This window comes from Actinoplanes aureus, from assembly GCF_015704865.1.
Taxonomy (GTDB): domain Bacteria; phylum Actinomycetota; class Actinomycetes; order Mycobacteriales; family Micromonosporaceae; genus Actinoplanes; species Actinoplanes aureus.
Genome location: NZ_JADQTO010000031.1, coordinates 1 through 114,207 on the forward strand (window position 1 = coordinate 1; position 114,207 = coordinate 114,207).

At 70.5% G+C, this 114,207-nt stretch carries 94 protein-coding genes and 1 pseudogene; 54 read left to right on the forward strand and 41 right to left on the reverse strand.

All coding sequences use genetic code 11. The features are described from left to right. Positions 1 to 234, forward strand: a pseudogene (locus I4J89_RS50400) (hypothetical protein); the annotation flags it as partial. 625 nt (positions 235 to 859) lie between these two features. On the opposite strand, the gene I4J89_RS51790 reads toward I4J89_RS50400, so the two are convergent. Continuing rightward, entirely contained in the window at positions 860 to 3,877 is a 3,018-nt protein-coding gene (locus tag I4J89_RS51790) for a tetratricopeptide repeat protein (RefSeq protein ID WP_196419590.1), read from the reverse strand. A 19-nt stretch (positions 3,878 to 3,896) separates the two neighbouring features. Further along, on the reverse strand, positions 3,897 to 4,223 hold the full coding sequence (locus tag I4J89_RS40875; RefSeq protein ID WP_196419591.1) for a trypco2 family protein: 327 nt from the start codon (positions 4,221 to 4,223) through the stop codon (positions 3,897 to 3,899). A 219-nt stretch (positions 4,224 to 4,442) separates the two neighbouring features. Between I4J89_RS40875 and I4J89_RS40880 the strand changes: the two genes are divergently transcribed. The 4 genes from I4J89_RS40880 to I4J89_RS40895 all read left to right on the forward strand — a co-directional run bounded on the left by I4J89_RS40880 (position 4,443) and on the right by I4J89_RS40895 (position 10,774). Then, on the forward strand, positions 4,443 to 7,280 hold the full coding sequence (locus tag I4J89_RS40880; protein WP_196419592.1) for a CHAT domain-containing protein: 2,838 nt from the start codon (positions 4,443 to 4,445) through the stop codon (positions 7,278 to 7,280). Further along, positions 7,280 to 9,244, forward strand: coding sequence for a hypothetical protein (locus I4J89_RS40885; RefSeq protein ID WP_196419593.1), 1,965 nt, complete (start codon positions 7,280 to 7,282; stop codon positions 9,242 to 9,244). Before I4J89_RS40880 ends, I4J89_RS40885 begins: the two co-directional genes overlap by 1 nt. Positions 9,245 to 9,624: 380 nt before the next feature. Further along, the gene (locus I4J89_RS40890) at positions 9,625 to 9,942 is read left to right on the forward strand and encodes a hypothetical protein (RefSeq protein ID WP_196419594.1); all 318 of its coding nucleotides are present in this window, start codon (positions 9,625 to 9,627) and stop codon (positions 9,940 to 9,942) included. Between the two features lie 94 nt (positions 9,943 to 10,036). Then, positions 10,037 to 10,774, forward strand: a complete 738-nt coding sequence (locus I4J89_RS40895; RefSeq protein WP_196419595.1) for a hypothetical protein — start codon at positions 10,037 to 10,039, stop codon at positions 10,772 to 10,774. Positions 10,775 to 11,356: 582 nt separating this feature from the next. On the opposite strand, the gene I4J89_RS40900 is transcribed toward I4J89_RS40895, so the two are convergent. From I4J89_RS40900 to I4J89_RS40915, 4 genes are all read right to left on the reverse strand, one after another. Continuing rightward, on the reverse strand, positions 11,357 to 11,872 hold the full coding sequence (locus I4J89_RS40900) for a hypothetical protein (RefSeq protein WP_196419596.1): 516 nt from the start codon (positions 11,870 to 11,872) through the stop codon (positions 11,357 to 11,359). Positions 11,873 to 12,897: 1,025 nt separating this feature from the next. Then, complete coding sequence (locus I4J89_RS40905; protein ID WP_196419597.1) at positions 12,898 to 13,782, reverse strand: CU044_5270 family protein; 885 nt, start codon at positions 13,780 to 13,782, stop codon at positions 12,898 to 12,900. Then, a complete protein-coding gene (locus I4J89_RS40910) occupies positions 13,775 to 14,413 on the reverse strand; it encodes an RNA polymerase sigma factor (protein WP_196419598.1) in 639 nt (212 codons plus the stop codon). Before I4J89_RS40910 ends, I4J89_RS40905 begins: the two co-directional genes overlap by 8 nt. Positions 14,414 to 14,464: 51 nt before the next feature. Continuing rightward, positions 14,465 to 14,749 (reverse strand): winged helix-turn-helix domain-containing protein, encoded by a 285-nt coding sequence (locus I4J89_RS40915; RefSeq protein WP_230860457.1) that lies wholly within the window; start codon positions 14,747 to 14,749, stop codon positions 14,465 to 14,467. A gap of 180 nt (positions 14,750 to 14,929) precedes the next feature. Between I4J89_RS40915 and I4J89_RS40920 the strand changes: the two genes are divergently transcribed. After that, entirely contained in the window at positions 14,930 to 15,694 is a 765-nt protein-coding gene (locus I4J89_RS40920) for a hypothetical protein (RefSeq protein WP_196419600.1), read from the forward strand. 746 nt (positions 15,695 to 16,440) lie between these two features. Here I4J89_RS40920 and I4J89_RS40925 read toward each other — a convergent pair. The 4 genes from I4J89_RS40925 to I4J89_RS40940 all read right to left on the reverse strand — a co-directional run bounded on the left by I4J89_RS40925 (position 16,441) and on the right by I4J89_RS40940 (position 22,687). Further along, on the reverse strand, positions 16,441 to 16,650 hold the full coding sequence (locus tag I4J89_RS40925; protein WP_196419601.1) for a hypothetical protein: 210 nt from the start codon (positions 16,648 to 16,650) through the stop codon (positions 16,441 to 16,443). Then, complete coding sequence (locus I4J89_RS40930) at positions 16,647 to 17,774, reverse strand: hypothetical protein (protein WP_196419602.1); 1,128 nt, start codon at positions 17,772 to 17,774, stop codon at positions 16,647 to 16,649. Before I4J89_RS40930 ends, I4J89_RS40925 begins: the two co-directional genes overlap by 4 nt. Positions 17,775 to 18,557: 783 nt before the next feature. After that, on the reverse strand, positions 18,558 to 20,720 hold the full coding sequence (locus I4J89_RS40935; RefSeq protein ID WP_196419603.1) for a hypothetical protein: 2,163 nt from the start codon (positions 20,718 to 20,720) through the stop codon (positions 18,558 to 18,560). A 764-nt stretch (positions 20,721 to 21,484) separates the two neighbouring features. Continuing rightward, the gene (locus tag I4J89_RS40940) at positions 21,485 to 22,687 is read right to left on the reverse strand and encodes a competence protein CoiA (RefSeq protein WP_196419604.1); all 1,203 of its coding nucleotides are present in this window, start codon (positions 22,685 to 22,687) and stop codon (positions 21,485 to 21,487) included. 161 nt (positions 22,688 to 22,848) lie between these two features. Between I4J89_RS40940 and I4J89_RS51140 the strand changes: the two genes are divergently transcribed. Then, entirely contained in the window at positions 22,849 to 22,977 is a 129-nt protein-coding gene (locus I4J89_RS51140; protein ID WP_255521952.1) for a hypothetical protein, read from the forward strand. A gap of 230 nt (positions 22,978 to 23,207) precedes the next feature. Here I4J89_RS51140 and I4J89_RS40945 read toward each other — a convergent pair whose 3' ends face one another. From I4J89_RS40945 to I4J89_RS40955, 3 genes are all read right to left on the reverse strand, one after another. Next, positions 23,208 to 25,865, reverse strand: a complete 2,658-nt coding sequence (locus I4J89_RS40945; protein WP_196419605.1) for a hypothetical protein — start codon at positions 25,863 to 25,865, stop codon at positions 23,208 to 23,210. After that, positions 25,862 to 27,157, reverse strand: coding sequence for an SWIM zinc finger family protein (locus I4J89_RS40950; protein WP_196419606.1), 1,296 nt, complete (start codon positions 27,155 to 27,157; stop codon positions 25,862 to 25,864). Before I4J89_RS40950 ends, I4J89_RS40945 begins: the two co-directional genes overlap by 4 nt. A 94-nt stretch (positions 27,158 to 27,251) precedes the next feature. Beyond that, on the reverse strand, positions 27,252 to 28,481 hold the full coding sequence (locus I4J89_RS40955; protein ID WP_196419607.1) for an MFS transporter: 1,230 nt from the start codon (positions 28,479 to 28,481) through the stop codon (positions 27,252 to 27,254). A 119-nt stretch (positions 28,482 to 28,600) separates the two neighbouring features. Here I4J89_RS40955 and I4J89_RS40960 point away from each other — a divergent pair, with 119 nt between their 5' ends. Beyond that, entirely contained in the window at positions 28,601 to 29,554 is a 954-nt protein-coding gene (locus I4J89_RS40960) for a winged helix-turn-helix domain-containing protein (protein WP_196419608.1), read from the forward strand. Here I4J89_RS40960 and I4J89_RS40965 read toward each other — a convergent pair. Continuing rightward, positions 29,512 to 30,189 (reverse strand): TetR/AcrR family transcriptional regulator, encoded by a 678-nt coding sequence (locus I4J89_RS40965; protein ID WP_309238699.1) that lies wholly within the window; start codon positions 30,187 to 30,189, stop codon positions 29,512 to 29,514. The genes I4J89_RS40960 and I4J89_RS40965 overlap by 43 nt on opposite strands. Positions 30,190 to 30,283: 94 nt before the next feature. Between I4J89_RS40965 and I4J89_RS40970 the strand changes: the two genes are divergently transcribed. Next, positions 30,284 to 30,655, forward strand: coding sequence for a DUF1761 family protein (locus I4J89_RS40970; protein ID WP_196419609.1), 372 nt, complete (start codon positions 30,284 to 30,286; stop codon positions 30,653 to 30,655). Positions 30,656 to 30,694: 39 nt separating this feature from the next. Then, positions 30,695 to 30,976 carry a DUF1905 domain-containing protein gene (locus I4J89_RS40975; RefSeq protein ID WP_196419610.1) on the forward strand — a complete coding sequence of 94 codons (282 nt, stop codon included), beginning with the start codon at positions 30,695 to 30,697 and terminating at the stop codon, positions 30,974 to 30,976. Positions 30,977 to 31,210: 234 nt separating this feature from the next. Here I4J89_RS40975 and I4J89_RS40980 read toward each other — a convergent pair whose 3' ends face one another. Further along, positions 31,211 to 35,200: a hypothetical protein gene (locus I4J89_RS40980; RefSeq protein WP_196419611.1), complete on the reverse strand. Its 3,990-nt coding sequence runs from the start codon at positions 35,198 to 35,200 to the stop codon at positions 31,211 to 31,213. Positions 35,201 to 35,850: 650 nt separating this feature from the next. On the opposite strand from I4J89_RS40980, the gene I4J89_RS40985 reads away from it, so the two are divergent. Then, a complete protein-coding gene (locus I4J89_RS40985) occupies positions 35,851 to 36,294 on the forward strand; it encodes a hypothetical protein (protein WP_196419612.1) in 444 nt (147 codons plus the stop codon). Continuing rightward, complete coding sequence (locus I4J89_RS40990; protein WP_196419613.1) at positions 36,291 to 36,593, forward strand: hypothetical protein; 303 nt, start codon at positions 36,291 to 36,293, stop codon at positions 36,591 to 36,593. The genes I4J89_RS40985 and I4J89_RS40990 overlap by 4 nt, the downstream gene beginning before the upstream one ends. Before the next feature lie 24 nt (positions 36,594 to 36,617). Here I4J89_RS40990 and I4J89_RS40995 read toward each other — a convergent pair whose 3' ends face one another. Both I4J89_RS40995 and I4J89_RS41000 read right to left on the reverse strand, forming a co-directional pair. Next, positions 36,618 to 37,616 (reverse strand): endonuclease/exonuclease/phosphatase family protein, encoded by a 999-nt coding sequence (locus I4J89_RS40995; protein ID WP_196419614.1) that lies wholly within the window; start codon positions 37,614 to 37,616, stop codon positions 36,618 to 36,620. 21 nt (positions 37,617 to 37,637) lie between these two features. Then, positions 37,638 to 38,840, reverse strand: a complete 1,203-nt coding sequence (locus I4J89_RS41000) for a calcium-binding protein (protein WP_196419615.1) — start codon at positions 38,838 to 38,840, stop codon at positions 37,638 to 37,640. A 319-nt stretch (positions 38,841 to 39,159) separates the two neighbouring features. On the opposite strand from I4J89_RS41000, the gene I4J89_RS41005 reads away from it, so the two are divergent. Next, complete coding sequence (locus I4J89_RS41005; protein WP_230860459.1) at positions 39,160 to 43,872, forward strand: ExeM/NucH family extracellular endonuclease; 4,713 nt, start codon at positions 39,160 to 39,162, stop codon at positions 43,870 to 43,872. Between the two features lie 59 nt (positions 43,873 to 43,931). Here I4J89_RS41005 and I4J89_RS41010 read toward each other — a convergent pair whose 3' ends face one another. From I4J89_RS41010 to I4J89_RS41035, 6 genes are all read right to left on the reverse strand, one after another. Beyond that, positions 43,932 to 44,219, reverse strand: a complete 288-nt coding sequence (locus I4J89_RS41010) for a DUF3040 domain-containing protein (RefSeq protein WP_196419617.1) — start codon at positions 44,217 to 44,219, stop codon at positions 43,932 to 43,934. A gap of 210 nt (positions 44,220 to 44,429) precedes the next feature. Beyond that, positions 44,430 to 45,623 carry a bifunctional glycosyltransferase family 2/GtrA family protein gene (locus I4J89_RS41015; protein ID WP_196419618.1) on the reverse strand — a complete coding sequence of 398 codons (1,194 nt, stop codon included), beginning with the start codon at positions 45,621 to 45,623 and terminating at the stop codon, positions 44,430 to 44,432. A gap of 236 nt (positions 45,624 to 45,859) precedes the next feature. Then, positions 45,860 to 47,953, reverse strand: coding sequence for an ArnT family glycosyltransferase (locus I4J89_RS41020; protein ID WP_196419619.1), 2,094 nt, complete (start codon positions 47,951 to 47,953; stop codon positions 45,860 to 45,862). An 86-nt stretch (positions 47,954 to 48,039) separates the two neighbouring features. After that, positions 48,040 to 49,104, reverse strand: a complete 1,065-nt coding sequence (locus I4J89_RS41025) for a 3-deoxy-7-phosphoheptulonate synthase (protein ID WP_196419620.1) — start codon at positions 49,102 to 49,104, stop codon at positions 48,040 to 48,042. 205 nt (positions 49,105 to 49,309) lie between these two features. After that, a complete protein-coding gene (locus I4J89_RS41030; protein ID WP_196419621.1) occupies positions 49,310 to 50,854 on the reverse strand; it encodes a sensor histidine kinase in 1,545 nt (514 codons plus the stop codon). 1 nt (position 50,855) lies between these two features. Then, a complete protein-coding gene (locus I4J89_RS41035) occupies positions 50,856 to 51,593 on the reverse strand; it encodes a response regulator transcription factor (RefSeq protein WP_196419622.1) in 738 nt (245 codons plus the stop codon). A gap of 153 nt (positions 51,594 to 51,746) precedes the next feature. Here I4J89_RS41035 and I4J89_RS41040 point away from each other — a divergent pair, with 153 nt between their 5' ends. The 3 genes from I4J89_RS41040 to I4J89_RS41050 all read left to right on the forward strand — a co-directional run bounded on the left by I4J89_RS41040 (position 51,747) and on the right by I4J89_RS41050 (position 52,717). Continuing rightward, positions 51,747 to 51,965, forward strand: coding sequence for a hypothetical protein (locus tag I4J89_RS41040; RefSeq protein WP_196419623.1), 219 nt, complete (start codon positions 51,747 to 51,749; stop codon positions 51,963 to 51,965). Positions 51,966 to 52,050: 85 nt separating this feature from the next. Further along, on the forward strand, positions 52,051 to 52,422 hold the full coding sequence (locus tag I4J89_RS41045; RefSeq protein WP_196419624.1) for a tetratricopeptide repeat protein: 372 nt from the start codon (positions 52,051 to 52,053) through the stop codon (positions 52,420 to 52,422). Positions 52,423 to 52,432: 10 nt separating this feature from the next. Beyond that, positions 52,433 to 52,717 carry a Smr/MutS family protein gene (locus tag I4J89_RS41050; protein WP_196419625.1) on the forward strand — a complete coding sequence of 95 codons (285 nt, stop codon included), beginning with the start codon at positions 52,433 to 52,435 and terminating at the stop codon, positions 52,715 to 52,717. 29 nt (positions 52,718 to 52,746) lie between these two features. On the opposite strand, the gene I4J89_RS41055 is transcribed toward I4J89_RS41050, so the two are convergent. Continuing rightward, the gene (locus I4J89_RS41055) at positions 52,747 to 55,098 is read right to left on the reverse strand and encodes a M28 family peptidase (protein ID WP_196419626.1); all 2,352 of its coding nucleotides are present in this window, start codon (positions 55,096 to 55,098) and stop codon (positions 52,747 to 52,749) included. Positions 55,099 to 55,172: 74 nt separating this feature from the next. Here I4J89_RS41055 and I4J89_RS41060 point away from each other — a divergent pair, with 74 nt between their 5' ends. From I4J89_RS41060 to I4J89_RS41110, 11 genes are all read left to right on the forward strand, one after another. Continuing rightward, entirely contained in the window at positions 55,173 to 55,529 is a 357-nt protein-coding gene (locus I4J89_RS41060; RefSeq protein WP_196419627.1) for a hypothetical protein, read from the forward strand. A 91-nt stretch (positions 55,530 to 55,620) separates the two neighbouring features. Then, positions 55,621 to 56,817 (forward strand): PP2C family protein-serine/threonine phosphatase, encoded by a 1,197-nt coding sequence (locus I4J89_RS41065; protein ID WP_196419628.1) that lies wholly within the window; start codon positions 55,621 to 55,623, stop codon positions 56,815 to 56,817. Continuing rightward, complete coding sequence (locus I4J89_RS41070; protein ID WP_196419629.1) at positions 56,814 to 58,412, forward strand: sensor histidine kinase; 1,599 nt, start codon at positions 56,814 to 56,816, stop codon at positions 58,410 to 58,412. The genes I4J89_RS41065 and I4J89_RS41070 overlap by 4 nt, the downstream gene beginning before the upstream one ends. Continuing rightward, on the forward strand, positions 58,402 to 58,854 hold the full coding sequence (locus tag I4J89_RS41075; RefSeq protein WP_196419630.1) for a response regulator: 453 nt from the start codon (positions 58,402 to 58,404) through the stop codon (positions 58,852 to 58,854). Before I4J89_RS41070 ends, I4J89_RS41075 begins: the two co-directional genes overlap by 11 nt. Next, positions 58,847 to 59,668, forward strand: a complete 822-nt coding sequence (locus I4J89_RS41080) for an inositol monophosphatase family protein (protein WP_196419631.1) — start codon at positions 58,847 to 58,849, stop codon at positions 59,666 to 59,668. The genes I4J89_RS41075 and I4J89_RS41080 overlap by 8 nt, the downstream gene beginning before the upstream one ends. Before the next feature lie 9 nt (positions 59,669 to 59,677). After that, complete coding sequence (locus tag I4J89_RS41085) at positions 59,678 to 60,451, forward strand: SDR family NAD(P)-dependent oxidoreductase (protein ID WP_196419632.1); 774 nt, start codon at positions 59,678 to 59,680, stop codon at positions 60,449 to 60,451. Between the two features lie 63 nt (positions 60,452 to 60,514). Beyond that, a complete protein-coding gene (locus I4J89_RS41090) occupies positions 60,515 to 61,522 on the forward strand; it encodes a coiled-coil domain-containing protein (protein WP_309238696.1) in 1,008 nt (335 codons plus the stop codon). A 46-nt stretch (positions 61,523 to 61,568) separates the two neighbouring features. After that, a complete protein-coding gene (locus I4J89_RS41095; protein ID WP_196419633.1) occupies positions 61,569 to 62,006 on the forward strand; it encodes a deaminase in 438 nt (145 codons plus the stop codon). Positions 62,007 to 62,056: 50 nt separating this feature from the next. Continuing rightward, positions 62,057 to 63,565, forward strand: coding sequence for a fused MFS/spermidine synthase (locus I4J89_RS41100; RefSeq protein WP_196419634.1), 1,509 nt, complete (start codon positions 62,057 to 62,059; stop codon positions 63,563 to 63,565). Between the two features lie 105 nt (positions 63,566 to 63,670). Then, positions 63,671 to 65,626 carry a serine/threonine-protein kinase gene (locus I4J89_RS41105; protein ID WP_196419635.1) on the forward strand — a complete coding sequence of 652 codons (1,956 nt, stop codon included), beginning with the start codon at positions 63,671 to 63,673 and terminating at the stop codon, positions 65,624 to 65,626. A 41-nt stretch (positions 65,627 to 65,667) separates the two neighbouring features. Beyond that, on the forward strand, positions 65,668 to 66,393 hold the full coding sequence (locus I4J89_RS41110) for an SDR family NAD(P)-dependent oxidoreductase (RefSeq protein WP_196419636.1): 726 nt from the start codon (positions 65,668 to 65,670) through the stop codon (positions 66,391 to 66,393). Between the two features lie 13 nt (positions 66,394 to 66,406). Here the strand turns inward: I4J89_RS41110 and I4J89_RS41115 are convergent, their stop codons facing one another. After that, entirely contained in the window at positions 66,407 to 66,808 is a 402-nt protein-coding gene (locus I4J89_RS41115; RefSeq protein ID WP_196419637.1) for a hypothetical protein, read from the reverse strand. Between the two features lie 475 nt (positions 66,809 to 67,283). On the opposite strand from I4J89_RS41115, the gene I4J89_RS41120 reads away from it, so the two are divergent. Further along, the gene (locus tag I4J89_RS41120) at positions 67,284 to 69,431 is read left to right on the forward strand and encodes a RecQ family ATP-dependent DNA helicase (RefSeq protein WP_196419674.1); all 2,148 of its coding nucleotides are present in this window, start codon (positions 67,284 to 67,286) and stop codon (positions 69,429 to 69,431) included. 332 nt (positions 69,432 to 69,763) lie between these two features. On the opposite strand, the gene I4J89_RS41125 is transcribed toward I4J89_RS41120, so the two are convergent. Further along, positions 69,764 to 70,219, reverse strand: coding sequence for a GNAT family N-acetyltransferase (locus I4J89_RS41125; protein WP_196419638.1), 456 nt, complete (start codon positions 70,217 to 70,219; stop codon positions 69,764 to 69,766). 174 nt (positions 70,220 to 70,393) lie between these two features. Between I4J89_RS41125 and I4J89_RS41130 the strand changes: the two genes are divergently transcribed. Then, the gene (locus tag I4J89_RS41130) at positions 70,394 to 70,606 is read left to right on the forward strand and encodes a heavy-metal-associated domain-containing protein (protein WP_196419639.1); all 213 of its coding nucleotides are present in this window, start codon (positions 70,394 to 70,396) and stop codon (positions 70,604 to 70,606) included. Further along, positions 70,599 to 71,768 carry a DUF8832 domain-containing protein gene (locus tag I4J89_RS41135; RefSeq protein WP_230860460.1) on the forward strand — a complete coding sequence of 390 codons (1,170 nt, stop codon included), beginning with the start codon at positions 70,599 to 70,601 and terminating at the stop codon, positions 71,766 to 71,768. Before I4J89_RS41130 ends, I4J89_RS41135 begins: the two co-directional genes overlap by 8 nt. On the opposite strand, the gene I4J89_RS41140 is transcribed toward I4J89_RS41135, so the two are convergent. Then, a complete protein-coding gene (locus I4J89_RS41140) occupies positions 71,761 to 72,897 on the reverse strand; it encodes a class I SAM-dependent methyltransferase (RefSeq protein WP_196419640.1) in 1,137 nt (378 codons plus the stop codon). The genes I4J89_RS41135 and I4J89_RS41140 overlap by 8 nt on opposite strands. Positions 72,898 to 72,976: 79 nt before the next feature. Here I4J89_RS41140 and I4J89_RS41145 point away from each other — a divergent pair, with 79 nt between their 5' ends. Beyond that, positions 72,977 to 73,612, forward strand: a complete 636-nt coding sequence (locus I4J89_RS41145; RefSeq protein WP_230860461.1) for a biliverdin-producing heme oxygenase — start codon at positions 72,977 to 72,979, stop codon at positions 73,610 to 73,612. Continuing rightward, positions 73,609 to 73,908: a DUF2470 domain-containing protein gene (locus tag I4J89_RS41150; RefSeq protein ID WP_309238697.1), complete on the forward strand. Its 300-nt coding sequence runs from the start codon at positions 73,609 to 73,611 to the stop codon at positions 73,906 to 73,908. Before I4J89_RS41145 ends, I4J89_RS41150 begins: the two co-directional genes overlap by 4 nt. Positions 73,909 to 73,933: 25 nt before the next feature. On the opposite strand, the gene I4J89_RS41155 is transcribed toward I4J89_RS41150, so the two are convergent. The 3 genes from I4J89_RS41155 to I4J89_RS41165 all read right to left on the reverse strand — a co-directional run bounded on the left by I4J89_RS41155 (position 73,934) and on the right by I4J89_RS41165 (position 76,991). Continuing rightward, positions 73,934 to 75,823 carry a DEAD/DEAH box helicase gene (locus I4J89_RS41155; protein WP_196419641.1) on the reverse strand — a complete coding sequence of 630 codons (1,890 nt, stop codon included), beginning with the start codon at positions 75,821 to 75,823 and terminating at the stop codon, positions 73,934 to 73,936. A 246-nt stretch (positions 75,824 to 76,069) separates the two neighbouring features. Continuing rightward, positions 76,070 to 76,294 carry a DUF3107 domain-containing protein gene (locus I4J89_RS41160; RefSeq protein WP_196419642.1) on the reverse strand — a complete coding sequence of 75 codons (225 nt, stop codon included), beginning with the start codon at positions 76,292 to 76,294 and terminating at the stop codon, positions 76,070 to 76,072. Between the two features lie 37 nt (positions 76,295 to 76,331). Further along, the gene (locus tag I4J89_RS41165) at positions 76,332 to 76,991 is read right to left on the reverse strand and encodes a TetR/AcrR family transcriptional regulator (protein ID WP_196419678.1); all 660 of its coding nucleotides are present in this window, start codon (positions 76,989 to 76,991) and stop codon (positions 76,332 to 76,334) included. A 246-nt stretch (positions 76,992 to 77,237) separates the two neighbouring features. Between I4J89_RS41165 and I4J89_RS41170 the strand changes: the two genes are divergently transcribed. From I4J89_RS41170 to I4J89_RS41195, 6 genes are all read left to right on the forward strand, one after another. After that, a complete protein-coding gene (locus I4J89_RS41170) occupies positions 77,238 to 79,076 on the forward strand; it encodes a Daple (protein ID WP_230860462.1) in 1,839 nt (612 codons plus the stop codon). Then, entirely contained in the window at positions 79,076 to 80,035 is a 960-nt protein-coding gene (locus I4J89_RS41175) for an alpha/beta hydrolase (RefSeq protein WP_196419644.1), read from the forward strand. Before I4J89_RS41170 ends, I4J89_RS41175 begins: the two co-directional genes overlap by 1 nt. Positions 80,036 to 80,588: 553 nt before the next feature. Further along, positions 80,589 to 81,260 carry a DUF3152 domain-containing protein gene (locus tag I4J89_RS41180; RefSeq protein ID WP_230860463.1) on the forward strand — a complete coding sequence of 224 codons (672 nt, stop codon included), beginning with the start codon at positions 80,589 to 80,591 and terminating at the stop codon, positions 81,258 to 81,260. A gap of 1,228 nt (positions 81,261 to 82,488) precedes the next feature. Then, complete coding sequence (locus I4J89_RS50410) at positions 82,489 to 84,744, forward strand: DUF3152 domain-containing protein (protein ID WP_230860464.1); 2,256 nt, start codon at positions 82,489 to 82,491, stop codon at positions 84,742 to 84,744. A gap of 108 nt (positions 84,745 to 84,852) precedes the next feature. Next, positions 84,853 to 86,034: an adenylyltransferase/sulfurtransferase MoeZ gene (gene moeZ / locus I4J89_RS41190; protein WP_196419646.1), complete on the forward strand. Its 1,182-nt coding sequence runs from the start codon at positions 84,853 to 84,855 to the stop codon at positions 86,032 to 86,034. A gap of 88 nt (positions 86,035 to 86,122) precedes the next feature. Next, a complete protein-coding gene (locus I4J89_RS41195; protein ID WP_196419647.1) occupies positions 86,123 to 86,926 on the forward strand; it encodes a prenyltransferase/squalene oxidase repeat-containing protein in 804 nt (267 codons plus the stop codon). A 48-nt stretch (positions 86,927 to 86,974) separates the two neighbouring features. Here I4J89_RS41195 and I4J89_RS41200 read toward each other — a convergent pair whose 3' ends face one another. Together I4J89_RS41200 and I4J89_RS41205 are read right to left on the reverse strand one after the other, a co-directional pair. Next, positions 86,975 to 88,150, reverse strand: coding sequence for a glycosyltransferase family 2 protein (locus I4J89_RS41200; protein WP_196419648.1), 1,176 nt, complete (start codon positions 88,148 to 88,150; stop codon positions 86,975 to 86,977). Further along, on the reverse strand, positions 88,147 to 89,247 hold the full coding sequence (locus tag I4J89_RS41205) for a polysaccharide biosynthesis protein (protein ID WP_196419649.1): 1,101 nt from the start codon (positions 89,245 to 89,247) through the stop codon (positions 88,147 to 88,149). Before I4J89_RS41205 ends, I4J89_RS41200 begins: the two co-directional genes overlap by 4 nt. Before the next feature lie 254 nt (positions 89,248 to 89,501). Here I4J89_RS41205 and I4J89_RS41210 point away from each other — a divergent pair, with 254 nt between their 5' ends. Next, on the forward strand, positions 89,502 to 89,723 hold the full coding sequence (locus tag I4J89_RS41210; protein WP_196419650.1) for a hypothetical protein: 222 nt from the start codon (positions 89,502 to 89,504) through the stop codon (positions 89,721 to 89,723). A gap of 6 nt (positions 89,724 to 89,729) precedes the next feature. Here I4J89_RS41210 and I4J89_RS41215 read toward each other — a convergent pair whose 3' ends face one another. Beyond that, positions 89,730 to 90,971 (reverse strand): glutamate-5-semialdehyde dehydrogenase, encoded by a 1,242-nt coding sequence (locus I4J89_RS41215; RefSeq protein ID WP_196419651.1) that lies wholly within the window; start codon positions 90,969 to 90,971, stop codon positions 89,730 to 89,732. A gap of 11 nt (positions 90,972 to 90,982) precedes the next feature. Further along, positions 90,983 to 92,095 (reverse strand): glutamate 5-kinase, encoded by a 1,113-nt coding sequence (gene proB, locus I4J89_RS41220; RefSeq protein WP_196419652.1) that lies wholly within the window; start codon positions 92,093 to 92,095, stop codon positions 90,983 to 90,985. Positions 92,096 to 92,157: 62 nt separating this feature from the next. Between proB and I4J89_RS41225 the strand changes: the two genes are divergently transcribed. Beyond that, positions 92,158 to 92,460, forward strand: coding sequence for an MGMT family protein (locus I4J89_RS41225; RefSeq protein ID WP_196419653.1), 303 nt, complete (start codon positions 92,158 to 92,160; stop codon positions 92,458 to 92,460). Here I4J89_RS41225 and I4J89_RS41230 read toward each other — a convergent pair. Next, complete coding sequence (locus I4J89_RS41230; protein WP_196419654.1) at positions 92,457 to 93,137, reverse strand: TetR/AcrR family transcriptional regulator; 681 nt, start codon at positions 93,135 to 93,137, stop codon at positions 92,457 to 92,459. The two genes, I4J89_RS41225 and I4J89_RS41230, sit on opposite strands and share 4 nt — an antisense overlap. Before the next feature lie 108 nt (positions 93,138 to 93,245). Between I4J89_RS41230 and I4J89_RS41235 the strand changes: the two genes are divergently transcribed. Continuing rightward, a complete protein-coding gene (locus I4J89_RS41235; protein ID WP_196419655.1) occupies positions 93,246 to 94,169 on the forward strand; it encodes an NAD-dependent epimerase/dehydratase family protein in 924 nt (307 codons plus the stop codon). Between the two features lie 14 nt (positions 94,170 to 94,183). Here I4J89_RS41235 and I4J89_RS41240 read toward each other — a convergent pair whose 3' ends face one another. Further along, positions 94,184 to 95,575 (reverse strand): gamma-glutamyltransferase, encoded by a 1,392-nt coding sequence (locus I4J89_RS41240; protein ID WP_196419656.1) that lies wholly within the window; start codon positions 95,573 to 95,575, stop codon positions 94,184 to 94,186. Between the two features lie 48 nt (positions 95,576 to 95,623). Here I4J89_RS41240 and I4J89_RS41245 point away from each other — a divergent pair, with 48 nt between their 5' ends. The 4 genes from I4J89_RS41245 (at position 95,624) to I4J89_RS41260 (ending at position 100,324) form a co-directional block, all read left to right on the forward strand. Beyond that, positions 95,624 to 96,964 (forward strand): MFS transporter, encoded by a 1,341-nt coding sequence (locus tag I4J89_RS41245; RefSeq protein WP_196419657.1) that lies wholly within the window; start codon positions 95,624 to 95,626, stop codon positions 96,962 to 96,964. A gap of 33 nt (positions 96,965 to 96,997) precedes the next feature. Beyond that, complete coding sequence (locus I4J89_RS41250; RefSeq protein WP_196419658.1) at positions 96,998 to 98,410, forward strand: pyridoxal phosphate-dependent decarboxylase family protein; 1,413 nt, start codon at positions 96,998 to 97,000, stop codon at positions 98,408 to 98,410. A 19-nt stretch (positions 98,411 to 98,429) separates the two neighbouring features. After that, the gene (locus I4J89_RS41255; RefSeq protein WP_196419659.1) at positions 98,430 to 98,969 is read left to right on the forward strand and encodes an NADH-quinone oxidoreductase subunit B; all 540 of its coding nucleotides are present in this window, start codon (positions 98,430 to 98,432) and stop codon (positions 98,967 to 98,969) included. A gap of 80 nt (positions 98,970 to 99,049) precedes the next feature. Beyond that, the gene (locus I4J89_RS41260; RefSeq protein WP_196419660.1) at positions 99,050 to 100,324 is read left to right on the forward strand and encodes a vanadium-dependent haloperoxidase; all 1,275 of its coding nucleotides are present in this window, start codon (positions 99,050 to 99,052) and stop codon (positions 100,322 to 100,324) included. Here the strand turns inward: I4J89_RS41260 and hemC are convergent. Continuing rightward, a complete protein-coding gene (hemC, locus tag I4J89_RS41265; RefSeq protein ID WP_196419661.1) occupies positions 100,314 to 101,234 on the reverse strand; it encodes a hydroxymethylbilane synthase in 921 nt (306 codons plus the stop codon). The two genes, I4J89_RS41260 and hemC, sit on opposite strands and share 11 nt — an antisense overlap. A 23-nt stretch (positions 101,235 to 101,257) precedes the next feature. Here hemC and I4J89_RS41270 point away from each other — a divergent pair, with 23 nt between their 5' ends. Beyond that, positions 101,258 to 102,559: a DUF2252 domain-containing protein gene (locus tag I4J89_RS41270; RefSeq protein ID WP_196419662.1), complete on the forward strand. Its 1,302-nt coding sequence runs from the start codon at positions 101,258 to 101,260 to the stop codon at positions 102,557 to 102,559. Here the strand turns inward: I4J89_RS41270 and I4J89_RS41275 are convergent, their stop codons facing one another. From I4J89_RS41275 to I4J89_RS41290, 4 genes are all read right to left on the reverse strand, one after another. Beyond that, entirely contained in the window at positions 102,560 to 103,525 is a 966-nt protein-coding gene (locus tag I4J89_RS41275) for a hypothetical protein (protein WP_196419663.1), read from the reverse strand. Further along, positions 103,522 to 104,052 (reverse strand): RNA polymerase sigma factor, encoded by a 531-nt coding sequence (locus I4J89_RS41280; RefSeq protein WP_373688200.1) that lies wholly within the window; start codon positions 104,050 to 104,052, stop codon positions 103,522 to 103,524. The genes I4J89_RS41275 and I4J89_RS41280 overlap by 4 nt, the downstream gene beginning before the upstream one ends. A gap of 64 nt (positions 104,053 to 104,116) precedes the next feature. Continuing rightward, positions 104,117 to 105,103: a hypothetical protein gene (locus tag I4J89_RS41285; RefSeq protein ID WP_196419664.1), complete on the reverse strand. Its 987-nt coding sequence runs from the start codon at positions 105,101 to 105,103 to the stop codon at positions 104,117 to 104,119. Next, a complete protein-coding gene (locus I4J89_RS41290) occupies positions 105,100 to 105,627 on the reverse strand; it encodes an RNA polymerase sigma factor (protein ID WP_309238698.1) in 528 nt (175 codons plus the stop codon). Before I4J89_RS41290 ends, I4J89_RS41285 begins: the two co-directional genes overlap by 4 nt. A 64-nt stretch (positions 105,628 to 105,691) precedes the next feature. Here I4J89_RS41290 and I4J89_RS41295 point away from each other — a divergent pair, with 64 nt between their 5' ends. From I4J89_RS41295 to I4J89_RS41330, 8 genes are all read left to right on the forward strand, one after another. Next, the gene (locus I4J89_RS41295; RefSeq protein ID WP_196419666.1) at positions 105,692 to 106,387 is read left to right on the forward strand and encodes an NADH-quinone oxidoreductase subunit C; all 696 of its coding nucleotides are present in this window, start codon (positions 105,692 to 105,694) and stop codon (positions 106,385 to 106,387) included. Further along, positions 106,387 to 107,343 (forward strand): NADH-quinone oxidoreductase subunit NuoH, encoded by a 957-nt coding sequence (gene nuoH, locus I4J89_RS41300; protein ID WP_196419667.1) that lies wholly within the window; start codon positions 106,387 to 106,389, stop codon positions 107,341 to 107,343. Before I4J89_RS41295 ends, nuoH begins: the two co-directional genes overlap by 1 nt. A 56-nt stretch (positions 107,344 to 107,399) precedes the next feature. After that, a complete protein-coding gene (locus I4J89_RS41305) occupies positions 107,400 to 108,041 on the forward strand; it encodes a NuoI/complex I 23 kDa subunit family protein (RefSeq protein WP_196419668.1) in 642 nt (213 codons plus the stop codon). Then, complete coding sequence (locus I4J89_RS41310) at positions 108,038 to 108,553, forward strand: NADH-quinone oxidoreductase subunit J family protein (RefSeq protein ID WP_196419669.1); 516 nt, start codon at positions 108,038 to 108,040, stop codon at positions 108,551 to 108,553. Before I4J89_RS41305 ends, I4J89_RS41310 begins: the two co-directional genes overlap by 4 nt. Then, entirely contained in the window at positions 108,553 to 108,879 is a 327-nt protein-coding gene (nuoK, locus tag I4J89_RS41315) for an NADH-quinone oxidoreductase subunit NuoK (RefSeq protein ID WP_196419670.1), read from the forward strand. Before I4J89_RS41310 ends, nuoK begins: the two co-directional genes overlap by 1 nt. Continuing rightward, positions 108,876 to 110,810, forward strand: coding sequence for an NADH-quinone oxidoreductase subunit 5 family protein (locus I4J89_RS41320; protein WP_196419671.1), 1,935 nt, complete (start codon positions 108,876 to 108,878; stop codon positions 110,808 to 110,810). The genes nuoK and I4J89_RS41320 overlap by 4 nt, the downstream gene beginning before the upstream one ends. A gap of 116 nt (positions 110,811 to 110,926) precedes the next feature. Further along, complete coding sequence (locus I4J89_RS41325; protein ID WP_196419681.1) at positions 110,927 to 112,375, forward strand: complex I subunit 4 family protein; 1,449 nt, start codon at positions 110,927 to 110,929, stop codon at positions 112,373 to 112,375. Then, a complete protein-coding gene (locus I4J89_RS41330) occupies positions 112,372 to 113,814 on the forward strand; it encodes an NADH-quinone oxidoreductase subunit N (protein WP_196419672.1) in 1,443 nt (480 codons plus the stop codon). The genes I4J89_RS41325 and I4J89_RS41330 overlap by 4 nt, the downstream gene beginning before the upstream one ends. The last annotated feature ends 393 nt before the right edge of the window (positions 113,815 to 114,207 follow it).

The window sequence follows — 114,207 nt, forward strand, 5'->3', positions numbered from 1 at the left end:
CAGGACAACCCCGTCGAGCGGATCTGGGCCGCGATGAAACACAAACTCGCCAACACCGCACCGGCCACGATGGCCGACCGCGTACGTCAGGCACATGCCTTCTTCCGCCACCGCACCGCCGCCGAAAACCTCACCACCGCGGCCCCGTGGACCTCACCCTGGCTACCCAAGGGTTACGGGAAGAACTTCTGGCCAGGTGCTTTGACGTGCTCGATGAGGGGGTGTTCGCCTTGACCGAGTCGCCGCTGCATCGCCACACAAGAAGCCGAATACCAGCGCGCCGAACGCGAAAGCCTGACTCCGCTGCTCGACATCCTGATCCAGGTCGGCGTCGGGATGCTGCTCGACATGATCGGCTATGACGCCGTCGTCGGATGCATCAACGGCAGCCTCTGGAGCTGCGTGGATCTCGCCACCGACTTTCTCGGCCCTGGAGTCAAGGCCATCAAGATGCTCAACTCGATCAGAAAAGCCGTCCAAAGCGCGCTCCGGCTACCGCATGTGGCAACGCGTTCGAGTCCATCCCGGCACCTATGCTCCAGGACGCTCTGAATGCCACTTATGGTGTACCGCGTAGGGCCCCTTCCTGTCGACCACCTCGCATCGTTGCCAGCGGTGTCAGGCGCCTTGCGGCACTACCGTCGGAACGAATACGCCTGATGAGGAACGGCGACCCGATATGCCTGTGACCCAACGGGCCGTCTTGCGGGCTCAGCTGACTCGGGTGCGCCTAGAACGAGCCTTCGGGCGCGGCAAGCTCTCTTTCTTCCATCACCGCATCTGCGGCGACGGCTCAGTCGCCGACTTCATCCGACGGTGGCCCGACGCCATGGAGGCTCTTTGTCGACTGCCATCTTTCTCACGACTTCGAAGGCTCGCTGTCGTCTCGAACCGGCAGCGCGTTGTTCGAGCCGGCCTTCGTTACCCCCGCCAGATTGCGCAACGCACGCTCCAGATCGTCTTGGTAACCGGGTGACTCCTTGGCCAGGACGCGCAGGATCCCGATCGCCGTCTGCAGCGCGTTGGCCGCTTGGGCGTTCCGGTCGGCGCGGGTATATACCATTGCGAGGTTGTTCAGGGCGAACGCGAGGTTTGGCCGGAACGTCTCCTGACCACGGCCGACTAGGCGCCGGTAGAGCATGGCGGCCTCCTCGGCGGCCGCCATCGCTGGCGCGATCCGTCCACGTAGGCCCAGCCGGTTGGCGTACGTGGTCAAGGCCCTGGCCAGCGATGCCTGATACGGGACAGCGGGGCGCTCGGCTGTGAGCTCACGCAGGATGCGCACTGCTTCCTCGGCGGCAAGGAGTGCCGGGGCGTTCCGGCGCAGCGCGCTGAGGTGTACCGAGAGGTCGGTCAGCGCCGCGGCTAGCATTGGCCGGCAGGTCCCCGAGTCGCCATCGGCGAGACCACGCCAGATCGACACGGCCTCACGGCCGGCGTCCACGGCCCGCTTGTAGTCTCCGAGATCGGCGAACCGGTTGGCCAGTGTGGTGGAGGCGTGGGCCAGACCAGGAAGGTGGGCCATGAATTCCTGCTCCACCAGGGTCCGGTGAATCCGGTAGGACTCCTTCACAGCTTCTAGGGACTCCACTCGTTGACCGAGCCGACTCTGGCAGACCGCCAGGTTGTTCAGAAAGGTCCCGAGCCGGGCGAGCGCTTCCTCGGCACCGCTGGCGGCGAGTACACGTTGTCGTTCGACGGCTTGGGTCGCCGCCTCGTGTGCACCGGTGTCGTCACCCATCTGCCGCCGATGGGCGGAGATGGTGCTGTACCAGCCGGCCATCTCAGGAATGGGCCGGCCGCGCGCCTTCTCCTCGGCCTCCCCGCCGCTGATCAGTCGGGTGTACGGATCGATAAGCAGGCCGCCGGGAAGCAGTCCGGGACTGGGCAGATGGACCTCGTATGCGCGCAGGTCGTCCAGGGTGAGAGTGTCGTCCAGGAGGATCTGTTGAAGAGCGGCGACCAGCGGCGCCGACTCCTCGACGTACGGCGCCGCTGCGGCCACATGCTCGTACAGCTCATCGCGATATCGGATGCACAGGTCGGTGAGCGCCCTGCCGAGTGACTCGGGCGATCCCGGGTGGTGAACCGCGCGGGCGAAGACGTCGATCAGCTGGGCGAGCTGGGCCGGCCGGGCGACCGGTACGAGCGGGTCGAGCAGCCGGGGCTCCGCGCCGAGGCGGTGCGCGACGAACCGCTCGACAAGGCGATCCGGCTGCAGGATGCCCCAATAGCGGTTGTCCGGCGGTGGGTACAGCGCGGCGATCCAATCGCGGACGGCGCGGCGCACGTCGCGTCCCGAGCCGTTGAGAGCCTCCACGTGGTCAAGCAGCGTGTCCGCGTGCTCTCGGGCCTGCGCACCCAGCAGCATCGCTACCGCCAGGACGTCCTCCAGGGCGGCGGGTGCCAGGGCGCTCAGCACGGCGGATGCCTGCGCGGCCCGGCGCCAGTGGCGGCGCTCGTGCCGCAGTAGGCGGTCTTCGACGCGATCGTCCGCAGCGTCCGCCGCCCCCGTTGCCGACGTGGACTCTGCCTCGTCGAGCAGGTCGGCGAGGGCGGTCATGTGCAAGGCGAGGGCGGTGGCCTGGCGTTCGATCCGTCGGCCGTGGCGGCGCAGCCGCCCGGCCAGATCGTCCGGATCCCATTGCTGATACGACGGCAGGCCGACCATCGCCCGGGCCAGGTCGACGACAGCCGTCTCGTACGCGATCCCACGGCCTTCGGTGTCCAGCTCCAGGGGTGGCAGTGCCAAGGTGTCCGCCTGCTCCAACACCTCCTCGGCCACTGGGTCGTCGATCTTGAGATCGTCCCACCACTGACCCGCGGTACGGGCCAGCAGCAACAGGCGCAGCGGCCGGGCGCCGTCGTGGCGGGCGGCGGCTCGGAGCACGGCCGGCAGTTGAGCGAGGCGGGACTCTGCGTAGTCGACCACCAGCAGCAGGGGAACTTCGACGTCGGCGATGACCTCCACTTTGTCCGCGGCAGCGTTGCCGGCCAGCCACAGGGTCGCCCACCGGTCGCGGGACAGCCGCCGGCACAGCTCCTGGGCGACCCGGGTTTTGCCCTGGCCACCCGGCCCATGTAGCAGGAGAGCACGGGCGCCTGGTGCGGTGGCCCACTCCTGAAGACGTCGCATCGGCTCACGCTGGCCACGGAAGGCGACCACCTCGTCCCTGGCCCGCAGGAACGCGGCCACCGACCCACCGCGCGGCGGCTCGGTCTCGGCCAGCTCCTGCATCTCGATCGGCTCAAGCACCGGAGCACTGACCCGGTGCCGGGCCAGCACCTCGAGGAACCCGGGATTGCCGCCGAACGCGTAGACCGGTACGGCGAAGAGGTGACCGTGCGCCCCGGCGGCGCGGTCGGCGGCGACCACCCCGGTGAGCAGGCGATCGCTGAACAGCGCGGCGCCGGAGAGACCGCGCCAGGGCGAGCCGCTGTTAGCCGTAGGCGGCGTACCATCCAGGGTCATAACGTACCGCTCGGCGTAGAAGCCGCTGCCCGGATTGATGAATCCGGACGAGTGCCAGACTTCGGGTCGCTGATTGGCGTCCCGGACCCACCCGGGAAAACCGGACGTGTCGCATGGGGTGCGGGGCCGGCCGGTGGCAAGCCGACCCCAGCGGACCCGGTCCGGGTGACCGGCCGGTGCGTCACCGGTGATCTCGACTAGCGCGGCGTCGTCCCGCCCGCCGGGAGTCCCCCGCCACACGACAGTGCCCGGAAAGATCTGTGGCAGAGAGCCGACGACGACGTCCACAGCGCTCGAGGTCGCGCCGACGACGTGCGCAGAGGTCAGGATCAGGCGCCGGGCGATGCGGAACCCGGAGCCGCCACCGGCTGCGGCGGACACCTGGGCGACGAGATGGCTCCGCACGTCGGGTTCTGCCGGACTATCAGCGGCCCAGGTGGCTGTCCGGCACCGGGGCGATCGGCGCGGCGTCCCGGGTCGAGATCAGGAGATCGCCGCCGTCGGCACCCTTCGGGGTGAGGGTGACCTTGACCTTGTGCGTACTCCCCCGGTTCACACCTCCGCTGACCTCGGTGTTTACGACCCACGCCTTGAAGCCGGCCTTGGCCTTCACATCGGCCCGCAGCTCGATGGCGAATTCCATCTCGACCGGGCCCACCACGAAAGTGAGCTGCTGGCCGTCGCCCGCCTGAGCGGCCTCGAGTAGCTCGTCACGCAGCGCCGCCACAGCCTTGGTCAGCTCGATGTCCAACGGGATCTCCCTCGACGGGCGGCGGGCGCACGGGCATCGGTAGCGTAGAGCAGCATCCACGATGGGTCGATCCACCAATCAGTGTGGATTACGTTCGCGCGCACCGTCACTTGACCTGACGGGTTGTTCGCCGGTTGACTCTGTTCGCCGTGCTGGTCAGTGGCAAAGGCATGGTCGGTCCGTGGCATAGGCAATATGGGTCGACGGCAGGAGCCGTGTTTGTCCGAGGAGAATGAGGTTTACACGCGCTGCACGGCGATCGCTCATGCCCTTGAACGCATCGGCGACCTAAACACCGCGATCAGCGAGTTTTCGCGCCTGCCGGTGGATCTCCCGGTGCGGCCCGTGCTGGCCGCCGGGCTGGTTGCGGCCGCGTTCGCGGACATCCAGACAGCCTCGGACCGCCGGCCGCAAGTGACCGCGCTGGTCGAGATCGCCGACGCAGACCCACCCTGGCCCGAACTGCGCACCGCCGTCGAAGCGTGGCTGGCGGCGCGCCGGTTCGACACCACGCGGGGCCCGACAGCACTCCAGCACGCTGCCGTGGTGTGCGCCGCAGCGACCGAGGCGGTCGTGACGTTCCTGGAGGGCGACGGATCGGAGGCGGATCCGCTCGACACCGATGGACTCCGGGACATGACCTCAGACGAGCTGATCATCCACGGCGCGATCACGACCACATCCCGGCCGATCCGATTCCTCGGTCCCGACCTGATCGACGAGGACCGCGCGGCCGCCGGAGGGCTCGCCCGGCAAATCGCCGAGCTCGTCAGCCACGGCAACCTCGACGCAGCGATCGGCGAGCTGCGGGCGGCGCCGGAGGACGAGCCGGGCCGGGGCTCGATCGCCGCGGACCTGTTGTCCGCAGCGCTGCGCGTCCCCGGCTTGCTCCGCCTGGAGAAGGGGACCGATCTGGCCTACCTGATCGCGGTGGCGGAGTCCGAGTTCCGCGACGAGCCGTGGTGGCCGTCGCTACGGGCGCATGCGGGCCTCATCAGCCTCCTGATCCGTTTGCCGCACCTCAGCGGTGAAGAGGTCATGGCCGCCGCTGACGAATTGAACCGGTGGGCGGAACTGGTAGGTGACGATCCCGGCGCGCGACTGCTAGTGAATCTGGTCGAAATGGCGATCGCCTGGTTAGGCGGGGACACCACCGCGGCAGAACGCTTCGCGGCAACACTGCCGCGGGACGACCCTCGGATGGATGCCGCTGCGGAGGTGATGGCGACTCTCGCTCTGGTGGCACGGTCGGCCGAATCAGTCACCCAGGACGAAGTCGCACGACTGGCAGCCGCTGTCGACCGGATGCCGAACCAACGCTCGAAGGAGGAGCTCCTCAGCCTGCTCGCCACTCTCACCGCCGTGGTCACAGAGGACGAGCCCGCCAGTTCCTGGCCTTTCGCCACATACCTCGGTGTAGCCGATGATGATCCGGCGATACGGCACTTGATGGCGGGCATGGCGGCGACGCGTGGTGGTTTGGAGGAGGATCCCGCGCTGATCGACCGCGGGGTGGCTGAACTCCGGGCCGCCATCAAAGCCGGCTCACCCGACGATTCGATGGCATTGCTCCGGACGACTGGCCTGGCGATCGGCCTGATGCGCCGCCATGAAACCGGCGGCGCCATCGCCGATCTGCACGAGGCGCGTCAACTGCTGGACAGCGCCCGCCATTCGGCCGGCGGACCCGAACATCCGCAGTACTCCCTGATAAGCGAGATGCTGCAGGCAGTCGAGGGGCGGCTCGACGCGGCGAACCGCGCCGGCATCCGTAGCGCCAAGGAGGGGCTGTCCCGTCACATCTCGGCGCTGCTTCCGGGGATCAGCGCCGATGGATTGCAGCAGGTCGAGTCGGACGCTCTCGCGATGGCTCGGCAGTCGCTGCGCGACGGAGACGCGACGGACGCCCTCCAAGTACTCGAAATATCCCGAGAGCTGACCCTAGCGGCCGCGAGCGCCCGGCGCCCGGAGGAGACGGCACCCGAGCTCGCGCCCGGCGAAATCTCGAAGGCGCTCACCGACCTCGACGTCGATGCGATGGTTCACCTCATGCCCGGACACGACGACGAGCCGGGGTACGCCGTGATGACGCCAGCTGCTGGCCCCCCCGAGTTCCTTGCTCTGCCGCGGCTGGTCGCCGGACAGGTGCCTGACGGCGAGCTGCCCCGGTGGGTCTGGAACGCCGCGGTCGGGCCCTTGGTCAATCTCTGGCTGCCGCGCCGTGACCGCTCGGCGGATCGGCCCGCGCGGCTCGTTCTCGTCCCAATGGGTGAATTGGCCGGGCTGCCCTGGCAGGCCGCACGGAGCCCGAGCGGTCGCTACGCGCTCGAGGACCTCGCGATCTCGCTCGCGCCGTCGGCCCGGGCGCTTTGCCGCACCGCCTCGTTGTCCCCGGTTGCGGTCTCGCCGACCGGCCTAGTGATCGGTCCCGCCGGAAACGACGAGCCGCAGCATGCCTGGGGAAGCGCGGCGGAGGCCTACGCCATCCGGCAGAGCTTCTATCCCGGGGCACGCTACCTGGGGTTGCGACCGGACGGTACGGTCAGCCCGTCCGGGGCCGGCACAGCGGTGGAGCTGCTGACTTGGCTGACCACGGAGACCCCGACAGCGGGATCGGTCGCGCACCTGGCCGTTCAGACCGGATCAAACGGGGGGCCGCACCTGCGCATGGCCGGCGGAGAGCGGCTCGCCGCCGACGTGGTGACGAGCCGCATGCAGGCCGCGGCGGACCGGCGGCTCGGACTGGTGGTCGTCAGTCACGGCGGCGACGGCGGCGCACTGGCAACCGCCTTTCTGGCCGGCGGCGCCCGCACCGTGGTGGCGGCACAGCATAGCCCGCCCGACGCCGCTGCAGCCCTGCTGTTGTTCATGTTCCACCGCGGTATCCGGGTCGAGAAGCTCCCCGCGTGGGCCGCTCTACACCGAGCCCAGCGCTGGATGCTGAATCCTGAGCGCACGATCCCCGCTGACCTGCCTCGACCGCTCGCTGCGGCGCTCGCCGAGGTCGACGGGACCGACCCCGGCGCGTGGGCCGCTTTCGTGCACTGGGGGCAGTGATGGCGTCCGAGACCGGCTCGAAGGACCGAGCGTCCGAGCTCCGCGACGCCCTGCGGCACAGGAGGGGGCCCACCCGCGTACGCCTACTTACCGAGCTCGCCCAACTCCTGGTCCAGCAGCACGCGCAGGTAGTGGGTTCCCCGGCGGGCGCGCCGCTGCTCGATGAAGCGATCGCCTGCATGGAGGAAGCACACACTTACACCGGTGGTGACGAACGGATCGTCGCTCAGGGCGCCGCACTACTGGGATGGCTGCTCGCCAACCGCCGGTTCGTCTACGGCGGCGTCCGGGGGGATGTGGACCGGGCGATCCAGCTGCTCGAGCAGGGCGTAACCGGCCCGCGGCCGGCACCGGGCATGCGCCTGATTGGCCTTCTGACCCTGGGGCAGTTGCTTCTAAATCGAGCGATAGAGCCGTTCCGGGCCGGGGACGCCGCGCGGCTATTCGCCGGCGGAGCCAAGGCACAGGCCGAGGACGCGGACCGAGCCGCACACTGCTTCCGGCTCGTGCTCGACGCGGCCGGCGGGCCCGAGACGCGCAAGCCCGCCGAGACCCTTCTCATCGTCGCCGACGCGATGCGCGACATGATCGCGGCAAGTCCTGGTGACCTCGACCGGATGGCGAAGGCGCTCGCGACGATGCAGCGTTTCCAAGATCAGATGTCCGCTGGCCCGACCGTTGGCCCAGCGCCTTCCACCACACGGGAGGATCACCAGTCGCTGGGCTATCCCGCGATGACGGTTTACGCCGAGCCGCCCGCAACACCAGACGCCGCGATCCCCCTGACGGATATCGCACGCCACCTCGAACCCGGCGCCGAACTTCCCGACACGACAGTGATCGATGAGCTCGTCGCCGTCGCAGCCGCGCGTGTCGAATCTCCCTACCCGACGCCAGGCGAGCGTCTCCTATTCGCCAGCGCCGTCTTCCTGCGCAGCCTGGTCGATGACGGCGGCTGGGGCGAGCCGTCCGGGGCCACCGACCACGACATCGCCCGGCAAACCCTGCTCAACGCCGTCCCTGGCCTTGCCGACGCCCCGGCCGACGCCGTCGTGCTGGCGTTCCGACTTGCCGCCGCCCTGGAACCCGGGCCGGTCTCCAGTCCCACGTGGTCCAGGCTCGTCGTGCCGTTCGCGCCGGTCGCCGCCGCGCTGCGAGCATGTGGTGCCGACGCGCTACTCTACCCGTTCGACGGCGGCGCTCTATTATTCCCTGCCTCGGGAACGAACCCGGACTTCGTACCGGAGCGAGAGCTGCGCATGCCCCGACTCATAGTCGCCAGCGACTGGCCCAGCCCGAACGGGGCCGTCTCGCAGGTCGGATCCGCCTCCCAACTGGTCGACCTGGCCGCGCGGACCCGCCCGGCGGTCAACACCGACGCGCTGTTCGTCGTGGACCCCCGGGGTGACGGCCATGACGGCAGCGCCGATCACACGCGACGGCTCTTCTACCCACACGCGCTCTGCTTCGGCCAGGCGACGGGCGGCGCGGACGCCCGCGGCACGGCCGACGAAGTACGCAGTCACCTGCGCCGCTCGATGCTGCACTTGGCCTGCGGCGTCACCGCAGGCGGCGGGCTGGAGCTGGCGGGCGGGACGGTTTTGGAGCCAACGGACATGCTTGCCCCGGACGGCCAGCCTCCAGGAGGCGGCGTCGTTCTGCTGCCGCCCGTCGCCGCCCCGGCCGCGCTGATCGATGCCCTCCTCGCCAGCCACTTCGCCGCCGTGGTCTGCTGGCGAGCGGCCGTGCCGCCTGCGGTCGCCGCGCTCGCCTACCACCTGCTTCACCATCGTCTGGGACACGGTGATGCCCCGGTGACCGCCGTGGCCGCAGTTCGCCGTTGGCTGGCCGACCCGGCCCGGGAAGAGCTGCCCGGCCTTCCCGAAAAGCTGCTGGCGGTGCTGCGATCCAGCCAGGGCGTGGACCCGGCGTCGGCAGCCGCACTTGTGCTCCGCGGCGTGTGATCATCCATCAACCAGCCCCGTGGCTTACGTATGGGCTGTTATCGACCTGGGGTGCCCACACCGCCAAGCTTCCTTGCTCGCTCCCGGCCGTAACACCGGGGACACGGTGCTGTGTCTTGAGCTAGATCAGGTGCATCCCCGCCGCTAATAGGAGTGCTCAGCGTAGTGACGCTCATTACGGGTAGCGCTGCTGCGCGTTTGGGCCGTGCTGACCGAGGTCGCGGGCGTCGGGTCCGACGTCGCGCTGGCCGTGGACAGGATGACAGACCCGTCAGCGGATGGACCTGAAGTTGGTGGCCACGACTGGCCAGCGCACTGGAGCCGCTACTCGATCATGAGACCTCGGCAGTGCGACCAGCGAAAGCCATTCCGGGGCAAACGTGGCGGCGGTGCACCGGGCCCGGGCCGCGGTGCTGGCCGGCCGGAGCACGGTGGCCGGGGTGCCGATCGCCGCCGAGCTGGTGAGCGGCTGGGCCGGCGTGCAGCCGGTGGCGTTGCGGACCCTCTACCGGGCGTTCGCGGCCGAGGTGACCCCGGCCGCCGCGGCGGCGGCCAGCGACGGCGATCGGGCCCGCCGGTCGAAGTTGGTCTACCTGCGCCGCAGGCCACCTGGCGCAACCAGGTGTGGGAGGGCGACCACAAGAACCTGCCGATTTTGGTGCTGCCGCCGCGCGGGCCGGCGGTCACGCCCTGGGTGATGATGTTCGTTGACGACGCCAGCCGGGTCATCGTCGGCTGGGCGATCTCGCTGACCCCGCACGCGGGGACCGTGCTGACCGCGTTGCGGATGGGATGCTGCCCGACGACCACGGCCCGGCCTGCGGCGTCCCCGGGATGCTGCGCCTCGATCGGGCCCTGGAGTTCGCCGCCGAGGCGGTCCGCGCGGCCGCGAACGCGCTCGCCGTCGAGTCGCACGTGCTGCCCGGCTATCACGCCAACGCCAAGGGGAAGATCGAGCGGGTCAACCGGACGGTCGACCAGATCCTGCTGCTGATGCTGCCCGGCTTCACCGAGGGCCCGCGCGAGCTCAACGGCCGGTTGTCCGGGCCGTTGGACGACCGGTCCGCCGCCCGGGCCGGGTATGAGCAGGATGCCGCCGGCGGCGCCGATCCCGCCGGGCTGCCGCTGCGCTGGAGCGTCTTCGTCGAGCAGTTCGCCGCCTGGGTGACCTGGTACAACACCGAGCACACCCACCGTGGGATCGGCGGACGTACCCCGGCGCAGGCGTGGGTCGAGGACCCGACTCCCTTGCGGCTGGTGCCGGAGGAAGAGGTGCGGCACCTGCTGCTGGCCGACGTCGGCCGCACCATCGAGGCCGACGGCATCCACTACCGCAACCTGGTCTACGTGTGCCCCGGCATCGCCCGCCGCCCGGAACGCCAATCCGCGTCCACGGCCAGCACGGCACCGACATACGGGGTCACCGACGGCCGACCCCGCCGCGACACCCGCCCCGCCTTCTCCTCTTCCAAGCGGGCCAGCAAGTCGGCGAGCAACTCGACGGCACGGCCGCCGTGCCCGGCCTCATAGGCACGCACCGTCGCCTGCAACCGCTCGACCCAGCCCGTCACATCCGCCACCCGCGCCTCGGCCTCACTCACCGCCGCCATCCGGGTGAACTGGAGCTCCACCGCCGCGGCGGCCGCGGCCTGCTCGGCGGTGAACGCCTCCTCCGCCTCCCGCAGCCACCCGTACCCGCACAACCAGCACGCCGGCGACGGCTTACCCGCCCCGCACGCCGCACACACCGGCGCCTCGTCCGCGGCCCGCCGGCGCCGGAAGTCTTCGGCCCGCCAGCACGGGCCGGGCGATCGGCTTCCGGGTCGCGCCGGAGATCGTCGCACTCGGTTAGACCAGTCTCACCCGGACGGGCAGCCGTCGGTGTTCGCGCGGAACGCCGGCGGCTGCCCGTCATTGAACCGCCCGTTCCCGAGCCGGTGACGCGCAGCGGCCGGTAGCCGCCCCGGAACTCGCCGCCGACCAGCTGCTCGACATGACGGAGCGGGCCGAGATTGCCGAGTCGGCCGCCGAGTGCCCGGGCCACGCGTTTGGACGCCGACGGTCCGGTCGTCCAGTGTGGAGCGTCCGGCCGCCGGACGGACGCTTCCTCGGTTAGCAGCCGATGTACGTCTTGGACACCCGTCCACCGATGTTTATCTTCGAGAAGTCGGGGCCGGGAATGTTGGTATTGCTGCACCTGCGCTGGATCGTGGGCCAGCTGTCGTTGTTCGCGAAGCCGCTGGAGCATCCGGCCAGCCCGGGAATCCCGCCCCAGTTGCTTCCCCCGGAGATGTGGACGGCGCTCGCCCAACCCCACAGCCCGTTGTCGCTGAGCGTGTAGGCCCACCAGTCGTTGGCCGCCGAGCCGTAGTACGCCTGCACGTTGACAAACCTCCGCTGGCAGACGAACCAGCTCGTGCCTTGGTACAGCACGGCCGAGGTGTTGTCGTGCAGGCGGTACTCGCTGGGGTAGTTCTCCGTGTGCATCCACAGTCGTACCGATGATCGGTACATGTAACAGTTGTACGTCTGGTACCCGTGCCGGACCGACGACTTCGTGCATCCGGTCGCGGCGGCCGCCGGTGGTGCGGCGACCGCCACGGCGGTTCCGGTGATGAGAACCATCATGGAAATCAGAGAAACCAAACGCCGTTTGGCTCGCATGCTGCCTCCCCCGCCGAGTGTGTGGGTCGGCATGCTACTGCAGGCATTCCAGCAAGTCGATCTCGCGCAGTCGCGGTGCAGGTGCCCGTCGAAGACCATTACGACGCCGCCGTCGAGGTAGTCGGCGATCATGTGCCGATGCCGCGTCAGGTGACTTAGTCTGTCCACGGTCCGATGAGGATCCCGGCGTACCGGTGGAGGTCGACGTCCCGCACGTGTAGCAGTCGGAGCCGGGCACCCCGTGGGTCCACCGGTTCGGGCTCGAGGGAGTGGATGTCCAGTCGAGCTGGGCGACGGGCGACCAACCACCCTCAGTACCTACGGGCAGGTGACGGAGCCGGCACGCGAACCTCGGCCGCGCCACTGACATTCGATGGCGGAACCACTGACGTTTCGTGGCAATCTCACGGACAAACCGTGGCAGAAACCGCTGACGACCTGCTGTCACTCAACATCATCGGAACCGGGGGCGTCGACATGCTAGGGCAGTCAGTCACGGCTCAAAATGCATAAAGGCCGTTATCGGCGACATGGTTGGTGACTCATGTGTTGTTCTCGCTGCGAGCTGACTATGACGGTTGCATTTGGCCCCACGAGGGCGGCCACCAACCGGACGCGATGGCCGGCGCGCACAGATGTTCGGCGACAGGATCGTGTCCCGCGTGACGACAAGGTCGCATCCGCTGGCGACGGGACTGCCGTCGTGGCTTCGGTCGCGCGGAAGTCGCGCACATAACCACCCGAGCTCGATCGGAGACCGAGAACATGGCTGATGAATCCGCACCGCGCTACGCCGCCGGTGACGTGCCCGGCTTGCGCCGCGATCTCGCCGAAAGGTACGAGCGGCCGTCGACGAGTGAGCCGGGGCTGGCGAGGTAACCGCCGCTGCGCAGGCGGGCTCGCGGTAAGGCACGGCGAGGATCGCGGTTACGCCCGCACAGCTCCCATACTCTGCGGGCTTGGTGCTGCGCAGTGCGGTGTTCTGACCTTCAGGTTCGCTGGCCGACGCGGTCGACGATGTCGACGATGTCGACGAAACGCCAGTTGTCGCCGAGGAACTCGTGCGTCGTCGCGTCGAAGACCAGCATGGTCGGGTCGGGGCCGCCGAAGGTCCACGAGACGGTGAGGCAGGCCCGGCTCTCGGGCCCGGTTGTGGGTGTGGTGGTCAGCCCTGGCGTGAGGGCGGCCGCCCGCAGTAGGGCCGCGCGCTGCGCCGGGCGCAGATAGTGGCCGGTCGACAACTCCATGACGTCCTTGCCGGTGCTGTTCGCGGTGCTCGCAGGGTCGTCCCGCTCGTTGCGCTGCCGCAGGTAGGTGAGCATGCCGGCGGTGTCGCTCGGCATCGCCGGGTCGTAGGCCGGTTCCGGCTCGCACGGCTCGTACCGGCCGGGGATCGGGCCGTCCGCCGGATCGATCACAACCTGGCGGCGGCCGTCGCGGCAGCCCAGTACCGCCGTCTGCAACCCGTCGCTGTCGCGATACAGGCCATCTCGGGTGCCGTCCACCGACAGCCAGCCCTCGTATATCTCGCCGTTGCGGCTGACGGTTCGCGAGTAGACGAACTGGTCGGGTCGGGGCACCCGGTCGGGCTTGCGCAGCGCGGCCGAGGCGGCCATCTCGAGCACCTGCGCGGCCGGCATCATCGGCGGCGGGGGCGGCTCGGAACTGGGCGGGAGGGCCGCCACCAGGACGGCGGCTGCGGCGGCGGCCAGCCCGACCGGCGTCCACCGTCGCCTGGCGGCCGGTCGCCACCCGCTGCGGACAGTGGATCTGTCGATCTCGCCCTGCAGCCGGGCCCGGGCAGCGGCCAGGCGGGGGTCGTCGAGGGCGGACGGCGGTACGGCAGCCCCGCGTACCACGGACAGCTCATCCATGCCGGTTCGTCTCCTCAGGCGGGGCCGTCGCCGGCTCCTCGTCGATGCGGGTCGGGTCGGCACCACCCAGCGCCTCGCGCAGCCGGGAACGGGCCCGGTGCAGGCGGGACCGTACGGTGCCGACCGGAATCTCCAGCGCGATCGCGACCTGCTCGTAGGTCAGCTCCTCCTGGGCGATCAGCAGTAAGACGTCCCGGTCGCCGGGGGCGAGGGCGGCCAGCCCCGCGGCCAAGACGTCGCGGGCTGCCTGCGCGGTCACCTCCGCGGCGACCCGGTCGGCGTGGGACTCGTCGTCGGCACGTCCGGCGGCGGCCCGCTGCAGGCGGTAGGCGCGTTCTTCGTCGCGGGCGTGCATGGCGGCCAGGTTCGCGGCGATGCCGTAGAGCCACGGCCGAGCGTTGGGGCGGGCGGTGTCGTACCGGTCGCGTTTGCGGAACGCGGTCAGGAACGCCTCGGCGAGCAGGTCGTCGGCCTCCTGCGGGCCGACCCGCGAGCCGAGGTAGCGGTGGATGTGCCCGGCATGGCGCCGGAAGATCTCGGTGAACCACTCCGGGTCGTGCAGCGACCTGCTGATCACGGTGGCGTCATCGCCGTCGCGCGCCCTGGGCCCGGCACGGAGCGGTCGTCGCATGGGCGGGCTCCTCGGACGGCGGCGAATGCGGTCGGCGAATGCGGTCACCATCTATCTGCTTACCGTCGGCGAACGGTTCGCGCCGCCCCGGCCAGGCGCGAAGAGAAGCGCCCGGCCAAGCCGGGTGATCCGGTGCTCGACGCAGACGCCGGCCCGTTCGGTGCTGATCAGCCCGGCGGCGCGCAGCGCGTACGCGTGCTCGGAAGCGGACGCCGGACTGATCAGCAGCCGGCGGGCGATCTCGGTGGTGGTGTGGCCGCCGGCCGCGCCGATCTCGGCCAGCACCCGTGCGCGCGTGCGACCGATGAGCGAGGCCAGTGCCGATGGTCCGGTCATGAGCGATCCCCCCGATGCCGACAGTGGTGGCACCACGTATCTGCTCACCGCCCGCGGAGGGTTCACCTGAGCATCGTCCATTCGGCGACGTCCGAAAGGGACTCGACCGGGGTCGAAACCGTGGTTACGTCAGCGGTGGCGGCCGCCACCCGAGAACCGGACACAACGAAGGGAAGTCAGATGGTGAAGAGTTCCGTGATGGCCCGGGGTGCCGCGGTCGTCAATCATCGGACGTACTACTGGCGCGTCGCGGCGCTGCTGCTGGCGCTGTGCGTCGCAACGACGGCGGGGACCCTGACGGCCGGGAGCCGCCAGGCCCACGCGACAGGCGGTGGGGCGGAGGTCACCGTCTTCGACGCGGCGACGCCCGACCAGGCCGTGGAGGCATCGGCCCGGACCGCTGCCCCGACCGATGCGGCGAAGGCACGACTGGCGAAACACCGCGACGGCGCGGCCCGGGAGGGCTTCAACCTGCGTTCCGACACGAAACTCGCCAGCGCGCACGGGGGCTTCAACACCGCGGCGACAGCGGACGTGCCGTCCGCACCGCCGGTGGACACGTTCGGCACCTGCAGCACACCCGGCTGCGGCGGTGAGCTGATGAACCACTCGGACTTCTACGTCACGATCGCGAATCACTGGTGCTCAGGATCCTCTGCCGACGTGGTGGCCGAGCACTTGAGCTGTGTCAGGTACTGGAACAACGCGAACGCCTTTCCTGCGGACTACTGGCTACACCCAAACCACCACTCGAGCCGGTACCCGTTCTATTACGACGTGGACGCGTTCCGTGCCGCTGGCAACTGTGTCACCAAGTTCACCCGCTGGGTCGGCCCGCTTCTGCTCGGCGGATATACGTACGACCGGCGCGGCAAGGGCAGCGTCTGGATCAAGATCAGCAACGCGGAGTTCATCGACGTCGTCGACGTCAGCTGCTTGCGCTGAGGGGGGTGATCTCGACATGGATTGAGCGGGCGCCAACCTCGGCGCCCGCTCATCGTTTCTGATCTATCCTGTGCAGACAGGGTGCTGAACAGGTCGACGTGCTGAACAGGGAGAAGGAGCCCCCTTCCGGAGGAAGGGGTACGCCAGGTACAGCCCGTCCGGTCTCCAGGTCCCAGACCCGTACCGTCCCGTCCTCGCTGGCCCGCTGCACTGATCGCTCCGAGCGCAGCCTGCCGCCGCGACGCCCGAACGGTCCTCGCCGTACTCCTTCGCCGCGCGAACACCGAAGATGACCCGACGCGGCCGGCCAGCTGACCCGCGACCAGGAGCGTGCGCCGCCACCCGGCCCGCATGTCGAAAGGCGGCGATCGGCTGCGAGCTGCCGATCCGCGAGGGTTCCCGTCGCCGGCGCTGGTCTGATCCGCGGGCGCCAGCACCGTGTCAGAGTGGGCAGTGAGCCGGCGCCGGTGGCCCGCGCGCCGCCGTGCCCGGCCCGGAGCGGTGCTCGCGGAATGGCCCTTATGGCGTACCGGGCCAGCGTCGCTCCGAAGCCGCCGGTCCCTCTCAGCGCCGCCTGACCCGGCCGACCCGCGAAACAACGACCCTCCGCATCGGCCGGGTCCTAATCCTGTGGGCCGAACAGTTCCCCGGCAGTCCGCGGCCGCGACCCTGCGTCCGTCTGCAGTGCACGTCGACGAGCTCAACCTCCTCGGCCCGATCCGGCAGTGACGCCCCAGCCTGCCGGCCTACCGCCCGACGATGCTGTTGAACAGCAGCAGGGCGCCTCCCGTCGCGCCGCCGCCGACCAGCACAGCCGCCGCCGGCGACTGGCCGGCGAGATGGGCGAGGACGCCGGCAGCCAGGCCGGCAGCCGCGGTGAGCAGCAGCACGACGACGGCGCGCAGGCTCAGCAGCGGCTCGGGCCCGCCGGGCCCGGTGGACGAGGCGCTGGTCATCGAGCCACCGCCGCTGACACCGCGGCGAGACGATCGTGCAGCTTGCGTCCCTCGCGCTTGAGCTTGGCCTGTACCCGGACGGCGAACTTCGCGTCCCGGCCGGTCTGTGCGGCCGCCTGTTTCCACGTCAGCTTCGGGTCGCCCTCGGCGTAGGCCATGACCAGGGCCCGCTCGCGCTCGTCGAGGTTGGACAGCACGCGCGCGATCCGGGTGTCGTCCCATCCGCCCACCTGGCTGAGCGCTACGGCCTCGGTCGGATGCGGGGCGGCGGCGAAGTCCAGTGGGGTTAGGGGCACGGTTTCCCCGGCGGTCCAGGCCACCGGCGCGTCCAGCGACGTCACCAGCAGCCCGCCGATCTGCCGGTCGGTGAGCGGCCGATGGACTTCGTGCTCGCGGTCGACGCGATGACGCAGCCGCAGGCTGAAGTCGGCACCGGTGGGTTCGGAGAGCCACGCGTCGTCGAGCAGCGCAGCGACGACGGCGTCGATTCGGGTCGGTGGCATCGAGGAGAAGCTGAGCCAGGTGCAGCCGAACTCGACGACGGCGGGCGTCGGATCCACTTCCCGTAGAATGGTCTCGCGGGTTAGCAGCGCCGCGGTGTACGCCTGGCCGGCCAGCAGCCGATCAGGGCCGAACAGCCCGGCGGTCGTCCGCCAGGTCGCGAACAGTTCCAGGATCGCGTCCGGCAGTGGCGTCAGCGTTGTGGTCCGCGACCACAGCTGCAGGTAGTTCTGCTGCCTGAACGACTGCAGCGCCGTCACCACAGGCGCCACACCGGCCAGCTTCGGCATGGCTGGCAGCATCGCCGCGAACAGTCGGCGCTGGGCCGCGGTCGACTGCAGCGCCGGCAGGATGAAGGCGGGGGAGAAGACCCCCGCGCGCCGCGCCTGGTCCAGCGTCGGCCGTAGGACCACGAGAGGCTGACGCTGAACGGTGGACATGGCGGCGGCAGGGACCGTATTCGGCACCTGCATCCGGGCCGCCGCCTGCCTGAACATGAGGGTCCCGATAGTGGCGAACCCCCGCTCCCTTACTGCGGCCGCCTGTGCCGCCGCCGCTGCTGCGCTGATCTGCGGAGCCAGGTGCTGCAGTGTGCCGGCTACGTGATTGGTGGTCTTGAGCATCCGGGCCAATTTGGCCGGCGTCATCCCGAGTGTGCGGGCCAGTTCGGCCGACGAAACTCTCCGGGGCGACGAGCTGGCCGACACCAGATCGGTCCCGGACCGGCCAGCGACGGTGCCGGATTCCGGCGCACCGGGACCCACCGAAGGTGGATCGGCGGCGTCCCGGCTGCCGCCGCCGGCCGCGACGGTCGTATCGTCCTGAGCCTGGTCGGTCATCATGCTCCTCAACCTCAAGTCGGAAGATTTCTACCTCCTAGCCGTGAGATCCGCCCGGAGTCGCAATATTTCTGCCCGACCAACAAGATTTTTCTCGCCGAGGTCAGACCGCCCGATGCGTGGCGGTCGGTGTGCCATGAACCCGGCGCCCTGCCCTTTGACTGTGCGTTGCTCTCGGTCAGCGTCGCGCTGGCCAGCGCGAGCCCATGCGGGGACGTAGTCGCTCTCGTCCGAGGTTCTCTAGTTCGTCTAGCCGGCTGCCGCTGATGTCTGATCTCAGCTCGATGACCATAACTGCCGCCCAGCGGGTGGCACGGTCGATATCGCGCAGATGTCTGGCCAGCCGCTGGTGAAGGGCCTGCCGGGTTTGGCCTACGTAGTGCCAGCCGTTGCCTTCGGGTACGGCGTAGAGCAGCGGCCCGGCGGTATGGGGGACGGCCTGCAGCCGGTTCGGCGCCGTACCAAACAGGTGCAGCTGCCACGGTGCGGCGTTGGGCCGCAGGTCGGCCCCAGCGGCCTGCAGCAGCCATCGCCAGCTCGGGGCGAGGGGGTGTCCGGCGGGGAGCATCATCCGAGCTCATCCTCGTCCGCGTACTCTTCCTCGTCGGGTTCGTCCTCGGGCTCCGAGTCTATGAGCGACGGCGACGGCGGCTCGTTGGTGAAGACCAGCCCATTGAGCTTCTGCAGGACGGTGACCAGGTTCTGCCACAGTTCGCGGTCACCGAGGGCGGGCTGCAGGGTCGGGTCGGTGCTGGACAGGTCGACCAGCGCGGTGAAGTCGTCGTGCCCGGCCTGGAGTTGCTGAACGACCTGTCCCCGCAACCGCGCCATCTTCTCGGCGGCCGTCTCGGTCAGTGCCGTTCCCGGCAGGGCCTTCTTCTTGGCCTCCTCCTTCTCCTCCTCGGCGCGCTGCGGGTTGGACAGGTAGACAAGGTGGTAGGTAGTCAGCGGGCGTAGCTGGCCGGCGTTGTCGTAGGTGAGCGCGGCGGGATTCTTCGGGTCGACCCAGGGGATGGTGTAGGCGCCGGGTCCCGGCGGCCGGCGCAGAGCCTCCTGAGGGGTGTAGGAGTTCGCAGCGCGCCGGCCAGCACGGAACGCATTGGCGGCGCGGGCGAGTTGCCATAGTCCGGCCGTATTGTCGACGCGGCCGAGGTCGGCGACCACGTCGTTGACGTTGGAGCGGAACGGGACCAGGCCGGCGGTGAACGCGCTACCGGTGTTCGACAGCAGCACTTTGTCGGTGACCAGAGCGATGCCGCCGGCGACCTGCAGGGTGCAGCGGGCGTTGGTGTCTCCGGCCAGCGCCTTGGGCACGAGCGTGGTGAAGTCGTCGGTGGGCACCGGGTCCCAGAGCACGCCGATGATGTCGTGGGGAATCGGGCCACCGTTGCCCCATGCCCGGGCGGCCTGCTGCCGGCTCGCGGCCTTGGAGTAACGCCACGGCAGGTCGATCAGGGTCATCAGGTGCTCGGCGTAATCCTTCTTGTAGATCCTGGAAACGCCGAGCAGGTCGCGAAGATGGCGTTTTAGCGAAGCGAACTCGGTGGGCGCGCAGAACCAGGAGGCGAGCAACACGGCACGCCACAGCGCGGTCGCTGGGTACTCCGGCCCGAAGATCTTCGGCACGTCTTTCACACTGTGCCGGCCGACTGCGAGTTCGGCGACATCACTGTCGAACGCCTCGTCGTGCACCGCCCGGGGCAGGGCCCGCTGGATCGCGGCCGCGTCCGCGGCGCTACCCTCCCACGGTTCGAACTCGCCGTGCACGCTGGCGACCAAGGCCTGGACCGCGTCGTCGAACTGGTACTCGGCGCCGACGGCGGCCGCGCCGACGCTCTCGAAGCTGATCAGCACCCTCGCGGGCAGGATGAGCGTCTGGCCGATGCGGATGGCGTCCTCGCTCGGACCGGCGGCCCCCTGCGCGAATCGAGCGCGCAGGTCTTGCAGTACCTGGGCCCGTCCGCGGGCATGCATGCTGGTTTGGGTGTCGGTGGCCTTACGGGCGGATTTGGTAGCGAGCAGCATTTTGACGATCGCTGCGGCGAGCTCGTCGGCCGAAAGACCCGGAAGCAGCCCGGCCCAGGACGACATGATTCGGGTGAGGCCGTCGCGGGCGACGACGACGTCGAAGCCGGGCGAGCCGTCCTCGAACTCGATACGGCCGGGGTGCAACAACACGGGCTGCGAGACTCGCCGGGTCAGGATGCTGGCCTCGTAATGGCGGCCCATCGTGCGGGTCTGTCGTACGACCTGCGCCAGATACTCCACCAGGTGTCCGCCGTCGCGGAACTCCAAGGTGATCGTCGCTTGCGGCTCTTTATCGGGTCCGAGGCCACCGATCACCTTCGGCAGGGCCACCGCGCTGGCGGCCGCACCGGCCCGGGGTTGCAGGCCCGGCAGGATCTCGGTGAGGTAGACGTGCCCGTGCAGTGCTTTGAGGTTGGCGGGCCCGACGACTTCATCGGTGAGTAGCTGCGAGCGCACTGCGGCGGCCGCGGCGTGCGGATCGACCAGAGCGCGGGCAACCGCGTGCAGGCCGTCATCGTCGAGGTGCAGGCCGTCGTTCTGAGCTGCCTTGACGAAGGCGACCCGACCGGCGGCCGGGGCCGGCGGCGGGAGTTCGCTGCGGAAGTTGGTGATCGCGACTGGCTCACCGTCGATGATCAGTGTGGGGCGGTCGTCGTCCGGGGTCGAGACCGCGGCTACGTGCGTCGGCACGGTGATACCCATCCGAGCCACCGTTTGGCACGTCGGCCCTTGTTGGCCGACTGCCTCGACCCCTTGAGTACGGCGACAAGGGGTCACCGCTGCGGGGCCACGCGGTCGTGGCTCTGGTGCATGTCCGCGCTGCGTCGTCGCTGCTTGATGCGTGCTACGCGGCGACCGCGCGGCTCGAGGAAGGATCTGCCATCCCGTCACCATCACGTCGCCCCGGCGGGCCCAGAGCCGCCACCGAGACTGAGTTCCCGATGTAGAACGTGTCGCCCAGCGAGGGCGCGAAGGGGATCACCTTAGCAATGATCTTCAAATGGTGGCCATTGGCTTCGCCCTTTCGGGGTGCCTTCTGGCGCCGTTTACGCAGCCCGCCGAACGGGTCGCGGCCGCGGTCGTAATGCCGCGACGAGATCAAAGCGCCCCGGTCGCCTGCACGACATCGAGCAGCACAAGATCGGACTCGACGACTGAGGGTCCGGTTCGCATGTTTCACCGGTGGTGGCCAGCTTCCGGCTGCTGGCTCGGCGGCACGGAAGTACCCCGAGTCCGCCCGCGGTGTACTTCCACCAGCGCGGTTCGGGGCGGCAGGCGAATCGTATCGAAGGATATGTATCGATACGTTCTTAGTTCCAGCAGGAAGGACTGGAGCATCCTGGCCGATAGTTTTTCCGAAGACGTCATCGTTCGGGTGTCGCCGATGACGGCGTCCATAAGCCATCCGGCAGTCACCGACGTTCCGACCACGGTGTCCAGGACGGTAAGCATCTGCGCTCTGCCAATCAGCCAGGCTGCAATGTCAGGCACGTTGACGTCCCCTTCCGCCTCGAAGTCCGGCTGAGCCATGAGAGCGTCGGGAAGCGGCCCGTATACCTGCTCGACCGCAGCCCGTTCGGCGGCCCATCGCTCGGATCTTCGACGCCGGGCCTCCTCCCACTGTAGGCGGGCGGGTTCCACCCGCTGCTGGGCGGCTGTGATGCCCGGTTCATGGTCGGCGACGAGTCGTTGAAGCGCCGGAGAGACCAGGCCGATGATGTCCAGCGGCCGCATCGGGTAGTAGCCGATGCGTTGCTTCCACGCGACAGCGTCGATGATTGGTGTTTCGGCTTCAGGTCCAGATGGCAGTCCGAGAGCAGGTCGATATGGATGCCAACTTCCCGGGCGGTTCGGGAGTACGCCGTCCGGCCGTGCTGGAGGTCGTCCCAGGAGACGACTGCGGTGGCGATCATCTCCTCGAATGGATTGATCCACAAAACCGGCCGACTCAGGTGAAGCAGCATCCGTGCGGCCGGTGAAAGGACCACAGCATCATGCCCTCCCTGCCGGGTGGCACGAAGATGCGTACCGGTGTGGCCCAGAAGCCACACGACAGTGATGCCCGCCTTGGTATAGGCGTCGTTGCGTTCTTGCCACTGCTGACGAGTCATAGCGGAGTACTGCACCTCGAACCCGATCCGGTGACCATCGATCTCCGCATACACGTCGGGCTGCCGCTTGTTCTCCAGGGTCACATCGTCGACGTGGACGGTCGCGCCGGGCGCCTGCTTTTCGATCCAGGAGCCGATCAACTGCTTCGCCGTGTAATGCTCCACGGATTCCGGCTCGTGACTGCCGTCGGTGGTGAGGTGACGAAAGTGGTGCCGCTTGGCGCCGCCAACTGTGGTGATGCTTCGGCTTGAGCAGCCGCTGACAGGGCACTCGAGCTGGGTTCGGGCCGTTTCCCGCAGCCGGTCTGCTTGCCCGTCCGGCAGATAGACCAGGCGGCCGCCGGGGTCGGCGATGCGTCGGGCGAACAGTTGGCGGCCGTCTACCGCGGCGAAGAATCGCTGATGGGCGTCATCGCCGGCGACGCTCGATTCCCCGCTGGAGAAAGCAGCGCTGGCCACGGGCTCGCTGTGGGCCCGGCTTTCAGCGGCGGGCGGCGGGGTGCCGGGTTCTGCGAACAGCGGCAGGGGCTCTTGGGCTGCGGGCACGCCGGTCGTCACGCCCCCGGACGGTATCCGCGAGGTCTGACATTCTCGCCGAGTCTCCCAGCACTGGCGGCCGCAGCATGCGTAATCGCCTCGGCATGGTGACCACCCGTGTCCCGGGTGGTGACCCCGGCTGCCCAGCAGTGGCCACGCGTCCCCGAGCACATTCAGAGCACGTGACGCCGCATCCGCTCGTCGCGCGTGTGCCGCAGAAACCAGCCGACGGTGGTGATTTGCTGGACGATGCTGAGGTAGGCCCCGTCGAGGTCGAGGTCGAGGTCGAGGTCGAGGTCGTAGTCGCGTAGCCCGATGGCTTCGCGCGCCGCAGGATCAGTTCGAACATCGGGTAGGGCGCGGCGTCGTGTCGTTGCGCGTAGTCGAGGAACTGTCCGGCCTGTTCGAGCCGCCGGTGGCCTTCCGATGCTCGATGGCCTTGGGTGTCCAGACGCGTGCCTTCGGCCGCGTGCCGGATTCGAGTTCGATGCCAAGGGCCCGGTGGTCATTACGTTGAGCGGATGTTGCGCCTGAGCTGCTGTCATTTCGGCGCCGCGAGGGTGCGGGCGAGCCGGCCGGCCTCAGTGACCATGCGGGTACGACCGCCGCGAGCGGCGACTTTCTCGACTTCGGGAATGGCCTCGCGTGCTCCGACCGCTGAGGCGGCGGCGGTGGCGAGTGCCAGCAGGTCAGGTCCGCCCGCGCTCGCCGTAAGCGCGGCGGGCACGAGGGCGCGGGCCGCGGCCCATACCTCGGCCGCGGCACCTGCGCGCAGAGCACCGGTCAAGGCCTCGGCGACTCGGCGCAGCACGAGCACGCCGGCGTCATGCAGGGCGGCGAGCTCGTGGCCCACCAGCGTTCCGAGGTCGGCGCCGTCGAGGTCGTCGCGTGCGGCGGTGAGCACGAACGCGTCGGTGGCGGCGAGCCGTTCGGCGGGTCGACCGGCGGTGAGGCCGTAAGCGAGGCAGAGTGCGAACGCCGGGCCGAGCGGGCCGGATGCGCGGGCCAGGGCGGGCAGGAGGTCGCCGCCGCCGCGGACGTTGCCGTCGGCGGCCGGGGCGAGCAGCGGCTGCACGTATGCGGCGACCAGCTCGCGATGGCTGGGGAAGGCCAACGGCCAGGACGCCAGGCTCAGCGTGTAGTGGTGGTATCCGTACGCCTGGGCGTAGGCGTGTTCCGGCGGGCGGCTGAGCAGCTCGGGCGCGAGCGGGAGATCCGGGTGCGCCAGTGGCGGGAACGTGACGGTGCGCCGGTGCGAGGCCGTGGAGTTGCACGAGCAGGGCATGTACCCACCGTCGGGCTGATAGCCGTGCCGGCATTTCTTCTGCTGTACGCCCACCACGCTGACGTCTGGGTCGGCGAGCATCCCCCCGGTGATCCAGCGTGCGAACGCGCGTCCGGTGGGAGAGTTGAGGCGGGCGGCGGCCGCGGCGATCTCGGGGCTGATCGTGCGGGGCAGGCGCAGCAGCGCCTGAGTGAGATCGTGCGGGCCGGGCTGGGTGCCGGCGGCCTCGGCCTTGGCGAGAAGCTCGAGTACGCGCGCCGGGTCGACGTGCCCGTCGACGGTCGCCGGCGTGGCGAGCAGCGCGGCGGGGGGTTCCCCTGCAAGCTGTCCGGCCAGCTCGATGCAGCGTTGAGCGGTGAGAAGCGACGGGCGGGCCGGGTTGCGCTCGTACTCGTTGGGCGCGTATTTCTGTCGGCGCCCGGTGACCGCCGACTGCATCATCAGCACGAATGAGTCAGTCCAGTACTCCGGGATCAGCGGTGTCAGAGTCGCCGCCACGGCGGACCGGTCGGCTCGGACGAGCACCGGCAGGGCGGCGACGAACCGTTCGAACAGGATGGGATCGTCGCGGGTGCGCATCAAGGTCGCCGCGGCGGCGGTCAGCTCGGCGACCGACGCGATCGGCGGCGGCATGGGCGCCGGCGGTGGTACCGGGGCGGGCCGCGGTGCGCCCGTGTCCACGGCAGCGCCGGGAGTGCCCACCGGCGTACCGCCGAGCAGCGCGTCGGCCTGGCGTCGCAGGTCGCCGTCGAGAGCGTCGGCGGCGTCGCGCAGCATCGTGCGTCCCTCGTCGCCGAATGTCGGCAGGTGCCGGGCGGTCAGCTTGAGTGCCCGCTCGGCGAGGTCGATCGCGTCGTTGCTGAGCCCGGCGGTCAGCGCGGCGAACAGCTGGGGGTCGCCGGTGCGGGGCAGGGCCGCGTCGAGCCAGTCGAGCACCGCCCGGACCAGCTTCTTCTCGGGCCGGGGCAGCACCGCATAGGCGGCCTCCGCGATCGCGTCGGCGGGGAGCCCGTCGGTGTCGTCGACGGCCCGCAACGCGGTGAGCGCCAGGTCAGCGACGGCCACCTGGGGCGACGACAGCATGCCGAGGTATTCCTGGCGGTGCTCGGCGTACTCGGCTGTGGTGGGCGCCAGTGACCGGTGCAGCTGCACGACGACGCGGACGGCGCCGGGGCGATCGCCGGCGCGCAGCCGCAGCAGGACGTCGGCGAGCAGGTCGGCGCGCGGGTAGTCGCCGTCGGCGACGAGCCGGGCCAGCGCGGGCGGCCATTCCTCGCCCAGGTCGGCGGCCACCCGCGGGATGCGGAACACGTGCGGCAGCAGCACATCAGTGTGCGGGTGCGCCCGTAGACGTCCGGCGATCTGGCCCCTGCCGATCTCGCGGATCCAGCCTCGCACGACCGCCTCGGTCGTGGGCGGGGTCAGCCCGGCCGCGGTCAGCAACCCGCTGACCAGCGGCCACTGCCGATCGGCCTGCGCCGGCCGCAACCGGTCCGCGAGTTGCTGAGCGACGCTCGGCAGCGCCGGGCGACCCTGCTCCGACAGCACCAGTACCAGCGCGTCCACCGCCGCGGGCGACGGCGTCTCCCAGAACCGGTCGGAGCGCAGCCAGGCCACGACGTCGGCGGCGCGCGGCAGGCACGCCGCGCCCGCCACCCGCAACGCGCCCTCCCGATCTCGCACCAGCGTCTCGTACCGCCGCCGACCCCGCTCGTGCTGCCTGTAGGCCTCCATCGGGTCGATGGAGTGGGACTCGTAGCTGGGAAAGGCAGGCCGCGTCGGCTGGTACGCCTTCAACTGGGGCGCGAGCGCGCGCCGCTCGGACTCGGTCGCAGCCACCAACGCGTCGGTCACCTGATCGAGGCGGCCGGCCTCGATCCACGAGACCAGTTGCTCGAAGGTGGGCGCGCTCATGCCGGGCCGCCCGCAGCGAGCAGGGACACGGCGAGGATGTGCTTGCACGGCCCGCGCCGGCCGTAACGTTCGGTCCACCACGGGCAGGTGCAGCCCCATGTGTCGTCGGCAGCGCGGTGAACGAGCCGGGTGCCGACCTGGTAGCCGCCCGCAGCCGAGCGAACCTCGCCGGCGGCAACGAGTGCGCGGGCCGCCACATGCCGGGGTTGGAGGGCGGTCAGCAGGTCCGGCCGGTAGGGCAGTTCACGGTGGAACCAGGCGGCCTCGGACCAGTCGTAACCCACCTTGCCGGAGGTGGCCAGCGCTGCGAGCGCCCCACGGACCTGCTCACGTGACAACCCCGCGGCCGCCGCCAGCTCGGCAGGGTCGACCGTGCCACCCCAGCCGAGCTGGTCGGCGAGCGCGTCAGCCTCTTCGAGGTACGGCAGCAGGCCACCCTCACCGGACAGGCCACGGAACACCCCCGGCGACAGCAGCACGGAGAACCGGACCGCGCCCAGGTCGAACTCCCAGCCGCTCGCGACCGGCCCGCTGCCCGCAGCCACCGGAGGCCCGTAGAGCCGCAAGGTGCGGGTGAACGGCAGCAACGGCCGGAAGAGGCTGAGCCGGTGCGCACCCGCCAAGCACACCGCACCAGGCGCCGCGGCGGTGGTAGCACGCACCGAGCGCCCGGCCGGCACTAGCCAGCGATCATCGCCACGGTTGGCGGGCAGCCGGTGCAGCAGCGCCGCCGCCTGCCCGCCGGGAACCTCCGCGCGCAGGTCGAACCCGGCAGCGAGGAAGCCGGCCTCGGCCAGGCCGCGCAGCCAGCGCTCGGGCAGCGGAACGCGCTTCTCGACGACGTGCGTGTCCAAAGTGGTGACGGCTAGTTCGTCCGGCCCGACCGTCAACCGCAGCGGATCGCCGCCGCCGACCCGGGTCAGGGCGGTATAGAGCGGCGGGTTGATGTCGACGTTGGTCGTGCCCCGCGCGTGGACCTCGCCATCCAGCGCGGCCGGCAGCACATCCAGGCGGGCGTAGACGCCGCAGCAGCCCGACAGCGCCTCGAACCGCAGCCGCTCGCCGCCACAGGTCACCACCGGATCGCGTAGCCCGCGCGTACCGATCTGCTCCTGCCGGAAGTCGGCGGCGGCGACGTCGGCCAGCGTGGCCAGACACATCGCGGCTGGCCGTGCGGCAGTGAGGAAGCCCGTGAAGTAGGAGGCCGGCCGCCCGGTCGTCTCAAGTGTCAGCCCGTCGTCGGCCAGCGCCGAGGGCCGCCGATAGACGACCTCCTGGATCCCCGTGGTCATGGGCCGTAGGCTACCGGCGACCACCGACACGATTCCGGTGAAAGGCGGCTCAGCCCTGCCTATCGAGCGGCCGATGCCGCCGCAGTGAGCCGATCTACGGCCGGATGTCCTGCGCTGTCTCGGCTCTTGGGTCGCCCTGATCGGCCTGGCCGGCGATCGCGGTCCGCTCGGCCGCGACCGGCACCAGCATCGCCGCAAGGAGGGGAAACACCGCTACCGCGGCGAAGCTTGGTGCGAAGCTCACGGCTCCGATCGCCAGGGCCAGCATCGGCGGGGTGGCTGCCGTCAGCACGTTCTGGCCGGTGGTCTGGATGCCCAGGGCGCGGCCGGCCCACGCGGATCCGGCGTATTCGGCAACGGCGGTGAAGGACAGGCCGTTGCTGCTCACCGCCACCACTGCGAGGAACAGCAGGACGGGTACGGCCAGGCTCGAGCTGGCCGCCGCCGCGGCGGCCAGCGCGAGCATTCCGACACCGGTGGTGACCGCGATGATTCGCATGGGCTTGAGCCGGCTGTTGATGCGATCTGACCAGTAGCCCGCCCCGAGGCGGCTGAGAGCGCCGCACACTTGCGCGCCGGCCAGCAGGTGCCCGGCGGCGAGCGGAGCCCAGCCACGCTCGTCGGTGAGAAACACGAGCGCGAACGTGGTGATCGTGAACTGCGGGATCACGAGAAGTGCGCTCGCAGCATGAATGCGCCACAGGCCGGAACTGCGATACGGCGACGCCGCGGCCGACTTCTGAACGGGGCCGGCGGGAGGCGGTTCGAGGTCTGGATCGCGTACGAACACGAGGGCCGCGGTCGCTGCCGCCAGGAACAGCGTGGCAAGAAACAACAGCGGCGTACGGGTGCCGCCGGCCGCGAGAGCGGGCAGCGTGGCCGCGGCCAGGGCTAGGCCCATCGGCCCCGCACTCTGTCTGAGGCCCATCGCCAGGGCACGCTCGTGCCGGGCGAACCAGCCAAGGATGAGCCGACCGCTTGCCAGAACCGAGCCGCCGGCCGCGCCGGCCACCACGAAGCACACAGCAAGGCTCGTCGGGCCATGCGCCCACTGGGCGGCAACGAGGACCAGGCCGGCGAGCCCGAGGCCGGTGGACAACACGACACGCTCGCCCCACCGGTCAGCCGCGGCGCCCCAGGCGATGAGCGTGCACATCACACCGACGGTGGGGCAGGCGACCAGGAAACCGATCCGTTCCAGGGACAGGCCCTGATCCAGGAATGCCGGGATCAAGTAGGCGAGTCCGTACTGGAATGTGCTGCCGGCGATCATCGCCAGCATGCCGACGACGAGAATCAGCCAACGCGTGCGCTCACTTCGCATCGGCGGCCAGGTTCCTGAGGCGGTCTGGATAAGTTGGCACGGGCAGGAGTCTGGTGCCGGTCCACGTTTCGGCCCAGCTTTTCGTCTCTACACGAAACATCACACCGCAAGGGGTACGTGTGGGAGTTTGGCTGGTCGGCGCCGACGTGCTGGCGTCAAGTCGGTTCGCTGTCTCCCCGCTGATCGAGACCGTTGCGGCGATGAAGGCGTTCGCGGGCAAGGGCTTGCATCCGGTACAGCGGCCCTGGCTCGACGCGCATGCGCCCGCGTACCGGAAACGACTCCGCGACGACCCGTTCGCCGCCGCGCTGACCACCGCCACACTGCGCCCGCGCTGGGTGGCCGACTTTCTCGTCACGCCACCGGACGACGCGGACGGCTCCTTCGCGGGCGACCTGGCCCGGCTGCACGCCACCGCGCCGGACGAGGCCCGAGCCCAGCTGCACGCCGAGGGCGTACCGGTTCCAGACATACTCGATGGGCCGCACCTGATCGACCGCACGGCCGACTTCCTCACGTGGGTGTGGGAGCTGGCGCTGTGCCAGGACTGGCCGCACCGGCGACGGCTGCTGGAGGCGGATGTCGTCGCTCGCTCCCACCAGCTCGCCAGCGGCGGCTGGGCGGCCGCGCTCCTTGGTATGCGGCCGGACATGCGCTGGGCCGGTGAGGGAAGACTGCAGGTCAACGCGTACGACCATGCGCCGGTCGACTTGACCGACGCACGGCTCACCTTCATCCCGACGATGTCCCGCGATGGCTGGCTCTGTTTGGACACGCCGCACCGGTACGTCGTGGTCTACCCGTGCGCGGGCTTCCTCGCCGATCCGGCCGCAACGGTCGCACCGTCGGCACTGAGCCGGCTACTCGGGCCGGTGCGCGCGGTCGTGCTGATGCAGCTGCACACATCGAAGACGCCGAGCCAACTGTGCGCAGTCACCGGGTACGGCCTAGGTACGGTCGGCGGACACCTGAAAGTCCTGCGCGACGCGGGGTTGGTCCAGCGCCGGCGTACCGGCCGTATGGTCCTCTACTACCGCACTCCACGGGGCGATGACCTTGCCAGCATGGAGTGACCTCGGGGGCCGTAGCGGGCGAGGAAGGTGGCGGTGGCGGCGTCGGCGGTGGCGGTCAGGTCGTGCGGTGGTGTGGCGTCGCCGCGCAAGGTGTAATCGTTCAGCGCCGCGCCGAGCAACAGCCAGGTGAACTGCTGCGCCGCAACGGCCGGGTCGTCCACGCGGAGACTGCCACGGTCGGCCAGCTCGGCGAGGGCGGCGGCGAGGGCGGCGATGTTGCGGTCCCAGCTCTCGGCGACGTAGCGGGCGGTCACCTCGGGATGCCGGTCCGCCTCGGCTGCGACCAGCCGCCGCATGCGCAGCACACCCGGGCTCAGCACCGCCGCCTGCAGTGTGCGCCCGAAGCGGCCGAGCGCGGCCGGCAGGTCCTCCGCGGCGAGTAGCGCGTCGAGGTGCGGCCGCATCGCGTCCCGTCCTCGGCTCGCCCAGTCGACGACCACCGCGGCGTAGAGCGCGTCCTTGGACGGGTGCTGTGCATAGAGCGACGCCTTGGAGATGCGGGCCGCGGCGGCGACGGTATCCATGGTCGTGGCCGCGAATCCGTGCTCGAGGAACAACTCGCGGGCGACGCCCAGCAGTTCAGCGCCGCGGCTGCCGCTGGGACGTCCACGTCGGCGTGCGGGTGACTCGGGGATGGCCGACCTCCAGTTTGAGTACTTGACAGTACTTTAAACGCGCTCCTATGCTGGTCGCAATAGAACTGATGGGTACTAAAAGGAGAACCAGGCCATGGATGTCGTGGGAATCCTGATCGCGACGGTGGTCGCCTTCATCATCAGCTTCGTGTTCTACGCGGTCGCACCAGCAGCGCCGGCCACAGTGGAAACCCCGCCCGTGCGCCCTCGGGTGTGGCAGCTCCTCGTCGAGGTGCTCCGGAGTGCGGTCACCGCCACGCTGGTCACCGGCCTGCTGTTCGCCGGCGCCTGGTCAGGCCCGGCCGCCGGCGCGTTGCTGGGCCTGGCACTCTGGGTCCTGCCGGTCGTTCTGCTGACGGGCTCGGTCGTCTGGGAGAACGTCCCGGTTCGGACCGCGGCCCTGCATGTCACCGACTGGTTGATCAAGTTGCTCGCCATCGGCGCCATCGTCGGTGCCTTCGCCTGACCCTCCTCCCGATGTCGGACCGACCCGAAAGGATCCGCCATGGCTGCCGGACCACTCGACATCACCTTTACCGCGACCCTCGGCAAGATCAGCGAGGGGGACACCTGGACCTGCGTCAAGCTGCCGGGCTCGGCCGAGATCTTCGGCACCCGGGGTCTCGTCAAGGTCGCCGGCACTGTGGACGGCGTGCCGTTCGAGGGTGCCTTCATGGCGCTCGGCGACGGCACGCACAAGTTGCCGGTCAACGGCGCGGTGCGCAAGGCGATCGGCAAGACCGACGGCGATGAGGTGGTCGTGCACCTGACGCGACGTCGGAACTAGCGACGCCCTTCGGCCGCTACTTGGTGTGAAGGTGAAGTACTTCCAGGCGCCATATGTCGTGTAGGCGGCGCTGTCACCGGACGTGCCGGTGAGGTACGTGGCCCGCGCGAAGCTGAAACGCATGGTCAGCCGACCGATTCTGACCGAGGATCAGCCCGGAATCAGCCCTAATCTCCATTACCGCCCTATGGATACCTACCCTGCTGTGACGCGCTTCCGCGCGGCGGCCCGGGCTCAGCGGTCTCGCGGAGCCCGGGCGTTAAGGGGCGTCCGTGGCGTCCTGCCATCCGTCTGGCGGGGAAGCGTGGGTTTCCGCAACGACGATCTCTGCCGGAGAAGGAGCTCCCGAATGGCCTCGGGGACGTCCGGAAGTGACGACAGCTCGTGCAGCAAAGTCAGGAGGGCGCTGTGGGCCGCGGCGTTGAATGCGGCCCGCTCCGAGCTGAGCGTCGCATCGGAGTCCGCGGGCGGTGAGTGCAGCTTCCGTCCGATCACCACGAATCGCAGCGAGACCCGGCGGCCGGACTCGTCCTCCACGAAAGCGTCGGGCACGACGCCGCCCTCCGCTTTCCATCGCGCGATGATGTGGTCTCCGGTGGGTGCGTCCGAGGTGATCGGCAGCCCGTAGAAGGCGAGTGTCGAGACGTAGTAGCTGAACTCCCGGAAGTAGGCGCGCTGGCGTCGCCATTCCGCGAGCTTGAGCTGATCGTTAGACAACTTGATCGTCTTTCTCCTCGCGAGCCGGGACCGGTAGTCGGCCTGCTCGGGATCATGCTTGACCAGCTCCTCCAGCATGGCGATCGACGCGTCCACGCCGAGCTCCTGTTCCCACACCGGGAGGGCGTCGACGAGCACACGGGCGGCCAGCGATCGCTGCTCCGGTCCGAGGTCCAGATCGTCCGCGATTCTCAGCATCTGCGTCGCCAGCAGCGGGTACGCGCTGTCGGAGCCGTCGCCGTGCGGAAGCGCCCGCATCGCCTCGGTGGACAGCAGCTCCGCGTGCGGCGAGTCCGCGTCCAGCAGGAGGTAGAGCAGGTAGGCGTACTCGGGCACGTCGGGTTGTGCGCGCCACCGGTCTATCAGTGAGGGTACGTCCACGCTCCGGTCCGACCGTATCGCGGCCTTGAGCTGGTAGATCTCCACCCGTCGCCGGATGTCCTGCGCCGCGTCCGCGTCGTCGATGCGGCGCGCCCGTTCCTCGACGTGACGTAGAACGCTCCTCGCCTGCTCGGTGTCCGCCACCGCGTCGGTCGCGTTCAGGAGACCGCGGGCCAGCTGACCGAATACGGCGTCGTCCGCCCGGTCGAGGAGGTCAGGCAGCGCTCCGGCCGATCCGTCCTCGCCGGACGCCTCGAGGAGGTATTCGATAGGCAGCGACAGGTCGACGCTGTAGGCGTGGGCGGCGGCGACCGCAAGGAGGCACAGATCCGCGGTCAGTACCGAGCCCAGATCCTCGTTGGCGCAACATTCCGCCGCCCGGACGATGTGCCGAGCCGCGACCTCGTCACTGGCCTCGCTCGACGCGGACGCGACGAGGCAGGCGGTCACGCCGGCGCATCCGCGCTGCACCGCGCCGGACGCGAAGGCCTCGGACGCGTCGCGTAGCTGGTTGACGGTCCCGTGGGTCGCCATGTGGATGAGGTGATATTCCATCCGGCGCATCTCTGCCAGCGAGCTCAGGGCCTCCATGCCGAACGCCCGCCAGGCGACCGGGACGATCTGCAGATAACGCTCGATGATGGGATGTGTCGCGGCCTCGTCCAAGACCTCTGGGCCGGTCCCGCCGGCTCCGAGGATGCCCAAGCAGCGGCCGGTCAGATCGATCAGCGCCGCATCGGTGGCGAAGCCGGCCATCAGATTGGTGGCTGCGGCCGCGACCACCAGCGCTTGCTTGGCAGCACACTCCCGGAGGAATTCGTTGCTCGCCCTCGTCTCGGCGAGGGTGCTCTCCGCCTCGTCCACGATTCCGCTGAGCATCTCCCCGGCCGCCTGCCTGACCTCCCGGCCGCGCTCGGGATCGGCCAGCCCTGCCTCGATCTCCGGAAGCATCTCCAGCAGATCCTTCGCCCCCGCCAGACTCGTCCCGAACGCCGTGACGTCGCTGGCGTCTATCGCGGCCACCAGCGCGTCCTTGAAATCCGACGTGCTCACCAATTCTTGGAACTTCGCGAGCTGCGACTGGAGAGGGTCCGATCTGAGCCAGTGCACATGGCTGCACGCCAGCACCCAGGCCGCGTCTGCCATCGCCATCAGGCGGATGGCCTGGCCCGGACCACCGTCACCGGCTTCGTTCCCATAGTCGTCATACGCCACCTCACGAAGCCATCGAGTGGCGGTGATCCCGTGCTCCGCCACCCGCATCACGGGACCGACCCAGCTCTTGAGCGCCGTCGCCTTGGCGAGGTTGAGAAGCAGCCATGCGATGTACATGCGCTGCCAGCCGCTCAGCGCGCTACCACCCTGTTCGCTGATCGCCAGACTCGCCTCCGCGCGGCGCCTGTCGTCCGGCCCGAGTCCGGGGAGGGTCTCTACGTACAAACTGTTTATCTCGGAGATCGTGACGCTGTCGTTTGGTCGCTCCGGAGCCATCTCGACACATCGCCGGAGCACCGCGGGATCACCGGTCGCGGCCCAGGCGAACCAGCCGAGCTCCAGCGCCCGGCTCAGTTGCCCGCTCTCGTCGCCGGACCGGGGATCGAGCTGGTAGGCGACCCGGTCGAGGAGAGCAGGCACCTGCGTCATGAGGCAGGTCTCCATCGAGGCCGCCGCCATGCCGAGCGACGCGGACAGCAACTCCTGGTGGACCGATACGACGTCGTCCTCCGGGAGGTTGCGAAGCTTGCCGGGCGCGGCGCTCCGGACGATGTGCCCGGCGAGGCGATGCACCCAGAAGGGTTGGTTCGGATCACGACCGGCGAGCCATCGCCACCACAACAGGGCCCAGAACAACTGCACGAGCCCGGGCTCGGGAAGGGCCCAGCGGTGCCGTTCCCGCACGACGAGATCCGCCACCTCGAGATCCACCGCCACGGTGCCGTCGTCGGCGACATTGAGCAGGAGGCTCAGGTGCTCGACGAGCTCGGCGATCCTGATGTTGACGTCCTCCCACATCGGGCGGGTCGAGAAGATCGACTGGAACACGATGGCGTGCGTGCCCGCGGAATCCGACAACCTCTTCGCTAGGAAGTCACGGGAGAGCCGCAGACCACCATCGGGAATGGCGGCCACGGCGAGCAGATAGAACAGGTCGAGCGCGTCGTAGTCCCCGGGCACCGCGGGTTGTCGGTTTCGATAGCGGTCCACCTCGTCGAGGATGGCCTGGTCGGGAAGGGTGTCCGGCGCGCAGATCGCCCGGACCGTCGTATAGGAGGCACGCTCGGGATGCCCGAGGCGCAGGGCAAGCCGCTCCCGCTCCTGCGCCGTCAAGGGCAACAGATCGTAGACCTGCATCTTTCGTAGCGGAGATGAGGATCCCGTCCAGGAGGCGAGCGCGGAGGTCCGGAGTTCCGGCGAGTAGCTGCCCTCGAACACGATCCATACGTCGGCCGGGCCTGAGCCATCATGCGGTGTCGTTAGGTACTCGCGGATGACCCTCCGCGACACCGTGTCCAGCGTCTCGAAGCCGTCGACGACGATCAGGCGCGCCTTTCCGGGGGCCAGCCTCGATGCCGCGTCGTTGATGAAGGCTTTCCACCGCTCGGACGTCGACTCCTCGGCGTCGTGAAGGTCGGCTATCAGCTGCCGCCGCGCGGCTGTCACCGCGCCCGGCTTGATCCGCTCGCCGACGTACTTGATCGACACGCCGACGATTGCCGCCAGCCCCGCGGTGAGCAGAAACGCCGGATTGCCCAGGAAGTCCGTCACGGCCGGCGCGGACTGCTGACCGCTCCGCGGTGACAGCAACCGGGTCAGGATCGTCGAAGCGACTCCCAGTGCGACGGACACCGCCAGGATCGCGGCCATACCCCAGGGCGACGCGAAGCGAAATACCGTCGATAGACGGTGCCTGCGCGCCAGGCGCGTCAACGACGCGAACGTGAACAGGCCACTCTCGATGATTTCCGGCTGCTGACCCACCCCCGCTTCGCCGCGCAGACAGTAGGTGCGCGCGTTACGTCCCAGTTCCTCGCGGGCCACGGCCAGGGCGGTGTCGGCGGCCGACGTCATCCCGTCTCCAGGCCGGACCGAGATGATCAATCCGCCGATGCCGTGGATCGTGCCCATGCCCATCGACCGGCAGTGCCCGAAAACCGTCTTGTCGAGGCGCTCCTGATGGAGCTCCCGCGTGGAGACCCGCTCGACGAGGCGAAGATGACGAGGCGACGGTCCACCGCGCCGGTGGCCATCCGAGAACGACGGACGGTTGCGTCGACCGCGCCACATAGCGCACCTCGCTTAAGGTCCGTGCGGCAGGGCGGCCGCTGGGACTTCATCTGCAGGGTACGACTCGTAGCGGCGGATACAGTCGGCTCTGTGTCAGCCGTATAGACACATCGATGACCGACCGGCCGGATGGCGATGAGTTCTCCCCGACCTCGAGCGCTCCTCCTCCCTCTCGTGGTCGGCGGGTGGCTGGGCCCCAAGCCCGAGCCCGGTTGGTGACGGCCCGACAGCCTGTCGAAGGACGTCTATGGGAGTTGAATCGTGGATGGCATCGATGCTGCCGAGGATTGGCTCGACGCCTGGGTACAACAAACACACGCACAAGCGGCCCGCAGTGTGGAGCTGTCGCGGAGGGTCGCCGCGCTGACCGGCGCAGCGGAGGGCCGTGACGGCGCGATCCGAGTCACGGTCGGTTCCGCCGGCCAGATCCAGCGGCTTGAGCTCGACGACCGCGTACATGAACTGCCCGGGCGGCAGCGAGCGAGGTCACCATGGGGAGCCAGGCATACGGCCAGCTCTGCCAGTTCCTGCCGGCTTTGCTGAACCCGCTGTTCGGCCGTGCTGTGGGAGTCATGAACGAGGCCGTGGACGCGCTCGGAGAAACGTCGCTGCACCTGCGCAAGGCCGCGTCCGACATTACAGCTACCGATGCGGCCAGTGCGCGAGTGTTGGACGCGGCGGCGAGGCCGGGCCTCGATCTGCCAGAGGCCCACTTGCTCGATCTGTACGGCGACAACATCGTGACCCGTTTCGACTCCAACCCGCGTATGGCCGAGCATGGCAGCGGCTTGCCGACGGCGATCCGCATCCGGCCGACATCGACCTGTTGCGGCACGAGCGATTCGAGGCCGAGTACATGGCGGCAGCGCGGGACGGAATCGGTTATCAGCGGAGGTATTGACGTGCTCGTCGACTATGGGCGGCGCCGGCGATGACCGCCTCGATCGGCATCTGGGCGGAGGGCGACGTTACCGGTGAGCTGGTGCTCTATCGGTGGGAGGCCGATCAGCAGACCGGTTTCGTGACGTTCGAGACGGCGACCCAGAGGATGCGGCCTGCAGACCACAGCGGCCATGCGATCGGCGACCTTTTGTACGACCCGGCCGTGGGCGAGCCGTCGGGCACCGCGGCCAGCGTGAACCAGCGGCTGTTCAGTCAGGTGGTAGTCGCGATCATGCGCGCATACCGACGGGCCGGCACAGCTCCGACGACAGCCCACGCCTACTACTACTGAGAAGCGCCATAAGTCTGGACTTGATCAGCTGGCGGCCGGGACGGTCAGCGAAGCGACCACAGCACGATGATCAGAGCGACTCACCGCGAACACCTCAACATCGCGCACCCCGATCCGCTCATCCACCAGCACATGGTCGATCGTCACCGGCGGAATCAGATCCCCGTCGTACGGCCCCCAACTGGCGACCAACCCCTTCCCCACGGCATCCGCCGCATCGCGGTAGCCGGTGTCGATGAGGTCCCGCAGCTTCCGGTGGTCCAGCGTCGCGTTGAAGTCGCCGAGCAGGATGCGCGGTGTGCTGTCCGGGTCGGCGGGCAGCTGCTCGCGCAGGTCCGCACTCCAGCCGTTGAGCACCGTCGGGTGCGCAGGAGCCAACGGGTGCACCGACTCCACGAACACCGGGGCGGCGTCGGGTGCCTGGATCGTCGCGTACGTCTGCATGAAGCCGCCGTCGTTGCGGCGCGACCCTGGGGTGGTCAGCGGATAGCGGGAGTAGAGGCCCGACCCGCTCGCGCCGTCCTCCGCCGCGAGTTGCTGGTGCGGCAGCAGCTCCGCGATGCCGGCGGCCCGCAGGGCTGCCTCGCCGCCCGGAGTGAATTCCTGCACGGCCAGCACGGCGATGTCGTTGTCCCGGATCGTCCGGATGAGCCCGGCCGGTTCCGCCGTGCCGAACCACAGGTTGGCGGTCATCACCCGCAACTCGACGCCCTCGGACGGACCCTTGTCGAAGTCCGGCAGGGCACGCGGCAGGACGCACGCGGCCAGGCCGACGGCGACCAGGCCGGCCGCCGCGGCGGCCGCCCACCGCTTGGTGGCCAGGGCGATCAGCAACGGGATCAAGGAGCAGGCGGCGACGTACGGGGTGAACGCGATCACCATGACGAGCACACCGCGTTCGAGCCCGAAAGCCCGTCCCAGCAGCCAGACGAGTCCCGGCGTTAGAAATAGCCAGACCAGGACGTTCAGGACGACGCGCCGCTTGGGTGTGCGGGTACGGAGCGGCGCGTCGGTGATCGTCATGGCAGCAAAGCTAGCGGGTGTTTACCAGGGCCTCTGCTCTTCACAGGAGATCAGGGTGTCCGCGGGCTTCGCCACGCACAGGTCGGTGTTCGTGCCGCCGTCGAGGAGGCTGACGCCGTTCCAGGTTTCCAGGGTGTCGTTGCCGGCCTCGCCGTAGATCTTGTTGTTGCCGTCCCAGCCGTGGAGCAGGTCGTTGCCGCCGCCGCCGAGGATGACGTCGGCGCCGTCGAGGCCGTCGATGCTGTTGGCGGACGCGTTGCCGGTCAGGCGGTCGTTGCCGATTCCGCCGATGACGTCCTCGACGTCGGCGCCGACGGTGTCGCGTTCGCCGGACACCCCGTCGTCGCCGGACGCGCCGTCCAGGTCGACGGCGATCGCCTTCTTGTAGCTCCCGTAGTTCACGCTGTCGCGTCCGGAGCCGCCGAGCAGCACGTCCGCCGCGGCTTTGCTGTCGTTCGGGTCGCCGAGGAGCTGGTCGTTGCCGGGCCCACCCTCGATGCGGTCCGATCCGGTCGAGCCGAACAGGTCATCGTCGCCGGTGCCGCCGTACGCCTTGTCGGCGCCGCCACCGCCGATGACGCTGTCGTTGCCGTTACCGCCGTAGATGACGTCGTTGCCGGAATGGTCGGGGACGTTGATGTTGCCCGTGCCGTCCGGGCCGGGAAGGCAGTCGCTGTCGCCGTTGATCCAGTCGTTGCCGTCGCCGCCGGACAGGTAGTCCGCGCCGTAGTGGCCCCAGAGGTCGTCGTTGCCGCCCCGGCCGTAGATCTTGTCATTGCCGGTACGAAGCGTGTCGCAGTAGTGATCGCCGTCGAGCATGTCCGCACCGGAACCGCCGACGAGCTTGTCGCTGCCCTCGCCGCCGTAGGCTTCCATCCTCAGGTTGCTGTTGTTGACCACCGAGTCGTTGCGGTCGTACACGTTGACGACGACCTTCTTCGGCGTGTTCCTCGTCTTGCAGCGAACCTTCGTCTTGTCGCCCTTGACCTGTTTGCAGCCCTTGCCGGGCTGGACGGCCACCCGGTCGTCGATGGTCACGGTACGGCCGGAGCGGGTGACGACGACCTTGTTCTTGACGCGGTAGTCAGCCTTGAACGTGACCGTACTGGCGCCGGCGGTCGCGTATCCGTAGCTGGCGGCGGCCGCGGGGGTGGCGACCGCGCCCACGGCGAGGACGGCGGAAAGCGTGAGGCCGACCTGGAGCGGCCAGAGCTTGCGTGGCATCGAGAACGACTCTCCCGGCGGGACGAGGTGGAGATCGGGCCTCCAAGATCACAGAACGGTACCGTTTCGACCCCGCCCGCGCAAGAAATAGATATACCTCCATTTCCGCACCGTACAAAACCGAACAATGAAGGTCTGATCTTACGAAGACCAATGCTTTTCCGTTACCTTCCCGAGAATCGATCGTCATCCGGCGTACTTACGCTCCGGCCGATCTACTTTCTTCGGAGGACCTACCTCGATGCGTCCATACATACGCAGCGTGGGTTCGGCCGAGTGGTCCCAGTCAGCGTTGAGAGCCCGAACCGGGCTCCGTGCATTGGGTGCCACCGCCGTAGCCACCGCGCTCGGTCTCACTCTCGCCGGTCCGGCTCAAGCGGCCACCGACACGCCGTTCCTCAGCGAACTGCACTACGACAACACCAGCGCCGACAGCGGCGAGTCCGTTGAGATCGAGGCGCCCGCCGGGTTCGATCTGACCGGCTGGCAGGTCGTCTTCTACAACGGGTCCAACGGTCAGAGCTACGGCACCTCCACCTTGACCGGGGTCGTCCCGGCGGCGGGTGTGGTCGTCCAGGCGTTCGCCGGCATCCAGAACGGTGCCCCCGACGGCGTCGCGCTGGTGAAGCCGGACGGCACGGTGGCCGAGTTCCTCACGTACGAGGGCACGTTCGCCGCCACCAACGGCCCGGCGGCCGGCACGACCGGCGTCGGCATCGGAGTCTCCGAGTCCGAGGCCACCCCGGCCGGCCACTCGCTGCAGAAGGTCGGCGGCACCTGGCAGGCGGCCGCGGCGAGCAGCTTCGGCACGATCAACACCAAGCCCGAGGAGCCGGAGGAGCCGGAGGAGCCCGGCACCGGATGCACCACCGCGGTGACCCACACGATCGCCCAGGTGCAGGGCACCGGGGCGGCGACCGGCCTGGCCGGCTCGACGGTCACCGTCGAGGGCGTGGTGACCGCCGATCACCGCACCGGCGGCTACAACGGCGTCTACCTCCAGACCGCGGGCAGCGGCGGGGACCGTCCGGTCGCGGCCGGCACCGCGTCCGACGGCATCTTCGTCTACCTGACCTCGACCGCCGCCAACCACCCGTCGGTGGCCGTCGGCGACCTGGTCCGGGTGACCGGCGCGGTGAGCGAGTTCAACGCGCTCACCCAGATCACCATCGGCGCCAAGACCGACGTGCAGGTCTGCGCCACCGGCACCACGCTGCCCACCCCGGTCGCGCTGACGCTGCCGCTGGACGACGCGGCCCGCGAGTCGGCCGAGGGCATGCTGGTCGCGCCGCTCGGCACGTTCTCCGTGTCGGACGTCTACAACACCAACCGGTACGGCGAGATCATCCTGGCCGCCGGCGACACCCCGGCCCGGATCCCGACCGACGTCGCCCGGCCCGGCAGTGACGCCGCGAACCAGCAGAAGGCCGCCAACAAGGCCGGCCGAGTGCTGATCGACGACGCCCGGACCACCAACCTCGCCACGGCGGGTCTGGCCCCGGCGTACCTGACCAAGGACGACCCGGTCCGGGTCGGCGACGTGGTGGAGACGTTCGGCCCGAGCGTGCTGAGCTACGGCTTCAACGAGTGGCGTCTGCAGCCGGTGTCTCCGACCGCGCAGCTGAGCACTTTCAAGAACAGCAACCCGCGTACGGCCGCGCCGGCGAACGTCGGCGGCGACATCCGGGTGGCCAGCTTCAACGTGCTGAACTACTTCGTCCACTTCGGTGGCGAGGCGCGCGGTGCGACCGACGAGGCGGCGAAGGAGAAGCAGGAAGCGAAGATCGTCTCGGCGATCACCGCGCTGGACGCCGACGTGATCGCGCTCATGGAGATCGAGAACTCGGTCCGCTTCGAGGACAACGACCCGCAGCTGGCGCTGAAGACGCTGGTGGGTGCGCTCAACGAGGTCGACGGTGCGGGCACGTGGGACTACGTGCGGTCGCCGGCCGAGCTGCCGGGCGCGACCGAGCAGGACTACATCACCAGCGCGATCATCTTCAAGCCGGCCGCGGTGACGCCGAAGGGCCCGTCGAAGTCGGTCAACGACGAGACGGTCTGGGGCAACGCCCGCGAGCCGATCGCGCAGACCTTCACCGCCGGTGCGACCGACTTCACCGTGGTGGCGAACCACTTCAAGTCGAAGAGCGCCTCGGTGGCGCCGACCGGTGACAACGTCGACACCGGTGACGGACAGGGCGCCTACAACGGTGACCGGGTCCGCCAGGCGAACGCGCTGGCCACCTTCGTCGCGGGCCTCGGCACCGACAACGTGATCCTGCTGGGCGACTTCAACTCGTACTCCCAGGAGGACCCGCTCCAGGTGCTGTACGGGAAGGGCTTCACCAACCTGCACAAGCCGGGTCAGTACTCGTACGTCTTCGGCGGCGAGACCGGCTCTCTGGACCACGCGATCGCCACCCCGGCACTGGCCGCGAAGGTCACCGGCGTCGACATCTGGAACATCAACTCGGTCGAGTCGTTCGCCTACCAGTACGACGGTTACGGGCCGTTCTACTCCGCCAACCCGTACCGTTCCAGCGACCACGACCCGGTGGTCATCGGCCTGGAGACCGGTGCTACCGGCCCGGTCGACCTGCAGCTGCTCAGCATCAACGACTTCCACGGCCGGCTCGAGTCGCCGACCGCCGGCAACGGTGGCGCCGCTCAGCTCGTCGGGATGGTCGACCAGCTGCGTGCCGCCAACCCGAACACCGCCTGGATCTCGGCCGGTGACAACATCGGCGCGTCGACGTTCATCTCCGCGATCGACAACGACAACCCGACGATCGACGTGCTGAACGCGGGCGGCCTGGCCGTCTCCGCGGTCGGCAACCACGAGTTCGACAAGGGCCTCGCCGACCTGCTGGGCCGGGTCGAGACCCGGGCGAACTTCCCGTACCTGGCCGCCAACGTCTACAAGAACGGCGAGCGGGTGCTGCCCGGCTACGACGTGCAGAACCTGGGCGGCGTCAAGGTCGGCTACATCGGTGTGGTGACCGAGCAGACCGCCTCGCTGGTCAGCCCGGACGGCATCGCGGGCGTGGAGTTCCGCGACCCGATCGCCGAGACCAACGCGCTGGCGACCCAGCTCTCCGACGGCAACGCGGCCAACGGCGAGGCCGACGTGCTGGTGCTGCTGGCCCACGAGGGCGCGGCGACCGAGAACATCACCTCCGCGGAGACGCTGGCGGCCGACCCGGTCTTCGGTGACTTCACCCGGGTGAGCGCCGAGATCGACGCGATCTTCAGCGGTCACACCCACCAGCCGTACGCGTTCCAGGTCCCGGTGCCCGGCACCGACAAGACCCGTCCGGTGCTCCAGTCCGGCGACTACGGCCTGAAGCTCGGCAAGTCGGTCCTGACCTACGACCCGGCCACCAAGTCGGTGACCAAGTCGACCGCGGAGCTGCTGAACGTCACCGGTTACCCGTCGAACGCGACGGTTGCCGGGATCGTGACGAAGGCCAAGGAGACCGCCACCGAGCTGGGCAAGCAGCCTCTCGGCAAGATCACCGCGGACATCCTGCGGGCGTACAACGCGGCGGGCAACGAGGACCGGGGCTCTGAGTCGGTGCTCGGCAACTTCATCGCCGACGTGCAGCTGGACCAGACCAGCGACGCCGGTCGCGGTGGTGCGCAGATCGCCTTCATGAACCCGGGCGGCCTGCGGGCGGACCTGAAGTACGGCACCGACGGCACGATCACCTACTCGGCAGCCTTCGCCGTACAGCCGTTCTCGAACGACGTGGTCACCCAGACGCTCACCGGCGCCCAGATCAAGCAGGTGCTGGAGGAGCAGTGGCAGCCGGACGGCGCGTCCCGGCCGGTGCTGCACCTGGGCTCGTCGAAGGGCCTGACCTACTCGTACGACGTGAGCAAGCCCCGCGGGTCGAAGATCATCGCGTCGTCGCTCAAGCTGAACGGGGTCACCCTCGACCCGGCCGGCAAGTACCGGGTGACGTCGAACTCGTTCCTCGCCTCCGGCGGTGACAACTTCGCCACGCTCGGCAAGGGCACCGATCGCAAGACGACCGGCGACAACGACCTCACCATGCTGGTCAGCTACTTCGCCGAGCACTCGCCGATCACCGCCGACACCACGCCGCGCAGCACGCCCGGCGTCGAGGACACCACCGCACCGACGGGCACCTACGCCCTGAACGCGGCGGCGCTCTGGCCGGGCCAGGCGGTGACGCTCACCCAGAAGGCCGTCGCCGATGACGTGAGCACCCGGGTCGTCAACTGGGGCGACGGCAGCGCGCCGGAGACCCTGGCGGCGGACGCCACCTCGGCGACGCACACCTACGCGTCGGCGGGTAGCTACCCGGTGTCGGTGACCCTGACCGACAAGGCGGGCAACAGTGGCGCCGCGACGTTCGAGGGCTCGTCGACCGTGGTGGTGGCCGCCCAGGCGGGCGCGTTCACCGTCAACCCGAAGGTGATCTGGGAGACCGAGTCGACCGACCTCACCGTGACCGGGCTGACCGGTGCCACGGAGCTGAAGGTCAACTGGGGTGACGGAGTTACCACGACGGCGCCGGCGAGCAGCGCGACCGTGTCGCACGCGTACGCCAAGCCGGGGATCTTCCAGGTGAAGGTCACGCCGGTGAACCCGGCCGGTGCCGGTAAGACCGTCACGGCGGGCGTGGTCACGGTCCTGATGGACCTCTTCAAGCCGGAGGTCCGGCTGACCGAGCCGCGTCAGGCCAACCTGGCGTCGTCCTGGCAGACCGTGACCGGTACGGCGTACGACCTGGGCACCGGTGTCGCCGGGGTCGAGGTGAAGGTGGTCCAGGAGCGGTCCGGCAAGTGGTACTACTTCGCCGGTGGCAAGTGGGCGAAGGCGACCTCGGAGCGGGACGCCGCGGCCAAGGCTGAGGTGATCACCGCGGTTCCGAACGCCAAGGGCGTGTGGAGCCTCGGGCTCAGTGGTGTCGAGAAGGGCACTCTGAAGATCACTTACGCGGCGGAGGACAGGGTGGGTAACACCTCGCCCGCCAGGGTCTACACGACGAAGATCGTCAAGTAACACCGGAAGAGGAAGGCCCCTGCCGCTCGGCAGGGGCCTTCCTCTTCCGGTGCGTAACGCTAATCTCGCACTCGGTTGCGAGCCTGTCGCACTCGGAAAGCGGCCGCACTTGCCGTGACCGTCGCCCAGACGGCGAACCCGGTCGCGGCGATCCACCAGCCGGCCAGGCCGACCGCGACGGCGGCGACGGCGATCACGGCGGCGGCGATGAACAGAGGCAGAGGCGGGCGGCCAGGCGTGGAAACGCTGAAATTGCCGCCACCCATCCGGGCGCAAAAGTCGGGATCGTCCCGTTGGAGCTGGCGTTCGAGCTGTGCCAGCCGCCGACTGTCCTCTTTGCTGAGCATGTAGCTACCCTCCGGTCCGCCGCGCCGGCAAAGCATCGATCGAGAGCGAGCTATCCCGATCAGAGCCCATTGTTACCTCTGGATTGCATTTGTGATACGCCCGCGTGTGCCGTTTTTCCGCCCGATCCGACCCGTGCGGGAGAGGGCGGTCTCCCGCAACGGATACAACGGGCGAGTCGCTACTCGATGACGCGATTCGACCGATTGCGATCAGGATCGGAAGACCCAGACGCGCAACATGAGGAACCGCACGGCGGTTGCCAAGAGGTTGGCGAGCACCAACGCGGCGAGCTCCGCGGGCCGGGCGGGCGATGCCGTCACGGAGTGCAACAACGCCAGCGATCCACTGGTGAGCCCGAGACCGATGGCGAACACCACCAGCCCCTGCGCCTGATGCCGCCACGCGCCGCCTGTTCCGCGTACCCCGAAGGTGAAGCGGCGGTTGGCCGCGGTGTTCGCCACCGCGGTCACCAGCAGCGCGGTGACATTGGCCCACTGCGGCCCCAGTCCGGCCCGGAACAGGGCGTAAAGCACCAGATAGGCGAGCGTGCTGGCGACGCCGACACCCGCGAACCGGATCAGCTGGCCGGTCAGCCCGGCCGGATTCCGTCCGAGTTGCTCACGCAGCGCAGCGAGGGGTAGACGCCCGGTGCTCAGCGCCCGGGCCACCCGGGCGATCCCCTTGAGATCGGCCAGCGCCGTCGCCACGATGTCGACCCGGCTGTCCGGATCGTCCACCCAGTCGACCGGTACCTCGTGAATGCGCAGGCCGGCGCGTTCGGCCAGGACCAGCAACTCGGTGTCGAAGAACCAGCCGGGGTCCTCCACCATCGGCAGCAACCGCTCCGCGACGTCGGACCGGATCGCCTTGAACCCGCACTGCGCGTCGGAGAACCGGGCCGCCAGAGTGCCGCGCAGGATCAGGTTGTAACCCCGCGAGATGACCTCCCGCTTCGCCCCGCGTACCACCCGTGACCCGCGGGCCAGCCGGGAGCCGATCGCCAGGTCCGAGTGGCCGGAGATCAGCGGCGCCACCAGCGGCAGGAGCGCACCCAGATCGGTCGAGAGATCGACGTCCATGTAGGCCAGGACCGCGGCGTCCGACCGCGTCCAGACATGCTTCAGGGCACGGCCCCGGCCCTTCTCGGGCAGGTGCACGGCCGCCACCTCCGGGTACCGGCCGGCGAGCATCCGCGCGACCGTCGCGGTGGAGTCGACGCTGGCGTTGTCCGCGATCGTGATCCGGAACCGGTAGGGGAAATGCTCGACGAGGTACCCGCGCAGCCGGCGCACGCACGGTTCCAGGTCGGTCTCCTCGTTGTAGACCGGGACCACCACATCGAGAACCGGCGCGCTGACGCGGCGCGGTTCGGCATCCTGCGAAGGCAGCGTCGAAAGGCTCATGCGCCAAACGTCCGGGATTGGGCTTTGCTCCAATTAGGGGGATGCTGTGGGCATTCTTAGAGCCATTCCTTTGGTACGCCCAGTGGCTGGACAACCGCAGCCGACCCGTACCCCGCCTTCGGCGGCTACCGCCAACCACGCTGCGTGACCCAGACGTAGCGCACGCCGCGGCCGGCACCGCCTCAACGGCGGCCGGCCCGCGCCGGGTGGCGCGGGCCGGGTGATGAAGTGGATCGTCAGGTGGTGGGTGCCGTCAGGTCGTAGACGGTGGTGTTGCCGACCGTCTGGGCGGTGAAGTTGGCGGCCACCCACTCGCTGATCTGCGAGCTGTAGCTGCTGCCACCGTTGCCGCCGCTCCGGGCGAAGCCGCCGCCCCCGATGAAGTAGTGGATCTGGCCGTCCGCGACGTACTGCTGGAACTGGGCGAGGGTGGGTGACGGGTCGGTGCCGTTGAACCCGCCGACCGCCATCACCGGCTCCTCGGTGGCCAGCTGATAGCCGGAGGCGCTCTGCGATCCGATCGCGGCCGCGACCCAGGTGTACTGGTCGGCGTTCTGCTCGAGCAGCGCCTTCATCTCGTCACTGACCTCGGCGGCGTTGAGCAGGCCACCCATGCCACCGCCGCGAGCACCCCCGCCGTCCCGGCCACCGCCGTTGGTCCCGCCCTGCGCCGTGCCACCCGGCGTCGTGCCGCCCGGGGGAGCCGCGTTGCCGCCGCCTCCGGGGAGGCCGCCGCCTCCGGTCCGACCACCACCACCGGGGAAGCCGCCGCGGGTGCCGCCCCGGCCACCGCCCGGACCACCCCCGATGGCACCGGACACCGACGGCCCGGCGGACGGGATCGATCCGGTGTGCGGTTCCGACGCCGTCTGTAGCGCGTACGCCGCCGGTCCTGCCAGCGTCGCGCCCAGCGCGACCGCGGCAACCAGCAGGGCCAACCGCTGAGCCAGGCGGTAGGTCGCGACCACCGCGACCGCCGCCAGAAGGCCGACCACCAGCACCGGAAGGCGCAACCAGGGCAGGAAGTCGGCGCTGCGGCCCAGCAATGTGTACGACCACCACGCGGTAACCGCGATCGCCACACCGAGGGTGGCCGCCGCGAAGACGTTGCCCCGGTGCTTCCAGAGCAGCGCCGAGCCCATGGCGACCACCGCGCCCACCGCCGGCGCCAGCGCCACCGTGTAGTAGGCGTGGAAGATCCCCTGCATCGAACTGAAGATCAACCCGGTGACCAGCAGCCAGCCGCCCCAGACGATCAGCCCGGCCCGCTGCACGTCGGTCCGCGACCGCCGAGCCGTGATCACCAGCCCCGCCACCAGGACGATCAGCGCCGCCGGGAGCAACCACGAGATCTGCCCGCCCTGCCCGCTCTCGAAGAGCCGCAGCGGTCCGCCCTCACCCCACATGCCGCCGGCGTTGCCACCGGCGTTGCCGACGCTGCCGGTCTCGTCGCCGTTGAGCCGGCCCAGCCCGTTGTAGCCGAGGGTCAGCTCGAGCAGGCTGTTGTTCTGCGAACCGCCGATGTACGGCCGCGCCGACGCCGGCACCAGTTCGACGATGGCGATGTACCAGCCGGCCGACACCACCAGCGCGCCCAGAGCGAGCAGCAACTGCCAGATCCGTCTGCCCAGCTTCGGCGGCCCGCCGATCAGATAGGCGAGCCCGAAAGCGGGCACCACGAGCAGCGCTTGCAGCATCTTGGCGAGGAACGCGAAACCGACGAATACCCCGGCCAGCACGATCCACTTGGTGGCGCCGCTCTCGACGGCGCGCAGCGTCGCGTAGGCGCCCGCCACCATGAGGAAGACCAGCAGGGCATCCGGATTGTTGAAGCGGAACATCAGCACGGCCACCGGCGTGAGCGCGAAGACCGCCCCGGCGAGCAGCCCGGCCGCCGGCCCGGACGCACGCCGGACCGTGGCGTAGAGCAGGCCGGTGGTGGCGACGCCGAGCAGCGCCTGCGGCACCAGGATGCTCCACGAGCTGAGCCCGAAGATCCGTACCGAGAGCGCCATGATCCAGAGGGACGCGGGGGTCTTGTCGACGGTGATGGCGTTCGCCGCGTCGGACGAGCCGTAGAAGAAGGCTTGCCAGCTCTCCGACCCGGCCTGGACTGCGGCGGAATAGAACGCGTTCCCCCAGCCGGACTCGCCGAGCCCCCAGATGTAAAGGACCGCGGTGAGCACGAGGAGGGCGTAGAGGGACGGGCGGATCCAGGGTGCGTCCGAACAACCGAGGAGGTAACGCGCGGCGCCGGTGCGATCGCGCGGTGGCGGAGCGGGTGCCTCCGGGACTTCAGCGCCGGGCGCCTGCGGCAACAACAAGGTCATACATGCAACGATCGGCGGAGGCGCTGTCGGACCCTTGTGGCCTCGCTGGGCGGCCCCTGTGAACCGGGACCGCCCACGCGAAACAGTCAGACGGTGCGGCGCTTCGCCGACGCCGCGGCCAGCCGCTCCAGCACACCCACGGTCGTGTCCCAGCCCATGCAGGCGTCGGTGACCGACTGCCCGTACGTGAGCTCGCCGCCCAGGTCCTGCCGTCCCGGCTCGAGGAAACTCTCCAGCATCACGCCGCTGATCCCGCGCTGCCCGGCTTCCAGCTGCTGGGCCACGTCCTCGGCCACCACCGGCTGCCGCAGGTGGTCCTTGTTGCTGTTGCCGTGCGAGCAGTCGATCACCAGGCGCTCCGGCTCGCCGGCCTTGCGCAGCAGATCCAACGACGCCTGGACATCCGCGGCGCTGTAGTTCGGCTTGCCGCCGCCGCCACGCAGCACCAGGTGGCAATCCGGGTTGCCGGTGGTGTGCAGGATCGCCGGGGTGCCCGAGTAGTCGATACCGGGGAAGACGTGCTGCGCCGCGGCGGCCTGGATGGCGTCGACCGCGGTGGAGACGCTGCCGTCGGGGCGGTTCTTCATGCCGATCGGCATCGACAGGCCGGAGGCGAGCTGGCGGTGCACCTGCGACTCGACCGTACGCGCGCCGATGGCACCCCACGCCACGGTGTCCGCGATGTACTGCGGGGTGATCGGGTCGAGGAACTCGACACCCACCGGCAGGCCCCGGCCGACCACCTCGAGCAGCAGCTTGCGGGCGATCCGCAGGCCGGTGCCGACGTCGCCGGTGCCGTCCAGGCCCGGGTCCATGATCAGACCCTTCCAGCCGACCGTGGAGCGCGGCTTCTCGAAGTACACCCGCATCACGATCAGCAGGTCGTCGCTGAGCCGCTCGGCCTGTTTGCGCAGCAGCGAGGCGTACTCGCCGGCGGCCGCGACGTCGTGCACCGAACACGGGCCGACGACCGCGATCAGCCGCTGATCTCGGCCGTTCAGCACGTCTTCGACCTGCTTGCGCCCGGCCAGCACGGTGTCATGGAGGTCGGAGGTGAGCGGCAGCTCGTGGTGCAGCAGCGCCGGGCTCATCAGCGGGACGACCTTCTCGATGCGCTGGTCGCGGACGCGCTGAACCTCGGGGGCAGTCATTTTTGATCTCTCCTTCGCCGGCCGCCCGTGGGCGAGAGCCGGCTTGCTCGTCGCAAACAAAAAGGCAGCGACGTCGTCGCTGCCTCAGCCGGCTCTGGCGGGGGTGTCTCAGGTCATGCGGTCATGGCCGAGGCACCGGCGCGAGCCGGCCTCGTAAACCAATAGAACGACCATGCGTGAGACACGCCCGCCAGCATAGCCGCTCTCAGCTCGCCCGCTGTAACTCCTGGGGCTTTTGTTCAAGTGTTGGGATGAGCGGCAGCATGACGGTGAACACGGTCTGGCCGGGGCGGCTCTGCACGCCCACCTGGCCACCGTGTGAGGTCACCACCGCGTGCACGATCGACAGGCCCAGGCCGGTGCTGCCGGCGGCCCGCGACCGGGAGCTGTCACCGCGCGCGAACCGTTCGAAGATGCGCGGGGCCAGCTCCGGGTCGATACCGGGACCGTTGTCGCTCACCTGGATCACGGCGGCGTTCGGGACGGCGCCGACCCGCACGGTCACCGTCGAGCCCTCCGGCGTGTGGGTACGCGCATTGGCCAGCAGGTTCGCCAGCACCTGGTGCAGCCGGGCGCCGTCACCGATCACCGAGACCGGCTCCTGCGGCAGATCGAGCTGCCAGAAGTGGCGCGGCCCGGCGGCGTGCGCGTCGCTCGTCGCGTCGACGGCCAGCATGGTGAGGTCGACCGGGTCCTGGGCCAGCGGGCGGCCGGCGTCCAGACGGGCCAGCAGGAGCAGGTCCTCGACCAGCGTGGTCATCCGCTTCGCCTCGGACTCGACCCGGGTCAGCACGTGCGCGATCTCGTCCGGGACGACCTGGCGGCTGCGGCGGCTGAGCTCGGCGTACCCGCGGATCGCGGCGAGCGGGGTGCGCAGCTCGTGACTGGCGTCGGCGACGAACTGGCGTACCTGCATCTCGCTGGCGTGCCGGGCCTCCAGCGCGTTGCCGACGTGGTCCAGCATGCGGTTCAGCGCGGCGCCGACCTGGCCGACCTCGGTGCGCGGGTCGGTGTCGCCCTCGGGGACTCGCTGCGCGAGTCGCACCTCGCCGGCGTCGAGCTTCAGCTCGGAGACGCGGGTCGCGGTGGCTGCCACTCGATCAAGAGGCTTGAGAGTACGGCGGACGATGAGCGCCCCACCCCATCCGGCGATGATCAGTGAACCGGCGATCACACAGCCGGTGAACGCGGCGACCGTGACCAGAGTCGAGTTGACCTGGTCGAGGGAGATCCCGACGTAGTAGACCGTCCCGTCGTTCTTGACGACCTTGGTCATCCGGTAAGCGGGCAGGTCCCCGCCGAGGTCGACGTCGACGTTGCTGCCGTCTGCCGGCACCTCGGCCAGCACGATGGTCTTCTGCGCCCCGGTGAGATCGACGACCTCGTCGTTGGCGTCCTTGAACTTCACCACGCCGCCGGCGAGCGAGCCGTCGGAGGCCTGCTGCAGCACGATGGCGTCACCCGGGATGCCGCCAGGGAGGCCGTCACCCTGACCGGAAGGGGCGGGTTTGTCAGCCCAGTCGGTCGAGTTCGGGAACGGCCGGAAACCGATGCGCCGGGAGACGTCGTCCAGCTCTTTGTCGATCTGGCTGTGCAGCGACTTGTAGAGGTAGATCTCCGCGGTACTGCCGACGACCAGGCCCAGGACCGACAACAGGGCGATCATGATCGCCACCAGCCGGGTGCGCAAAGACCAGCCCGCCGGGCTCCGCCAGCGCGCAGGGCGGCTGTGGATCACGGCAGTGGCCATGTCAGTCGGCCGGCTTGAGCACGTAGCCCGCGCCCCGCATGGTGTGGATCATCGGCGCCCGGCCGGCGTCGATCTTCTTCCGCAGGTACGAGATGTACAGCTCCACGACGTTGGCCTGCCCGCCGAAGTCGTAGTTCCACACCCGGTCCAGGATCTGCGGCTTGCTCAGCACCCGGCGCGGGTTGCGCATCAGGTAGCGCAGCAGCTCGAACTCGGTGGCGGTCAGCGTGATCAGCTCACCGGCGCGGCAGACCTCGTGCGAGTCCTCGTCCAGCGTCAGGTCACCGACGACCAGCTGCGACTCGGTACGCATAGGCGCGTGTCCCATCCGCCGCATCAGCCCGCGCAGCCGGGCCACCACCTCTTCCAGGCTGAACGGCTTGGTCACGTAGTCGTCGCCGCCGGCGGTTAGCCCGGTGATCCGGTCCTCGACCGAGTCCTTCGCGGTCAGGAAGAGCACCGGGACCTCGGGGGTCTCCCCGCGCAGCCGGCGCAGCACCTCGAGCCCGTCGATGTCGGGCAGCATCATGTCCAGGACGACGGCGTCGGGGCGGAAGTCACGGGCGGTACGCACGGCGGTCATCCCGTCGCCCGCGCTGCGGACGTCCCAGCCCTCGTATCGCAGCGCCATCGAGAGCAGCTCGGCCAGGGTGGGCTCGTCGTCCACCACGAGCACCCGTACCGGGGTCCCGTCGGGCCGCCGGAGATCGGTGCTGGAGTCTGCGTTCGCCATCGTCATGCCCCTACTGTGCTGGGCGACGCTCTGCGCCGGCTTTCGGTTTCCTGTGTGCCAGCTGTGTCTCGGACACAGTTCGGCGCGCGATTCTCGGCCATGAGACATTCGCCGGTGTGGCATACCGGATCAAGGAGACAAAAGCCGCATGATGGATGGATGCGAAGCGGACCGAGACTGGCGGCGGTGTTGTCCGCGCTCGCCTTCCTCCTCCTCGCCCTCGTCCCGGTCTCCCCGGCGGCCGCGCAGGCAGAGCCCAAACCGGAGACGGTGGGTGCACCCGAACTGCCCGGCGGCGGAACCAGCCCGATGCTGCTCGCCGCGATCGGCGGCTACCTGCTGACCGGCGGCCTCGCGTTGCTGCTGCTCAGGCGCTGACCACCTGGATGGGGCGGAACACTCGCTGTACGCCGGATGTTATGCGAGCGTTGAGATCGGCGACGCGAGCGTGGGGAGTGAGCACGTGGATCTTCTCGAGGAGTACCGCAGGGCCACCTTCTTCTTCGAGTCCGGCGACCCGCTCGGTGCCGCCCGCCTGCTCGAACCGATAGTCGAGGCCGAGCCGCACAACACCGCGGTACGTCAGCTGCTGGCCCGGGCCTACTTCAACTCGGCACAGCTGAACGGCGCGGAAACGCAGCTCCGAGCCTTGATCGAGCATGATCCCTCGGATCACTACGCGCACCACGTGCTCGGCCGGACCCTGGAGCGGGCCGGCCGTTTTCGTGAGGCCCTGCCGCACCTGCGCCTGGCCGCCGCGATGAAGAGCCAGCCCGACTACCAGGAGGCCCTGCGCCGGGTCGAGACCTGGCTCGGCAAGAACAGCGCGGCGTAGGGTCTCGATCGTGAAGCTGAAGCTGGACCTGCACGACATCTTCAACAAGGGCCACGAGATCGATCGGGCCCTGCGCGGGATCATCGACGAGGCGATCGAGAAGAAGGCCACCCTCGTCGAGATCATCCCGGGCAAGGGCAGTGGCGCCCTGAAGAAGAAGGTGCTGCGCTTCCTCGACCAGCGAGAGATCAAGCAGCTCTATCACCGGGTCGAGAAGGACGGCGACAACTGGGGCCGCCTCTTCATCCACTTCCGCTTCAACGCGCCCACCGGTCGCCGCGGTCGCGGTCGATAACGCGGTACCGGAGGCCGTCGGCCGGAGCATCACAGCGTGTAGCTCTTGCCGACCGCCACCATCTCGCTGCTGTGCGAGCCGAGGACGCCGACCCCGTCCGGGCGGGTCCGGAAGCCGGGCATCTCGGTGACGTTGTCGCTGGCGTCCATCACGCGGAACCGGACCGGCTGGGTGCCGCGTACGGTCAGATCCACCTCGACGCCGCCCTCCGGCGGTGCGTGGAAGACGAAGCCGAAGCCCCAGCCGCCACCGGCCGCGCCGGTCGTTTCGATCGGCCGCCCGCCGACCGTCGCCGCGGTCACCTCGGTCCCGTCGGCCACGTGCAGGGTGACGAACCGGGCCGTCCGTTGCGGTGCGAGCCGGAGTCGCAGCGTCCGGCCGTCACCGGAACGGGTGTCCGCCACCAGAGTGAGATTCGGGGCGGGCAGGGTGGCCGCGGGCGCCGGCCCGCCGCGCAACGACTCGTCGCCGAAGGCCGGCAGCCACTCGGCGACCGTGGCCGGTTCCCCGGTGACGTACTGGGCGGTCCACTCCTGTGGATCAGCCTCCTCGCTGAGCCAGCGGGCGGTGCCGTTGTCCGCGTCGAGGGCGTACATGAGGTGGGTGAGTGACGGGTGCCGGGCGTCGAACCGGTCGACGACCAGGCCGGTCACGGTGCAGACCAGCACCGCGAGTGCCGCGGCCAGCGTGGGTACCGCGCCCCGCCGGCGGGCACGCAGCGCCTCCATCCCGCGGGCCCCGCCGGCCGCCGGGTGGATCAGGTCGACGACCGGTAGCAGTGCCAGAGCCAGCAGCACGGTGAGGAAGGCGCCGACGCCGGCCATCGGCATGCCCAGCGCCGGGAAGAGCATCCAGATCGTCGGCAGCAGGATCACGACCGGGACCACGGCTCCGGCCGCGATCACGGCGACGGCGACGGTGTCCGGGACGTGGATCGCCACCAGGCCGGCGAGCGCGCCGGCCAGCGCGGGCAGGGTGGCCAGGTAGGCGCCGCCGGGAGTGAACCCGGCGAGGACGACACCGAGTACGGCGAGCCAGCCCAGCCCGGCGACGGCCAGAGCGGCCGGGCCGATCCGGCGGCGCAGCAGGGCGTACCAGGCGAGGACCAGGGCCGCGGTCAGGGCGATCACCGCGAGCCGGTACCACAGTGGACGGTACGGGTCGATCGGCATCCCGGCGTACTCCGGCCGGATCAGGGTGAGCAGGGCCCACAGCCCCTGCGCGGCGGCCGGAGCGACCACGATCGGGATTAGGGTGAGCCCGGCGGCCGCCAGCATCCGCCGCCCGGTGCCGCGGCCCTGCCGGCGGACCAGCCAGGCCAGCGCGGCGACCGCGACCAGGGCGAGTACGGCGAGCGGCCACACCATCGTCCCCGGATACCGGACCAGCAACCCGGCGGCCGGGAAGTAGGTGGCGTCCCCGCCCTCGAGCGCGGTCAGATCGCGGCCACCCAGTTCCCGGGTGAGCGCCAGCGCGTTGTCGCCGTGGTGCTGGAGGCTGTCCCGGTCCATCGCCTCCGGCGTGTCGGTCGGCGCGTGGTAAACCGCCGCCCCGTCGATGTACGCCGAGTTCATCCCGGCGAACCGGTCGGCGGCGAGGAACGGGGTGAAGTCGGTGTCGTTCGGCAGCAGCCGGTAGATCTCCACCGCGAACGACGTGCCGACCGGGTACGGCACCTGCCCGTACGCCTCGACCAGCCGGCCATTCCCGTCCGACGTCTCGAACATGATCGCCGGACCGCTGCTGCCGCGTGCCTCGAAGTTCAGCACCACCCCGCCGTCGCGGGCCAGCGGATGCTGATCGACGAACGCCTGGGCACCGCAGAGGCACGCCTCCTCGGCGTCGGTCAGCACCAGCACCACGTCGTTGCGGAGCTTCCCGCTCGAGGTCAGGGCACGCGCGGTCTCCAGGATGGTGGCCGTGCCGGCGCCGTCGTCGTTGCCGCCGGGACCGACCTGCGCGGAGTCGTAGTGCGCGACCAGGAAGACCCGCCCGGTGGAGGCGGTGCCGGGGATCAGCGTGACCACGTTGCGTACCCGGGCCAGCCCGGTCCCGCCCGCGCTCGACGACAGCCGGCCGCCCTGGATCGAGACGGTGTCCTGCACCTCCGGGGCGAGGCCCAGGCCGCGCAGCGTCTGCACCAGGTGGTCGCGGACCCGGTCGTTCGCCGCGCTGCCGGCCGGATGCGGCGCGGAGGCGATGGCGCGTACCTGGGTGAAGGCGCGAGCCGCGCTGAACTCGTCCGCCGCAGCGGAGGCCGCCCGCTCGGCCGGCGGCAGGATCGCCCGCATCCCGGCGAGGCCGGCCAGGGCCAGTACGGCGAGGACGGAGGCCGCGGCGATCCCGCGGCGGGCCGGCCTGGTCAGGGCGTAGTCGCGCATGGGTGACATCTAAGCGCCCGGCAGGCCCGGCGGGTACCCCGAAGATCATTTCCCGCGTGGCATAGCGTGGTCCGGTGACTTCCCCGCTCGATCCAGCCGCCGTCATCGCGGAGTTCATCGACGCGGTGTCCCCGTACAACCCCCACCCGGACGCCGCGCCCGTCGCCGTCGTCGGCGTGCGCACCGCGCTCGGCGAGGACGTCTTCACCATGAGTGATCATGTGATCCGGGCGATGTGTCGCGCGCTCGCCGCCTACCGGGATCCGGAGGACCGCGGGAACTGCGTGGAGTGTGGCGGGCGCCACCTCGACGAGAATCTGCACTGCCGGGACTGCGGCCGGCTGCACGGCATCCTCGGTCAGGTGATCGCCGAGCACGCCCGGCGGGTCGCCGCGGACAGCACCGGCCAGGACGCGACGGATCCGAGATGAGCGCAGGTCACGAGGTGATGACCAGAGTTGTGCGCCCGGGCCGAGTGGTACACGATTTGCGGGTCACCTATGCGTCGAGTGGGGAATCGGAATGACGGAGCGGTCGCTCGCGCCCCGCAGGTACGCGGCGAACCAGCTGGAGAGATTGCGGATCCTGCTCGTCGAGGACGACGAGGGTGACGCCTTCCTGGTTCGAGAGTTGCTCAGCGAGGCGGAGGCACCGTTCGACCTGACCATCGCCAGCAGCCTCCGGGAGGCACAGAACCTGCTGGTCGGCGTCGAGTGCGTGCTCCTCGATCTGGGCCTGCCCGACGCCGAGGGCATCGACGGCCTGCGCAAGCTGCTCGCCGTCGCGGGCAGTGCCGCGGTCTGCGTGCTCACCGGGCGATCCGACGAACACCTCGGTGTCCAGGCGGTCGCCGAGGGCGCCCAGGACTATCTGGTCAAGGGCCAGGTCGACGGGGTGCTGCTGATCCGTTCGCTGCGCTACGCGGTGGAGCGCAAGCGGGCCGACGAGAACGCCCGGCTGCTGCGCGAGGTGGAGTTGCGGCAGGCCGAGTCGGCGCGCCTGGAACGGGGTCTGCTGCCGCAGCCGTTGATGCAGACCACCGAGGTCGCGGTCGAGCCGTTCTACCGCTCCGGCCGGGCGATGGGCCTGCTCGGCGGCGACTTCTACGACGTGGTGCAGGTCGGCGACGACCGGCTGCATGTGATCGTCGGCGACGTCTGCGGACACGGCGTGGACGAGGCGGCGCTCGGCGTCGAATTGCGAGTGGCCTGGCGTGCGCTGGTGCTGGCCGGTGTCCCCGAGGAGCAGGTGCTGCCCTCGCTGGAGCAGGTGCTGATGTCCGAACGCCGGGCCCGTGAGGTGTTCGCCACGGTGGCGGCGGCCAGCATCGATCTGCCGGGGAACCGCGCGACCGTACGCCTTGCGGGTCATCCACCGCCCGTCGTGCTCTCCGGTGGGCGGGTGGCACCGGTCGCCGCGCGTACCGGCATCGTCCTCGGGGTACGACCTACTCCCACGCCCGCGACGGAGTTGGAGTTCACCGGTCATGACTGGTCCCTGCTGATGTACACCGACGGACTGATCGAGGGCCACACCGGCGTCGGCAACGAGCGGCTCGACGTGGACGGGCTCTGCAAGCTGCTGGACGAGCCGGCCGCCCGTGACGTGGCGATACCGGCCCTGCCCGCGTGGCTGGTGAACCGCGCCGACCAGGACAACGGCGGCCCGCTCACCGACGACGTGGCGATGCTGCTGATCTCCCGGGGTGGTGGCCGGTGACCGTGTTCGACGCCCGGCGCTGGAGTCTCCGGCAGCGCATCGCCGCCCTCTGCGTGGTGGTCGGCGTGGTGCTCGGCGTGCTTGGCGTGTTCGCGGTGCTCACCGGGGCGAACACCAACCGCCATCTGGACGACGTGCTCGATCGGGTGGGCCCGATGCGCGCGGCCGGCGAGACGTTGAACACCGCGCTGGTGGATCAGGAGACCGGCGTACGTGGCTACGCGATCACCGGCGGGATGGACAACCTCAGGCCGTACCAGAAGGGGCTTGCCGAGGAGACCGAGCAGCTGGCGCGGATCGAGCGCCTGCTGCGCCCCGGCGACGAGGAAATCCGGACGGCGCTGGTGGACGTGCGGTCCCGGGCCGTGACCTGGCGGGCGGAGGTCGCCGAACCGGTCATCCAGGCGGCGGGCTCGGGCAACCTGGAGAAAGCGCGCCAGCTCGTGGAGCAGGCCGACACCCGCGACTTCGACCAGCTCCGGGCATCGGTGGAGCGGATGCAAGGGCACATCCAGACTCTGCGTACGGAGTCGGCGACGGCGGCCCGGGATTCGAGCTCGACCATGGTCGCGATCCAGATCGCCGCCGCGGCGATCATCGTGCTGGCCGGGGCGCTTCTGCTGTTCCTGCTGGACCGCCTCGTCAGCCGCCCGATCGTGGAGCTGGCGAATCAGGTGCGCGAGGTCGCGGCCGGCGACTACGACCGGCACATCGCCAGCCCGAACGGCTCGCCGGACCTGGTGGCCCTCTCCGCGGACATCGACCGGATGCGGCAGCAGATCGCCAGCGAGCTGGCCGAGGTACGCACCGCCCGTGGCCAGGTCGAGTGGGTGAACCAGCAACTCCAGTCGCAGGCCGAGGAGTTGACCCGGTCAAACCGCGACCTGGAGCAGTTCGCGTACGTCGCCTCGCACGACCTGCAGGAGCCGCTGCGCAAGGTGGCCAGCTTCTGCCAGCTCCTCCAGCGCCGGTACGCCGGACAGCTCGACGACCGCGCGGACCAGTACATCGCGTTCGCGGTGGACGGCGCCCAGCGCATGCAGCGGCTCATCAACGACCTGCTGGCGTTCTCCCGGATCGGTCGGCTCACCAGCGGGTTCACCGAGGTCGACCTGGCCAAGGTGCTGGGCGAGGTGCGATCGCAGCTGGAACAGCGGGCCGGGGAGAGCGCCGAGATCACCTGGTCCGAGATGCCCACTGTGGAGGGTGAGGAGCCGCTGCTCACCACCCTCTTCGTGAACCTGATCGGCAACTCGCTGAAGTTCCGCCGTCCCGACGTGCCGCCGGTGGTGCGGATCACCGCGGAACGCGAGGCCGGCGAGTGGCGGGTGAACGTCCGGGACAACGGGATCGGCATCGAGGCCGAGTTCGCCGACAAGGTCTTCGTGATCTTCCAGCGGCTGCACGCGCGGGATGCGTACGAGGGCACCGGCATCGGACTGGCGATCGTCAAGAAGATCGTCGAATACCATGGCGGGCGGATCTGGCTGGACGTCGACGTTCCGGAAGGCGCGTCGATCTGGTTCACGCTCCCGGTGCTGCCGGGTACGGAGTCGCTGGAAAGCACGGGAGAGCTGGTGGGAAATGAGCGCTGACCGGGAGAGTGGCACGCCGATCGAGGTGCTGCTGGTGGAGGACGACCCCGGCGACGTCCTGATGACTCAGGAGGCGTTCGAGGAGCACAAGGTGCGCAACCGGCTCACCGTGGTCTCCGACGGCGCGGAGGCGCTCTCCTACCTGCGCCGCGAGGGCCAGTTCACGAACGCGGTCCGCCCCGACCTGATCCTGCTCGACCTGAACCTGCCGAAGCGGGACGGCCGGGAGGTGCTCGAGGAGATCAAGAAGGACGACGAGCTGGGCCGGATCCCGGTCGTGGTGCTCACCACCTCCTCGGCCGACGAGGACATCCTGCGCAGCTACCAGTTGCACGCGAACGCGTACGTGACCAAGCCGGTGGACTTCGAGCGCTTCATCGCCGTCATCCGCCAGATCGACGAGTTCTTCGTCAGCGTCGTGAAGTTGCCGCCGCGTGCTTGATCAGGTCGCCGAGCTCGTCCGCGAGGTAGCACACACCGTCGTCCTGCCCCGCTTCCGGCGGCTGGCCGACGACGAGGTGAGCCAGAAGGCGCCCGGTGACCTGGTCACCATCGCCGATCAGGAGTCGGAGCGGGCGCTGACCCGCGGCCTCACCGCGCTGCTGCCCGGCTCCGTGGTGGTCGGCGAGGAGGCGGTCGCGGCCGACCCGGCCGTGCGTGACCGGATCGGCGCCGGCGGGGCGGTCTGGATCGTGGACCCGGTCGACGGCACCAACAACTTCGCCGCCGGCCGGACACCGTTCTGCGTGATGGTCGCCCTGGTCAATGACGGTGAGACGACGGCGGCGTGGATTCTCGACGTGGTCGGGGACCATCTGACGGTGGCCGAGGCGGGCTCCGGCGCGTACCGCGATGGGGTCCGCGTCAAGACCCGGACCGACGACCCGGGTGCCGCGTCGCTGCACGGCGTCGTCTCGCACAAGTACCTTCCGGAGGACCTGCGGCAGCAGGTCCGTGCGAACGCCGCCGGCCTGGGCGGTCATACCGCCGGGCGGCACTGCGCCGGGTACGAGTACCCGGCGATCGCCACCGACGAGCAGCAGTTCGGGATGTTCTGGCGGATCCTGCCGTGGGATCACACCCCCGGCTCGCTCATCGTCCGCGAGGCCGGCGGTGTGGTGCGCCATCTCGACGGCACCGAGTACCGCCCGGTCAATCACCAGCGGGGCCTGCTCGTGGCGGCGAACGCGGAGATCTGGGACACGGTTCACGGCACGCTGTTCCCGGACGGTTCGCCGGACGTCGATCCCACCTAGGGTGCGAGCATGAGCGCGTACCTTGATGATCTTTTCGGGTTGGGCGGGCGCACCGCCGTGGTGACCGGCGGCAGCTCCGGGATCGGCCGTGCGATGGCGATCGCGCTCGGCCGCGCCGGAGCGCGGATCGTGGTGGTGGCCCGGCGCGAAGCGCCGATGGCCGAGGTGGTGGCCGAGCTGCGCGATCACGGCGCCGAGGCGGACGCGATCTCCGCGGACCTCGCCGATCGCACGGCCGTCAAGGCCGTCGCCACGAAGATCATTGAGGGGTACGGGGAACCCGACATCCTGGTCAACTCGGCGGCGGTCAACCTGCGCCCGCCGCTCGACGAGCTCACCGACGACGACTGGGATCTGACGCTGGCCGCCAACCTCACCGCGCCGTTCCTGCTCGGGCAGGCGTTCGGGCCGGCCATGGCACGCCGGGGCTGGGGCCGGATCATCAACGTGGTCTCGCAGCAGGCGTTCCGGGCGTACGGGAACAGCGGCGCCTACGGAGCGGCGAAGGCCGGTCTGGTCGGGCTGACCCGCTCGCAGGCCGAGGCGTGGTCGCGGCACGGCGTCTGCTGCAACGCGGTCGCGCCCGGTGTGGTGCACACGCCGCTGACCGAGCCGGTCTTCGGCGATCCCACGAAAGTGGCCGCGCACGCGGCCCGGACGATGATCGGCCGCAACGGTTTGCCGACCGATTTCGCCGGTTGTGCGGTGTTCCTGGCGAGTGCTGCTGGGCAGGCGGTAACCGGCCAGACACTCTTCGTCGACGGCGGCTATTCGGCCACCTGAGCGATCTCCCTTTCACCAGGTCCGGCACGGTAAAGTACCGGCGCTTAGGACTTGGAGGTATTCGTGGCGGCCACTTTTCCGCGCCGGTGCACCGCCCTGCTGGCTCTTCTCGTGGTCACCGTTTCGGTGCTCCTCGGCGTGCCCGCCTCGGCGGCGCCGGCCGATCCCGAGGGCGGTACGAAAAAGCTCCGCACCGCGCTGGAGACCGCGGCCAAGGGCTACGACCAGGCGAAGAACAAACTGGCCGCCTCCAAGAGTCGTCAGAAGCAGCTGGCGGCCACGCTCAAGCAGTCCGAGGCGAACGCCGCGCTGCTGACCAAGCGGGTCAACGCGGTGGCGAACCGGTCGTACCAGCTGGGCCGGATCAGCACCGTGACGCTGCTGCTGAACAGCGCCTCGCCGGACGACTTCATCGAGAAGGTGCAGAGCCTCGACGTGCTCGCCCAGGTCGACGGCAGCACCCTCGCCGCCTACCAGGCCGACATCGACACCGCCAAGCAGGCCCAGCTCGCGCTGACCGCCGAGATCGCCGAGCAGAAGCGGCAGGTCAACGTGATGGCCCGGAAGAAGCGGGAGGCCGAGCTCGCCCTGGCCGAGGTCGGTGGCGGTGCGGCCGGCGGCTTCGTCTCGGCGAACTCCCCGGCGGCCAAGCCGGCGCCACGCAACTCTGACGGGTCGTGGCCGAAGGAGTCCTGCACGGTGAAGGACCCGACCTCTGGCGGGTGCATCACGCCGCGCACGCTGCACGCGTACCAGGAGGCGAAGAGCGACGGGTTCAAGCGCTACACGGTGTGCTGGAGCGAGCGGTCGTCCGGGGAGCACCCGAAGGGCCGGGCATGCGACTTCTCGTCGGCGGTCGGCACGTTCAAGAACGCGGCGGCGACCGGAGACGACAAGTCCTACGGTGATGGGCTTGCCGCCTACTTCGTGAAGAACGCGGACAAGCTCGGCGTGATGTATGTGATCTGGTACCGGCAGATCTGGATGCCGAGCACCGGCTGGCGGGCGTACAGCGCGAGCGGTGGACCGGCGGCGGTGCACACCAACCACGTACACCTCTCGATGCTCTGAACCCGGCCGGCTTTCGCCGGCCGGCTCCGGGATAGCGTTTCCGGTCATGGACGACCAGCGGTGGATGCGACGCGCCGTCGAACTGACGCACCTCTGCCCCCGCTCGGAGACCGCCTTCGCCGTCGGAGCGGTGATCGTCTCCTCGGGTGTGGAGATCGCCTCCGGATATTCGCGGGACACCGACCCGTATGTGCACGCCGAGGAGTCGGCCCTGCTCAGGGCCGCCGGCGACGCCCGGCTGCGGGAAGCGACGCTCTACAGCACGCTGGAGCCCTGCTCCAAGCGGGGCAGCCGGCCGCACGCCACCTGCGTGAGCCTGATCATCGCGGCCGGCATCCCGCGCGTGGTGATCGCCTGGCGGGAGCCGGACATCTTCGTCACCTGCGAGGGGATCGCCCTGCTGACCGCCGCCGGCGTCGAAGTCGTCGAACTGCCGGAGTTCGCCGGGCCGGCCATGGAGGCGAACGCGCACCTGATCGGCTGAGCGGCCTGCCGATCCCGGCCCGGTGCCGGGGCGCCGGTAGCATCCCGGCGATGGAAACACCGCCGCGTGCCCTCCCCTCGGCCCTCGCGACCGCCCTGGCGTTCGGAGCCAGCGGGGCTGTCCTGGTTCTGGAGATCGTGGCGTTGCGCCTGGTCGGTCCGTACGTCGGGGTGACTCTTCAGGTGAGCAGCTCGGTGATCGGCGTGTCCCTGGCGGCGATCGCGTACGGCGCGTGGATCGGCGGGCGCCTCGCCGACCGGTACGACCCGCGCGGGCTGCTCGCCCCGGCCCTGATCCTCGGCGCCATCGGGACGGCCGTCACGCTCCCGCTCGTGCGGTGGGGCGGGGAACTGCTGCGTGGTGGGGCCGCCCCGGCCGTACTGCTGCTCGCCGCGCTGGCCGTCTTCCTCCCGGCGCTCGTGCTCTCCACCGTCGCGCCGATGGTGGTCAAGCTCCAGCTCGGCGACCTGCGCAAGGCCGGCACCGTGGTGGGCCGGCTGTCCAGCATCGGCACCCTCGGCGCGATCACCGCGACCCTGGTGACCGGGTTCGTCTTCGTCGCGGCGATGCCGAGCAGCGTGATCATCCTGAGTCTGGCGGTGCTGCTGGCGATCAGCGGGCTGCTACTCGGGTGGTGGCTGCGCCGCGACGGTAACCGGCCTGATGTTCCCGGGTCGCCCAAGACCCGGGCGGTCCTGGCCGCGGTGGGACTGGTCGGTGCCGGGCTGGGCGCGACGGCACCGACTCCCTGTGACGTGGAGACGGCGTACCACTGCGCCCAGGTCGTCGCGGACACCGACCGGCCCGCCGGGCGCACGCTGATGCTCAACTCGGCGCGGCATTCGTACGTCGACCTGGACGACCCGCTGTACCTGGAATTCGAGTACGTGCAGTGGATCGCCGCGGTGGCCGACGTGCTCCGCCCCGCCGCCGCGCCGATCGACGCGCTGCACCTGGGTGGCGGCGGCTTCACCGTGCCGAACTATCTACGGGCCACCCGGCCGGGCAGCAACCAGTTCGTCCTCGAACTCGACGGCGGCCTGGTCGACCTCGACCGGGACAAACTGGGCCTGACCACCGGTGCCGACCTGCGGGTCGAGGTGGGTGACGCACGGGTCGGCCTGGCCGACCGGCCGGACGCGAGCTACGACCTGGTGGTGGGCGACGCGTTCGGGCATCTGGTGGTGCCCTGGCATCTGGCCACCCGGGAGATGGCCGCAGACGTGGCCCGGGTGCTACGGCCGACCGGCGTGTACGCCCAGAACGTGATCGACTACCCGCCCAACCGGTTCATCCGCGCCGAGGTGGCGACGGTGGCCGCGGCGTTCCCGCACGTCGCCCTGATCGCCCCACCGGACGCGATAGCCGGCGAGACCGGTGCGAACTTCGTCATCGTCGCCTCGCACTCACCGTTGCCGCTGGACGCCGTCCGTTCCGCGCTCACCCGTGTCAGGACTCCGGTCACCCTGCTGGCCGGCCCCGAACTGACCGATTTCGTGGGCGATTCCCGGGTCCTGACCGACGACTACGCCCCGGTCGACCAGCTCCTCGCCGGCTGACCCTCGTTCCGCCGCCGCCTCGGCAAGTCGTCGTGGCTCGAGGGTTTAGCCGCGGGTTTTCGAGTGCGGCACCGGACGGCGATCCGCTCGGGCGAGAATCGGCGCATGGGGCGTACGGAGCGAAACGGTCACGACGGATCGCTCCGTATCGCTGGGCGGTACCGCCTGGTCGAGAAACTCGGCACCGGTGGCATGTCGGTCGTCTGGCGCGGCTACGACGAGATCCTGGGCCGCGACGTCGCGGTCAAGGTGCTCTCGCCACGGCTGGCCGAGGACCGTACCTTCCGGGATCGGCTGCGGCAGGAGGCGCTCGCCGCCGCACGGCTCTGCCACCCGCACATCACCGGCATCTTCGACTTCGGCGAGGCGCCGATCTCGGATCGCCTCACCGTCCCGTACGTGGTGATGGAACTCAACGACGGCGAGTCGGTAGCAGCCCGAATCGGCCGGCAGGGTTCGCTGGACTGGCGGGAGGCCGTCATGGTCACCGCCGAGGTCGCCTCCGCGCTCGCCACCGCGCACGCCCGCGGGGTGGTGCACCGCGACGTCACACCGGCGAACGTGATGCTCACCGGGGCCGGCGCCAAGGTCGTCGACTTCGGCATCTCCGCCGCGGTCGGACAGCGGGACGCCGCCCCGGACGGCAGCCTGCTAGGCACCCCCGCATACCTCGCCCCGGAACGCCTGGGCGGCGCCTCCGTGTCTCCCGCCACCGACGTGTACGCCCTCGGCCTACTGCTGTACCGCGCTCTCACCGGCCGGCTGCCCTGGCCGGCCGGCAACACCGCCGAGGCCCTGCGCGCCCACCTGTACGCCGACCCGGAACCGATCCCGGACCTGCCCGGTATGCCGTCCGGCGTCGCCGACCTGTGCCTGCGCTGCCTGGCCAAGGCTCCGCGGGATCGTCCCGGAGCCGCCGAGATCGCGCGGGTTCTCTCCGCGACCGTCGGGCTGCGGGCGATCATCCCGCCGCTGCGGGAGGGCGAACGGCCGGCCGTACCGTCCATCCGAGCGGTCGCCCAGGTCCCGGGCCCCGGGCGCGACGACACGCGCCCCATCCGATCCGGCCGCCGCGAGGCCTCTACCGGGTCCGGCCGCCGCGAGGCCGCCATCAGACCTGGCCGGCGCGAAGCTGTCGCCCGATCAGGCCGGCGCGAAGCCCCCGTGCGAGACGATGCCCACCGGTCGGCGCTGCATGGCCTCGTCCGCACGCGTCTCTTCCGCAGGCACCTCAGCACGCTCCCTCCGTCCGGCACCCGCGCGGCGAACCTCAAGTTGCGCGCCGGCTTGAGGATCGGTTCCGCTCTGCGGCTGGGCGCCGTCCGTTCGCTCGGCGGTGGCCTCTTCATCGGCCGCCGCAACCGCGATGCGCGGCAGGCCCGCACCGGTCGGGACCGGATGCCGGCGATCGCCGCCTTCGCCACCGTGATCCTGCTCGCCGCGACCGCGCTCAGCTGGTCGGCCCGGCGTGAGGCGGAAGAGGCGGACCGGACGCAGACCACCGCGGCCGGCGCGGACGGCCCGGCTGTCGGAGCAGCGGCCGCCGGCGGTACGCGTCGCCCTCGTTGCGCCGTCCGATACGAAGTGCGGCACGACTCCGGCTCGGACTTCGAGGCGAAGCTGACCGTGCTGGCCACCGCGGAGCAGGGCTCGGGTTGGCGTGTCGAGTTCAGCTATCCCGGATCGCAACGTCTCGGCTCACTGTCGAAGGCGGTCGCACAGCACGGTCGCCGGGTCGTGGTGACCGGCAAGGGTCGCTCCCGCATGATCACCCTGCACGGCGAGTACCGCGACCGGAACCCGCTGCCGCTCTCCTTCATGCTGAACGACCAAACTTGCCGCGCCGAGGTCCTGGGCAGCACGAACCCTGAATCGGTCAAGAACAACTCGGTCAGCGCCACCGTCGAGGAGACCCCGTCCCGGGACAGCGGATCGCACAAGCGCAAGCGACCCGGTCCGCGCCGAAGCGGCACCCCCCGAAAGCCGGCGATCGAGGCACCCACCGGCCGGGCTCCCGCTCCCGCCCTCAAGGACGGCCCCGGCTTTTCCCTGGCCCTCTGACCGGAAGATCCCCACGGGCCGGCGCCGATAGGGTCGACACCATGACGAGACTCGCAGTGGTCACCGGCGGCGGAACCGGGATCGGGAAGGCAACGGCCGGCATGCTCGCCGGCGAAGGCTTCGACGTGATCATCGTCGGCCGCCGCGCGGACGTACTCGCCGACGCCGTGAAGTGGATCGGCCCGCAGGCCACCGCGGTGACCGCTGACGTCGCCGACCCGGCCCAGATCGCCTCGGTGGTCGAGGCGGTCGGCGGGCGCCCACTCGATGTGCTGGTCAACAACGCGGGCGCCTTCATCCCCGGTGACGAGGACACTCTCGACGGGGTGGCCGCCCGCTGGCGCGCCAACCTCGACTCCAACGTGCTCACCGCGGTGTTGATGACCACCGCGCTGCTGCCGCAGCTGCGCCGTCCGGGCGGGAAGATCATCCTGACCAGCTCGATCGCCGCCCAGCGAGGCGGTGGCGGCCCCTACTCCGCGGCCAAGGCGGCCCTGCACGGGTACGCCCTCGACCTGGCCACCAAGCTCGGCGGCGAGGGGATCACCGCCAATGTGATCGCGCCCGGATACGTGACGGACAGCGAGTTCTTCCTGGGCCGGATGACCCCGGAGGGGCATCAGGCCCGGATCGACGCCACGCTCGTCAAGCGCGCGGGCGTCCCGGACGACATCGCGGAAGCGGTCCGCTGGCTGGTCGGCCCCGGCGGCGGCTTCGTCACCGGGCAGATCATCAACGTCAACGGCGGTTCCGTCCTGGGCCGATGATCGTCTTTTCTCCTCACTCGGACGTGCCACCGGTGAACCGTCCCTCTCCCGGCCGGTTGGGCCGGAATCGCAGCCCGGACCAGCGCTCGTCGATCGCGACCTGCCCGCACGGCCGCATGTCGAAGTCGGCGACGATCGGCCACAGCGTGTCCCGGTTGATGTCGGCCTTATTGCCTTTCGGGTAGGCGATCCAGAAAGCGCCGGGCTTGTCCAGGTCAGCCTGATGCTCGGTCAGCTGCTCCCGCACGGCCGCCGCGTCCTCGACGAAGATCACCGCGGTCCCGGCCGTGGCCAGCGTGCCGGTCTCCCGGACTCCCTCCGGCATCGGAGTGAGCAGTGGCAGGCGAGCCGGCTCGTTGAGCCAGATGGTCGAGTTGGGCTTGATGAGCAGCTTCTCGGCGATCGTTTTGGTCATGTCTTAGAGCCTTACACCCTGGTGGCCATCGTTTGTCGCATTCATTGAAGCCGCCGGACCGGGAACGATGGGCCCGGCGGCCCCCACCAGCCCGGCAAGGGCGGCGGGGTGGATCACGCAGGCAGAGCCGGCCGGCCAACGGCCGGCCTGTCATGGTGGTGGGCGAGGTCGCGGCTGCCCTGGCCGTGCCTTACGCCGCGAAAGGCCTCGCCGCATCGGGCAACGCACCACCCGACTCGGCACGTGCCACCGGCCCGCCGGGAACACCATCACGAGCCCGCTCATCCCGCCCACCACCTCTCGACGATCCCGATCGGTCTGCGAACGTCGATGCCCGCTCGCCCCAGCAGCATTGCGGGTTCGCGAGCGGAGCGTGCGAATTCGTGCTCCGGCCTGTGGACAACTCCGGACTGTGGATAACTCGGGCCGGGCCGCCGCGGGCTGATAGACATGCCGGGTGACTGATTCGACGCGGATGACGGCGGGCGTGGCCGAGCGAGCAGCCGTGCGGGAGCGCGCCGAGGAGGTGCTCCGCAAACTGGCCGGCGAGCAGGCGGTGCTGCGCGAGGACCAGTGGCGCGCCATCGAGGCGCTCACCGTGGACCGGCGGCGCGTGCTCTGTGTGCAGCGCACCGGGTGGGGCAAGTCCGCGGTCTACTTCGTCGCCACGGCGCTGCTGCGCAACGGCGCCACCGCCGAGCCGGGCGATCCGCCGGCCGGCCCGACGGTCATCGTGTCTCCGCTGCTCGCGCTGATGCGTAACCAGGTGGACGCGGCCGCTCGGGCCGGCATCCGGGCCCGCACCATCAACTCGGCCAATCTCGACGAGTGGTCCCTGATCGAGCACGAGATCCGTGCCGGTGACGTGGACGTGCTGCTGATCAGCCCTGAGCGGCTCAACAACCCCGACTTCCGTGACAACGTGCTTCCCGGCCTGGCGTCGAGCACCGGGCTGCTCGTGGTGGACGAGGCGCATTGCGTCTCCGACTGGGGGCACGACTTCCGCCCCGACTACCGGCGCCTTCGGACCTTTCTGAGCGGCTTGCCGGGGCGCACGCCAGTGCTCGCCACCACCGCCACCGCCAACGCCCGGGTCACCGCGGACGTCGCCGAGCAGCTCGGCGACGCCCTGGTGCTGCGTGGCCCGCTCGACCGGGATTCGCTGCGGCTCGCCGTGTTGAGCCTGTCCGACCCGGCACAGCGGCTGGCGTGGCTGGCCGACCACCTCGACCGGCTTCCCGGCTCCGGAATCATCTACACGCTTACCGTCGCCGCGGCGACCGAGACCGCGGACTTCCTGCGAACCCGAGGGTTCGCCGTGGCGTCGTACACGGGACAGGTCGAGGACGCGGACCGCCGAGCCGCCGAGCAGGACCTGCTGGACAACAAGATCAAGGCTCTGGTGGCGACGTCCGCCCTCGGCATGGGCTTCGACAAGCCCGATCTGGGGTTCGTGGTCCACCTCGGCGCGCCGAATTCACCGATCGCGTATTACCAGCAGGTCGGCCGGGCCGGCCGGGCGGTCGAGCACGCCGAGGTGGTGCTTCTGCCCGGCCCGGAAGACGCCGCGATCTGGCGGTATTTCGCTTCGCTCGCGTTCCCGCCGGAGGACCAGGTGCGTGCCGTGCTGACCCAGCTCTCACCGGATCGGCCACTCTCCACGCAGGCCTTGGAGCCACTGGTCGACCTGCGGCGCAACCGGCTCGAGCTGATGCTCAAGGTCCTGGACGTGGACGGCGCGGTCCGCCGCACTCGCGGCGGCTGGCTCGCCACCGGCGAGCCGTGGACCTATGACACCGTCCGGCTCCGGCGTGTGGCCGAGGCGCGCGAGACCGAGCAGAAAACCATGATTGAGTACGCGAGGACGACCGGCTGCCGCATGGAGTTCCTCCGTCGATGCCTGGACGACCCCGGCGCTGCCCCGTGCGGTCGATGTGACAACTGCGCCGGTCCGCTCTTCGACGCCGAGGTCTCGTCCGCCGCGCTGGCCGCCGCCGGCGCGTTCCTGGGGCGTCCCGGTGTGGAGATCGCGCCGAAGAAGATGTGGCCCACCGGCCTGGCCGCGATCGGCATCTCACTCAAAGGCAAGATCGGTCCAGCCGAGCAGATCGAGCCGGGCCGGGCGGTCGGCCGCCTGTCCGATCTCGGCTGGGGCAGCCGGTTGCGAGGTGTGGTCTCGCCGGAGTCTCCGGACGCCCCGATCCCCGCCGAGTTGGCCGGTGCCGTGGTCGAGGTGCTCAAGGCATGGGCTCACGGTGACGACGCGTGGCGGCAGCGCCCAGTCGCCGTCGTAGCGGTGGGTTCCCGTCGTCATCCACAACTTATCCACAGTCTGGCCGAGCACATCTCGGTGATCGGCCGGCTCCCGCTGCTCGGTGCGCTGTCATCCGATCGGATGAGCGAAACCGGTCAGCGTGGCAACAGCGCTCAGCGGGTACGCACGCTCCACGACGCCTTCACCGTCCCACCCGAGGTCGCCGGCCAACTGGCCGCCCTGTCCGGACCGGTCTTGCTGGTCGACGACCTGGTGGACTCCGGCTGGACCATGTCCCTCGCCGGCCGCGCACTCCGCCGCGCCGGCGCGGCGGCCGTCCTCCCGCTGGCCCTGGCGGTAGCGGGCTGACCACCCACTAACACCGACCCAGCGGTCGTGCCGCGAGGCCCCGCGGGCTGGTCGGCCAGGTGATTCGCGATCGTGGCGACGCTGCCCGGGCTGGTTGGCCTTGCACCTGACGGGTGCCGGCTCGGCGATCGCGCTGCGAGGCTGCCCGGGCTGGTCGGCCTGGCGAATCGCGGGCGTCGGCTCAGCGATCGTGCCGCGAGGCTCCCCGGGCCTACTCGGGCTTACTCGGGCCTCGCGAGTGCCGGCTCAGCGATCGTCGCGACGCTGCCTGGGCTGGTCGGCCTCGCGGCTCGTGGGCGCCGGCTAAGCCCGGCGAGCTGCGGCGATCAGTCTCAGGCCCGGCCGAGGATGGCGTTGCGGGTGGGCCGGCGGTCGATCTCCATGAAGCGGTGCGCCCCCTCCAGCTCGGCGAAGCCGGACCGGCGGTAGACCTCCTGCGCGTCCTTGGTGGCCAGGAGAAACCGCTGGAGCCCCTGCGCCGACAGGCTGTCCACGATGCTGTCGACCAGCCACGTGCCGAGCCCGCGACCGCGGTGCCGCGAGTCGACGAACACGTCACAGATCCAGGCGAAGGTCGCGCCGTCGGTGACCACCCGGGCGAAGGCGACCTGTTCACCCCCGGTCAGGACGGAGAAGGGGATGGAGCCGTCGATCGACCGGGCGACGAGATCGCGGGGGCGGCCGGCCGCCCAGTACGACTCCTCCGACAGCCAGCGGTGCACTCGGTCGAGGTCAACCCGTCCCGGATCGTCGGTCAGGGTGTACTCACCGCGTTCGAGCTCTGTCACCGTGTTCTCCTCAAGGTGTTCGTCAACGCAGGGACGGGTGTACCAACTGGCCGGTCTCGAGCCAACGCAGTTTCCAAACGCCGGTCCGGGGCGGTATACCGGCTGGGGGTATGCTGACGTCCGAGCCGGACGAATGGCGGATCGAGCGAGGCGAGTTGCCGAAGGGGTTGAACCATGGCCGTGACCAGCACTTACACCGTTAAGGGCATGACCTGCTCGCACTGCGTCCAGGCCGTGACCCAGGAGCTCTCGGCGTTGCCGGGGGTCGCGGACGTGCAGGTCGACCTGCCTTCCGGCGGGGTGACGGTGACCAGCGAGACACCGCTGACCGAGGACGCCGTGCGCACGGCGGTCGACGAGGCCGGCTACGAGCTCGCGGATGCCTGACCAGCTGCCCACCGAGGACACGAAGCCCACCGGCTCGCGCGCGGGGGACGCGGAGCCAGCAGGCACCCCCGCTGAGGAGACCGAGCCCGCCGGCACCCGCACGGGGGAGACGGAGCTAGCAGGCACCCCCGCTGGGCGCGCCGCGGCCAAAGGGGCGCGGCGTGGCGGCTGGGCCCTGACGGAAGAGGCGGAGCCAGCACGAGCCGCCACCGCAGGCGAGGCGACGCCGTCCGGCAGAACCCCGCAGGACCACGCCGCCTTCCGCCTTGCCGCGATCGGTGCGCTGCTCATCGTGGTGCTCTTCGCCGGCTACGGCCTCGGCCGCCTGAACAACGGCCCGGTGGCCGCCCCCGCAGCGCCGGCCACCACGACCCCGGCCGCCTCCGCCGCCGTGGACGAGAACCAGCCACACGTCCACGGCACCACCACAGCTCCGGTTCCCGGCGGGGCGGCGGGCGCGGCTGTAGGCGGCCTCTCGCTCAGCTCCAGCGGGCTGACGCTCACCCCACTGGCCACGACATTTCCGGCGAAGACCAACCAGAAGCTCGAGTTCACGATCAACGGCGCGGGCGGTGCTCCGATCACCACGTACGCGATCGTCCACGACAAGCCCCTGCACCTGATCGTGATCCGCCGTGATCTCACCGGCTTCCAGCACCTGCACCCGGTGATGGCACCGGACGGCACCTGGAGCGTCGACCTGACCCTCCCCGAGCCTGGCAGCTATCGGATGATCGCCGATTTCACCGCGCTGGTCGGTGGCACCCAGGTCGCCACCACGCTGGGCGGCGACCTGACGGTCGCCGGGAACTATGCGCCGGTCACCCTGCCCGATCCGGCCCTGGCCGCAACCACGGCGGCGTACGACGTGACGTACGAGGGAACGCCCGTCACCGAGTCCACCCAGCCCCTCCTGATGACCGTCACCGACGCCGCCGGCAAGCCGGTCGCGGTCGAGCCGTACCTGGGCGCGTACGGGCATCTGGTCGTGTTGCGTCAGGGCGACACCGGCTACGTCCACGTGCACCCGGAGACGCGGCTCGCCGACGGCAAGGTCAAGTTCTGGCTGGCCGCACCGAGCCCCGGCACCTACCGGATGTTCTTCGACTTCCAGGCCGCCGGGAAGGTCTCCACAGCGGCCTGGACCGTCGTGGTCAGCTGAGCATCTTCGCCAGCGCGGGTGTCACACCCCACTGCCCGGCCAGCGAGTCGTACTCGGCGTGCTGGTCCGGAGTCGGCTCGGCACCGGTGCGCCGGGCCCGCAGCAGCAGGTTGCGTGGCGTGTGCGCGGAGTCGATGAACTCGACCACGTCCACCCGGTAGCCGTGCAACCGCAGCAGCGCCGCCCGCAGCGAGTCGGTCAGCACGTCGGCGAACCGCTCGCGCAGGATGGCGTGCCGGGTCACCTCCGCGTACGGCGAAGGAGCCGCATTGCCCTTGAGCTGCGCGGCGATGTCGTGATGGCAGCACGGGGCGGCGAGCACCCACCGGGCCTGCCACCGGACCGCCCGGGCCAGCGCCTGGTCGGTCGCCGTGTCACAGGCGTGCAGCGCGAGCACCAGGTCCGGTGTGAACGTCAGCTCGGCGTCCTCGATGGTCCCGGCCACGAACGTCACGTCGTCCGAGCAGCCGAGTCGATCGGCGACCGCGCTGTTGCGTACCCGCTGATCCTCTCGCACATCGACCCCCACAACCTGGACCTGCGTGCCGCGCCCGGCCAGGTATCGGTAGGCGGCGAAGGTGAGGTACGCGTTGCCGCACCCCAGGTCGACGACGCGCAGCGGCGTCGGCAGCTGCTCCGGCAGCGTCGCCGCCAGTGCCCGGAGGAACGCGTCGATCTGCCGGCGTTTCGCCGCGTTGCCACCGATCACCTCGAACAGCGGGTCGCCCGGGTCGAGCAGCCACTGCTTCGCGCGATCGTGTTCCTGAGCGGACGGCGGCGAGACGGCGCCGCCCCGGTGCACCTGCGCGTCACCCTTCTTGGTGATCCGCACCTGCACGGTGGCCGACTCGGTCTCCACGTGCCAGTTTCCGAACGGCTCGGCGAGCAGCGCGTCCACCGCGGCCGCGGCCTCGTCGCCGGGTGTGACGTTGCGGGTGTACGGCCGCGCCCCGTCATCGGTGACGATCTGCAGTTTCCGCCCGTGCTTGAGGGTGACCGGCCGCACCTGTGCGCGGGTCACCGAGGGGACGTGGCCGCGGCGCCGTCCGGCCGCGACGGCCCGGGTGAGGCCCGGCGCGAGCAGGAGTTCGCGCACCTCGGCGAGTGCTTGATCGAGCGGTTCTGGCATGGCATCCATTCTGCCGGGCGGTTAAGTTGATCGGCGGGGCGCGGAGAGGAGGTGCTGCTCGTTGAGCCGTGCGATGTTCATGAGGGCCGAAACGCTCTCGTCCCGGCTGCGCGAGCACACCCGGGACGAGCATGCCGCCGCCCGGCGAAGCTCGTTCATCGAGGGCTTGGCGTCCGGCCGGCTGCCCTTCGCGGCCTATGCCGAGCTTGCCGCTCAGCACTGGTTCATCTACGAGTCTCTCGAGCTGGCCGCGTCCGCGATGTCCACCGATCCGGTGGCCCGCCACTTCGTCTTCCCGGAGTTGTTCCGGATCCCGGCGCTCGAGGCCGACCTGCGGTACCTGTACGGGGCCCGCTGGCAGAGCCGGGTCACCGCACTGCCGTCCACCAGCACGTACTGCACCCGGATCCGGTATGCGGCGGTCGACCAGGACACCGGGTATGTGGCACATCACTGCACCCGATATCTCGGCGACCTCGCCGGCGGGCAGTGGCTGGGCCGGGCGATCGTGGCGGCGTACGGGCTGCGCCGCCAGGGCTACCGGTTCTTCGTCTTCGAGGGCGTCGACCCGCCGCTGTTCCGAGCCCGCTACCGGGACCGGCTCAACGCCGTACGCTGGACCCGGCCCGAGCAGGACGCCTTCCTGGCCGAGGTGTCCGCGGCGTTCCGGCTGAACATCGACATGCTGGCCGAGCTGGGGGAGCACTGGACGTGACGGATCCCTTCCCGCCCGAAGTGGTCGCGCAGATCGCACGGCACATGAACGAGGACCATGCCGACGACAACGTGTTGATCGTCCGCGCGTTCGGCGGTGTCCCGGCCGCGACCACGGCCCGGATGTCAGGCATGGACGCGGAGGCGCTGGAATTCGCCGTGGCCGTCGACGGGATCGAGACGCCGGTCCGGGTCCCGTTCCGCGAGCGTCTCACCGACCGGGGCCAGGTCCGGGCCGAGGTGGTCCGGCTGTATCAGGAGTCGTGCGCCGCCCTGGGCATCCCGCCGCGCCATTGACGCGGCGGGACATCAGGGGTGCCGGTCAGGCGTCGGCTGTGGTGCCCACGCCGGCCTCGGAGCCACCGCTCAGGTCGGCGGCAGCGCTCTCCTCGGCGGTGCCACGCGGGCTGCTGCGACGGCGCCGGCGACGCGGCTGAGCATCCCCCTCCGGAGCAGCCTCGGCGGAAGCCGAAGCAGCCTCGGCTGAAGCCGAAGCCGAAGCCGAAGCCGAAGCCGAAGCCGAAGCCGAAGCCGAAACCGGAGCCGAGGCCGAAACCGGAGCCGGTGCCGAAGCCGGTGCAGCCTCGGCGGCAGGTGCGTCACCGTCGGAGAAGAGCGGCTCGACCGTAGCCGCCCGGCGCCGGCGAGTCCGGGCACGCGGCGCACCCGTTCCCTCCCCGGAGTCGTCCGGAGCAGCCGTAGGAACATCCGATGCGGGGACATCCGATGCCGGGGCGTCCGGCGTACCAGAAGAAGTCTCGGAATCGCTCAGCCGGCGGCGGCGCCGCTGGCGCTTGGCCCGCTCGCCGTCGCTCTCACCCTCGGACGTGGGCGCGGGGGAGGACGGACCGGAACCACCGCGTGAGCGGCCCCGCGGATTGCGACCACGGCTCGGCCGGCGCCCACCACCCAGGTCCTCCTCGACCTCGGCCGCGAGGCCCGCACGGCTGCGCTCAGCGGTCGGCAGGGTGCCCGAGATCTCGGTCGGGATGTCCAGGTCGGTGTAGAGGGCCGGGCTGGTGTGGTACGTCTCCGGCGGCTCCGGCATGCTCAGCCCGAGCGACTTGTCGATCAGGACCCAGCGCGGCATGTCCTCCCAGTCGACGAACGTGACCGCGACACCTGTGGCACCCGCCCGGCCGGTCCGGCCGATCCGGTGCGTGTACGTCTCCGGGTCCTCCGGGCAGTCGTAGTTGATCACGTGGGTGACGCCGGAGACGTCCAGTCCGCGGGCCGCGACGTCGGTGGCGACCAGCACGTCGATCTTGCCGCCACGGAACGCGCGGAGTGCACGCTCCCGGGCGCCCTGGCCCAGGTCACCGTGCACGGCGGCGACCGCGAAGCCGCGGAAGTCGAGGTCCTCGGCGACCCGGTCGGCGGCCCGCTTGGTCCGCGTGAAGATCATCGTGAGGCTGCGTTCGCGGGCCTGCAGGATCCGCGCCACCATCTCCAGCTTGTTCAGCGGGTGGGTGCGGTAGACGACCTGCTTGGTCAGCGGTGAGGCGACGCTCTCCGCGGTGTGCCCGGCATGGATGGTGACCGGGTTGCGCAGGAACCGCCGGGACAGGGCGACGATCGGGTCCGGCATGGTGGCCGAGAACAGCATCGTCTGCCGCTGCTCCGGCAGCATCGCCAGGATCTTCTCGACGTCCTCCAGGAAGCCCAGGTCGAGCATCCGGTCGGCCTCGTCGAGGACCAGCGCCTTGATCGAGCCGAGTTTCAGCTGCTTCTGCTTGGCCAGGTCGAGCAGCCGGCCGGGAGTGCCGACCAGGATCTCGACGCCCTTCTTGAGGGTGTCGACCTGCGGCTCGTACGCCACACCGCCGTAGATCGGCAGAACCCGGACACCCCGGGTGCTGCCCGCGGCGGCGAGGTCGCGTGCCACCTGGAGCCCGAGCTCACGGGTAGGTACGACGATCAGGGCCTGCGGCTGGCCGTCGGCGCCCTCGGACGGGGCGGTGATCCGCTCCAGCAGAGGCAGGCCGAAGCCCAGGGTCTTACCGGTGCCGGTCGGCGCCTGGCCGATCAGGTCGGTGCCCCGCAGGGCGATCGGCAGCGCGTACTCCTGGATGGCGAACGCGTGCGTGATGCCGGCCTTGGCCAGGGCCTCGACCGTCTCGGCGCGGACGCCCAGATCGGCGAAGGTGGGGCTGTCCGGGCGGACCGGCGCGCGAGTGGTTACGGGTACTAGAGCTTGCTCATTGTCGGTCATGAAGTTTTACGGGTGCCCTCTCGTGGTGCGCCCGTCGTGTCACTGGGGCGCGGTCTCGTATAGGCGCGGGCCACACGCCAAAGACAGGCGGGCCGCACGCGCAGTCGCCGGGCGGAAGAGCCCAGCCGGTCGGCTGGGCAAATCGACGCCGGCGGCGACCAGACGAGTCTACCCGACGAACGTCGGGTGCACTGGAGAGCGAATTTACGGGAGGGAACCCTGTGACCAGGGCACCCTCCCGGTACCTCAGCGAGTGGTGAAGCCGAACGGGCGGTGCGACGCCTCGGCGATCTCCACGTAAGCCACCTTGGCGATCGGAATGATCACCTTGCGGCCCTTCTCGTCCGTGAGCGACAGGACGCTGTCCTTGGCCATCGCCTCGGTCACCGCCTGCTCGACCTCCGCCGGGGTCTGCGCGCTCTCCAGCACCAGCTCACGCGGCGAATGTTGCACGCCGATCTTGACCTCCACGGAGCCCTCCTCTGTAAACCGTCTACCGCTGAAAAGGCTATCCGATTTCCGGCGGCGTTCCGGCCGTTGAACCTCCCTGCAGCGGGAAGCTGGCGATCCCACGCCAGATCAGCGCAGCTACGAGAGCTTCGGCTTCAGCTTTGGGCGTACGCCGCCCGTTCGCCAGCCAGAACTGTGCTGCTTGACCGGCCGCCCCGGCGAGGCCGGAGGCGAGCAGTTCGGCCTGGTCCGGCCGCAGCCCGGTGTCCGAGATGATGGTGTCGGTCACGGCGGCGATGCAGCCCTGCTCGACGCGCTCCACCCGCTGGCGCACCTGTGGGTCGTTGCGCAGGTCCGACTCGAAGACGAGCCGGAAGGCCTCGCTCTCGTGATCCATGAAGTCGAAGTACGCGCGAACCGCGCCCTTCACACGCTCCTTGTTGTCGGGAGTCGCCAGCATGGCCCCGCGCACCTTGGCGATTATCGCGTCGCAATGCGTGTCGAGCAGGGCCAGGTAGAGCTCCAGCTTGCCGGGAAAGTGCTGGTAGAGAACGGGCTTAGAGACGCCCGCCCGCTCCGCGATGTCATCCATCGCGGCGGCGTGATAGCCGTGCGCGACGAAGATCTGCTGCGCGGCGGCCAGCAACTGCTTGCGGCGCGCCGAACGTGGCAGGCGGGTCGGTCGTGCGGTCTGTGCCCCGCCGGACGCAGCGGTCATTTCTTGAACCTCCAGGGGGTCGGTCCCCGCAGTTTGGCGTCGCGGATTGCCCGGATCGGCGCATGTCGCGGTCGTGCCGGCAATTGTCGCGCCGCTGCAACTTATCGCCACTGCAACCACACGGTAGCCTCAGCGGGGGCGAGCGAGGAGCACGCGGTGGATGAATCAGGGCATTCCGGAGACACCGGAGCCTCAGCGGGCGGCAACGGCGCCGACTCGCGGGACCGCACCCGAGTTGACGGGTGGATGAACGGCGAGAGTCCGTGGGCCAACAGGAGTGCGGCATCGGACCAGGAAACGGACATACCGCCGTGGCGGCGTCCGGCGGACGGCCGTTCCTTCGGCCGGCAGCAGATTCCGGCCGAACGCCCCTTCGGCACCGCCCCCGCGTCCGGCGTACCCACCCAACCGCCGGCCCCGCCCGGATACCTGGAAAACGCCGAGATTCCCTCTTCCGGGAACATCGAGCCCGGAAGGAGCGGCACCATCGCGACCGGAAACGTGGAGCCGGCGACGTCCTGGTCCGGTGAGCGCAGCCGCCTCGCCGACATCCTCGGCCACCGGCGCTCCCCGGGTGCCGCACCGGTGCCGCACAGCCCGGCGCCCCCGCCCGCGCCGAGCAGCGCCGCCCCCGCGCCGAGCAGCGCACCGCCTTTTCCGTACGAGGGTGATCTCGACGACTCGTACCGGGATGTGGTCACGCACCGTGCCGCGGTGCCGATGGCGCGTCCCACCTCGGGCTGGGCGCCGGCCACCGAGCCGGAGATCACGAAGCCCGCACCACCGCCGCCCACCGATCCGATCCGCTCCCGTCACGCGCTGGTCACCGACACCCTGGCCCAGGGTCTTCCGCAGGTGGAGACCGCACCGCCGGGGGACAAACGATCGGCGGACAACCCGGCCACCCTGGCCCGGCCGTCGTACGATTCGTCCAGCTTCCAGCGCCGCTCCTTCGAGCCGGCGCCGGTCGCCTTCCCGCCCGCCGCCGACGACGTCACCTCTCCCTACGCCCCGCCCGCCGGTGAGCCCAGCGAGAAGAAAGGGGCGCTCCCCCAGCGCGTACCGGCTCAGCCGGACGTGCCCCGAGTTCCGGAGCCGCCCTCCGTGGAGCCATCGGCCGAGGCGCCCGCCCTGGCGCGCATCGCGACGCACCTGCGCCGCGGTGACGTGGTGCCGGCGCAGGAGCGGCAGGAGGGCTTCGACGTCCAGGACATCCTCGCCGCGGTGCGCGAGGTCGACGGCGTCCGCGACGCGTCGCTGCGGGCCACCCCGGCGGGCGCGCACAGCCTCCGCCTGGACCTGGCCGACGGCGCCGACCCGGCCGAGGTGAGCCGGCAGGTCGCCCGCCTGCTCCAGGACCGGATGGGCCTGGACGCGGCGATGCCCGGGGACAGCCCCGCGGCCGCACCGTTCGTACCCGGTCAGGCCACCCGTCCGGGCCGCGCCGCGGTGCCCACCGCCCCGGTCTCCGGCGCGGCCGCCGCACCGGCCTCGGCGCCACCCGCTCCGGCGCCGATCTCGGCCGCTCCCGCTCCCGCCCCCGCCCCGATTTCGGTAGCGCCGGCACCGGCCGCGCCGCTCCCCGAACCGAGGCCACGAGAGGTCCGGCCCTCGGTCGCCGCGCTGGTGCCGCACGACGCGAGCCGGCCGCGGCCGCTGGACCCGGGCGACAATCCCGGCCCCCGCGTGGTCATCGAGAACGTGCACGTCAACACGTTCGGCGCGGACGCCACCGTGGAGGTGCGGCTGCGTGCCGGTGATCGGGCCGCCTCCGGTGTGGCCACCGGCCCGGCGGTCGACGGCTACCTGCTGCGGCTCTGCGCCACCGCGACCGCCGGCGCGATCGACGAACTGCTCTCCGCCTCTCAGCACGAGGAGGGCCCGGCCCGCTGCTTCGTCGAGCACGCCGCAGCCGTCTCGTTCGGCCAGATGCAGGTCGCGGTCGTGGTGCTGCTGCTCTCCTGCGGCGGTGGCTGGGTCGAGCAGCTCGCCGGCTCGGCCGTGGTCACCGGTGACGACCGGCACGCTATGGTCCGCGCCACGCTGGCCGCGGTCAACCGGCGCGTTGAGGCACTGTTGGCTTGATGAGAGGCGCGGTTCTTGCCGACGACAGTGCGCTGTTGCCGGCGGGTGAGGTCCCGCCGCCCTGGCCCGCACGGCGGGTCCAGGTCGGCGGATCGATGCTGCACGTCCGGGAGACGCCGGGCCTGAGCTCCAGCGCCGAGCCCGCGGTCTACGTGCACGGGCTGGGCGGCTCCTCGCAGAACTTCACCGACCTCGCCGGCCTGCTCGCCGACCGCCTGGACGGGCACGCGCTGGACCTGCCCGGGTTCGGCTACAGCGACGCGATCCCGCGCTACTCGATCCCGGCGTTCGCGGACACCGTCATCGACTACCTGGAGCACTCCGGACGCGGCCCGGTCCACCTGATCGCCAACTCGCTCGGCGGCTCCATCTCGGTGCGTGTCGCCGCGCTGCGCCCCGACCTGGTCCGCACGCTCACGCTGATCTCGCCGGCCATGCCGTTCCTCAACCCGCGCCGCACCGCGCAGGGCCCGGTCCTACCGCTGCTCGCCCTGCCGCGCGCGGACCGCATCGTGGCCTGGGCGCTGACCCGGGTCACCGCGGAACAGATGGCCGAGCAGGTGCTGGCCGCCTGCTTCGGCGACACCACCAAGGTGCATCCGCAACGCCGGGCCGAAGCGATGGAGGAGATCCAGCTCCGCTACACGGTGGCCCACTATCCGAAGGCGTACCTCGGCACTCTCCGCGGTCTGGTCGGCAGCTTCCTGCGTGCGTACCTGCCGGGCGCCGACTCGCAGTGGCGGCTGGCCGGCCGGATCCAGGCCCCCACGCTGGTCATCGGCGGCCTCAACGACCGCCTGGTCGATCCGCGGGTGCCGGCCCAGGTGGCCCGCGCCATCACCGACAGCCGCCTGCTGGTACTGCCCGGCGTCGGCCATGTCGCCCAGATGGAGGAACCCCGGCTGGTCGCCCGCGCGATAGTCGGCCTTCTCGACGAGATCCAAACCCCGCTCGGCTGAAGCCAGGCTGTTCTCTCACTCCCTTTTTCGATACGCGCCACGAAGAGTCCCACCGAGCCGCGCGATCCGCCGCCGTGCTTGCGGTCCCAGCGCGACCGCCGGGCCCATGCATCCGGTCGCCGCCGGTGCCGCGCCCGATGTGCCGTGGCGCACATGATTCGTGCCGGGTGGGCGTGTTCGGCCGGATGTGGAAGCCTTGAACCCGATGATCTCTCGCGTACACGTCGCCGAGCCGGAATCCCCGTCCCGGGGAGATCGGTGGCGCCAGTCTTGGCTCCTGGTCTTCGCGGCCACGATCGTCCTGCTCATCGTGGCCGCGGCCGGCCAGCTCGGCTCGCCCGTCCCGGCCGGGAATGCGGCAGCCGCGAGTTCACCGTCCGCCGGGGTGAGCCCGGCCGCGCCTTCGCCCGCGGTCTCCGGGTCCGCCGTATCGATCCCATCGTCGAGTGCCGCGACCGCTCCGATGGCGAACTCGCCATCGCCGGGCGCTCCGTTGCCCAGTGTTCCGCTGCCCAGTACTTCGCAGCTCGGTGCTGCGCAGCCTGGGGCCCCAATGCTCGAGTCCGCGCCGGCGGCGCCCCCGTCCGCCGCCTCCGGCCCGTTCCCCACCGCCGGCGTGCTGAGACTCGCCGCCCCAGCGCCCACCCGCGGCACCGGCCGTTTCCAGTACGCGAGCGGCCGCGGCCCGGTAGCCGGCGCCAAGGGCCCACTGCGCCGTTTCCGCGTCGCGGTCGAGAGGGGCAGCAATGAGGACGTCGACGTGTTCGCCGCGCAGGTGCGGTCGATCCTCGGTGACAAGCGCAGCTGGTCCGGCGGCGGCCGGGTACGCCTCCAGCCGGTCGCCGGCTCCGACCCCGCCGACTTCACGGTCTACCTGGCGACCCGGGACACGGCCGGGCAGATGTGTGCCCGGGGCGGCACCAACATCCGGATCGGCGGCGTGCCGTACACCTCGTGCCGTGCGTCCGGGAAAGCCATCATCAACCTGGACCGCTGGCGCGGCTCGGCCCGCCCCTACGTGCAGGCCGGGGTCGACCTCGCGACGTACCGGCAGTACGTGATCAACCACGAGGTCGGCCACGAACTCGGCTACCGCCACCAGGGCTGCCCGAAGGCCGGCACTCCCGCGCCGGTGATGGTGCAGCAGACCATCACCCTGCGCGGTTGCGTCCCGTTCGCATGGCCGCGCCACAACAACCGCGACCTCTCGGGCCCAACGCTCTGACCTCGGCTTTCGGCCCATCCGGTACGGAAACGCGAAAGTCCTGAGACACGCGGTGACTCATGGCAGGCTAGCGCTTGCTATGGCAAACGCGACAAATGGTCCCGCTGATCCGAGCGCTTCCGGCATTGACCGGCGCGCCGACGCCATGCCCGAAGAGGCACAACCGCCGCCCAGGACCCTCCCGGCGACCGCAACGAAGTCGATGATCACAGTGCCCACGGAGCCCGCCCGCAAGCCGGCACGGCCGCCACGAGGCCCCGACGCCGGCGACGCCCCCGCCACGAAGACGCCGCCGCCCAAGACGCCTCTGGCCGAGACACCCCCGGCCAAGACGCTTCCGGCCAAGACACCCCCGGCCAAGACGCTTTCGGCCAAAACGCCTCCGGCCGAGACGTCCCAGGTCGAGACGTCCCAGGCCAAGACGCCCCCGGCTAAGACACCTCCGGGCGAGACCCCTGCGGTGAAGGCTCCCGCAGTCAAGTCGACCTCCAGCCAAGCGACGCCCACCCGCGCGGCCGCCCGCAAGACCGCCACCCCTGCTGCCCGTAAGACCGCCACCGCGACCCCGGCCGCCCGTAAGACCGCCACCACGGCCCCGGCCGACCCGGCTTCCGGCGAGGCAGGCAACACCCCGGCCACCTCCCGGCGCCGCGCTGCCGCACCGGCCGAGCTCAGCGCCGAGTTCACGGCCGAGCATGCCCGCCACGCTGCCCCCTCGGACACCGCCACCGGGAGGTCGCGGCGCCGGACCACCGAGCCGGAGGCGGAGTCCGTAGCTGACCTGGCTCATCAGACCGCCCCCTCGGACACCGCCACCGGCAGATCGCGGCGCCGGACCGCCGAGCCGGGCGAGCCGGAGTTTGTGGGTGAGCAGGCCCGAGGCCCAGCCGCATCGGACGCCGCCGGTAGGTCGCGGCGCCGGGCCATCGCGCCGGGCGAGTTGGAGGCCGAGTTCGTGAGTGAGCCGGCCAGCCAGCCGGCCGCATCTGACACCACTACCGGGAGATCACGGCGCCGAACTGCCGTGTCGGCCGACCCGGCGGGGTCCGCGGCTGAGCTGGCCCGCAGGGCTGCCGTATCGGACACCTCTACCGGGAGGGCACGGCGCCGGACCGCCGCGGCCGAGCCGGAGCTGGGATCCGCGGTTGATCTGGACGGCCGGTCCGCCGTATCGGACGCGACCGCCGCGAGGTCGCGGCGCCGGATCGCCGAGCCTGACGCGGAGTCCATGGCTGAGCTGGACGGTCGGTCCGCCCTATCGGACCCTGCCGCCGCGAGGGCGCGGCGGCGGGCCGCCGTGGCGGCCGAGCCGGAGGCGGAGCCTGCGGCCGGAACAACTCGCCGGGCGACGAGCGGCACCAGGAGCAGGCGAAGTAGCTCGGCGGCGAAGACGGCCGACGAACTGCCGGCCTCGCCTATCCCGCCGACCGACCCGGACGCCACCGAGCAGGCCGGATCACCGGCGCGTTCCACACGGCAGCGCCGCACCCCTGCCGCACAGAGTTCGGCCGCACAGAGTTCGGTCGCACAGGGCTCGGCTGGACAGAGCTCGGCGGCGCAGATCTCCGCCGCGACGCAGGCCGCGACGGAGCATGCTGGCCATCCACCCGCGGAGATGACTCGCGGGATCGTGGAGCTCGCCGCCGAACGGCTGGCCGCCTCGACCGCGGCGGCCGGCCGAGCGGCCGAACCGGACGCCGACGCGGCAGATCAGGGCAGCCGGCGTTCTGCCACATCTTCGGCACGCCGGGCGAGCCGGTCCGGTGATACCGGCCTGGGCAGCCGCGCGCAGGGCTCGGCCGGCACTCGCCCTGGTGGCGGCTCCCGGCCGCCGCTCGCCTCCCGGCCACCGGCCGGCCCACCCGAGGCGGTGCGGCCTCCCGCCGGCAACACCAGCCCGGCCACCGGCAGTCCCCACGAGGAGACCGGCAGCGCCCGCCCGCAGGGCGGCGGCTCTCGCCAGGAGACCGGCAGCGCTCGCCAGGAGGCGGGCAACGCCCGTCCACAGACTGGCAACGCTCGCCCTCAGATGAGCAACGCCCGTCCGCAGGCCGGCAACGCCCGTCCGCAGGCCGGCAACGCCCGTCCACAGACTGGCAACGCTCGCCCTCAGATGAGCAACGCCCGTCCACAGACCGGTAACGCTCGCCCGCAGACCGGCAACGCTGGCCCGCAGGCAGGCGGCGCCCGCCCGCAGGGCGAGGCCTATCCCGAGCCGTTCACGTGGGCCACCCACCCGGAGGAACCGCCCGGCCCGGCATGGAAGACGGGGCAGGCCGGAGCGCACCGCGCCACCGAGGAGCAGGCCGAGGTGCCGGAAGCCGGATATCCGCGGATCGCGAACCGGCCGCCCGCCGGCCTTCCGGAGAGCGTCCGGCTCCCGGCGGAGCTGCCCGACAACCTCTGGCCGCCGCACGCCCTGCTCGAGCGGAACAACACCGAGAACATCTATGTCCCGGATCCGGTGCTGCGGGACGCGCCCGATACGGCGGCCGACCCGCCGCCGATGGAAGCGGTTACCGAGGAACTGCCCGGCGCGCGGCCCTATGTTCCGCCGCACCCGGCGGAGCGGCCTGACAAGCGCGAAGATGAGCACGAACCGGCGTTCCTCCCGGCGGTGCTCGGCCGCGACGATGAGGCCGAGGACCATGTGCCGGCGCGCTCGCGTACCAAGAATGCCCGGCACGCCGCGCCCTCGGCGTCACCACGGACTCTGCGGCGACGGCGGCGCGCGGTGCTTCTCGCGTACCTCATGGTGGTTGTGGTGATTTTGGTGATCGGACATCAGCTGCGCGACGATGAGCAACCCACCGCGCCCGGGCGGGAGGCCGCGCAGCGCGCGGCCGAACCGGTGGGCGCGGAACCAATGGATGTTCCTGCGGCGACGCCGCAGGCAGCAGAGGGCACGGCCGAGCCGGTCGGGGCAGGGGAGTTTCGGTACGCGAAAGGCCGCGGCCCCATGCTCGGCACCGGGGGACGCCTGCACCGCTTCCGGGTGGCGGCGGAGAAGACAGTGGCGGCTCCGGGGCCGGGCGATTTCGCAGCCGAGATCGACCGCACGCTCGGTGACCAGCGCAGCTGGACGTCCGAGGGCACCGTGCGACTGCGGCGAGTGCCGGGTTCGGCCGGGAACGCCGACTTCACCATCTTCCTGGCGTCCGCGCGCACGTCGGAGCGGATGTGCGCGACCGGTGGCCTGCAGACCGCGGGTTTCACCTCGTGCCGGGTGCCCGGCAAGGTGATCATCAACGCGGACCGGTGGGCCGAGGGGATCGTGGATTACCAGGGGCATCTCGCCGAGTACCGCCAATACGCGATCAACCACGAGGTCGGCCACGAGCTGGGGCACGGGCACGAGCTGTGCCCGGGGGAGGGCGAGCCGGCGCCGGTGATGATGCAGCAGACCTACGGTCTCAAGGGCTGCACCCGCAACGCCTGGCCCTATCTCGACGGCGAACGGTACGCCGGCGAGCCGATGGCCTGAATATTCCGCGATCCCGCATGCCGGGCCGTGTCGGACGTCATGGGCGTGTTGCCGCTGGACGAGCAAGAATAGGCGGCGATCCTTACCACCGAACCCGGGGAGTGAACTGTGGCTCTGCCCCCGCTCGTCGAGCCGGCCGCCGAGCTGAGCGTCGATGAGATCCGCCGCTATTCGCGTCACCTGATCATCCCCGATGTCGGGATGGACGGGCAGAAGCGGCTCAAGAACGCCAAGGTCCTCGCCGTGGGCGCGGGCGGCCTCGGCTCACCGGCGCTGCTGTACCTGGCTGCGGCCGGCGTCGGCACGCTCGGCATCATCGACTTCGACACGGTCGACGAGTCAAACCTCCAGCGCCAGGTCATCCACGGCGTCTCCGACGTCGGCACGCCCAAGGCGGAGTCGGCGGCGCGCAGCATCGCCGAGATCAACCCGCTGGTCAATGTGGTCATCCACAACACCGCGCTGGACCGTGACAACGTCAAAGAGATCTTCAGTCAGTACGACCTGATCGTCGACGGCACCGACAACTTCGCGACCCGCTACATGGTCAACGACGCCGCGGTGCTGCTCGGCAAGCCGTATGTCTGGGGTTCCATCTACCGCTTCGACGGCCAGGCCTCGGTCTTCTGGGAGGAGCACGGTCCCTGCTACCGCTGCCTCTACCCGGAGCCCCCGCCGCCCGGCATGGTCCCGAGCTGCGCCGAGGGCGGCGTTCTCGGCGTGCTCTGCGCGTCGATCGGCTCGATCCAGGTCAACGAGGCGATCAAGCTGATCACCGGCATCGGTGAGCCGCTGGTCGGGCGCCTGATGGTCTACGACGCCCTGGAGATGAGCTACCGCAAGATCAAGGTGCGGAAGGACCCGAACTGCGCGCTCTGCGGTGAGAACCCGACCGTCACCGATCTCCTCGAGGACTACGAGGACTTCTGCGGCGCGGTCTCGGTCGAGGCGCAGGAGGCCACGGCCGGCTCCACCATCACGGCCCGCGAGCTCAAGGACTGGCAGGACTCCGGCAAGGACATCTTCCTGGTCGACGTCCGCGAGCCCGCCGAGTGGGAGATCAACCGGATCCCCGGCGCGACCCTGATCCCCAAGGGCGAGATCCTCTCCGGTGAGGCGCTCGCGAAGTTCCCGCAGGACCGGCAGATCGTGCTGCACTGCAAGTCTGGCGTGCGTTCGGCCGAGGCCCTCGCCGCGCTCAAGACGGCCGGTTTCAAGGACGCCGTGCACGTCCAGGGCGGCATCGTCTCCTGGGTGAACACCGTCGACCCGTCCCTGCCGTCTTACTGACATCTCACGCTGAGGGGCCACTTTCGGGTGACCCCTCAGCGTGAGAATGGCTCAGCGAATCACAGGTTCGGCCGGTACCGTCACCACCGTGGTCGATATAGACGCCGCGATCGGGTACGTGGTCGCCCACGGTGACCCGGTCGAACGGGCTCGATTGTCCTACCTCCGGGCCGGGCAACCGCCGCCGGAGGAAGTCGTGGACCGCATCGCCTCCGGGCAGATGGCGGACGGCGGCTGGCCGGCATCGGCCGAGGGCGGGGTGCCATCCATCGACGCCACCTGTTTCCGCCTCAACGAGCTCGACGACCTCGGCGGCCTGCGCGGCCCCGTCGTCGAGCGCGCCCTGCACTGGCTGGCTGCCGCCCAGCGCGGCGACGGCACCTGGCAGGAGCACGAGACGCTTGCCGAGCAGGCCCCACCATGGGCGATGCCCGGCGACCCGGAAGCCACCCTGTACCTGACGTCGGTGGCCGGCTTCTGGCTCACCTCCGCGGCGGTGGAGGCGGACCCGTACCAGACTCGATCCCTCTACGGCGACGTCCTCGGCCGGGCGGCCGCCTGGGTGGTCTCCCAGCTGCGCCCGGACGGCACCTGGCCGTCCTTCCTGGCAGCCGGCTGGCATGCCGCCGGCCTGCTCAACCAGCAGCAGTACTTCTACGAGTCGGCGCGCGTGCAGCTGGTGCTGGGCGAGCGGCTGCCGGACATGTCACCGGCGGATGTGGCTTCGATGGCGGCGGTTCTGCGCCGGGTCAATCTCGGTGACGACTGGCTGCTGCGGAACGCGCGGAAGCGCTTGTCGGAGACCCAGCGCAGCGATGGTGGCTGGGACAGCAACGAGGGCCCGCTCTTCGACGTCAACACGACGCTGACGGCGCTGCGCGCCTGCCGCTGAACAGCCGAAACGCTCGCCCTGAGGGCGAGCGTTTCGACGTCCGGAGAGCTACGCGGTAGCGAGCGGGTTCAGCTTCCGCGACGATCGCGACCGGCGGGCTCGGATGAATCCGGCATTCCGATCGGCAACCGCCATCCGTACGTACCAGATGGCGCCGAGCGGAGTCATGACCAGGCTGTTGAACAGCGAATAGAGGGGGAGCAGCAGGAGCCACGGTGTCCGTACGCGCCAGTGGACGCACACGGTCGCGACGAAGTGCAACCCGAAGATCACCAGCAGCGCCCATCCTCCGGTGGCCAGCGTGACCCAGCGCAGCGGCAGCCCGAGGGTGGTCACGATGGCGCCGTAGATCCAGAAGACCGGGTGCCGGACGAGCAGGTGCAGGTTCATGACGAACAGCCGGAACTCGCCGCCGGACCAGGCGAGCCGCTGCCGGTACCAGCTCTTGACGGTGTCCGGCACGGCGGTGCTCACCGCGAACGGCAGGTGGCCGATCCGGTATCCGAGCGCCTTCGCCAGCAGGCCGGCCTCGACGTCGTTGCCCTGGAAGAACAGCGAGTGGCGGCGCATGACCGCACGGTGTGCCTCAGCCCGTGCCACGTGGCAGGCGCCTGACACCTGCCACGGCGCGATGTGCCGGAGCTTCATGGCGCTGCGGTATTCGTACGCTTGGAGCTGCCCGAGCGCGGTTCCGGTGTTCGACGGCACGAGCGGTACGGACGCGAAGTCGTAACCGTTGGCCGCCAGCATTCCCACGAGTTCGCCGAACGGCCGCTCGGTGACGCTGTCGGCATCGATGCAGACGACGTACGCCGCGCGGACCACGTGTTCGAGCGCTTCCCGGACGAGCATGTCGCGGGCCGCGCCCGAGGTGGCGCGCCGGCCGTCGGAGCCGATGCCCCCGGCCACGGCTTCGGCCCGATAGATCCGGAAGCCGTTCTTCTCAGCGATGCCGGCCAGGTCGCGGTAGAACGCCGCGGTCTCGCCGTTCGTCGTGCAGAGCAGGACCTTGGCGCCGTACTGGCGCAGGTAGTCCACATTCTCCAGATAGGAGACCGATCCGTAGATCGGAACCAGGATCTCGAAGTCCTCGTTCGGGGACCCCGCCGACGGCTTCCGTCCGGTGAATCCCGCCACGAGCGCGGGAGCACGATCGATCAGGACCCAGACCACCGGGATCACCAGGAAGGACAGGACGACGACCCACCAGGCCACCTGGGTCATCGGGCTCCCACCAGGTCGTGGCTGTGTGCGGCGGTGCTGTGCAGCAGGTCCCAGAGCAGCTCGCGAAGTTCCTCGGTGCCCAGGACCGCCGCCGCGGTCGCGATGCGGTCCACCTCGTCCAGCAGCGCGATCTGCGCCGGGCCGTTGGCGGTGACCGCGGAAACCCGCGGGTGCCGGGTGCTGGTCAGGTTCTCGATGCTGTCCAGCAGTTCCTCGTGCAGCTTCTCGCCCGGCCGCAGTCCGGTGTAGACGATCTGCGGCTCCGCGTCGAGCGCCACGGCGAACCGGCGCACCAGGTCCTCGATGCTGACCGGGTCGCCCATGTCCAGCACGTACGTCTCACCGGCCTGCGCCATCTCGCCGGCCTCGATGACGAGCCCGGCCGCCTCCGGAATGGTCATGAAGAACCGCGTGATCCGGGGGTCGGTGATGGTGACCGGCAGGCCGTTGCTGAGCTGCCAGTGCAGCGTCGGAAGGAACGAGCCACGGCTGCCGAGGACGTTTCCGAACCGCACGGAGGCGACCTGCATCGAGCTGCCCGCCCAGGCGGCCACGACACGCTCGGCGAGACGCTTGGTGGCGCCGAGGACGCTGCTCGGCGCGGCGGCCTTGTCCGTCGAGATGTTGACGAACGTGGTGGTGCCGGCGTTCGCGGCCGCGGCGACGACGTTGGCGGTGCCGATGAGGTTGCTCTTGACGCCCTCGGCCGGGTAGCGCTCCAACAGCGGCAGGTGCTTGTGCGCGGCGGCGTGGAACACGATGTCGGGACGGATCTGCTCCATCAGCCGGTGCATGGTGTGCCCGTCACGGATGTCCGCCAGAACCGTACGGTCGTCGTCCAGCAGACCGTGCCCGTTCAGCTCCACCTGGAGGCTGTGCAGGGCGCCCTCGTCGTGGTCGAGCAGGTAGACCGGACCGGGGGAGAGCCGATGCACCTGGCGCACGATCTCGCTGCCGATGGAGCCGCCGGCGCCGGTCACGAGCACCGACCGGCCCTTGATCGAGGCCCGCGCCGCAGCGCTGTACGTCGGTTCGGTGCTCTTGCCGAGCAGCTGGGCAAGAGTGGCCGGGTCGGCCAGGAACTGGTTCTGGTGCATCGAGCGATCTCCTTGGGTTGACCAAGGACGTCGGTTTCGCCGCTGGCTCCCCGCCGGACATGGGCGACCAACTCGCCCGGCGGTTCTGTGCCTCGCCCACGGCCCAGGTGCGGGCCGTCTGGAAATATCCTGCCTTCGCCCGATTTCTCCAGCATCAGCCGATCGGTCAGGATTACGGTGAGTGACGGCCATCCGGGCGATCGCGGCGCGCTCGGCAGGCTGTGGACGAAGTGTGGAGATGTGTCGCAGATCCCATGCCGAAGCCCTGGTTCCAGCGGGTGTCGGCCTATCTTCGGCGCGTGCTGTTCTTCGACGACCACGACGCCGACGGCGGGCCCGGTGAACCGGACCCGCCATCAACGGTGCGTGACCACCGCGCCGCGCTCATCGCCTCGGTGCTCGGCACCGCCGTCCTGATCGTGTTCCTGGTCGGCTCGCTCCTGGCCGGCTCGCTGTTGCTGCGGTTCCTCGCCTGACAGCCGTCAGCGGGTGTGGCCGTTCCCGGTGACGACGTACTTCGTCGAGGTCAGCTCGGGCAGGCCCATCGGGCCGCGGGCGTGCAGTTTCTGCGTGCTGATGCCGATCTCCGCGCCGAAGCCGAACTCGCCGCCGTCGGTGAAACGGGTCGACGCGTTGACCATCACGGCCGCGGCGTCCACGCCGGCGACGAAACGCCGGGTCGCGGTGGTGGACTCGCTGACGATGGCCTCGGTGTGGCCGGTGCCGAAGCGGCGGATGTGGTCGAGGGCGTCGTCCAGGGAGTCGACGATCCCCACCGAGATGTCGGGGGACAGGTACTCCGTACCCCAATCCTCTTCGGTGGCCTGGACCACCGCATCGCTGTAGCCGGCCACCCGGGCGTCGCCGTGCACGGTGACGCCCTTGACCTCGAACTCTTCCAGCACGAGCGGCAGGAACGAGTCCGCGATCTCGGTGTGCACCAGCAGTGACTCCGCGGTGTTGCAGGTGGAGTAGCGCTGGGTCTTGGAGTTGACCGTCACCGCGAGGGCTTTCTCCAGGTCGGCGGCCGCGTCGACGTAGACGTGGCAGTTGCCGACGCCGGTCTCGATCACCGGCACCGTGGACTGCTCGACCACCGTCTTGATCAGGGAGGCACCACCGCGCGGGATCAGCACGTCGACCAGGCCACGGGCCCGCATCAACTCCTTCACCGAGTCGCGGGTGGTGGCGTCCAGGAGCTGGATGGCGTTGGCCGGCAGGCCCGCGTCGGCGACCGCCTTGCGCAGCACCGAGACGATCGCCGCGTTCGAGGAGAACGCCGAGCCGGAACCGCGCAGCAGCGCCGCGTTGCCGGACTTGAGGCAGATGCCGGCGGCGTCGGCGGTCACGTTCGGCCGGCCCTCGTAGATCATGCCGACCACGCCGAACGGCACCCGGACCTGCCGCAGCTCCAACCCGTTCGCCAGGGTGGAGCCGCGGACCACGTCACCGATCGGGTCCGGCAGGGCGGCGAGCTGGCGCAGGCCGTCGGCCATCGCGGCCACCCGCTCGGTGGTCAGGGTCAGGCGGTCGATCATCGCCTCGGACAGGCCGCCCTCGCGGCCGTTGCGGATGTCGACCTGGTTCGCCGCGACGATGTCGTCGCTGCGTTCCACCAGGCGGTCGGCCATCAGCAGCAACGCCCGGTCCTTCTCGGCGCGGGTCGCCCCGGCCAGGTCGATGGCGGCGACCCTGGCTGCGGACGCCTGCTCCAGCACGCTCATGACTAACCCCTTTACAAGAGCACCAGGTCGTCGCGGTGGACGACCTCTCGTTCATAACCCGGACCGAGGGCCGCGGCCAACTCCGGGGTGGACCGGCCCAGCAATGCGGGCAGTTCCACGGCGTCGTAGTTGACCAGGCCGCGTGCCACCGGGACCCCCGAGCCGGCGTCGACCAGGTCGACCGGATCGCCGGCCGCGAAGGAGCCGTCCACCGCGGTGATCCCGGCCGGCAACAGCGACTTGCGGCGGGCCACCACGGCCGCGACCGCGCCCGCGTCCAGATGCAGGCGGCCGCGCGGGGAGGTGGCGTGTGCCAGCCAGAAGAGCCGGGCGGCCGGACGTTTCCCGGCGGCCTGGAACAGCGTCCCGACCTCCTCGCCGGAGAGCGCCGGCCCGGCCATCGGCGCGGCGGTCAGCACCACCGGGATGCCGAATCCGGTGGCGATCCGGGCCGCCTCGACCTTGGTGACCATGCCGCCGGTGCCGACCCCGGAACGACCCGGCGACGCGATGTTGATGTCGGCCAGGTCCGAATCGTCAGCGACATAGGAGATGCGGCGTGACAGCGGGTCGGCGGGATTGCCGGTGTAGAGCGCGTCCACATCGGAGAGCAGCACCAGCAGATCGGCGTCGACCAGGGCGGCGACCAGCGCGGCCAGCCGGTCGTTGTCGCCGAACCGGATCTCCTCGGTGGCGACCGTGTCGTTCTCGTTGACGACCGGCAGCGCGCCGAGGTCGAGCAGTTTCCGCAACGTCCGGTACGCGTTGCGGTAGTGCGCCCGCCGGGTCACGTCGTCCACGGTGAGCAGCACCTGGCCGACCGTCAGGCCGTACCGGGCGAAACCCGTGGTGTAGCGCCCGATCAGCAGGCCCTGGCCGACCGATGCGGCGGCCTGCTGGGTGGCCAGGTCACGCGGTCGGCGGCGGAGCTGCAACGGGGCCAGCCCGGCGGCGATCGCGCCGCTGGAGACGAGGACCACCTCGTGTCCACTGGTGGCCAGCTTGCCCAGAATGTCGACCAGAGCGTCGACACGTTGCTCGTCGATGCCGCCCGACGCGGTGGTCAGTGAGGACGACCCCACTTTCACCACGATCCGGCGCGCACCGGTCACCACTTCTCGCACCCGGCCCATTGTGCTCGGCTGGCCGGTGTCGATCGTTGTCAGATCCCATATCGTGGCGGGTGATGACACCCCAGGAGTACGTCGAAGAGGTCCTCGCGCTGGTCGAGAGCATCCCCGAGGGCCGCGTCATGTCGTACGGCGCGGTCGCCGACGCCTTGGCGGACCGCTCCGGCCGGAACTCCGCCCGGCAGGTGGGCCGGATCATGGCGCTGCACGGCGGCGGCGTGCCCTGGCATCGGGTGTGCACCGGCGGCGGCCGCCTCCCGCCCGGCCACGAACGGGAGGCAAAGGCTCGGCTGATGTCCGAGGGCGTACCGATGCGTGGCGACCGTGTGCTCATGGCCGAAGCCGGCTGGACGCCCTAGGTCAGGCCGGCCTGGTTGGCCGCCCCGCGCATCTGGAACTCGAAGAAGCCGCGCCGGTCCTGCTCGATCGACTTGTTCAGCTGGCCGAACAGTTCCGCGCTTATCGCGCCGCAGAGCTGGAAGAACGCGGCGAGCGTGTCGGCCACCACCCGGGCCGGCAGGTCCGGATAGAACGACGCCGCGACCGGCACCAGCTCGTCGGCGAACCCGCCGGTGATCAGTGAACGCTCGGCGACGAGCCCGCCCCGATGGGCTTCGGCGAGCGTCGCCCCCAGAAGCAGCAGTACCCGGGTCGCCGGGACGACGGTGTCCTGCGGTGCCTGATAGCCGGGAACCGGGCTGCCGTAGATCAGCGCCCATTCGGGCGGGTTGGCCAGGGCCCAGTCACGTGCCGCGTGGCAGGCCGCCAGCCACTTGTCGAGTGGCGTGGGAGCCGCGGCCGCGGCCTGCTCGGCGGCGTCGCCGACCGCGTCGTACGCGTCGATGATCAGCGCCGTGAGCAGCTCGTCCCGGCTGGCGAAGTAGCGGTAGACCGCGGACGAGGCCATGCCGAGGTCGCGGGCGACGGCTCGGAGCGACAGGTTCGCCCCGTCGGTGGCGAGGTGGCGCCGGGCCACCCTCTTGATTTCTTCGGTCATCTCGGCCCGGACCCGGGCCCGCAGGTTGGCGGCGCTCATGCGGTCAGTGTGCCACAACGAGAGCAGTGCTCTTGCAATCTTGCGGAGGCCGTGCGACTGTTGTTCTCAACAGAGAGCACTGCTCATAAAAGCGAGCAAGGAGAAGTCATGCACGTCGTCATCGGTTCCGGCCCCATCGGCTCGTCGGTCGCCCGCCTCCTCGCCGACCGGGGCGAGAGCGTTCGCATCGTCACGCGCAGCGGCAGTGGCCCGGAGCACGAGCTGATCGAGCGGGTGGCCGCCGACGCCTCGGACGCACGCCGGCTCACCGAGGTCGCCCACGGCGCCGAGGTGCTGTACAACTGCGCGAACCCGAAGTACACCGAGTGGGCCGACAAGTGGTTCCCGATGAACAACGCGATGATCGCCGCGGCGAAGGCGAACGACGCGGTCTACGCGATCACCGGCAACCTCTACGTCTACGGGCAGCAGCCCGGCGGCCGGATGACCGAGAGCACCCCGCTCGCCGCGACCGGCCGCAAGGGCCGGATCCGCATCAAGATGTGGCAGGACGCGCTGGCCAGTGGAGTGCGTACGGTCGAGGCCCGCGGCTCGGACTACATCGGCGCGGGCGCCGCCGGCGTGTTCTCCGCGGTGATCCTGCCCGCGATGAACGCCGGCCGTACCGCCTGGGCGCCGGCCGACGTCGATCTGCCGCACACTTTCACCTACACCGGCGACATGGCTCGCGCGCTGGTCGAGCTGGCTCGTGACGAGCGGGCGCACGGCCAGGCCTGGCACGTCCCGTCAGCGGCACCGATCACCATCCGGGAGCTGACCGAGCGGTACGCGGCGATGGCCGGCCGACCGGCGCCGAAGATCCGTAAGCTGCCGCGCTTCGTGATGCGCACCGCCGGCCTGGCCATCCCGATGGCCCGTGAACTGGCCGAGATGGACTACCAGTTCTACTTCCCGTTCGTGCTCGACTCCTCGCTCACCGAGCGCACCTTCGGTCTGACCGCCACCGACATCGAGGTCGGCATCCGGGAGACGGTTGCCGACGCGGAGGCGATCGCCGCCCGCAAGATGTGAGCAGCCCAGAGAGGTCAAAGGAGCAGGCCGACGCCACCGCGGCGGGGATCGCCCGCCGCACCGGCCCGCCCCACCGCGGTCACCCCGCCGAAGTAGTGGTTGATCTCCGGCCACTCGACCAACTGCCAGCCGGCTTCGGTCAGCGCGGCAAGCTCCGCGGGCGGGCAGCCTGCCTCGGCGTGCACGGTGTCCTCCACGACGTGGAAGCGGGGCCGGGCGATCGCCTCCGGCACGCTGAGCCCGTCCACCAGTACGCCGAGCAGCGTGTCCACCAGCGCGGTCCGGATCCGCGAGGCCCCGGCCGACCCGGCGGCCACGGCCAGCCCGCCGTCCGGCCCGATCACCACGAGCGGGCACATGTACGACGACATCCGTTGCCCCGGCGACAGGTCATCGGTCAGCAGCTCACCCTCACCCAGCATCGAGTTCAGGTTGATGCCGAGCCCGGGCAGCCAGACCCCGGCGCCGAGTCCCAGCGTCGTGGTGATGACACAGGCGTTGCCCTCCGGGTCGACCACCGAGACGTTCGTGGTCTCCCCGAGCCGCTCGGCACCCTTGTTCCGCAGAGCCGACGCGACCCCGGGCGCCCGGGTCGGCCGGGAGAGGTCGCACGGCAGTGCCCCGATGGTGTCGACGGTCCGGTTGAGATCGTGCCGGGCGTGCACCCGGTACCCGGCTAGCGAGGCGTGGTCCACGGCGGTCTCCCGGACCTGGTAGGCGGCCAGATCCGCCGGTCCGAGTGCCCCGCCGGCGGCGCGAACCGTCTCGACCAGCAGGCCGGCGTACTCGCCGGTGTAGAAGACGGACGGCCCGTCGGCGGCCATCGCGTCCATCGCGGTCGCCAGCCCGGGGTGGAAGAGCAGTTCGTCGCCCTGGAGCAGCCGTCCGCCCGGTTGATAGAGGGCGGCGCCTTCCCCGTACGCCAGGGCGGGCGCACACGTCTCGAGCGTGCGCGCGTGTGCCGCCGGAAGCAGCACCCCGGTGCGCGCCAGCCCGGCGGCCGGGGCGACCACCTCGGCCCAGGGCAACCGTCCCCAGCGTTCGTGCACCTCGCCGAGCCCGGCCGGGATGCCCGGCACCGCCACGCTGGCGCCGCCGATCGAGTAGATCTGTGGCAGCCCGCCGAAGAAGACGTCGACCGCGACCATCGGTTCCGCCTTGCGGTCGCCGTCCAGGCCGGGTACGGCGACGAAGAAGTCCAGGCAGGTGACTTTGCCGGTGCGCGCCTCGAAGTAGGTGGCGAACCCGCCACCGCCCAGCCCGGTGTAGACCGTCTCGGCGACGCAGCAGGCGAGCACGGCGCCCACCGCCGCGTCGGCCGCGGTACCGCCGGCCTGCAGAATGCGCACCCCGGTGCGGGCGGTCGCCGGATGACTTGCGGCGACGCCGGCCGCAACGCTTTTCATGCGGCGAGCGTAGGCGGCGCAGGCCGATCATGGTTACGATGCGCGTCGATGACGACAGCCGGTCCTTCTTCCGTGGTACCACGCACGAGTGCGTTACCGCGCGGCGTTTTGGCTGGATATGCGCTTGGTTCTCTGGTTACCGGCGCCTTCGGCACGGTACCGGGTTTGCTTCTTCTGCCTTATCTGACCGACACGTTGGGTGTCGCGGCCGGGGTGGCCGGACTACTGGTGCTCCTGCCCAAGGCCTGGGACGTGATCGTCAATCCGGTCGCCGGCCGGATCTCCGACCGCAGCGGCTCGCGGCAGCCGTTCCTGCTCGGCGCGGGGCTGCTGCTCGGCGTCCTGTTCGCGGCGATCTTCGTGGCCCCGTTCCCGGGCGGCGCGGCCTCCGGCGCGTACGTCGCGGTCGCGTTCCTGGCCGCCGCCACCGCGTACGCGTTCTTCCAGGTCCCCTACGTGGCCATGCCGGCCGAGCTGACCGACGGCTACTCCGAGCGCACCCGGCTGATGACCTGGCGGGTCGCGGTCCTGGCGCTGGCCATTCTGATCTCCGGCGCTCTCGCGCCGCTGGTGGTCGAGCTGACCGGCGGCGGCCGGTCCGGCCACCGGTGGTCCGGCGCCTTCGTCGGCGCGCTCATCATCGTGGGCACGCTCGCAACCTATTTCGGTACGCGCAAAGCACCCTCCCGCACAGCCGGCGAGTCCGAGCCGAGCCTCCGGGCCCAGTTGCGGGTCGCGTCCGGCAACGCCCCGTTCCGTGCCCTGCTGATCTGCTGGGTGGTGCAGGCCGCCGGCATCGGCACCATGCTCGCCGGCGTCAAGTACTTCGCCGACCACGTGCTGCACCAGGACTCCGGCGCGACCTTCCTGTTCGCCGCCTTCGTCGGCCCGGCCCTGCTGGTCATGCCGCTGTGGACAGCGGTCGGCCACCGGCTCGGCAAGCTCCGTTCGCTGATCATCGCGTCGCTGGCCTTCGCCACCGGTGCGCTGATCCTGCTCGCCTCCCCGGCCCTGCCGGCGGTCGCGGTCTACCTGATCGTCGCGCTGATCGGTGTCGGCTACGCCGGCCAGCAGGTGTTCGCGATGGCGATGCTGCCGGACTGCATCGCGTACGACACCGAGCGCACCGGGCGCCGCCAGGCCGGCGTGTTCACCGGCGTGTGGACCGCGGGGGAGACCCTCGGCCTGGCGCTCGGGCCGGGCATCTTCGCCGTGATGCTGCAGATGTTCGGGTACGTGTCGTCGGCCACCGGTGACGCGGCGACCCAGGACGACACGGCTCGGCTGGGTGTCCTGCTGGGCTTCACGGTGGTCCCGGCCCTGCTGGTCGGCGCCGCTGTCCTGCTGCTCCGCGGCTACCGCGACGTCGAAGGCGGTCGCACGGCGTAGCCGCAACAGGCCGGTGGGCGCTACCGTCCGGGGATGATCAATGCGCTGCCGGAGCAGGGTGTGCCGGCCGACCAGGTCCTGGCCGAGCTGCGGGAACTCCGTACGGCCGACCTGCCCACGCACGGCGGGCGCCTGTTCGCCTACGTCTACGACCCGGCCGTCGACGGCCTGGACGAGCTGGCCCGGGCGGCGTACGCGATCTCGGCCCAGGTCAACGGCCTCGACCCGACCGCCTTCCCGTCCCTGCTCGCCATGGAGAACGCGCTGGTCGGCGCGGCCGCCCGGCTGCTCGGCGGCGATGCCGAGACGGTCGGCAGCGTGACCAGTGGCGGCACCGAGTCGCTGATCCTCGCGGTCAAGGCGGCCCGGGACGCCCACCCCACGATCGCGAACCCGCGCCTGGTCGTCCCGTCCACGGCACACGCCGCGTTCGCCAAGGCGGCGCACTACCTGCGAGTGGAGCTTGACGTCGTACCCGTCAAGGGTTTGAGAGCCGACCCGGAAGCGATGGCCGCGGCAGTCGGCCCGGACACCGTGCTGATCGCGGCCTCCGCACCGAGTTACGCGCACGGCGTGGTCGACCCGATCCCGCAGCTCGCGGCGATCGCCGCGGAACGTGGCGTGCGGTTCCACGTGGACGCCTGCTTCGGCGGCTGGGTCCTGCCCTACCTGCGGCGCTTCGGCGCCGACCTGCCGGCCTTCGACCTATCCGTGCCCGGCGTCACCAGCATCTCGGTCGACCTGCACAAATACGCCTACGCGCCGAAGGGCGTCTCGGTGCTGCTGCACCGCACAGAGACGCTGCGGCTGCCGCAGTACTTCGCCTACGCCGACTGGCCGGGCTACACGATGATCAACCCGGTGATCTCGTCCACCCGCTCGGGCGGCCCGATCGCCGCCGCTGTCGCGACGTTGCGCTCCATCGGCGACGCCGGCTACCAGGAGCTGGCGCTCAAAACCCGGGAGGCGGTCCGCATCCTGGCCGACGCGGTGTCGGCCACCGACGGGGTACGCCTGTACGCCCCCGCCGAGACCAGCGTGGTCTGCCTGTCCTCCGACGGCGTCGACCTGTTCGTGCTGGCCGACGAGCTGGCCGCGCGGGGCTGGCACACCCAGCCCCAGATGGCGTATGCGGATCTGCCTCCGACCATCCACCTCACCGTGACCGCGGCGGTTCGCTCCACCGCCGCTGACTTCGCGCCCGACCTGACCGCCGCGGTCGCCGCGGCGAAGGCTCGCGGCCCGATCGAGCTGCCCCCGCTGCCGCCGCTCACCCCTGAGATGATCACGCCAGCGCTGATCGCCGATCTGGCCGAGGGCCTCGGTCTGGGCGGCGGCGACTTCTCGCAGATGGCCGCGGTCAACACGATCCTGAACGCCGCCCCGCCGGCCCTGCGCGAGGCGCTGCTGACCGGCTTCCTCAGCCTCCTTCAGCGACCGGCTTGATACGAGGTAGGTTGACCGGATGGCCCTTCCTGGCGTGCTCGGTGAACCCATCCGGTTCGTGCTGAACTGGGGGCGCCGCTACTCGCTCTGGGTGTTCAACTTCGGGCTGGCCTGCTGCGCCATCGAGTTCATCGCCTCCAGCATGAGCCGGCACGACTTCATGCGGCTCGGCGTGATCCCGTTCGCGCACGGCCCGCGGCAGGCCGACCTGATGGTCGTCTCCGGCACGGTGACCGACAAGATGGCGCCGGCCATCAAGCGGCTCTACGACCAGATGCCCGAGCCGAAGTACGTGATCTCGTTCGGTTCCTGCTCGAACTGCGGCGGGCCGTACTGGGACTCCTACTCGGTGACCAAGGGCGTCGACCAGATCATCCCGGTGGACGTCTACGTTCCTGGCTGCCCGCCCCGCCCGGAGGCGCTGCTGCACGGCATCCTGCGCCTCCAGGAGAAGATCGCCGCTGAGCAGTCCGGCCCGGGCGGCGTGCACCGGCCGGATCCGCTGGCCCGGGACGCTGCCGCGCTGACCGCCCCGATGGTGTCGCCGCCCACCAAATAGCCAGATCTACGTCAATGCATTGCATTGATTCCCGTCGTCTCTGAAGGCTGAAGCCGCATCCGAGACGATCAGGGGATCTCATGAGGAATCTTTCCCGCAGACTGCTCGGCGTGATCGTCGTGACGGCGCTCGCGCTGACCGCACCGACGTCGTTGGCGCCCGCCGCCGCCCAAACCGGCAGTGCCCGGCCCAACGCCGTGATCACCTGGCACGTCAACGCACAAACCGCCATCTTCGACGTCGCCAAGCAGACGCCGGCCGTGGCGTCCCGCAGCTTCGCGATGGTGCAGGGTGCCGTCTACGACGCGGTCAACGCGATCGCCGGCACCCCGTACGAGCCCTATCTGGTATCGCCCCCGGCCCGGCGCGGTGACTCGGTCCCCGCGGCCGTGGCCACCGCGGCACACCAGGTGCTCCTGGCCCTGTTCCCCGCCCAGGCGGACGCCTTGCGCGCGCAATACGGCCAGGCGCTCGCCGCGATCCCGGACGGCCGGGCGAAGAGCCGCGGTATCGCCGTCGGTTCCGCCACGGCCGCCGCGATGATCGAGGAGCGCCGCGACGACGGCGCCTTCGCCTCCGTGACCTGGCCGGTCAGCGACGTGCCGGGGGAGTGGCGCCCGACGCCGCCCGCCTTCGCGCAGACCGGCGCCTGGTACGCCTTCCTCAAGCCGTTCGTCGTCCGTGACCCCGCCCGGTACCGGGTGCCCGGTCCACCGGCCCTGACCAGCCGCGCGTACGCCCGCCAGATGAACGAGGTGCAGGCACTCGGCTCAGCCACCAGTACGGTCCGTACCCCGGACCAGACCGAGGCGGCGATCTGGTGGGACGACTTCCGGATGGTGGAGTGGGAGATCCGGCGGGTGCTGGCCGCGAACCAGCGGCTGAACAACCTGGAGACCGCCCGGCTGTTCGCCCGCACGGACATGGCCACCGTCGACGCGCTGATCTCCTGCTACCAGCAGAAGCGGTACTGGAACCTGTGGCGCCCGGTGACCGCGATCCCGCTGGGCGACACCGATGGCAACCCGGCCACCGTCGCCGACCCGGTCTGGCAGCCGTTGCGGGTCACCGCGCCGTCGCCGGAGTGGCCGTCCGGGCACGCCTGCTACACCTCGGCGACGATGGTCAGCTTCCGGGACTTCTTCGGCCGGGACGACCTGCGGTTCCACGCCTACAGCCCCGACGCCGACGCGACCCGCTACTACGACTCGTTCGCCGAGGCGCAGGCCGAGGTGCAGCCGGCGCGGATCTGGGCCGGCGTGCACCTGCGCGACGCCACCGTCCACGGCGACCGACTGGGCACGGCCGTCACCCGTGAGGTGATCCGCGAGTTCGGCCGGCCGGTCAGGCGGTGAGGATCTCTCGCGCACCCTGACGCAGCAGCGAGGCGGCCACCGACGTACCCAGCACGACGGGGTCGGTGGCCCACTCGTGGGCGTCCAGCACGGTCTTGCCGTCCAGGCTGATCACCCGGGCGCGCAGGCTGATCCGCCCGTCCGGCTCGGTGCGCGCGTAACCACCGATCGGCGAGTGGCAACTGCCCTGGAGGATGTGCAGCATCGTGCGCTCGGCCTCGGTCTCGACGGCGGTCCGCTGGTCACCGAGCACGGCGGCGATCTCCAGCGCCGCAGCGTCCTCCTGGCGGCACTGCAGCACCAGCGTGCCGGAGCCGACGGCCGGCACGAAGGTGTCGGTGCCGATCGGGTGGGTGATCCGGTGCGGCTGGCCGATCCGGTGCAGGCCGGAGACGGCGAGCAGCAGCGCGTCGTACTCGCCGGCGTCCAGACGGGCCAGGCGGGAATTGGCATTCCCGCGGATCGGCACGGCGGTCAGCTGCGGGTAGTGCAGCGCGAGCTGGGCGATGCGGCGTACGGCCGAAGTGCCGATCCGCGATCCCGGAGGCAGTTCCCCGATCGGTACGCCGGACGGGTGCACCAGGCAGTCGCGTACGTCGTCGCGTTCCAGGTAGGCGGCGAACACCGTGCCGGCCGGCGCCGGGCGGTCACCGGGCACGTCCTTGACGCAGTGCACGGCCAGGTCAGCCCGCCCGTCCAGCAGCGCCTGGTCCACCTCCTTGGTGAAGGCACCCTTGCCACCCAGCTCGGACAGCGCGCCCTGCCAGCGGTCACCGCTGGTGGTCAGCGGCACCACCTCGACAGTGATCTCCGGACGCCGTTCGGCGAGCATCCGGCGGACCCGTTCGACCTGAGCGAGCGCCATGGGTGAGGAGCGGGTTCCGATACGCAGCAAGCGGGAAGCGGACACAGCGGAAAGAGTAGCGTGATCGCATGGGCTCTCAGTCTCGTGCCGACCTCATCATCGACGTCCTGACCCGTGAATTCGGCGCGCTGATGGCAGTCGATCCGAGCGCGTTCCGCCGCAAGTTCCGGAAGATGGCGGCCTCGCCGTTCGCCTTCTACCGGGGCAGCGCCTCGCTGTTCTACGCCGACCTGGTCGGTGACTACCGCGACGACAGCTACCTCGACGAGCGGACCAGCCGGGTGTGGATCCACGGTGACCTGCACGCCGAGAACTTCGGCACCTACATGAACTCCTCGGGTCACCTGGTCTTCAACGTCAACGACTTCGACGAGGCGTACGTCGGCCCGTTCACCTGGGACCTGAAACGGTTCGCGGCGAGCGTCGCCCTGATCGGGTATTCGAAGGCGCTCTCCGACGACAACATCACGGCGCTGGTGAGGACGTTCGCCGGTTCGTACCTCACCGAGCTGCGGGCCATCGCGCTCGGCGGCGACGACGCGATCGGCTCGATCACGCTGGCGAACGCGGCCGGCGTACTGCGGCGGGTGCTCCAGCGGGCCCGGCTCAACACCCGGGTCGAGCTGTTGGCCGGGCAGACGACGATCGACGACTACGAGCGCCGGTTCTCCCTCGGTGACGGCGTCTACGAGGTCGACGCGGACGCCGAGGCCCGGGTCAGGGCGGCGTTCGACCGCTACCTGGGCACGTTGCCGGAGGGGACCCGGCCGGTGTCGACCAACATCAAGGACATCAAGCTGCGCAAGGGCGTGGGTATCGGCTCGGCCGGGCTGCCGTCGTACAACATGCTGCTCGAGGGGCACACCGAGGCGCTCGAGAACGACGTGATCATCTACATGAAGCAGGCGCAGGTGCCGGCCGTCGCCCGGTGGATCGACGACGAGCGGGTCCGGTCCTATTTCGAGCACCAGGGGCACCGGACCGCCGAGTCGCAGCGGGCGTTGCAGGCGAACGCCGACCCGTGGCTGGGGTTCACCGAGCTGGAGGGGGTCGGTCAGCTGGTCGCCGAGGTCTCGCCGTACGCGGCCGACCTGGACTGGTCGGACGTGAACGAGCCGGAGGAGCTGACCGGGGTGATCACCGACCTGGGCCGGGCGGTGGCCCGGATGCACTCGGTCGCCGACGACGAGTCCAGCCACGACCTGGTCGACTTCTCCACCGAGGAGGCGATCGTCGCGGTGGTCGACAAGGACGAGGCCGGTTTCGTCCGGCATCTGGTGGAGTTCGCGCACAAGTACGGTGACCAGGCGCGCGATGACCATCAGGACTTCGTCGACGTGTTCCGCAACGGCCGCCTCCCCGGCCTCTGATCAGCCTCGTACGGTCAGGTAAGCCGCTGCACTGCGGCCCTCGGCGTCGTCGTCCGGCTCGATCGCCATGTGCACGGTCTTGCGGGACGGGTAGCTGAGCGAGACCGGTTTCGGGTCGCGCGGGGAGCACTGCAATGTGGCCTTTTTGACGACGGTGTCCAGGTCTCCGTCCGGGCCGATCGTGAGGGTCGCGGTGCCGAACCCGACGCACACCGCCCGGACCTGGTAGTTCTGCGGTTCGGCGGTGGTGTGCCCCTCGCCCTGCCCGCCGTCCTCCATGAAGAACGCGGCCCGCGTCCGCATCCCGGCCGGGTCGGCGCCGAGGGCGTTCTGAGCCTGCTGCTCCCACCAGGCCTCATCGGACTGCGCCAGCTGGGCCTGCCACCCGAAAGCGGCCCGCCCAGGTCCGGCCACCTCCGGCTCGATCTGCACCATCAACGTGCCGCTCGACCTAGCCATCACGACCGGCACCGTCAGGACCGTCGTCGAGGTAGCGTCGCAGGGCACGGTCACCACCTGCGCCACCGGATCCGTACCGACATTCCCACTGAGAACCGAGACCGCCATGGAGCCGGAGCCGTAACAGACCATCCGAACCTCGTAGGTCCCGCCGAGCAGTGCCCGGTTCGACTGCTTCGGTCCAGAGCCGGTGTTGGTGATGATCTCACCGAGTCCAGGCTGCTGCGGGTCGCTGATCCCCAGGGCCTCGGCCACCCGGGCTTGTAGCGTCTCGACCGAATAGGTGGGTGCTTCGGACGCCGGTGTCACCGCCGGCACCGTGTTCTGGTCCGGCCGAATCACCGCAACCAGCCCGGCCACCGCCAGCACCGCGACAGCCGCGGCACCGGACAACACGGCCCGGCGGCGTCGCACCGCCCGCCGCAGCGGCTCGGTGCCCGGCGGCCGAACCGTGGGCAGCGTCCCGGCACGCAGATCCGCGAAGAGTTCCTCGATCTGATCGGTCATCGCGCACCTCCAGCGAGTTCGACGGCGAGCGCGGCACGCCCCCGAGACAACCAGGACTTCACGGTCCCAATGGCGACGCCCTCCCGCTGGGCGATCTCGGCCACCGGCATGTCGCCCATGTAGTGCAGCACCATCGCCCGGCGGTGGTTGTCCGGCAGGGCACCGAGCGCGGCGACCAGGGCAACCCGCTCCGGCCCCGGCCCGTCGGACTGCGGCTCGATCCGGGCCTGCCGCCGCACGAAGCTCAGCGCGGTCCGAGCCCGGCGCCACCGGCTGACGGCCAGGTTCCAGGCGACCCGGCGGATCCAGGCGACCGGGTCGTCGTACCCGGCGACGGTGTTCCACCTGACCAGAGCGCGGTAGAACGCCTCCTGGACCACGTCGTGCGCCTCCTGGCGATCCCCGAAGTAGGCGTAGAGCTGCACAGTCAGATCGGCGTAGTGGGCGGCGTACACCTCGTCGAAGGACGGCGGGTCATGGTGCACGGCGATCCGCGTCTCCGATTCGCTGCTGGCGATGGCTGTCACGGCGACTACACGCCCGGACCCGGCGGCCGGTTGCGCCCGGCCGCCGGATTCTATGGACGTGCGCTCACCGGATGTGCAGGGCCCAGCCGGTCTCCGCCCGCTCCCCGGCGCCGGCCCGGTAGCGACCCCAGAACTCCACGTTCTTGCCCAACGGCTTCTCGATCACGAATTCCCGCCGGCGAGGCGGCCACGAGCACTCGACCGAGTGCTCGGCCAGCACTTTGCCGCCGCGCCGGATCTGCAGACCGTAGGTGCCCTTGCCGCGACAGGCCATGGCCAGGATGTACCGCTCGCCGGCCGGGAACTCGGCCTTCCCGCTCTCGATGTGGAAGCTGCCGTCGAAGGGCTCGTTCTCCGGTGCGCCGCCGCCGAATCGGGTGTTGCCGGCGTCGTCCAGGCCGACGAGTGCCGCAACGCTGGCGGCGATGTCGTTGGGCGCCAGCGAGGCCCCACCCTCCGCGGTCACCCGATAGGCGAAACCGGCTCGGCCGGCCGCACTCCCCGCGCTCTCCAGCCGGAAGGTCAGGACATTCGCGAGACTTGCGTTGATCTTGCGGGTAACCGGAGCCGGAGCCGCTCCGCACGACAGCGGCACCCGTGCCAGCTCCACATCCTCGAAGCGATTACCGAGATCGCCCGTGACGTCGCCGGTCACCACCAGGGTGATCTGCCCAGCGCCGACGCAGGCCGCCCGGAGCACCAGGCGCGGCATGACCATCGACTCCGTACGCCGGTAGCCCGCGGCCACCGGCGCCGCGACGTCGAACCCCGCCCCGGCGTCGGTGATCCCGGCGAGCGCGTCCGCGGCGAACTGCTCCGAGCCGATCGACGGCGACGGGCTGATAGCGGCCGGCGTCTTCTCCGTACCGGGCCGGTCCACCAGCACGAACGCTCCACCGACGGCGACCAGCACGGCACACGCCGACGCGGCGGCCTTCGTTACGCGGCGCCGCCGGACGGTCCGCCGCGCCGCCTCGGCACCCGGCGGCCGGATCTCGCGAACCGCGCTCTCGCGCAGGTCGGTGAGGAGCTCCTCCAGCATGTCGCTCACAGCGACCCTCCGATCAGCTGGGCGGCGAGCGCTGCACGGCCCCGGGACAGCCAGGACCGTACGGTCCCCTCGGCCACCCGTTCCCGGCCGGCGATCTCGGCGATCGGCAGGTCGGCCAGGTAGTGCAGGACGATGGCGCGCCGCTGGGTGGGTGGCAGCGTGCCGAGGGCCGCCAGCAGGGCGACCCGTTCCGGGCCCGGCCCGTCGGTCTGCGGCTCGGCCGGCCGCTGCCGGCGCAGGAAGTTCAGCGCGGTACGGGTCCGGCGCCACCGGCTGACGGCCAGGTTCCAGGCCACCCGACGGATCCAGGCGACCGGGTCGTCGTACCCCGCGATGCTGTTCCACCGGGCCAGCGCACGGCAGAACGCCTCCTGAGCCACGTCCTGCGCCTCCTGCCGGTCCCCGAAGTACGCGTAGAGCTGCACCGCCAGATCCGTGTAGTGGGCGGCGTACACCTCGTCGAACGACGGCGGCGGATCGTCTCGGACAGTGATGGGTTTCTCCGGATCGGCGATGGCGGTCACGAGGACTACACGCCTGTGCCCGGCGGAACGTTGCGGACGAGGATCGGACCCTAGGATGACCTCCATGACGCCCGAAGAGGTCGGTGACCGGCTGGTCGCCCTGCTGGCGACGGACGATCCGGACACCGGCGCCGTCACCGCCGAGGTCTCCGGTGGCGGCCCGGGCCACGCCCGAGCCGTGGTCGACGTGCCGGTGGCCCGCTGGTGGTTCGCCGCCGAGGCGGCCCGCGACGCCGGGGCGCTGGGCTGCGACTTCTTCGACTGGCTCTCCGCGGTGGACGAGCTCGACGACGGGCTGTCCGTGGTCGCGCACCTCTGGTCGACCCGGCGCCGGCACGGGCTGCTGTTGCGTACCCGGGTGCCCCGCATCGACCCGGTCGTCGAGTCCGTCGTGGACCTGTACCCAGGCGCCGCCTGGCACGAGCGGGAGACGCACGAGATGTTCGGCATCGATTTCGCCCGGCATCCCGGCCTGCGCCCGCTGCTGCTGCCGCCGGAGTTCGAGGGACACCCGCTGCGCAAGGAGTTCGTGCTCGCCTCCCGGGTGGCCAAACCGTGGCCCGGCGCGAAGGAGCCCGGCGAGTCGGAGGCCGGCACAGCGAAGCGCGCCCCGATGCGCCCGCCCGGCGTCCCCGACCCGAACGAGTGGGGTCCGCTCAAGGGCAAGGTGCCGCCCGAGAAGCGCCCGGCAGGCGAAAGGCCGGCGCGAGCGGCAAGGCCGGCGGCGGAGAAGCCGAAGACCGACGGGGAGACCGACTGATGCCGCTCTGGCTCGATCTGCTGATCCGGGTCGCCGCCGTGATGGCCGGCTTCCTCGTCCTGCCGTTGGTCATCGGCCAGGCCGAGCACAAGGTGATGGCGCACATGCAGGGCCGGGTCGGCCCGATGTACGCGGGCGCCTTCCACGGCTGGGCCCAGCTCATCGCCGACGGGGTGAAGTTCGTCCAGAAGGAGGACATCACCCCGCGCGACGCGGACCGTACCGTCTTCCGGCTCGCCCCGATCGTCGCGCTCTTCCCGTACCTCGTGGTCATCCTGACCATCCCCCTGGGGCCTGGCCTGGTCGCGCAGAGCCTGGACATCGGCTTGTTCCTGGTCCTGGCGGTCCTCGGGATCGGCGTGGTGGCCGTGCTGATGTCCGCGTGGGCCTCGGCCAACAAGTACAGCCTGCTCGGCGGCGTCCGCGGCGCCGCCCAGCTGCTCGCCTACGAGCTGCCGCTGGTGCTGGCCGCGGCCAGCGTCGCGATGGCCGCCGGCACGCTCAGCCTGCCCGGCATCGTCGAGGCCTGGCGGCCCTGGTGGCTGATCTGGCAGGCGCCGGCCGCGTTCATCTTCTTCATCGCCGGCCTCGCCGAGATCCGGCGCCCACCGTTCGACATGCCGATCGCCGACTCCGAGCTGGTCTTCGGCTACATGACCGAGTACACCGGCCTGCGCTTCGCCTTCTTCCTGCTGGCCGAGTACGTCGGCATCGTCGTCATCGCCGCGCTCACCACGGTCCTCTTCCTCGGCGGCTGGCACGGACCCTTCGAGGAGCAACTCGGCTGGCTCTGGACGCTGCTGAAGATCTTCGCGCTGTCCTTCGTCATCATCTGGTTCCGGGTCAGCTATCCCCGCCTGCGCGAGGACCAGCTCCAGCGCCTCTGCTGGCTCATCCTGGTCCCGCTGGCCCTGGCCCAGCTCGTCCTCACCGCCGCAGTCAAGTCACTGCTCTAGAACATGTGGCGGGGCGAGGTCGCGTAGCGGGGCGTGACCGGGCAGGATATGCGCTTGTGAGTGAGAACGGCGACCGCATCGCGCCCGGCAAGGGTCTGCTCGACGGACTCGCTGTCACGTTCAAGACCATGACGCGGCGGTCCACCACCCAGCAGTACCCGGACGTCGAGCCGGATCTCCCACCGCGCTCGCGCGGCGTGATCGCGCTGCTCGAGGAGAACTGCACGGTCTGCATGCTGTGTGCCCGCGAGTGCCCCGACTGGTGCATCTACATCGATTCGCACAAGGAGGAGGTCGTCGTCCCGGGCGCCGCGCGCGCCCGGCAGCGCAACGTGCTGGACAAGTTCGACATCGACTTCTCCCTCTGCATGTACTGCGGGATCTGCATCGAGGTCTGCCCGTTCGACGCGCTGCACTGGACGCCCGAGTTCGAGTACGCGGAGACCGACGTCCTCTCCCTGCTGCACGACAAGGACCGGCTGGGCGACTGGATGCGCACGGTCCCTCCGCCGCCGGCTCACGACGTGCTCGGGGAACCTTCCAAGGAGGAGGCCACCGCGGCACGCAAGGCAGCAGGCCCGGGCGCGGCCACAGCCGCAAAAACCGCAAGACCAGCGGGGGTACGGGCTACGCCTCCCACGTCCGATCCAGGATCGCCCTCCGCCCCACCGGCTTCTGCGAAAGAGCCCGAGCGGTGACCGTCGCGGACGTGCTGCTGCTGGCCCTCGGCGCCATCGCGGTCGGATCCGGCGCGCTCGTCGTCACCAGCACACATCTGGTCCGGTCCGGTTTCTACCTGGTGGTGAGCCTGGGCGCGATCGCCGGCCTCTACCTGGTGCTGGGCGCCGAGCTGGTCGCCTGGGTGCAGGTTCTGGTCTACGTCGGCGCGGTGGTCGTGCTGCTGCTGTTCGCGGTGATGCTGACCCGCGCCCCGATCGGCCCCTCCGCCGACCTGGATCGCCCGGCTCTCCCGGCAGCGGTGATCGGTGCCGGCGTCGGTCTCGGCCTGACCGCGCTCTTCGTCGACGCGTTCCGCTGGACGCGGTTCCCGAGCCCCGATCCGGGGACCGCGGAGCGGCTCGGCGAGCAGATCTTCGGCGCCTGGGTGCTGCCGTTCGAGGTGCTCTCCATCCTGCTGCTCTCCGCGCTGGTGGGCGCGATCGTGCTGTCCCGCCCCGACATCGGCGCACGGAAGGCGGAGGACGCGTGATGCACGTCGTCATCCCGTACGTGGTGGGTGCGCTGCTGTTCGCCCTGGGCGTCTACGGCGTGCTGCGCCGGCGCAACGCGATCCTGGTGCTGATGGCGGTCGAGCTGATGCTCAACGCGGTCAACCTGATCCTGGTCACCGCCGACGTCTCGGTTCGTGCGGTGCTGCCCGGCACCGGGGGCGTCTTCGCGCTCTTCGTGATCGTGCTGGCCGCCGCCGAGGTGGGCGTCGGCCTCGCGATCGTCCTCCAGTTCTACCGGATGCGCCGGATCGTGGTCGTCGACGAAGTCCGGCTGGACACTGACGAGGAACGGGTGGCTGGGTGAGCGTCGACGTCGCGGGGCCGCTGCTGCCGCTCGTACCCTTTCTCGCCGGCCTGATCGGCCTCCTGCTGCCGCCGGGTGACGGCGGCCCCACCCGCCGGCGGCTCGCCGCCGGCCTCGGCGTCACGGGCGCCGGCATCGCGCTGCTCCTGGCGCTCCGCGTCCTTCTCGACCCGAACGAGCGGTCCACCGACCCGTTCTTCGACCCCTACGGCCCCGGGTACAGCCTGGGCACCTTCGGCGACCTGACGGTCGGCTACGGCACCTTCATCGACGCGCCCGCCGCCTACGTGGCGGTCGCGGTCGCCGTCGTCGCCCTCTGCGTGCAGGTCTACTCGATCGCCTACCTGCACGACGACCCCCGCTACGCGCCCTACGCGGCGCAGGTGAGCCTCTTCACCGGCGCGATGCTGCTGGTGGTCTGCAGCAACGACCTGATCATGATGCTGATCGGGTGGGAGGTGATGGGCGCCTGCTCCTACCTGTTGATCGGCCACGACCGGCGACTGCCCGAGGCGCCCGCAGCCGCGGTGAAGGCCTTCCTGGTGACCCGGGTCGGCGACGTCGGCTTCCTGCTCGGCATCGCTGTGCTGATCTCCGACGCGGGCAGCACGTACCTCGACACCGTCCTGGCCCACGACTACTCCACCGGGACGCTGACCGCCGCGCTGCTGCTGCTCCTGGCCGGGGTGGCCGGCAAGAGCGCGCAGTTCCCGCTGCACACCTGGCTGCCGGACGCGATGGCCGGCCCGACCCCGATCTCGGCTCTGATCCACGCCGCGACCATGGTCGCCGCCGGCGTCTACGTCGTGTTCCGCACCTACCCGCTGTTCGAGCAGTCCCCGGTCGCGCTCGCCGTCCTCGGCGTGATGGCCGCGATCACGATCCTGCTCGGCGCTCTCTCCGCGACCGCCCAGGACGACCTGAAGCGGGTGCTGGCCTGGTCGACGGTCTCGCAGATCGGCTACATGACCGGGGCGCTCGCCGTCGGCTCGCCCGCCGCCGCGCTGTTCCACCTGCTCACCCACGCCGCGTTCAAGGCGTTGCTGTTCCTCGCCGCCGGCGCGGTGATCCACGCGTTCGGCACCAACTACCTGTCCCGGATGGGCGGCCTGCGGGCGCACATGCCGGTCACCTTCTGGTCGTTCGTGATCGGCCTCGGCGCGCTCGCCGGCCTGCCACCGCTCTCCGGTTTCTGGTCGAAGGAGAACGTGCTGGCGGCGGCCGCGCACGCCACCGAGGGCGGCGAGCCGGTGCCGGTCTGGGCCGGGTGGGTGGTCTGGCTGGCCGCGCTGCTCTCGGTCGGCATCACCGCGTGGTACGCGACCCGCCTGCTCCTGCGCGCGTTCTTCGGGGTCTCCCGGGCACACGGCCCGGCCGGACCGGACTGGGAGATCGGCTTCGACGACGCCCGGTACCAGCGCCCGGCCACCCCGCACGACCCGCCGGCCTTGATGTTCCTGCCGCTGCTGGTGCTCTGCGTCCCGGCCGCGCTGCTCGGCCTGGCCGCCTACGCACCGGGTTTCCGTACCGCGCTGGAACTCGAGGATCCGCACCTCGGCGTGGCCGTCGCCCTGCCGATGGTGCTGCTCGTCCTGGGTGCCGGTAGCGCGTGGTGGATCTGGCGGGCGGTGCCCGGCGTGGACCCGGCGGCGGCGCTGGGCCGGGCCCGGCCGCTGTTCGCCTCCGGGTTCCGGCTCGACGACGTGCAGCACCGGCTCGTCGTTGTCCCGGTCCGCGCGCTGGCCCGGTTGGTCGCCGCAGCGGACGTACGGGTCGTCGACGGCGCGGTGATGGGCACCGGGACGACCACCACCGGACTCGGTAGGTTGCTCGCCGCCGGCCACCGGGTTGCCCTGCCGGTCGCCGCGATCGCCGTCTGCGCGGGCGCACTCGTCCTCGGTCTCGTCGCCTGGTTGGGAGCCGCAGCGTGATCCCCGAGCCGTCCGACGCCTACACCTCGTACACGTACACGTACACCGACGGCTGGCCGTTCCTGCTCGTCGCGCTGCTCCTGGTTCCGGCCGTCGGCGCGGCCGTGGTCGCCCTCATGCCGTCCGGCCGCGATCGCGCGGCCCGCGTCGTCGCGACCGTCGCCGCCGCGCTGACTTTCCTGCTGACGCTGGTGATCCCCTTCGCCCGCCCGACGGAGTTCGGCTGGTTCGACTACGGACCCGAGGCGCCCGCCATCACACCGTGGCTCGACCTGCACTTCGACTGGGTGCCGGCTCTCGGGCTCGCCTTCCATCTGGGTGTGGACGGGGTGTCCTACCCCCTGGTCGTGCTCACCGGGCTGCTCACGCTGCTCTGCTGCGCGTACACGATCAAGAAGGTGCCGGCCGGCGGTTCCGGCCGTGCCCTGGCCGCCCTCCTGCTGGTCCTGGAGGTCGGTGTGATCGGCACCTTCCTCGCCCTGGACCTGATCCTCTTCTTCGTCTTCTTCGAGATCGTCCTGCTGCCGATGTACGCGGTGATCGCCGGCTGGGGCGGCCCGGACCGGCGTGCGGCGGCCCGCAAGTTCGTCCTCTACACGCTCGCCGGTTCGGTGCTGCTGCTGCTCGGCGTGGTCACCGTGGTCGCCGAGGCGGGCACCGGCGATCTGCTGGAGCTCACCGGCGCCAGCATGCTGAGCCGCACCACCCAGACGATCGCGTTCACCCTCCTGCTGCTGGCGTTCGCGGTGAAGGCGCCGCTCTGGCCGCTGCACACCTGGCTGCCGGACGCGCACACCGAGGCGCCCACGGTCGGCTCGGTGATCCTGGCCGGCGTCCTGCTGAAGATGGGCACGTACGGCCTGATCCGGGTCGGCCTCGGTGTCGCCCCCGACGCCGCCGAGGCAGCCGGGCCGGTCCTCGGCCTGTTCGCCGTCCTCGCCATCCTGTTCGGCTCGCTGATCTGCCTGCGCCAGTACGAGCTGAAACGCCTGATCGCCTACTCCAGCGTCGGCCACATGGGCTTCGTGCTGCTCGGCATCGCCACGTTCACCGAGATCGGCATCCAGGCCGCCCTGATCGGCAACATCGCGCACGGTCTCATCACCGGCCTGCTCTTCTTCCTGGCCGGCACGATCAAGGACCGGTCCGGTACCGGCTCGCTGAACCAGCTCAGCGGCCTGCGGGAGAGCGCCCCGCGCCTGGCCGGCCTGCTCGGGTTCGCGGCCATCGCCTCGCTCGGCCTGCCCGGACTCGCCGGCTTCTGGGGTGAGGCGTTCGCGGTGGTCGCCGCGGTACGCGCCGGCGGACCGTACTGGCTCACGCTGGCGGCCCTCGCGGCCGTCGGTGGCGCGCTCACCGCGGCCTACTTCCTGCGCCTGTTGCGCCAGGTCACCCACGGCCCGGCCACCCCCGAGGTACGCGCGCTGCGCCCGGCCATCGCCGGTGTGGAGTGGTTCGCGTGGGCGCCGCTGATCGTGCTCACCCTCGCTGTCGGCCTGGTGCCGGCGCTGGTGCTGTCGGACACGTCGGCACCGATCCTCGGACTCCTGGCAGGTGCACCGTGAGCAGCCAGCCCATCGACCACTTCGTGCTGCTCCCGCTGTACGCCGCGGCGGGCACCGCGATCCTCGCCCTGCTCGCCGACCTGTTCATCGCCCGGCGAGGCGCGGTGATCGGTGCGACCGCCCTGGGCGGCCTGGCCACCGCGGCCGCCGCGCTCGTCGCCGGCGCCGGGGGCCGCACCTTCTGCACCACTGCCGCCGGAGCCTGCTCCTGGGTGCCGACCTGGCCGGCCGCGGTGACCGCGGTGCTGTTCGCCGGGCTCACCGTCGGGGTGCTGGCCCTGTCGGTGCCCGCGTTGCGCCTCGGTGCCGCACCGGCCGGCGAGTTCTGCTTCCTGCTGGCCTGTTCGATGACCGGCGGCGTGGTGGTCGCCTACTCCGGTGACCTGATCACCCTGATCGTCGGCCTGGAGACGCTGACCCTGCCGCTCTACGTGCTGGTCGGCCTGCGCCGGTTCGCGCCCGGCGAGCGCGCCACCACCGAAGCGGCCTCCGCCTCGGTCACGTTCTTCCTGATCAGCGTCGTTTCCACGGCGATCGCGCTGCTCGGTGCCGCGCTCACCTACGCGGCGACCGGTGCGGTGCATCTGGACATGCTCGGCCCGGCGCCGGCCCCGCTGGAGCCGCTCGCCGGGGTGGGCGCGGCGCTGCTGGTGATCGGGCTGGCCTTCAAGGTCGCCGCGGTGCCCCTGCACGCCTGGGCCCCCGCCACGTACGACGGCGCGCCGGTGCCGGTGGCCGCGTACCTCTCCACCGCCTCCAAGCTGGGCGGCGTCCTGGCGCTCGCCGCCGTCGTGTCGCGCTTGGACACCGCCGCCGTGGTGGCCGTCCTCGCCGTGCTCACCATGACCGTCGGCAACCTGGTAGCGCTCCGCCAGTCCCGGATGGTGCGCCTGCTCGCCTGGTCCTCGGTCGCCCAGGCCGGCTACATCCTGGCCGCCCTGGCCCTGGGCGAGCCCGGAGTCGTCGCCGCCCTCGCCTACGCCGCCTTCTTCGTAGTCCTGGAACTAATCGCCTTCGGCGTCGTGGTGGCGCTGCGTCCCCCCGGTGCCGACGGCGGCGAGCTCGACGGCTACCGCGGAGCCGGCCGCCGCGCCCCCTGGCTGGGCGCCGCGCTGGTGCTCGCCCTGGCCGGTCTGGCCGGCCTGCCGCCCGGCCTGGCCGGCCTCTTCGCCAAGCTCTCCGTGGTCGACGCCCTGGTCCAGGAGAACTGGACCTGGCTTGCCGCGATAGTCCTGGTCAACGCCGTGATCGCCCTCGCCTACTACGTCCGGGTCGGCGCCCTCCTTTACACCGCACGGCCGCAGGCAGGCCACATACCGGCGACCACCCACCCGGCCGTCCGGGTCCCTCGCCCGATCGCCGCCGCCCTGATCGGCGCGGTGACAGTCGCCGTCCTGCTCGGCTTCGCCCCACAGCTACTCTTCGACGGCCTTACTTAATTCATCGGTACGGGCCACCGGCCGTCCCGCCGAAGCCGGCCCGTCCCCGCTCTCCCAACGCGAGCAGGGCTTTCCTCACCGCCCCAGCGCGACCACCGGGAAACAGCGCCCACCCCCGCCAGCCGCCGGGACGAGAGGGCTTCCGTAGTCAGGGTCCCCAAGCGGTGATCTTGTTTGGCCCAACCTCAACGCTGTCTCAACGGCCGCCAGACAGCACCCACGTTGGGCCAAGACCGTGACCGCGAAGGCTCTCTAGCTGTGATGTTCGGGGACGTTGGTCGAGGAAGTGTGACCACTCGATCTGACGATCATCAGCTGGTTCTGTGAACGATGAAGGCCTCCAGCGATGCAGTGGAGTTGTCGAGAAACCACTGACCAGCACCGGAGGCCTTC

Coding starts and splice junctions, on each gene's coding strand:
- I4J89_RS40885 (WP_196419593.1), top strand. CDS start 7,280: ATGGCGTCCGAGACCGGCTCGAAGGACCGAGCGTCCGAGCTCCGCGAC.
- I4J89_RS40895 (WP_196419595.1), top strand. CDS start 10,037: ATGCTGCCCGACGACCACGGCCCGGCCTGCGGCGTCCCCGGGATGCTG.
- I4J89_RS40900 (WP_196419596.1), bottom strand. CDS start 11,872: ATGATGGTTCTCATCACCGGAACCGCCGTGGCGGTCGCCGCACCACCG.
- I4J89_RS40905 (WP_196419597.1), bottom strand. CDS start 13,782: ATGGATGAGCTGTCCGTGGTACGCGGGGCTGCCGTACCGCCGTCCGCC.
- I4J89_RS40910 (WP_196419598.1), bottom strand. CDS start 14,413: ATGCGACGACCGCTCCGTGCCGGGCCCAGGGCGCGCGACGGCGATGAC.
- I4J89_RS40915 (WP_230860457.1), bottom strand. CDS start 14,749: ATGACCGGACCATCGGCACTGGCCTCGCTCATCGGTCGCACGCGCGCA.
- I4J89_RS40920 (WP_196419600.1), top strand. CDS start 14,930: ATGGTGAAGAGTTCCGTGATGGCCCGGGGTGCCGCGGTCGTCAATCAT.
- I4J89_RS40925 (WP_196419601.1), bottom strand. CDS start 16,650: ATGACCAGCGCCTCGTCCACCGGGCCCGGCGGGCCCGAGCCGCTGCTG.
- I4J89_RS40930 (WP_196419602.1), bottom strand. CDS start 17,774: ATGCTCAAGACCACCAATCACGTAGCCGGCACACTGCAGCACCTGGCT.
- I4J89_RS40935 (WP_196419603.1), bottom strand. CDS start 20,720: ATGGGTATCACCGTGCCGACGCACGTAGCCGCGGTCTCGACCCCGGAC.
- I4J89_RS40945 (WP_196419605.1), bottom strand. CDS start 25,865: ATGAGCGCGCCCACCTTCGAGCAACTGGTCTCGTGGATCGAGGCCGGC.
- I4J89_RS40950 (WP_196419606.1), bottom strand. CDS start 27,157: ATGACCACGGGGATCCAGGAGGTCGTCTATCGGCGGCCCTCGGCGCTG.
- I4J89_RS40955 (WP_196419607.1), bottom strand. CDS start 28,481: ATGCGAAGTGAGCGCACGCGTTGGCTGATTCTCGTCGTCGGCATGCTG.
- I4J89_RS40970 (WP_196419609.1), top strand. CDS start 30,284: ATGGATGTCGTGGGAATCCTGATCGCGACGGTGGTCGCCTTCATCATC.
- I4J89_RS40975 (WP_196419610.1), top strand. CDS start 30,695: ATGGCTGCCGGACCACTCGACATCACCTTTACCGCGACCCTCGGCAAG.
- I4J89_RS40980 (WP_196419611.1), bottom strand. CDS start 35,200: ATGGGCACGATCCACGGCATCGGCGGATTGATCATCTCGGTCCGGCCT.
- I4J89_RS40985 (WP_196419612.1), top strand. CDS start 35,851: ATGGGGAGCCAGGCATACGGCCAGCTCTGCCAGTTCCTGCCGGCTTTG.
- I4J89_RS40990 (WP_196419613.1), top strand. CDS start 36,291: ATGACCGCCTCGATCGGCATCTGGGCGGAGGGCGACGTTACCGGTGAG.
- I4J89_RS40995 (WP_196419614.1), bottom strand. CDS start 37,616: ATGACGATCACCGACGCGCCGCTCCGTACCCGCACACCCAAGCGGCGC.
- I4J89_RS41000 (WP_196419615.1), bottom strand. CDS start 38,840: ATGCCACGCAAGCTCTGGCCGCTCCAGGTCGGCCTCACGCTTTCCGCC.
- I4J89_RS41010 (WP_196419617.1), bottom strand. CDS start 44,219: ATGCTCAGCAAAGAGGACAGTCGGCGGCTGGCACAGCTCGAACGCCAG.
- I4J89_RS41015 (WP_196419618.1), bottom strand. CDS start 45,623: ATGAGCCTTTCGACGCTGCCTTCGCAGGATGCCGAACCGCGCCGCGTC.
- I4J89_RS41020 (WP_196419619.1), bottom strand. CDS start 47,953: ATGACCTTGTTGTTGCCGCAGGCGCCCGGCGCTGAAGTCCCGGAGGCA.
- I4J89_RS41025 (WP_196419620.1), bottom strand. CDS start 49,104: ATGACTGCCCCCGAGGTTCAGCGCGTCCGCGACCAGCGCATCGAGAAG.
- I4J89_RS41030 (WP_196419621.1), bottom strand. CDS start 50,854: ATGGCCACTGCCGTGATCCACAGCCGCCCTGCGCGCTGGCGGAGCCCG.
- I4J89_RS41035 (WP_196419622.1), bottom strand. CDS start 51,593: ATGACGATGGCGAACGCAGACTCCAGCACCGATCTCCGGCGGCCCGAC.
- I4J89_RS41040 (WP_196419623.1), top strand. CDS start 51,747: ATGCGAAGCGGACCGAGACTGGCGGCGGTGTTGTCCGCGCTCGCCTTC.
- I4J89_RS41055 (WP_196419626.1), bottom strand. CDS start 55,098: ATGCGCGACTACGCCCTGACCAGGCCGGCCCGCCGCGGGATCGCCGCG.
- I4J89_RS41065 (WP_196419628.1), top strand. CDS start 55,621: ATGACGGAGCGGTCGCTCGCGCCCCGCAGGTACGCGGCGAACCAGCTG.
- I4J89_RS41075 (WP_196419630.1), top strand. CDS start 58,402: ATGAGCGCTGACCGGGAGAGTGGCACGCCGATCGAGGTGCTGCTGGTG.
- I4J89_RS41085 (WP_196419632.1), top strand. CDS start 59,678: ATGAGCGCGTACCTTGATGATCTTTTCGGGTTGGGCGGGCGCACCGCC.
- I4J89_RS41095 (WP_196419633.1), top strand. CDS start 61,569: ATGGACGACCAGCGGTGGATGCGACGCGCCGTCGAACTGACGCACCTC.
- I4J89_RS41100 (WP_196419634.1), top strand. CDS start 62,057: ATGGAAACACCGCCGCGTGCCCTCCCCTCGGCCCTCGCGACCGCCCTG.
- I4J89_RS41105 (WP_196419635.1), top strand. CDS start 63,671: ATGGGGCGTACGGAGCGAAACGGTCACGACGGATCGCTCCGTATCGCT.
- I4J89_RS41110 (WP_196419636.1), top strand. CDS start 65,668: ATGACGAGACTCGCAGTGGTCACCGGCGGCGGAACCGGGATCGGGAAG.
- I4J89_RS41115 (WP_196419637.1), bottom strand. CDS start 66,808: ATGACCAAAACGATCGCCGAGAAGCTGCTCATCAAGCCCAACTCGACC.
- I4J89_RS41120 (WP_196419674.1), top strand. CDS start 67,284: ATGACGGCGGGCGTGGCCGAGCGAGCAGCCGTGCGGGAGCGCGCCGAG.
- I4J89_RS41130 (WP_196419639.1), top strand. CDS start 70,394: ATGGCCGTGACCAGCACTTACACCGTTAAGGGCATGACCTGCTCGCAC.
- I4J89_RS41135 (WP_230860460.1), top strand. CDS start 70,599: ATGCCTGACCAGCTGCCCACCGAGGACACGAAGCCCACCGGCTCGCGC.
- I4J89_RS41140 (WP_196419640.1), bottom strand. CDS start 72,897: ATGCCAGAACCGCTCGATCAAGCACTCGCCGAGGTGCGCGAACTCCTG.
- I4J89_RS41145 (WP_230860461.1), top strand. CDS start 72,977: ATGAGGGCCGAAACGCTCTCGTCCCGGCTGCGCGAGCACACCCGGGAC.
- I4J89_RS41155 (WP_196419641.1), bottom strand. CDS start 75,823: ATGACCGACAATGAGCAAGCTCTAGTACCCGTAACCACTCGCGCGCCG.
- I4J89_RS41165 (WP_196419678.1), bottom strand. CDS start 76,991: ATGACCGCTGCGTCCGGCGGGGCACAGACCGCACGACCGACCCGCCTG.
- I4J89_RS41170 (WP_230860462.1), top strand. CDS start 77,238: ATGAACGGCGAGAGTCCGTGGGCCAACAGGAGTGCGGCATCGGACCAG.
- I4J89_RS41175 (WP_196419644.1), top strand. CDS start 79,076: ATGAGAGGCGCGGTTCTTGCCGACGACAGTGCGCTGTTGCCGGCGGGT.
- I4J89_RS41180 (WP_230860463.1), top strand. CDS start 80,589: ATGCTCGAGTCCGCGCCGGCGGCGCCCCCGTCCGCCGCCTCCGGCCCG.
- I4J89_RS50410 (WP_230860464.1), top strand. CDS start 82,489: ATGGCTGAGCTGGACGGTCGGTCCGCCCTATCGGACCCTGCCGCCGCG.
- I4J89_RS41200 (WP_196419648.1), bottom strand. CDS start 88,150: ATGACCCAGGTGGCCTGGTGGGTCGTCGTCCTGTCCTTCCTGGTGATC.
- I4J89_RS41205 (WP_196419649.1), bottom strand. CDS start 89,247: ATGCACCAGAACCAGTTCCTGGCCGACCCGGCCACTCTTGCCCAGCTG.
- I4J89_RS41210 (WP_196419650.1), top strand. CDS start 89,502: ATGCCGAAGCCCTGGTTCCAGCGGGTGTCGGCCTATCTTCGGCGCGTG.
- I4J89_RS41215 (WP_196419651.1), bottom strand. CDS start 90,971: ATGAGCGTGCTGGAGCAGGCGTCCGCAGCCAGGGTCGCCGCCATCGAC.
- I4J89_RS41225 (WP_196419653.1), top strand. CDS start 92,158: ATGACACCCCAGGAGTACGTCGAAGAGGTCCTCGCGCTGGTCGAGAGC.
- I4J89_RS41230 (WP_196419654.1), bottom strand. CDS start 93,137: ATGAGCGCCGCCAACCTGCGGGCCCGGGTCCGGGCCGAGATGACCGAA.
- I4J89_RS41235 (WP_196419655.1), top strand. CDS start 93,246: ATGCACGTCGTCATCGGTTCCGGCCCCATCGGCTCGTCGGTCGCCCGC.
- I4J89_RS41240 (WP_196419656.1), bottom strand. CDS start 95,575: ATGAAAAGCGTTGCGGCCGGCGTCGCCGCAAGTCATCCGGCGACCGCC.
- I4J89_RS41245 (WP_196419657.1), top strand. CDS start 95,624: ATGACGACAGCCGGTCCTTCTTCCGTGGTACCACGCACGAGTGCGTTA.
- I4J89_RS41250 (WP_196419658.1), top strand. CDS start 96,998: ATGATCAATGCGCTGCCGGAGCAGGGTGTGCCGGCCGACCAGGTCCTG.
- I4J89_RS41255 (WP_196419659.1), top strand. CDS start 98,430: ATGGCCCTTCCTGGCGTGCTCGGTGAACCCATCCGGTTCGTGCTGAAC.
- I4J89_RS41260 (WP_196419660.1), top strand. CDS start 99,050: ATGAGGAATCTTTCCCGCAGACTGCTCGGCGTGATCGTCGTGACGGCG.
- I4J89_RS41270 (WP_196419662.1), top strand. CDS start 101,258: ATGGGCTCTCAGTCTCGTGCCGACCTCATCATCGACGTCCTGACCCGT.
- I4J89_RS41275 (WP_196419663.1), bottom strand. CDS start 103,525: ATGACCGATCAGATCGAGGAACTCTTCGCGGATCTGCGTGCCGGGACG.
- I4J89_RS41295 (WP_196419666.1), top strand. CDS start 105,692: ATGACGCCCGAAGAGGTCGGTGACCGGCTGGTCGCCCTGCTGGCGACG.
- nuoH (WP_196419667.1), top strand. CDS start 106,387: ATGCCGCTCTGGCTCGATCTGCTGATCCGGGTCGCCGCCGTGATGGCC.
- nuoK (WP_196419670.1), top strand. CDS start 108,553: ATGCACGTCGTCATCCCGTACGTGGTGGGTGCGCTGCTGTTCGCCCTG.
- I4J89_RS41325 (WP_196419681.1), top strand. CDS start 110,927: ATGCCGTCCGGCCGCGATCGCGCGGCCCGCGTCGTCGCGACCGTCGCC.